The 97270-nt window shown below is 60.8% G+C and carries 86 protein-coding genes and 4 pseudogenes; 39 read left to right on the forward strand and 51 right to left on the reverse strand.

What is annotated here, in order from left to right:
• From J1G33_RS26050 to J1G33_RS26065, 4 genes are all read right to left on the reverse strand, one after another.
• A partial coding sequence (locus tag J1G33_RS26050) for a hypothetical protein (RefSeq protein WP_223019039.1) occupies positions 1-776 on the reverse strand: 776 nt, incomplete at its 3' end.
• Between the two features lie 139 nt (positions 777-915).
• A complete protein-coding gene (locus J1G33_RS26055; protein ID WP_223019040.1) occupies positions 916-1983 on the reverse strand; it encodes a lipocalin-like domain-containing protein in 1068 nt (355 codons plus the stop codon).
• The gene (locus J1G33_RS26060; RefSeq protein ID WP_223019081.1) at positions 1973-4435 is read right to left on the reverse strand and encodes an FtsX-like permease family protein; all 2463 of its coding nucleotides are present in this window, start codon (positions 4433-4435) and stop codon (positions 1973-1975) included. The genes J1G33_RS26055 and J1G33_RS26060 overlap by 11 nt, the downstream gene beginning before the upstream one ends.
• 1 nt (position 4436) lies before the next feature.
• On the reverse strand, positions 4437-5105 hold the full coding sequence (locus tag J1G33_RS26065; RefSeq protein WP_032880406.1) for an ABC transporter ATP-binding protein: 669 nt from the start codon (positions 5103-5105) through the stop codon (positions 4437-4439).
• A gap of 273 nt (positions 5106-5378) precedes the next feature.
• Here J1G33_RS26065 and J1G33_RS26070 point away from each other — a divergent pair, with 273 nt between their 5' ends.
• From J1G33_RS26070 to J1G33_RS26080, 3 genes are all read left to right on the forward strand, one after another.
• Positions 5379-6059, forward strand: a complete 681-nt coding sequence (locus J1G33_RS26070) for a histidine phosphatase family protein (RefSeq protein ID WP_032880405.1) — start codon at positions 5379-5381, stop codon at positions 6057-6059.
• 184 nt (positions 6060-6243) lie between these two features.
• Complete coding sequence (gene arnT, locus J1G33_RS26075; protein ID WP_223019041.1) at positions 6244-7899, forward strand: lipid IV(A) 4-amino-4-deoxy-L-arabinosyltransferase; 1656 nt, start codon at positions 6244-6246, stop codon at positions 7897-7899.
• A gap of 21 nt (positions 7900-7920) precedes the next feature.
• Complete coding sequence (locus tag J1G33_RS26080; RefSeq protein WP_223019042.1) at positions 7921-9438, forward strand: glycosyltransferase family 39 protein; 1518 nt, start codon at positions 7921-7923, stop codon at positions 9436-9438.
• Positions 9439-9493: 55 nt separating this feature from the next.
• Here the strand turns inward: J1G33_RS26080 and J1G33_RS26085 are convergent, their stop codons facing one another.
• The 5 genes from J1G33_RS26085 to J1G33_RS26105 form a co-directional block, all read right to left on the reverse strand.
• On the reverse strand, positions 9494-10402 hold the full coding sequence (locus J1G33_RS26085; protein ID WP_223019043.1) for a LysR substrate-binding domain-containing protein: 909 nt from the start codon (positions 10400-10402) through the stop codon (positions 9494-9496).
• Positions 10402-11250: an EamA family transporter gene (locus J1G33_RS26090; protein ID WP_148853579.1), complete on the reverse strand. Its 849-nt coding sequence runs from the start codon at positions 11248-11250 to the stop codon at positions 10402-10404. The genes J1G33_RS26085 and J1G33_RS26090 overlap by 1 nt, the downstream gene beginning before the upstream one ends.
• A gap of 57 nt (positions 11251-11307) precedes the next feature.
• A complete protein-coding gene (locus tag J1G33_RS26095) occupies positions 11308-12249 on the reverse strand; it encodes a TauD/TfdA family dioxygenase (RefSeq protein ID WP_262416953.1) in 942 nt (313 codons plus the stop codon).
• Positions 12250-12694: 445 nt separating this feature from the next.
• Entirely contained in the window at positions 12695-13408 is a 714-nt protein-coding gene (locus tag J1G33_RS26100) for an AAA family ATPase (RefSeq protein ID WP_032880395.1), read from the reverse strand.
• Positions 13408-14151 carry a hypothetical protein gene (locus J1G33_RS26105; protein ID WP_005789527.1) on the reverse strand — a complete coding sequence of 248 codons (744 nt, stop codon included), beginning with the start codon at positions 14149-14151 and terminating at the stop codon, positions 13408-13410. Before J1G33_RS26105 ends, J1G33_RS26100 begins: the two co-directional genes overlap by 1 nt.
• A gap of 699 nt (positions 14152-14850) precedes the next feature.
• On the opposite strand from J1G33_RS26105, the gene J1G33_RS26110 reads away from it, so the two are divergent.
• The gene (locus J1G33_RS26110) at positions 14851-15159 is read left to right on the forward strand and encodes a hypothetical protein (protein WP_005789528.1); all 309 of its coding nucleotides are present in this window, start codon (positions 14851-14853) and stop codon (positions 15157-15159) included.
• 48 nt (positions 15160-15207) lie between these two features.
• Here the strand turns inward: J1G33_RS26110 and J1G33_RS26115 are convergent, their stop codons facing one another.
• Entirely contained in the window at positions 15208-21477 is a 6270-nt protein-coding gene (locus J1G33_RS26115) for a non-ribosomal peptide synthetase (protein ID WP_223019045.1), read from the reverse strand.
• Positions 21478-21967: 490 nt separating this feature from the next.
• Here J1G33_RS26115 and J1G33_RS26120 point away from each other — a divergent pair, with 490 nt between their 5' ends.
• Both J1G33_RS26120 and J1G33_RS26125 read left to right on the forward strand, forming a co-directional pair.
• Positions 21968-22762, forward strand: a complete 795-nt coding sequence (locus J1G33_RS26120; protein ID WP_032880390.1) for a helix-turn-helix transcriptional regulator — start codon at positions 21968-21970, stop codon at positions 22760-22762.
• Entirely contained in the window at positions 22762-24231 is a 1470-nt protein-coding gene (locus tag J1G33_RS26125; protein ID WP_143508466.1) for an efflux transporter outer membrane subunit, read from the forward strand. Before J1G33_RS26120 ends, J1G33_RS26125 begins: the two co-directional genes overlap by 1 nt.
• Here J1G33_RS26125 and hpaA read toward each other — a convergent pair.
• Positions 24158-25048, reverse strand: coding sequence for a 4-hydroxyphenylacetate catabolism regulatory protein HpaA (hpaA, locus tag J1G33_RS26130; protein ID WP_177464424.1), 891 nt, complete (start codon positions 25046-25048; stop codon positions 24158-24160). The genes J1G33_RS26125 and hpaA overlap by 74 nt on opposite strands.
• 98 nt (positions 25049-25146) lie before the next feature.
• On the opposite strand from hpaA, the gene J1G33_RS26135 reads away from it, so the two are divergent.
• The 8 genes from J1G33_RS26135 to hpaI all read left to right on the forward strand — a co-directional run bounded on the left by J1G33_RS26135 (position 25147) and on the right by hpaI (position 32448).
• Positions 25147-25812: a fumarylacetoacetate hydrolase family protein gene (locus J1G33_RS26135; RefSeq protein ID WP_223019046.1), complete on the forward strand. Its 666-nt coding sequence runs from the start codon at positions 25147-25149 to the stop codon at positions 25810-25812.
• A complete protein-coding gene (locus J1G33_RS26140; protein ID WP_223019047.1) occupies positions 25809-26579 on the forward strand; it encodes a fumarylacetoacetate hydrolase family protein in 771 nt (256 codons plus the stop codon). Before J1G33_RS26135 ends, J1G33_RS26140 begins: the two co-directional genes overlap by 4 nt.
• A 5-nt stretch (positions 26580-26584) precedes the next feature.
• The gene (hpaE, locus tag J1G33_RS26145; RefSeq protein WP_032880382.1) at positions 26585-28045 is read left to right on the forward strand and encodes a 5-carboxymethyl-2-hydroxymuconate semialdehyde dehydrogenase; all 1461 of its coding nucleotides are present in this window, start codon (positions 26585-26587) and stop codon (positions 28043-28045) included.
• 154 nt (positions 28046-28199) lie between these two features.
• Positions 28200-29057: a 3,4-dihydroxyphenylacetate 2,3-dioxygenase gene (gene hpaD, locus J1G33_RS26150; RefSeq protein WP_078821787.1), complete on the forward strand. Its 858-nt coding sequence runs from the start codon at positions 28200-28202 to the stop codon at positions 29055-29057.
• A 15-nt stretch (positions 29058-29072) separates the two neighbouring features.
• The gene (locus tag J1G33_RS26155) at positions 29073-29465 is read left to right on the forward strand and encodes a 5-carboxymethyl-2-hydroxymuconate Delta-isomerase (RefSeq protein ID WP_223019048.1); all 393 of its coding nucleotides are present in this window, start codon (positions 29073-29075) and stop codon (positions 29463-29465) included.
• Between the two features lie 46 nt (positions 29466-29511).
• Positions 29512-30816, forward strand: coding sequence for an MFS transporter (locus J1G33_RS26160; RefSeq protein WP_078821788.1), 1305 nt, complete (start codon positions 29512-29514; stop codon positions 30814-30816).
• An 11-nt stretch (positions 30817-30827) separates the two neighbouring features.
• A complete protein-coding gene (gene hpaH / locus J1G33_RS26165) occupies positions 30828-31631 on the forward strand; it encodes a 2-oxo-hept-4-ene-1,7-dioate hydratase (protein WP_078821789.1) in 804 nt (267 codons plus the stop codon).
• Between the two features lie 16 nt (positions 31632-31647).
• A complete protein-coding gene (hpaI, locus tag J1G33_RS26170) occupies positions 31648-32448 on the forward strand; it encodes a 4-hydroxy-2-oxoheptanedioate aldolase (RefSeq protein WP_223019049.1) in 801 nt (266 codons plus the stop codon).
• A gap of 37 nt (positions 32449-32485) precedes the next feature.
• Here hpaI and hpaR read toward each other — a convergent pair whose 3' ends face one another.
• The gene (hpaR, locus tag J1G33_RS26175) at positions 32486-32908 is read right to left on the reverse strand and encodes a homoprotocatechuate degradation operon regulator HpaR (RefSeq protein WP_005789546.1); all 423 of its coding nucleotides are present in this window, start codon (positions 32906-32908) and stop codon (positions 32486-32488) included.
• Positions 32909-33114: 206 nt separating this feature from the next.
• On the opposite strand from hpaR, the gene J1G33_RS26180 reads away from it, so the two are divergent.
• From J1G33_RS26180 to J1G33_RS26200, 5 genes are read left to right on the forward strand one after another with little or no spacing between them, the layout of a single operon-like run.
• Positions 33115-34413, forward strand: coding sequence for an FAD-binding oxidoreductase (locus tag J1G33_RS26180; protein WP_103733833.1), 1299 nt, complete (start codon positions 33115-33117; stop codon positions 34411-34413).
• A 33-nt stretch (positions 34414-34446) separates the two neighbouring features.
• The gene (locus J1G33_RS26185; protein ID WP_103733832.1) at positions 34447-34812 is read left to right on the forward strand and encodes a cupin domain-containing protein; all 366 of its coding nucleotides are present in this window, start codon (positions 34447-34449) and stop codon (positions 34810-34812) included.
• A gap of 11 nt (positions 34813-34823) precedes the next feature.
• Entirely contained in the window at positions 34824-35645 is an 822-nt protein-coding gene (locus J1G33_RS26190) for a molybdenum cofactor biosynthesis F family protein (protein WP_223019050.1), read from the forward strand.
• On the forward strand, positions 35638-36441 hold the full coding sequence (locus tag J1G33_RS26195) for an SDR family oxidoreductase (RefSeq protein WP_223019051.1): 804 nt from the start codon (positions 35638-35640) through the stop codon (positions 36439-36441). Before J1G33_RS26190 ends, J1G33_RS26195 begins: the two co-directional genes overlap by 8 nt.
• Positions 36431-37183 carry an SDR family oxidoreductase gene (locus J1G33_RS26200; RefSeq protein WP_223019052.1) on the forward strand — a complete coding sequence of 251 codons (753 nt, stop codon included), beginning with the start codon at positions 36431-36433 and terminating at the stop codon, positions 37181-37183. The genes J1G33_RS26195 and J1G33_RS26200 overlap by 11 nt, the downstream gene beginning before the upstream one ends.
• A gap of 143 nt (positions 37184-37326) precedes the next feature.
• Here the strand turns inward: J1G33_RS26200 and feaR are convergent, their stop codons facing one another.
• From feaR to J1G33_RS26215, 3 genes are all read right to left on the reverse strand, one after another.
• Positions 37327-38268: a transcriptional regulator FeaR gene (gene feaR / locus J1G33_RS26205; RefSeq protein WP_005789555.1), complete on the reverse strand. Its 942-nt coding sequence runs from the start codon at positions 38266-38268 to the stop codon at positions 37327-37329.
• A gap of 162 nt (positions 38269-38430) precedes the next feature.
• Positions 38431-38997, reverse strand: coding sequence for a DUF3156 family protein (locus tag J1G33_RS26210; RefSeq protein WP_223019053.1), 567 nt, complete (start codon positions 38995-38997; stop codon positions 38431-38433).
• The gene (locus J1G33_RS26215) at positions 38960-40459 is read right to left on the reverse strand and encodes an APC family permease (protein ID WP_223019054.1); all 1500 of its coding nucleotides are present in this window, start codon (positions 40457-40459) and stop codon (positions 38960-38962) included. Before J1G33_RS26215 ends, J1G33_RS26210 begins: the two co-directional genes overlap by 38 nt.
• Positions 40460-40676: 217 nt before the next feature.
• On the opposite strand from J1G33_RS26215, the gene J1G33_RS26220 reads away from it, so the two are divergent.
• Entirely contained in the window at positions 40677-41999 is a 1323-nt protein-coding gene (locus J1G33_RS26220) for an alginate export family protein (protein ID WP_223019055.1), read from the forward strand.
• A 32-nt stretch (positions 42000-42031) separates the two neighbouring features.
• On the opposite strand, the pseudogene J1G33_RS26225 reads toward J1G33_RS26220, so the two are convergent.
• Together J1G33_RS26225 and J1G33_RS26230 are read right to left on the reverse strand one after the other, a co-directional pair.
• Positions 42032-42505 (reverse strand): annotated as a pseudogene (locus J1G33_RS26225) (flavin reductase family protein); the annotation flags it as partial.
• A 58-nt stretch (positions 42506-42563) separates the two neighbouring features.
• The gene (locus J1G33_RS26230) at positions 42564-43733 is read right to left on the reverse strand and encodes a p-hydroxyphenylacetate 3-hydroxylase oxygenase component (RefSeq protein WP_078821801.1); all 1170 of its coding nucleotides are present in this window, start codon (positions 43731-43733) and stop codon (positions 42564-42566) included.
• A 236-nt stretch (positions 43734-43969) separates the two neighbouring features.
• Between J1G33_RS26230 and J1G33_RS26235 the strand changes: the two genes are divergently transcribed.
• The gene (locus tag J1G33_RS26235; protein WP_223019056.1) at positions 43970-45457 is read left to right on the forward strand and encodes an aldehyde dehydrogenase family protein; all 1488 of its coding nucleotides are present in this window, start codon (positions 43970-43972) and stop codon (positions 45455-45457) included.
• Between the two features lie 23 nt (positions 45458-45480).
• Here J1G33_RS26235 and J1G33_RS26240 read toward each other — a convergent pair whose 3' ends face one another.
• The 4 genes from J1G33_RS26240 to J1G33_RS26255 all read right to left on the reverse strand — a co-directional run bounded on the left by J1G33_RS26240 (position 45481) and on the right by J1G33_RS26255 (position 47802).
• Positions 45481-46056, reverse strand: coding sequence for a hypothetical protein (locus J1G33_RS26240; protein ID WP_177327415.1), 576 nt, complete (start codon positions 46054-46056; stop codon positions 45481-45483).
• 65 nt (positions 46057-46121) lie between these two features.
• Positions 46122-46628 (reverse strand): hypothetical protein, encoded by a 507-nt coding sequence (locus J1G33_RS26245; RefSeq protein ID WP_032880356.1) that lies wholly within the window; start codon positions 46626-46628, stop codon positions 46122-46124.
• Positions 46625-47143, reverse strand: coding sequence for a hypothetical protein (locus J1G33_RS26250; RefSeq protein ID WP_032880355.1), 519 nt, complete (start codon positions 47141-47143; stop codon positions 46625-46627). Before J1G33_RS26250 ends, J1G33_RS26245 begins: the two co-directional genes overlap by 4 nt.
• Positions 47140-47802, reverse strand: coding sequence for a hypothetical protein (locus tag J1G33_RS26255; protein ID WP_032880353.1), 663 nt, complete (start codon positions 47800-47802; stop codon positions 47140-47142). Before J1G33_RS26255 ends, J1G33_RS26250 begins: the two co-directional genes overlap by 4 nt.
• A gap of 647 nt (positions 47803-48449) precedes the next feature.
• On the opposite strand from J1G33_RS26255, the gene J1G33_RS26260 reads away from it, so the two are divergent.
• A complete protein-coding gene (locus tag J1G33_RS26260; protein ID WP_116665340.1) occupies positions 48450-48725 on the forward strand; it encodes a DUF6124 family protein in 276 nt (91 codons plus the stop codon).
• A gap of 192 nt (positions 48726-48917) precedes the next feature.
• On the opposite strand, the gene J1G33_RS26265 is transcribed toward J1G33_RS26260, so the two are convergent.
• From J1G33_RS26265 to J1G33_RS26300, 8 genes are all read right to left on the reverse strand, one after another.
• On the reverse strand, positions 48918-49850 hold the full coding sequence (locus J1G33_RS26265; RefSeq protein WP_223019057.1) for a pyridoxamine 5'-phosphate oxidase family protein: 933 nt from the start codon (positions 49848-49850) through the stop codon (positions 48918-48920).
• 79 nt (positions 49851-49929) lie between these two features.
• Complete coding sequence (locus J1G33_RS26270) at positions 49930-50814, reverse strand: LysR family transcriptional regulator (protein WP_223019058.1); 885 nt, start codon at positions 50812-50814, stop codon at positions 49930-49932.
• Entirely contained in the window at positions 50814-51734 is a 921-nt protein-coding gene (locus J1G33_RS26275) for a LysR family transcriptional regulator (RefSeq protein WP_223019059.1), read from the reverse strand. The genes J1G33_RS26270 and J1G33_RS26275 overlap by 1 nt, the downstream gene beginning before the upstream one ends.
• 16 nt (positions 51735-51750) lie before the next feature.
• Complete coding sequence (locus J1G33_RS26280; protein WP_223019060.1) at positions 51751-52377, reverse strand: glutathione S-transferase; 627 nt, start codon at positions 52375-52377, stop codon at positions 51751-51753.
• A gap of 140 nt (positions 52378-52517) precedes the next feature.
• Complete coding sequence (locus J1G33_RS26285; RefSeq protein WP_223019061.1) at positions 52518-53765, reverse strand: ATP-grasp domain-containing protein; 1248 nt, start codon at positions 53763-53765, stop codon at positions 52518-52520.
• Positions 53762-54679 (reverse strand): EamA/RhaT family transporter, encoded by a 918-nt coding sequence (locus J1G33_RS26290; protein WP_262416954.1) that lies wholly within the window; start codon positions 54677-54679, stop codon positions 53762-53764. Before J1G33_RS26290 ends, J1G33_RS26285 begins: the two co-directional genes overlap by 4 nt.
• Positions 54680-54701: 22 nt before the next feature.
• Positions 54702-55121 (reverse strand): phosphoribosyltransferase family protein, encoded by a 420-nt coding sequence (locus J1G33_RS26295; RefSeq protein ID WP_236648071.1) that lies wholly within the window; start codon positions 55119-55121, stop codon positions 54702-54704.
• 25 nt (positions 55122-55146) lie between these two features.
• The gene (locus J1G33_RS26300; RefSeq protein ID WP_262416955.1) at positions 55147-55854 is read right to left on the reverse strand and encodes a cysteine synthase family protein; all 708 of its coding nucleotides are present in this window, start codon (positions 55852-55854) and stop codon (positions 55147-55149) included.
• Positions 55855-56200: 346 nt separating this feature from the next.
• On the opposite strand from J1G33_RS26300, the gene J1G33_RS26305 reads away from it, so the two are divergent.
• A complete protein-coding gene (locus J1G33_RS26305; RefSeq protein WP_223019062.1) occupies positions 56201-57277 on the forward strand; it encodes an aldo/keto reductase in 1077 nt (358 codons plus the stop codon).
• A gap of 295 nt (positions 57278-57572) precedes the next feature.
• Positions 57573-58778: a DUF1835 domain-containing protein gene (locus J1G33_RS26310; RefSeq protein ID WP_223019063.1), complete on the forward strand. Its 1206-nt coding sequence runs from the start codon at positions 57573-57575 to the stop codon at positions 58776-58778.
• A 15-nt stretch (positions 58779-58793) separates the two neighbouring features.
• Here J1G33_RS26310 and J1G33_RS26315 read toward each other — a convergent pair whose 3' ends face one another.
• A complete protein-coding gene (locus J1G33_RS26315) occupies positions 58794-59315 on the reverse strand; it encodes a chemotaxis protein CheY (protein ID WP_148853603.1) in 522 nt (173 codons plus the stop codon).
• A gap of 204 nt (positions 59316-59519) precedes the next feature.
• Between J1G33_RS26315 and J1G33_RS26320 the strand changes: the two genes are divergently transcribed.
• From J1G33_RS26320 to J1G33_RS26375, 12 genes are all read left to right on the forward strand, one after another.
• Entirely contained in the window at positions 59520-60203 is a 684-nt protein-coding gene (locus J1G33_RS26320; protein WP_248090275.1) for a molecular chaperone, read from the forward strand.
• Positions 60204-60226: 23 nt separating this feature from the next.
• The gene (locus J1G33_RS26325) at positions 60227-61210 is read left to right on the forward strand and encodes a fimbrial protein (RefSeq protein WP_103733816.1); all 984 of its coding nucleotides are present in this window, start codon (positions 60227-60229) and stop codon (positions 61208-61210) included.
• 57 nt (positions 61211-61267) lie between these two features.
• Complete coding sequence (locus J1G33_RS26330; RefSeq protein WP_223019065.1) at positions 61268-64066, forward strand: ATP-binding protein; 2799 nt, start codon at positions 61268-61270, stop codon at positions 64064-64066.
• Entirely contained in the window at positions 64053-65246 is a 1194-nt protein-coding gene (locus J1G33_RS26335; protein ID WP_223019066.1) for an EAL domain-containing protein, read from the forward strand. Before J1G33_RS26330 ends, J1G33_RS26335 begins: the two co-directional genes overlap by 14 nt.
• Positions 65247-65326: 80 nt before the next feature.
• Positions 65327-68500 (forward strand): hybrid sensor histidine kinase/response regulator, encoded by a 3174-nt coding sequence (locus tag J1G33_RS26340; RefSeq protein WP_223019067.1) that lies wholly within the window; start codon positions 65327-65329, stop codon positions 68498-68500.
• 23 nt (positions 68501-68523) lie between these two features.
• Positions 68524-69171 (forward strand): response regulator, encoded by a 648-nt coding sequence (locus J1G33_RS26345; protein WP_032880328.1) that lies wholly within the window; start codon positions 68524-68526, stop codon positions 69169-69171.
• Between the two features lie 197 nt (positions 69172-69368).
• Positions 69369-69971, forward strand: coding sequence for a fimbrial protein (locus J1G33_RS26350; RefSeq protein WP_003192447.1), 603 nt, complete (start codon positions 69369-69371; stop codon positions 69969-69971).
• 75 nt (positions 69972-70046) lie between these two features.
• A complete protein-coding gene (locus J1G33_RS26355; RefSeq protein ID WP_032880326.1) occupies positions 70047-70787 on the forward strand; it encodes a molecular chaperone in 741 nt (246 codons plus the stop codon).
• Positions 70788-70872: 85 nt separating this feature from the next.
• Positions 70873-73383 carry a fimbria/pilus outer membrane usher protein gene (locus tag J1G33_RS26360; RefSeq protein ID WP_223019068.1) on the forward strand — a complete coding sequence of 837 codons (2511 nt, stop codon included), beginning with the start codon at positions 70873-70875 and terminating at the stop codon, positions 73381-73383.
• 59 nt (positions 73384-73442) lie between these two features.
• Entirely contained in the window at positions 73443-74279 is an 837-nt protein-coding gene (locus tag J1G33_RS26365; protein WP_223019069.1) for an HAD family acid phosphatase, read from the forward strand.
• Positions 74280-74390: 111 nt separating this feature from the next.
• A complete protein-coding gene (locus J1G33_RS26370) occupies positions 74391-74948 on the forward strand; it encodes a helix-turn-helix transcriptional regulator (protein WP_223019070.1) in 558 nt (185 codons plus the stop codon).
• 86 nt (positions 74949-75034) lie between these two features.
• Positions 75035-75607, forward strand: a complete 573-nt coding sequence (locus tag J1G33_RS26375) for an HD domain-containing protein (RefSeq protein ID WP_005789605.1) — start codon at positions 75035-75037, stop codon at positions 75605-75607.
• A gap of 9 nt (positions 75608-75616) precedes the next feature.
• Here the strand turns inward: J1G33_RS26375 and J1G33_RS26380 are convergent, their stop codons facing one another.
• From J1G33_RS26380 to J1G33_RS26465, 18 genes and pseudogenes are all read right to left on the reverse strand, one after another.
• Positions 75617-76039 carry a RidA family protein gene (locus J1G33_RS26380; protein ID WP_223019071.1) on the reverse strand — a complete coding sequence of 141 codons (423 nt, stop codon included), beginning with the start codon at positions 76037-76039 and terminating at the stop codon, positions 75617-75619.
• 11 nt (positions 76040-76050) lie between these two features.
• Positions 76051-77634, reverse strand: coding sequence for an FAD-dependent oxidoreductase (locus tag J1G33_RS26385; RefSeq protein ID WP_223019072.1), 1584 nt, complete (start codon positions 77632-77634; stop codon positions 76051-76053).
• Between the two features lie 10 nt (positions 77635-77644).
• Complete coding sequence (locus tag J1G33_RS26390) at positions 77645-78568, reverse strand: ABC transporter substrate-binding protein (RefSeq protein ID WP_223019073.1); 924 nt, start codon at positions 78566-78568, stop codon at positions 77645-77647.
• 18 nt (positions 78569-78586) lie between these two features.
• A complete protein-coding gene (locus tag J1G33_RS26395) occupies positions 78587-79360 on the reverse strand; it encodes an amino acid ABC transporter ATP-binding protein (protein WP_032880317.1) in 774 nt (257 codons plus the stop codon).
• Entirely contained in the window at positions 79353-80324 is a 972-nt protein-coding gene (locus J1G33_RS26400) for an amino acid ABC transporter permease (protein WP_223019074.1), read from the reverse strand. Before J1G33_RS26400 ends, J1G33_RS26395 begins: the two co-directional genes overlap by 8 nt.
• 19 nt (positions 80325-80343) lie before the next feature.
• Positions 80344-82737: a TonB-dependent receptor gene (locus J1G33_RS26405; protein WP_148853612.1), complete on the reverse strand. Its 2394-nt coding sequence runs from the start codon at positions 82735-82737 to the stop codon at positions 80344-80346.
• Between the two features lie 758 nt (positions 82738-83495).
• On the reverse strand, positions 83496-85622 hold the full coding sequence (gspD, locus tag J1G33_RS26410; protein ID WP_223019075.1) for a type II secretion system secretin GspD: 2127 nt from the start codon (positions 85620-85622) through the stop codon (positions 83496-83498).
• A gap of 5 nt (positions 85623-85627) precedes the next feature.
• A complete protein-coding gene (locus tag J1G33_RS26415; RefSeq protein WP_223019076.1) occupies positions 85628-86128 on the reverse strand; it encodes a general secretion pathway protein GspN in 501 nt (166 codons plus the stop codon).
• A complete protein-coding gene (gene gspM, locus J1G33_RS26420) occupies positions 86125-86727 on the reverse strand; it encodes a type II secretion system protein GspM (protein ID WP_078821829.1) in 603 nt (200 codons plus the stop codon). The genes J1G33_RS26415 and gspM overlap by 4 nt, the downstream gene beginning before the upstream one ends.
• Complete coding sequence (locus tag J1G33_RS26425) at positions 86702-87694, reverse strand: PilN domain-containing protein (RefSeq protein ID WP_223019077.1); 993 nt, start codon at positions 87692-87694, stop codon at positions 86702-86704. The genes gspM and J1G33_RS26425 overlap by 26 nt, the downstream gene beginning before the upstream one ends.
• Positions 87691-88392 (reverse strand): hypothetical protein, encoded by a 702-nt coding sequence (locus J1G33_RS26430; protein WP_032880306.1) that lies wholly within the window; start codon positions 88390-88392, stop codon positions 87691-87693. The genes J1G33_RS26425 and J1G33_RS26430 overlap by 4 nt, the downstream gene beginning before the upstream one ends.
• Entirely contained in the window at positions 88389-88997 is a 609-nt protein-coding gene (locus tag J1G33_RS26435) for a prepilin-type N-terminal cleavage/methylation domain-containing protein (protein ID WP_078821832.1), read from the reverse strand. Before J1G33_RS26435 ends, J1G33_RS26430 begins: the two co-directional genes overlap by 4 nt.
• Complete coding sequence (locus J1G33_RS26440) at positions 88994-89326, reverse strand: prepilin-type N-terminal cleavage/methylation domain-containing protein (RefSeq protein ID WP_032880303.1); 333 nt, start codon at positions 89324-89326, stop codon at positions 88994-88996. Before J1G33_RS26440 ends, J1G33_RS26435 begins: the two co-directional genes overlap by 4 nt.
• Entirely contained in the window at positions 89323-89748 is a 426-nt protein-coding gene (locus J1G33_RS26445) for a GspH/FimT family pseudopilin (protein ID WP_223019078.1), read from the reverse strand. Before J1G33_RS26445 ends, J1G33_RS26440 begins: the two co-directional genes overlap by 4 nt.
• 7 nt (positions 89749-89755) lie before the next feature.
• Positions 89756-90166 carry a type II secretion system major pseudopilin GspG gene (gspG, locus tag J1G33_RS26450; protein WP_087945255.1) on the reverse strand — a complete coding sequence of 137 codons (411 nt, stop codon included), beginning with the start codon at positions 90164-90166 and terminating at the stop codon, positions 89756-89758.
• A gap of 20 nt (positions 90167-90186) precedes the next feature.
• Positions 90187-91383 (reverse strand): type II secretion system inner membrane protein GspF, encoded by a 1197-nt coding sequence (gspF, locus tag J1G33_RS26455; RefSeq protein ID WP_223019079.1) that lies wholly within the window; start codon positions 91381-91383, stop codon positions 90187-90189.
• Positions 91380-93077 carry an ATPase, T2SS/T4P/T4SS family gene (locus tag J1G33_RS26460; protein ID WP_032881279.1) on the reverse strand — a complete coding sequence of 566 codons (1698 nt, stop codon included), beginning with the start codon at positions 93075-93077 and terminating at the stop codon, positions 91380-91382. The genes gspF and J1G33_RS26460 overlap by 4 nt, the downstream gene beginning before the upstream one ends.
• Before the next feature lie 195 nt (positions 93078-93272).
• Positions 93273-93866: pseudogene (locus J1G33_RS26465) on the reverse strand (substrate-binding domain-containing protein); the annotation flags it as partial.
• Between J1G33_RS26465 and J1G33_RS26470 the strand changes: the two are divergent.
• Positions 93816-94157: pseudogene (locus tag J1G33_RS26470) on the forward strand (nitrilotriacetate monooxygenase); the annotation flags it as partial. The pseudogenes J1G33_RS26465 and J1G33_RS26470 sit on opposite strands and share 51 nt — an antisense overlap.
• A gap of 91 nt (positions 94158-94248) precedes the next feature.
• Here J1G33_RS26470 and J1G33_RS26480 read toward each other — a convergent pair.
• The 3 genes and pseudogenes from J1G33_RS26480 to J1G33_RS26490 form a co-directional block, all read right to left on the reverse strand.
• Positions 94249-94335, reverse strand: a pseudogene (locus J1G33_RS26480) (aquaporin); the annotation flags it as partial.
• A gap of 268 nt (positions 94336-94603) precedes the next feature.
• Positions 94604-94867 (reverse strand): hypothetical protein, encoded by a 264-nt coding sequence (locus J1G33_RS26485; RefSeq protein ID WP_078821836.1) that lies wholly within the window; start codon positions 94865-94867, stop codon positions 94604-94606.
• Between the two features lie 129 nt (positions 94868-94996).
• Complete coding sequence (locus J1G33_RS26490; protein WP_032880294.1) at positions 94997-95194, reverse strand: hypothetical protein; 198 nt, start codon at positions 95192-95194, stop codon at positions 94997-94999.
• A gap of 248 nt (positions 95195-95442) precedes the next feature.
• On the opposite strand from J1G33_RS26490, the gene J1G33_RS26495 reads away from it, so the two are divergent.
• Together J1G33_RS26495 and J1G33_RS26500 are read left to right on the forward strand one after the other, a co-directional pair.
• Entirely contained in the window at positions 95443-96939 is a 1497-nt protein-coding gene (locus tag J1G33_RS26495) for a trypsin-like peptidase domain-containing protein (protein ID WP_223019080.1), read from the forward strand.
• 194 nt (positions 96940-97133) lie between these two features.
• A partial coding sequence (locus J1G33_RS26500) for a transposase (protein ID WP_147480608.1) occupies positions 97134-97270 on the forward strand: 137 nt, incomplete at its 3' end.

Raw genomic sequence — 97270 nt, forward strand, 5'->3', positions numbered from 1 at the left:
GCCCCTACCACCCCACCCACCAACCTCCCCGTCTCCACATATTTCGCCCGCCGACACTGCACCTCCCTTCCCACCACACACGCCTCCCTGATTTCCAAACCCGCCACGCCTACATCCATCGCCAGCCCTACATAAGTCCCATTCCCCAGCCATTTCGAAGCCTGCGCAACTGCCCCGATCCGCTGTGCATACCCTGCTATTTCGCCTTTATGCAGGTAGCTCTTGGTTGAAACGCCAAGCACCTTTTTCAATAACTGATTCCCCCTCAGCCCTGTCCCAAACCGCGCTGCACCTTGCAGTTGCCTATCCAGGTTCCCGAACAGCATCTGCCGTTGTCGAACAAACTCAACCCGGTCCAAGCCACCCCCTTTCAACCGCTGATGTAACTGTTCAATCGACTCGAGCGTAAGCACCACCTCATCCAGATGTCGCCCCCACGCAGATGTCGCACCCCCCACGCCTATCGAGCCATACCCCAACAGGCTCTGCAGCAGGTCATAGTCATTGATCACTGCTGGCCCAGCCGACGCATCCAGTGCCAGTCCTCGGTGAATTTCCTCGGCATAGCGCATCAACCAGGCTTCTTCGGCACTGCAAGTTACGCTGTAATTATCAGGAATAATCACCAACTGTCCTGGCGTCACCAGCTTATGGCGCAGGTGCCGATTCAACACATCGAAATGATCAGAGCGTTGCCGATTCAACGCCCCACCCATTAGCCTGGACTTCAAACTGAGGTAGTCCGTGGTGCGGTCGTTGAGGTATGCCTGCGCCATGCCTTACATCTCGAATGCCATGAAGATGGCATCGAAATATAAGCAAGCGCCTACAGCCCGGACACAAGCAGGCGGGTGTCAAACAATACGTTTGGGAAGTTGCCTACACAGCAAAAGTTAAGCGCCTACGGAAGACGCCCTAATACCCCGTCATCTCCAAATACCCCACCCCACCCTCGAACTTCACCGGCCCTTCCCAGTAGGGAATCCCCAGGTTCATCCACGCTTTCGGATTGACCGCCTCGGTGGTGATGTCCAGGTGTTTGCCGGGGATCTTCAGCGACCAGCGCGTGGGAATGCTGCGCCCGTCAATCTCGGTTCTGGTCAGCGGCGCCAGTTGAATATCTGCGTTGTGCAGGGTCTCGGTGCGGCCCTGGGCGTCGATCCAGGTTCCGGTGAGGTACCCGCCGCCGTCTTTGTCTCGCACGCGAAAGAGCATCAGTTGCGCGCCCCGGTCCAGGTGCAGGGAGAACCAGTCCCAGCCGGTCTGGCTGGCGGCCAGGGGTTGGCTGCTCCATTCGCGGTCGAGCCAGGCCGAGCCGCTGACTTCGTACGTCTGGCCGTCGATACTGATGCTGCCGGTGGCGGTGAAAAACGGCTGGCTGTAGTAGTACGACGCCTGGCCCTGGTCGGATTTGCGGCTGTAGCCGTTGTCGCCTTGCAGCACCAACGGGCGGCTGGAGGTCAGTTGCAGGTCGTAGGCGAATTGCCCGCCACTGGCCTTGAGTTGCATATCGGCCAGAGCGCTAGTGGCGCCTGGGCGGGTGGCGAAGTTCCAGTCGTCGATCCAGGCGTTGAACGGCAACGCTTGCGCTCCGGCCTGGCCGACACCACCACGGGCGAAGCGTTCGGCGGCGTAGTGGTGGGTGGCGCTGGTGACGGCGGCGTGGCCGAGCCAGATGGTGGAGTCGCGCCAGCCTTGCTGCATCGGCCCGGCATTCACGGCGTTGCGAAACAAGGTCCATTGCACGCCGAACACATTGCCCTGGGCATCCTTGAGGTTGGCGGTGACGTACCACCATTCGATGCGAAAGCCTGGGTGCGGGCCGTGATCTTCGGGGAAGCTGAAGACTTTACCAGGGGCCACTTGGGCAAACTCCGCCGCATCGCTGCCCAGCCCGGCGAAGCTTTCCTCGGGTGCAGGCGGCTTGTCACAGGCACTCAACAGCAGCAGCAACACCCCCCACCCCAACGCTTTAATCTTCATTTGCAAAGGTCCTCAACAAATCCGCCGGGCGGCTGCGGTAGAGCTGCCATAGCGGCCAGGCCGAGGCTAGCAATGTCGCAAGCAACGCCAGCCCCATCAACTGTGCAAGCTGCCCGGGGAATACCTGCAACGGCAGGCGCCAGCCGAACGCCTGGACGTTGATCACCGCATCCAGGCACCACGCCAGCAACAGCCCCAACGGCAACGCAAGGACCAGCGTCAGTACCGCCAGCAGCCAGGTCTGGCCAAGGTTGAGCAGCATCAGTTGGCGGCGTGTCACCCCCAGCGCCCACAACGGCGCAAGTTGCCCGAGGCGACTCTGGCTCTGGGTCAGCAGGCTGATGAACAATGCCACGCCCGCCACACCCAGGGTCAGACTGTTCAACGCAGCAGTGGCGGCGAAGGTGCGTTCGAAGACCTGGCTGGACCACCCCTTGAGTTGTTGTTGATCGACGATACGGCTGTCTTCCAGGGCAAACTCGCGCTGCACTTCACCCACCAGCGGCTGCACATCCTGGGGCGCCACGCGCAGGTTGAATCGCACCGGTGACAGCGTCGGCCAATGAGCCAACAGGTGCTTGGCGTTGACCAGCAGATGGCCCTTGGGGTTGCCATAGTCGGCATAGATTCCGACGATTTCCGGTGCCCATGTGCCCTGCGGGGTGGGGACTTGAACCCTGTCGCCCAGGCGCACGTTCAAGCGCCGCGCCAACTGCTCGCTGAGCATCACGCTATCGTCTTGCAGCAAGCGGTCCCAGGGTGTGCTCGTCGCCTCCAGCAACGGCCAGTGCTGACGATAGGTGGGGTTGTCGACCACACCAAACAGCTCCGCCGGCCAGCCTTGCAACTGCACCGCGACCTGCCAGCTGGGCAGCACCGCCTGCACCAACGGCTGCTGTGCCAACCATGTGTGCAGTTGCTGCGCCTGAGCCGGATTTTGCGGGTTGAGGTAAAGCTCGGCGGTCAGGCGTTGTTCCAGCCAGTGGTTGAAGGTCTGGCGAAAACCCGAGGTCATGGAGCTTGCGCCAATATTGGCCGCCAGGGCCAGCAACAGCGCCATGAGTGCCAGGCTCAAGGCTGGCAGTTGCTGGCGACAGTCGGCGAGGAACCACTGGCCCAGTACCGAACGACTGCGCCCCAGCACGCCGTTCAACAGCGCATTGAGCAACACCGGCAAACCCAGTGCAGCGCCCAGCAGCAAGGCCGCCATCAGCACGAATCCGGCGGCCAGGCTGTTGCCCAACTCCAGGGCCAGCAGTGCAATGAGCAGCGCCGCAACCGCCACCCAACCCTGGCGCCGCAACCAGCGCCCGTGGGCCTCATGCCAGGCTTGTGCATTGGCCAGCGCCAGCAACGGCAAACGCGCCGCACGCCACAGGCTGCTGGCCCCTGCGAGCAAGGCGCCGAGCAGGCTCAAGCCCAGCCCTGCAAGCCACCACCCCGGGCTCAAGCTCAGTTGACCTGCCACTTCGGCCCCGTACAGGCCGCGCAAGCTGGCGGCGACGTCCGGCAGCAACAGGCTGGCCAGCAGGTAACCGCTGGCGACCCCGAGTACACCGCCCAGCAATGCCAGAAATCCCAGTTCGACACCCAGGCTCAGGATCAGCATTCGCGCACTGACCCCGCAGGCACGCAAAGTGCGCAACAGACCCCGCCGTTGTTCCAGGGCCAGGCCGATGGCTGCGTGCACGATAAACAACCCGACCACGAAGGACAAAAAGCCCAAGGCGTCGAGGTTCAGATGAAAGCTTTCGGTGAGACGTGAGAGGTTGTTGTCCTCGCCCTGCTTGAGTTGCAACCCGACGGGCGCTTGGGGATGGCGGGCGGCGAAGGCGTTGTCCAGCAGCAAGCGCGACAGCCGCCCCTGCATGTTCAGCACGGGTTGGGCAAAACCGATATCGGTAAGCAGCATACCGGGGGCCATGTCCGGCTGAACCTGCAACGGCGGCAAGCGCTGCCCGCTGGCCGTCAGCGGTTGTTCGCCCGCGTGCAAACCGAGCGCCTCCAAGGTTTGCGCGGCAACCCAGGTACGCCCCGGCGCCTGGAAAAACGCCAGCATCTGTGCCTGGCTCAAGCGCTGCCCGGCCACGCTGCCGCTGCCAGGTAACGATACCGGCTCAATGCCCATCAATTGCAGCCGCTGCTCCTCATGCCCCTTGAGTACCACCCGCCCCTGCACCACCGGTGACACCGGCCACCCGGCGCGGCGCAATTGCGCAAACAACGCTTGGGGGAAGGCGGCGCCGTCCGGTGCGCTCAAGCTGGCCTGCGGTTCGCCGCCGATCAATTGGCTGGCGCGCGCATAGCCGTCCCGTGCCTGGCTGTTGAGCGCCTGCACGCCCGTCAATAATGCGGTAGCCAGCCACAGGCCGGTCAGCACGCTGAAAAATTGCACCGGGTGACGGCGCCAGTGGCTCAACAACGCACGCAACGCCCAGCAGAACACCGCCATCTCAGCGCGCGTCCATCGGTACGACACGGCCATGGTGCAGCAGCACCTGCTGGTCCAGGCGTGCGGCCAGGCGTGGGCTGTGGGTAACCATCAACAGGCTGGTAGGGCTGTCCTGCAGCAGATCCAACAGCAACTGCAGCACCTCATCGCTGGTGGTTTCGTCGAGGTTGCCGGTGGGCTCATCGGCCAACAGCAAACCCGGACGCGAGGCCAGCGCCCTCCCTACCGCCACCCGCTGCTGCTGACCGCCGGACAGTTGCTCCGGATAACGCTTGAGCAAATCGCCCAGCCCCAGACGTTCCACCAACTGCGCCTGCCAATGCGGATCGAAGCGCCCCGCCAGGCGCGCCTGGAATGCCAGGTTATCCTCCACACGCAAGCTGCCGATCAGGTTGAACTGCTGGAACACCAGGCCGATTTCGGTACGGCGCCAATGGGCCAGTTGCCCTTCGTTGAGCTGGTCCAAGCGCTGCTCGCCAATGCGGATGCTGCCGCCGTCGACCCGATCCAGGCCGGCCACCAGGTGCAGCAAGGTGCTTTTGCCACTGCCCGACTCGCCCATCAGCGCCAGACTGCTGCGCGCCCCCAGATACAGGTCGACACCGGCCAGAACGGCCAGCGGACCTTGGGGAGTGGCGTAGTGTTTGATAACCCCTTGTACCTGCAACATAGGAACGCTCATTTGAAGGACTGCCAACGAGAATAACGGCTGAGGGACATGCCCACGCAAATTTTTCACATGGATTTCACCGCCTGCCCATCCTCGACACTTTAAAGTGCGCTCCCAGCGGTGATAACTCGCAACTTGTTAGTTACTAATATTCACACTTTTTACGACGCGGATGTTCAGCAAAAAGACAGCAGCACTGTGACAGGCTGCTGCTCCACAACGGGCGATCGCCCATTAACTTCACTGGTTATAAGCACAACTAAAGGGCCGAGGGTGAATAGCGTGGCAGACATGATCCTGGCCAATCCAAAACCCAAATGGGCAAGGTTGAAGCGCCTGAAAAAATACCGTCTGCCTGTGCTGGGCATCAGCGTCATCGGCCTGCTGCTCACAGGTTTTCTATTGTGGCCCTCTTCCCCGCTTGACCTGGGTGTCGGCAATCGCCTGGTCACCTCCGGGGTGCTCGCCAGTTGGCGCCAGGGCGACCTGGTGGTTCTGGTGCGTCATGAAGAACGCTGCGACCGCTCGAAAAATCCTTGTTTCGGCCCTGCCAGCGGCCTCACGATCCAGGGCACGCAACGCGCGACCGAACTGGGCAAAGCCTTTGATTCATTGGGCATGGAGGCCACCGACGTGCTGAGCAGCCCGACCACGCGCACTGCCCAAACCTCGCTGTTCATGTTCGGCAAGACCGAGCTGTCCCCGGGCCCGCTCGCCATTTGCGGGGATGCCATGGCGGAGGAAATCCTCAGCCATAAACAGCCGAGTCGCAACCTGATGTTGATCACCCACAGCGCCTGCATGAGCGACTTCCAGACGAGCCTGGGCTTTCCCCATGCCGCAGCGGCCGAATATGGCAGTGCACTGTTCGTCAAGGTATTGCCCAACGGCAAACTTGAGGCAATGGGCACTCTGAGAATCCAGCAATGGGCCGCAGTACTTAAACAACTTTAATTACACTTATTTACCTATCCAGCAGCTATTACGTTCAGCAAAACGACAGCCCTGTTCTGGCATGTTCAGTTGCGCCTCTTAGTTAGGTTCCCCCCCTCATTGATTCAGTGAACATCACGATGCTCGGCCCGATTAATTCAATACTCTTCTTGCACCTGTTTGAACGTCATGGAGCGACGTGCTCATGACCCGCCTGAACCCTCTGCTCTGGTTAATCCTGGGCTTTGCCGTTTTTTTCTTGCTGCCCCTGGGCTTTCACGGCCTGTGGATTCCGGATGAAACCCGTTATGCCCAGGTCAGCCAGGAAATGCTGATGAGCGGCAACTGGGTAGCGCCGCACTTTATGGGCGTGCGTTATTTCGAAAAGCCCGCCGCGGGCTATTGGCTGATTGCCCTGGGCCAGGCGGTGTTTGGCGAAAACCTGTTCGGCGTGCGTATTGCCTCGGTCCTGGCCACGGCGTTGAGTGTGCTGCTGGCCTACCTGATCGCGCGGCGCCTGTGGAACGACCCACGTAAAAGCTTCGCCTGCGCCCTGCTCTACATGAGCTTTGGCTTGGTGGCCGGGCAAGCCGGGTATTCCAACCTTGATCCGCAATTTACCTTGTGGGTCAACCTGAGCCTGGTCGCCCTGTGGTTTGCTCTCGACAGCCCCACCTTAGGTGGGCGTCTGGGTTGCTGGGCCTTGTTGGGGCTGGCGTGCGGCATGGGGTTCATGACCAAGGGGTTTCTGGCATGGCTGCTGCCGGTATTGGTCGCGGTGCCTTACCTGATCTGGCAGCGCCGCGTCGGTGAGTTGCTGCGCTACGGGCCGGTGGCGATTATGGTCGCGGTACTGGTTTGCCTGCCGTGGGCATTGGCGATCCATGTGCGGGAACCGGATTACTGGCGCTTTTTCTTCTGGCACGAACACATTCGCCGCTTCGCCTCCGACAATGCGCAACATGCGCGGCCGTTCTGGTTCTTCCTGCCGATCATGGTCGTGGCGTGTCTGCCGTGGGCCGCATTGCTGCCGACAACACTGTGCAAGGCCTGGAACGAAAAACGCCAGCCGGCGATTGCCTTTCTCGCCCTGTGGTGGCTGCTGCCCCTGGGCTTTTTCAGCCTGAGCAAAGGCAAGTTGCCGACCTACATCATGCCCTGCCTGCTGCCCCTGGCGCTGCTGATGGGCCACGGCTTGATCGACCTGATCAAGCAAGGCAAGGCACGTACGATTGTGATCAACGGCGCGGTCAATTTCGTTCTCGGCATGGCGGCCATGGTCGGGCTGATTTACCTGCAAATCACCGACCCGCTGTACGGCAACAGCCACGCCGAGATGTTCAGCCTGTCCCTGGCTTTTATCGTGCTGCTGGGCTGGATCCTCGCCAACCTGTTGCAAGCGGTACGCCCGCTGACGTTGTGGGCGATGCCGGCGCTGGGCATTGGCTTGCTGATAGCCCTGCTGCCGGCGGGAATGCCGCAGTTGATAGCGGATAACGAAATGCCCGATCAGTTCGTGCTTGAGCACCTGGACGAACTGCAACAAACCCGTGCTTTGCTGAGCAACGAACTGGGCCTGGCATCGGCATTGTCATGGCGCCTGCGTGAGCCAGAGGTGGCGTTTTACGGCACCGAGGGCGAGCTGCGCTACGGCTTGCATTACGAAGAAGCGGCGCACCGCAAGGTCACACTCGACAACGTGCAAGCCTGGTTGGCCGAAGCCCGCGAGCGAGGTTCGGTGGGCGTGCTGATGCGGGTCCGCAGCACCAGCGAGCACCGCGAAGAAGGGCAATTGCCGCCCGGCGGCAAGCGCTATCGCAAGGGCAACCTGGTACTGACGATTTACCCCCAACAACCTTGATCGCCTTTGCAGGAACAGCCCATGAGCCTATGGAAAACCGAACGCGGCGCCCTGGTTTTACTGCTGGGCGTCTCGGCCTTGCTTTTGCTGCTGGGCCTGGGCAGCCGCGACCTATGGGGGCCGGAGACGCGCTGGGCCAACATCGCCTTGCAGATGCTGCAAAGCGGTGATTACTTCGACCCGTATCTCAAAGGCACGCCGTATTACGACAAACCCCTGCCCTCCTACTGGCTGATCACCGGCTTCGCCAGCTTGATGGGCGGCCTTGGCCCGTGGTCGTTGCGTCTGTCATCGGTGATTGCAGCGTGGCTGAGTATCTGGCTGGTGTACCTGATCGGCGAACGGCTGTTTCGCAAAGGCACAGGCTTGATCGCCGGCTGGATGCTCGCCACCACCTTCTACTTCCTGTTCTGGGCCAGGGTCGCCACGGCCGACGTGCTGACCGTGTGCGGCGTGCTGGCAGCCGTGTGGTGGTATTGGCGCGGACCGGAAGACACCAGGCTTGGGCGCTACACGGTGTTTTTCCTGTTGCTGGCAGCGACGTCTCTGTTCAAGGGCTTGATCGGTTTTGTGCTGCCTGGGCTGGTGCTGCTGCCGCACCTGCTCAGCCAGCAGCGCTACAAACGCCACCTCAATCTGCGCCTGCTGTTGGCCATGCTGATCGCCGCGGCGTTTTACGCGATTCCTTTCGTACTGTCCCACCGCTACGGCGCGCCTTCTTATGGCGAGAGCGGTCTGGCATTGGTATTCAGGGAAAACGTGGTGCGTTTCTTCGATCCCTTCGATCACATGGGCCCGATCTACACCTACCTGATCTACCTGCCGGTCTACACCCTGCCCTGGGCCCCCTGCTGGCTACTGGGCCTGTGGCTGGCGGTGCGGCACTGGCGCCACACCCCACCCAACGTGCGCTGGCTGGTGTGGGGCCTGGGCCTGTTGTTTGCATTCTTCACCGCCAGCGGCAGCCGCCGCAGCTACTACGTACTGCCGCTGGTGCCCTTTGCCCAACTGCTCGCCGCCTGGTGGCTGAGCGAACGCCTAAAGAAAAAACCGGCGAGCTGGCCGCGCTGGCAAAAAGACTTCGGCATCAGCGCAGGTCTGCTCTTGCTGGTGCTGGGGGTGATCTACCCCTGGACTACCGGCAACGGCGGCGTGACCCGCTTCGCCGAGGATGTGCAAGCCCAAGCCGTGAAAAACGCACCATGGGACCAATGGCAAATGGTGCTGGTGGAGGTCGACAACAAGCTGCCCATGTACCTGCAAAACCACGGCAAGCCCTTCTACTACGTCAGCGAAACCCAGGACTACCCCCGCCAGGGCGACAGCGCCGCGTTCATGGCCTGGCTGGAAAAGACCAGCGGCCAAAGGTTCGATCCGCAACACACGATTATCATCGCGCAGTATTCCAGGGAAGACCCGATGCCGCTGGCGTTTCTGGGCGTGGATCATCGAGTGGTCACTACGCAATCGGATAATGGCGAGCGTTTGTTTCAGAAGCGTGAGGGAGGGAGCGTGGCGTTTGTTCCGATGCCACGCTGAGAATCGAAGAGGTGCTGTTTGCAAAGGCTTGGCGTGAGCCCCCTACGGGGTGCATTTAAACTTCGCACACAAACTCGTCAGCCTGCGCCTTGAGCCAATCAAACAACCGAGCGATATCCGGCTCCGACTGACGACCCTCTCGGCAAATGATGTAATAGGCAGCCGGCGACATCATCACAGGAGCTTTCAGCGCAACCAAGGCTCCCTCCTTCAACGCGTCATGTACCAGTGCAGTTCTGCCCAGCGCAATTCCCCCGCCTTTTACCGCCAGGCTGATAGCCAAACTGGAATCAGGAAAGCGTGGGCCATGGTGATAGGGCGGTGCTTGGAGCCCCTGGAAGGCAAACCAGCTCTCCCACGCTGGACACACTTGATCATCCACCCGATGAATCAATGGGTACTGGGCGATATCCGCCAGGGCAATATCGCCGTGTATACGCGCAAACGCTGGCGAACATACAGGAAATACCGCATCGCGCATCAAAAGCTCGACATGGTGGTCCGGATAGTCGCCGTACCCCATCACCACGGCGACGTCATACTGATGCGCACTCAAGCTGCTGCTGCTCATGTCCGCGCTGGTCAACACCAAATCCAGATTGAACGACGCGTGAGCATGAGAACCATGCATCCTGGGAATCAGCCAGGTTGAGCACAGAGAGGACGTACAGGCGAGGTAAAGCGGTTGAGGTTTACCGGGACTGAGCGAATGCAGCACAGCATCCAGGTCTTTGAAAAAACCTTCGGCCACCGGCAACAGTGCCTGCGCCGCCGGCGTGAGTTTGACGCCCCGTGAGTGGCGCTCGAACAACTGCACCCCCCACCACTCTTCCAGACCTGCGATTTGATGACTGATAGCGCTGGCGGTGAGGTTCAACTCGGATGCGGCACGCGCAAAACTGCCGGTCTGCGCGGCACTCACGAAGGCTTGAAGCATAGGGGTCGGGGGCGGACGTTGGGCCATCAGTTGCTCACTTTGATCAGGATGATCCCGCCAACAATGACGAATGCCGACAGCATTCGCCGCCAGCCAAACCGTTCATGAAAAAACAGTGCGGCAATAATGGTGCCGATAATAACACTGGTTTCCCGCAACGCGGACACCTTGGCTACCGCATCCAGGGACAACGCAAACAACACCAGGCCGTAGGACGCCAGGTAAAACACCCCTCCCAACATTCCTACCCGCCAGTGGCAGCGGATGGCCTGGGTGAATGCCGGACGCGCCTTGATCAACGCCAATAACGGGATCGGGATGCTCTGGAATACCGTCAGATAAATGATGTATTGCAGCACCGTCTCACTGGCTCGCACGCCTTTGGCGTCCACCACCGTATAGGACGCAATGAACGCTCCAGCGCACACCGCCATCAGGATCGGCTTGAGCATGTGCGCCGTCATCCTGCGCACAAATGTCAGGCTGATGATCCCCACGCAAATCATCAGCACACCTGCCATCGCCTGAAACGACAGCTGCTCATGCAGTAAGAAGTAGGAAAAAAGCGCAACCAGTACCGGCGGCACACCACGCATGACCGGGTAAACCTGACCGAAATCGCCGGTCTCGTAAGCCTTGATCAGAAACAATCGATAGATCGTATTGAGCACTACGGAAACCAGCACATAGCCCCACACCTCAAGGCTTGGCACATGAACCAACGGCAGCGCTGCCAGACAGATCAGCAATGCGGTGCCATCGACCATTGCCAAAGTCATAAAGCGACTGCTTCCGGCGCGTACTACGGCATTCCAAGTGGCGTGCATGAAGGCGGAGATCAAGACCAGGGTGATCGCGATATCGGAGTTGTCCATGGGGCTCGGCTTTTGCTGAAAACAGGGAGGAATCAGTTATGCAGGGCAAGCCAGGCATCATGGCTTGCGTAACCACATCCGTAGCATGTAGCGATTGAGATCGCTCAGCCGCTCATCATCATTGATCTGCGCACAGGGAACATTCCTGTCTATGAAATGCGTGCGGGTATGCAGGAACTTGTTGTCGGCAGAAATCAATACCTGCCCTGGTTCAAGCAGTATGCGATGCTGGACTGAAGACTGGTCGAGCACAGCATCCAGTATATTCAGCGCCTGAGTTTGTGCGAGGGTCAACGGGACACCAGCCTTCAGATGAGCCGACTCAATGTAGACACGAAAATACTTGATCAAAGGAATGCCTGCGTCTGAAAAACTCAAGATGGGCGCTTTAAACAGCGTCTCATCCTCGGCCATGCCTCGATTCTCAAAAAAGAAATCGCATTTCAGCTGTGTCAGTACATCTGGAAACGTCATCAGCTCTGCGTAGACCGCGCTCGCATTAATCAGAATGCTTTCACCACCCAGCAGTGCTTTCTGACCACACGCCAAGATCAAATAGTCGATAGGTAGCGGGTCACTCACACCATCGTTGTGTACGTAAGCACCCTGCCGGGTTTGGTGGTATCTGGCACCCTCTTCAATACTCTTACCGCCCCGATCGTATACTTCAATAACCTTATGACCGAGATGATTCTGCACCATTGGCTTTCCCAGCAAAGAGCCAAATGTCCAAATGAGTGATTTGAAGACTGCGAGGCTATCGACTTTAAAGCCATCCAAGATCAACACATGAGTTTCATGGTCAATCATGTTTCGAATATTGTTTAATTCCGCATGCAGGATGGGTGAGCTAAGCGGATTGATGCAGGCAGGTGTTGTATCGAAGCGATGATTTTGGCCACTGGACTCGACTATATTCTTTGCGCACAACAACTCATCAAATGCGGCTTTTGAAAGTCTGACTTTGGCTGCCTCTTGACGAAAATGACTGACATCCATGTTCATCGCAATCCTTTACGTTGGTGGGTAGGAGCCTCCATTTAACTAAGCTCAACCTTGTCTGAAAAAGCGAAACCTCATCAGGGTAGCCATCAACGCTCGTCATGACAGATTTTTCCTACGCCAAAATATGAGCTGTCACTGCTGGCGTTTTGTCATGGTTTGTAAAGGGCCAGCAAGCCATCTCTCTTTAAATTGCAGGAAGATGATTCTGGCCGCGTGGCATTTGCTGGAGATAGCCAGAACCACAGTGGATCGCTCCATCGAGTGCATGAAGGCCTTGAAGGCAAAACCTCAAAATGTGGGAGGGGGTTTGCTCCCGATGGGGCCGAGTCAGTGGAGATATTTGCTGCTGACACTCCGCTATCGGGGGGCCCCTCCCACATTGAATACCTTCCACATCAGAATTCGACAGCGATAGTGGAGTCGAGCACATTGTCAGCTCTCAGATTCTGGGCAGGCTCGCTGCGTGAATAAATGCCTCATCCAAGGTACTCCCACCGTAACTGCTCATGAAACCCTCGGCATCGGTGAAACGATTGAAACGCTGTTGGCTCAGCATGTAGAAATCATCGCAGTGAGTGACGATCTCATCGACGTTATGTGATGAAACAAGTACCGCGACTCCCTCTGCGGCCGCTCCCTCCAGACACCTCCAGATGTGATAACGAAATTCGGGGTCAACACCCGCGGTCGGCTCATCCAGAATCACCAGATCTGCGTTGACGGACAGCAAGGACAGCGTAAAAAACCAGCGCTTTTCACCATAGCTGCAAAGGGATGATTTTTTCGCCCAGATTTCGCGGTAACGCTCAGCAATGCCGGGGCTCCACTTTTCAATTTTGTCCAAGGCGTGCCGTTGCGTAATCGGCGTGTCGGAACAAAAAAGCATCATCATCTTGAAAACATCAAACATGCGAAAGACAGGCGGCGTTGCGATGATTTGCGATAGGTAAAGCAGCTTGGAAAATGAATGATGCACTTTCCCGCCATTCATTTTTTTCAGACCACAGACCACGTCAAAAAAGCTGGTTTTTCCGGATCCATTAGGCCCCAACAAACCTGTGATCGCCCCCGCCTCGACCGCCAATGAAGCGCTATTGAATAAAACATGCTGGGCATACCTTAAATTCAGTTCATCCACGAGCAGCCTTTTCATTAGTACCGACTCCAAACAGGATTGATGAGTAAAAATCGGAACACCAACCACCCTGTGACGCTGATCAACCCTACAACCCCCGCCACCACAGGTGCGGATTCAGATACTCCCATCGTCATGATGCGATTGGCCCATTCCATCGGATTAAAGATGCCGATCACGTTAAGCACTGGATGTGAAGTGTTCAGGCTACCGATACCTAATGCCAACATCCCGACTGAAATCATGGAGAAAAGAGTGTTGGTATTTTGAAAGCCGATAGGCAGTAGCGTCAGCAAAAGCGAGGGCGTGGAAAACAACAAGAAGCACATATAAAAACGCCCAACTATGACAATCCATTCTTCCATCGCCATCGAACCAAAATAACCTCGCGTCAGTACATAAAAAACGGAGCAATAGATAACAGACATGAAGGAGTACGCCAAAAACTGCCCAACGAGAAAAATTAGCTTGGTACGTCTTGTATAAACAAAGGAACGTAAAAAACCACTTTCCCTGCGCCCCACTATATAAAAAGCCAATCCAAACAACGCGACGCTTGAAGAAATGAAAGCGTAGAACCATGAAGTGGCAGACGCGTAGTCACGGGTTGCTTCCTCACCAGAGATTCTGGCGTAAGTTATCAAGTAGAAGGTGACTGCGGGGGATATCACTATCCAGAGCACTGCAACGGGTTCCTTTAACTGCTCCTTAACAAAAAGCATCGATAGTAAAATCGGTTTAGATAAGGGATAGATATACATGGCTCACCTCATGGAAATGGCACCATCCTCCTCTGATTCTTTCACTTTCAAACCCCTCAGAATTAATGGTACTCCACTTAATTTAAGCAACTCCCACAATTTAGTAGAAGTAGAAAATCACGCAAGAAAAGTAAACTCTACCCTTAGGAAAAGCATTACTTCCAACTAGGAAATTTCACTCATTAAAATCGGACCACCAATAGTTCCTCAAAGAAGAAAAGAATGATTCAAACTTTCACACCGTGATAATCCCTAGCGAAATTAACGCCTTATAAATCATCATTTTTCTGATATGAAAATTAACTGCGAACGGACTCTGCGTAGGAAACAACGTGAAACCCAAGAAAGTAGGTAACTAATCCGACAAACGGTCCGGCCAGCTCTTATTCTCGAAACAATTTTAAAAGGCCAGCAAGCCATCTCTCTTTAAATTGCAGGACATTTCCGAGACAATCCCCGCCGCCTTGTGCCGGTTGGAATCGGTGGCTAGTCTGCGATCCGTCACTGCTCATCAGTGATCGGGTTTAGTCGCCCGGATTCCAGTTGTGCGCAAGCTGTCACCCTGTTCATGGTGGCTGTGCGCAGGGCACCTTAGGGTGCGCCGGATCCAACTGGCCGGTCGACTAACCTGCGTACAGCCGCCACCCTCCGTTTAGTCGCGAAGGGGTCGGCTCCTTATCTACCAGTTGGAGCTACACCATGAATAAAGTCTTACCCGACCCACCCTTCGACCCCGCAAAAACCCGTGCCGCGTTCAACCGCGCCATTGACCATTACCTGCCCAGGCAGGGTTTTCACAGCGTCAACGACGATCTGAGTTTTGAAGATGCGTTGCTGTACACCGCCAGCCTGCTCGACAGTGCCTCAGCGACAGCGCTCGATTGTAGCGAGCTGCTGGACAGCCCCGTGCGGGCGAAGATTCTGGCGGTGTGGCATTTGCTGGAGATCGCCAGAACCACAGTGGATCGCTCTATCGAGTGCATGAAGCCCTTGAAGGCAGCACCGTAGAATGTGGGAGGGGGCAAGCCCCCTCCCAGATTGAATGCATTCCAATCCTCAGATCCTGCGGCGGCGGTTGAGGGCGGGAATGGCGGTTTGCGGCACTTCAACGCGCTGGACCTTCGCCACGGTCCTGGCGGCGAGTTGCGCCAGGGTTGGCTGGCTGAACAAGGTGCGTGCGTCCACTTCCAGCCCGGCCTTGCGCAGGCGGGCCACCAGGTTGACTGCCAGCAGCGAGTGCCCGCCCAGTTCGAAGAAGTGGTCGTGGCGCCCTACCCGCTCCAGTTTCAGCACGTCGGCCCAGATGCCGGACATCAAGGTTTCCACTTCGCCCTGGGGCGCTTCGTAGGCACGGCTGAGCACCGCGTCCAGGCCCGGCTCCGGCAGGGCCTTGCGGTCGAGTTTGCCGGCGGGGTTCAGGGGCAGTGCGTCGAGTTGTACAAAGGCGGCCGGCACCATGACTTCCGGCAGTTGCTCCAGCACATGGGCGCGCAAGTCTTCCAGGCTCGGCGCCTGGCCGCGCAGGGTGAAGTAGGCGACCAGGCGCTCATCGCGAATCAGCACCGCCACTTCACGCAACGCCGGGTGTGCACTCAGGCGTGCTTCGATTTCTCCCAACTCCAGGCGCACACCGCGCAGTTTGACCTGGAAATCATTGCGCCCGAGGAATTCCAGATTGCCGTCCGGCAGGTAGCGCACCAGGTCGCCCGTGCGATATAGGCGGTCACCGACAACGAAGGGGCTGTCGATAAACCGCTCGGCAGTCATCTGCTCCAACCCCAGGTAGCCACGGGCTACTCCCACACCACCGATATGCAGTTGACCGCTGATGCCGATGGGTACCGGTGCGTCATGGGCATCCAACACGTACAAGCGGGTATTGTTGATCGGCCGGCCAATCGGCAGTTGCACCGCGGGTACTGGCGCGCCGGGTTCGAGGGTCCAGGCGCTGCTGTCGACCGTGGCTTCGGTGGGGCCGTAGACGTTGTGCAAGCGCACCTTGGGCAAGCGCGCCTGTACGCCACGGGCCAGGGCTTCGGTCAGTTCGCCGCCGCCGCACAACACATCGGTGAGGCTGGTGCACAGGGCCGACTCGTCCAGCTCAAGAAACTGCTGCAACATCGCCGGCACAAACTTGATCACGCTGATGTGCTGCTCGCGAATCAACTGGGCCAGGTACGCAGGTTCACGATGACCATCGGGCCGCGCCAGCACCAGGCGCATACCGTTGCTCAATGGCCAGAACAGTTCCCACACCGAACCGTCAAAGCTGAATGGCGCGCGCTGCAACAAGGCGCCGCCTGCGGCGTCGGGGCACAATTGCGAGCCCCAGTGCAGCAGGTTACCCAGGCCGCGATGTTCGATCATCACGCCCTTGGGGGTGCCGGTGGAGCCCGAGGTGTACATCACGTAGGCCAGGTTGGCGACGCTCAAACCCGGTACCGACGGATTGTCGGTCGGTGCCTGGCTCCAGATGCAGTGGTCGAAGTCGATCACGGGGATTGCAACCTCGCCCGGCACTTCGCGGGTAGCGCCGTGTACCAGCAGCGCCACCGGCTGGCTGTCGGCGAGCATGTAGGCCAGGCGTTCGCGTGGGTAGCCCGGGTCGAGGGGCACATAGGCACCGCCCGCCTTGAGAATTGCCAATAACCCCACCACCAGCTCCAACCCGCGCTCCACACACAGTGCCACCCGCGAGTCGGGCCGTACACCATGCTCGCGCAAGTGAAAGGCCAACTGGTTGGCGCGTTCGTTGAGTTCGCGGTAGGTCAATTGCTGCTCGCCGGCCTGCACCGCGATGGCATCGGGAATGTCCCGCGCATGGGCTTCGAACAGCGCCTGGACAGTGAGGGTTTGCGGGTAGTCCGTGACGGTGGCGTTGAAGCCTGACAACTGGGTGTGCAACTCGCTGGCGGGCAACACCTGTATGTCGCCAAGCGGCATTTTCGGCGCCTGCTCAAGCGCATCCACCAGGCCGTTGAGCACCGTGTCAAAGTAGCTCAGGACCCGCTCGGCACCGACTGTGCACGGCGCCTTGGCTTTGAGCCGGAAACCGCTGGATACGTCATCCACCGTCAACATCAGCGGGTAACTGAGGATGTCTTCACTGTTGAGCAAGGCCATGCCCGGTACCAGTTTCAGTTCGGGATCGGCCGAGGTGTGGCGGTAATTGAGCAGGCTGTTGAACAGCGGTGACACGCCGCTGCAACGCTGGGCCAACGCCAGGGAGGCTTGTTCATGAGCGAGCAAGGCGCTCAGTTGTGTGTGGGTGTCGTGCAGTGCATCCACCACGTTTTGCCCGACCAGGCGCAGGCGCAGCGGCAAGGTGTTGATGAACATGCCCAACGCCCGCTCGGCACCCTCGCCGGCTTGCAAGCGGCCAAGCAGTACGGTGCCGAACACCACATCGTCGCGGCTCGCCACCCGGCTGAGTACCTGGGCCCAGGCCAGGTGGAACAGGCTCGCGGCGCTCACGCCAAGAGCGCGGGCCTGGCTGCGCAGGCGCAGGTTGAGCGCGTCATTGAGCAGGCGTTCGGCTTCTTCGGTCTCGGCACGCTTGGCCTGGCGCTCCTGCACGCCAAACGCCAGGGTCGGCTCATCCACCTCTGCCAACTGCTGGCGAAAGAACGCCTCGTGCGCAGCCTGGCGCACGGCTGATCGGGCTTGCGCCACCACATTGCGGTACGGCACCGGCACGGGCAGTTGCGCCTGTTGGCCGAGCAGATGGGCGCGGATCTCGTCCACCAACAGGGTGGTCGAAGTGGCATCGTTGACCAGGTGATGAAAGCGCAGCCTGGCGATCCAGCGCTGATGGTGAGGTTCTTCGGCGTAGTCCAGGGCCATCAGCGGCGCCTGGCGCAAGTCCAGCGGTTGAGCCGGCTCGCGCAGCGGTTCAACCCGCAACCGCGCTTTTCGCCACACCACCTGCATCGGTTGTTCAAGGGCATCCCACACCAGGCTGGTGCGCAGGATGTCATGGCGGTCGATCACTTGCTGCAGGGCGTGGGCGAAGGCATCCAGTTGCTCGCGGCGCGCAAAGCTGAACAGAGCCTGTTGCTGATACGGGTCGTGCACATCGGTGATGTGGTGATAAAGCAAGCCTTCCTGCAACGGCGCCAGCGGGTAGATTTCCTGCACATTCGCTGCCCCACCAGGGATGCTTGCGACGATGCGGTCGAGGCTGGCTTGATCCAGCTCGGCCAAGGCGAGCAGATCGGTAGTGATATGCGTACAGCCTGGCGGGATTCGATTGTCTGGCACCGCCATTTCATTACCGCCACACGCTGCCGCCAGCGCCGCCAACGTTGGCTGGCCGAACAGCACCTGCACATCGGCACGCAGCCCGGCCTGGCGCATGCGCTGCACCAGTTGCACCGCCAACAGCGAATGCCCGCCCAACTCGAAGAAATGGTCGTGGCGCCCTACTTGCTGCACGTGCAGCAACTCGGCCCAGATCTGCGCAAGGGTAGCTTCCACACCGGCCTGCGCAGCTTCGAAGCGGCGAGTGACAAAAGCTTCCTGGCTGGGTGCGGGCAAGGCTTTGCGGTCGAGCTTGCCATTGGCGGTCAGGGGCAACGCCTCAAGGCGGACATAGGCCGCCGGCACCATGTAGTCAGGTAACGAGGCCTGCAGATGGGCGCGCAGGGTTTGGATATCGACTGGCTCGCGCGGGATAAACCAGGCCAGCAATTGCCCTTGGCGAAACTGCACTACCGCGTCCTTGATCGCCGGGTGGGCGGCCAGGGCCGATTCGATTTCCCCCAGTTCGATGCGTACACCGCGGATTTTTACCTGGTCGTCGTTGCGTCCCAGGTACTCAAGATTGCCGTCCGGCAGCCAGCGCGCCAGATCGCCGGTGCGGTACATACGCGCGCCGTTGAAAGGATCGTCCAGGAAGCGTTCGGCATTCAGTTCAGGACGGTTCAGATACCCCCGCGCCACGCCCTTGCCGCCCACATACAACTCCCCCACTGCGCCAATCGGCACCGGGCGTTGTTGCGCATCCAGCAGATAGACCTGGGCGTTGGCGACCGGCGCGCCGATGTGCAGCGGCTGGCCCACCTCAACGGCTCCAGAGGTGGCAACCACGGTGGCTTCGGTAGGGCCGTAGTTGTTGATCAGTGCAAACGTCTGCGCCTGGGTGAACGTGCGCAGGCGATCGCCGCCAATCAGCAAGGTGCGCAAGGTGGGATGCCCAAGCTGCTGGCTGAAGGCGTATTCGGCCACAGGCGTGGGCAGGAAACACACGTCCAATGGCTGTGCGCGCCACCAGTCGAGCAGCGCATCGATATTTTCCGCGCCGTCGTGGGCCGGTGGCAGGTGCAGCGTTGCACCCACGCATAACGCCGGCCAGACTTCCCAGGCCATGGCATCAAAACCAAAGCCGGCGACGCTGGCGGTATGGCTGCCCGCGTGCAGGTCGAACGCCCGGCAGTGCCAGTCCACCAGGTTCGATACGCTGTGGTGCTCCACCATCACGCCCTTGGGCAAGCCGGTGGAGCCGGAGGTGTAAATCACATAGGCCAGATTCGACGGCGAGACCGCGACCTCGGGGTTACTGTCGATGTGCGAGGTGACCTGCTCCAGCACGATCACTGGCACCGTGGAGACAGGCAGGCGCTGGCGCAAATCCTGCTGGGTCAGGATTGCCACAGGCGCACTGTCTTGCAGCAGGTAGTCGAGGCGTTCAGCCGGATGGGCCGGATCCAGCGGCACGTAGCAGGCGCCGGATTTGAGCACTGCCAACAACCCCGCCAATGTGTCCAGCCCGCGTCGGGCCAGCACGGCCACGCGATCATCCGGCTGTACGCCGTGTGCCAACAGTTGATGCGCCAGGGCATTGGCCTGACGGTTGAGGTGGGCGTAGGTCAGCTGATGGCCCTGATACACCGCGGCAATGGCGTCGGGCGTGTGTGCGGCTTGCGCTTCAATCCGCCGGTGCAAGGTTTGCGGCAGTGCGTTGGGCTGCGCGGTGGCGTTCCAGTGCAGCAGCCGAGCCTGAGCTTCAGGCGCCAGCATGGAAAACTCACCGACCGGCAACGAGGGGTCTTCCAGCCCTTGCTCCAACAGCCAGGTGAAGCAGCGCGCCATCGCCTGGACTTCGTCGTGCTGGAAGTACGCCTCGTTGTAGACGCAATGCAGCCACGCGCTGTCCTGGTAGCGGTTGCTGCGCAGGTGAATGGCGATCGGCAATGCTTCATGGTGGTTGGACACCTTGATGGCACGCGCCTGCACCTGACCAAAACGCAGGTCATGGTCGTCCTGCTCGAACGACACCGACAGGTCGAACAACTGCCCGCGATCGGTTCGTCGCAGGCCCAGCTCACGGTTCATCTCGCTTAACGGGAAGCGCTGATGGCGGAAATCCTGCTTGAGCTGATCGCGTATGCCGCGCACCAGCTCACCAAAAGGCAACCCTTCGCTGAACTGAAAACGCACCGCACTGACCTGGGCAAACATGCCGACGGTAGCGCGAAAACGCGCGTTGGAGCGGTTGAGAATCGGCAGCCCCACTACCCATTCCTGGCGTTGACTGGTGCGGCTGAAATACACATACATCGCCGCCAGCAGCACATGAAAAGCCGACGCCTGGCAGCGGTTGGCGACCTGCTCCATACGGTTGAGCAGCGCCACCGCAAACCCTTCCAGGAAGGTGTTGCTCGACGCCTTGGTGGTTTGCTTGGGCATCAGCAGTGGCTCGGGCAGTACCTGGAACTTATCCAGCCAATAGTCGCGGTCACGGGCGTAACGGGCCGAGTGCAGGTAGTGCTGGTCGGTGTCGATAAAGTCGATATAGGACGGTGCGAACGGCTCCACGTGCCGGCCTTGCTCCAGGGCGGTATACAACTGCGCGAGGGACTGCACCAACTGGCCGAAGCCCCAGCCGTCGAGAATCAGGTGGTGAGCCTGGATACCGAGGTGGTAGTGGTCGTCGTCGAGTTTGACCAGCAGGACGCGCACCAGCGGCGCGCCGCTCATCATGAACGGTCGGGCCATTTGCGCCTGCATCAGGGCCCGGCTCGCGGCGCACGGGTCGGGTAACGCCGCGAAGTCATGCAAGGCCACGTCCACCGGCAGTGCCGAAGCGAAGGTTTGCCGCGCCAGCCCTTCGGCGTCGGTATGCAATTGAATGCGCAACGCATCGTGTCTGGACACCAGCTGCGCTACGGCCTGCTGGATGCGCTCGGGCATCACTGGGCCGGCAACATCCAGATAGCCGCCAATGTTATACAGCGGCGAATCGCCCACGCGCATCTGATCAAGCCAAATGTCCTGTTGGGCGGCAGTGAGGGGGAAGCTGGCCGGCTGGCGGGAGGAATACTGCATAAGATCCTTCTCATGGAGGTCAGGCACTGGCCGCGCAGGGTGGCCCATTACGCCGAATTTGCCGGATTTGAGCATGGGGGGGCCGCAGGCGTCTGTCACCCGAAACCCGGACATTCAAATGGATGGAACGGGCTTGGTGGGTCGTTCACTGCTGAAACGATTAAAGCGCTGTAGGAAATTGGCTATACATGGCCGATGCTGGCACTTTGAACCTCTGCAAGAATTTAGACTTTTACTTTAAATATCATCCAGTTACTTAAACCTAAAAATACCTTGCGAGCGTTCGTTGCCGGTTTTATTGACCAGAAACGTCGGAATAATGACGCAGATTTTATGGCAGCTTGTGTCCCTCGTTTCAGCTACATACGTAGGACAAATCCATATGGCTAAATAAAATCTCGAACGCCGAGTTACGTTCAAGCAATACGGATCGCACCGCCGCAGCCCGGAGCCTCCGCAGACGGTTTTCGACATCAAGGATGAAATGGCTATGAGTCTGACCCGCAGTATTGGCGACACACAGGGCCCGCATTTTTATGCCGAAATGGGCGAGTTGATTTCAAACAGCGGCCATGAACGCTTCGCCGCAGACATGTTGCACCTGGTAGACAAATGGGTGCCGATTCACCTGGTGGACCTCAGCGAATGGACGCTCGATGAGCTGCGCGACCGCGTGCTCGACATCAAGCTGCTGGGCAGCGCCGGGCTGAAAAAGGAGTTGTCTGTACCCCAGACACTGCACCCGTTGAACGACCACCCGCTGATGCGCGAAATGCTGCGCATGCAAGACCCGTTGTTGATCCAGATGAAAGCCAAGGCCAACAGCGCGCACCCATTGGGCAGTTCGCACCAGTGCAACCTGGTATCGCGCCAAGGGAACCGACGCTGTGTGATTTCGTTCTACCGGCCGCCAACCCAGCGTGGGTTTTCCCTGGCTGAGTTGTCGTTTCTCAAGTGCTTGTCGGACACCCTGTTGCCGTTGATGGAGCGGCACGCGCAACTGCTGCGCCAGGTGCCGCACGCCGAGATTGAGCCGGCCCACACCCTGCTGGAACAATCGCAATTGCAGCGCGAGTTCTACAAGCGCCTGGCTCTGAGCGATATCACCCTTTCGGCGCGTGAGCAGGAAGTGTGCCTCGGCCTGCTGACCGGCGGCACCGTGCCGCAGATCGCGGAAAAACTCAGTGTGAAAAACAGCTCGATCGAAACCTACCTCAAGCGCGCCGCCGCCAAGCTGGGCGTGAGCGGCCGGCATGGCCTGGCCAAATGGATGGTGGGTGCCTGATGAACAAACGGATGCTTTGCTGCGTCGGGGTGGCGTGGACGCTCAGTGGCTGTTCGCTGATCCCCGAGTATCAGCGGCCAGCAGCGCCGACGCCTGCGCAGTTTCCTCAAGGCGGCGTGTACAGCCTGGCGCAGGCCGGCGACCTGACGCAGAATCCGGATTGGCAGCAGCTGTTCCACGACCCGGCGCTGCAACGGTTGATTGCCGATGCCCTGGTCAACAACCGCGACCTGCGGGTAGCCGCCCTGAATGTAGAGGCGTTCCAGGCGCAGTATCGTATACAGCGCGCCGACCTGTTCCCGGCGATCTCCGCCAGCGGTGCCGGCAAGCGTCAGAAATTGCCGGGTAACGTGACAGGCACCGGCAAATCGGCGATCACCTCCAACTATTCCGCCACCTTGGGCCTGAGCGCTTATGAGCTGGACCTGTTCGGCCGCGTGCGCAGCCTCAGCGAACAGGCGCTGCTGACTTACCTGGGCACCGAAGAAGCCCGACGCAGTGCGCAATTGAGCCTGGTGGCAAACGTGGCCAACGCCTACCTGACCTGGCGCGCCGATCAGGAACTACTGGCCCTGGCCGAGCAAACCCTGGTGGCCAACGACCACAGCTGGCAACTGACCAGCCGCAGCAAAAACGCAGGCAAAGCTTCGGCGCTGGAGGTGGTACAAGCCCGTACCGCAGTGGAAAGCACCCGCGCCAGCGTCGCTCGCTATGAACGCCAGGTCGCCCAGGACCTTAACAACCTCGTGCTGCTGGTGGGCGGCCCGGTGGATGAGCATCTGCCCGCTCGCCCGCTGGCCGATGATCTGGTCGCCCGCGTCCCCGCCGGGTTGCCCTCCGACCTGCTGCAACGCCGCCCGGATATCCTCCAGGCCGAATACCAGTTGCAGGCGGCCAACGCCAATATCGGCGCCGCCCGTGCTGCGTTCTTTCCGTCCGTGACCCTCACGGCCAATGCCGGCAGCACCAGCAAGGAGCTGTCGGGGCTGTTCAAGGGCGGCTCGGGCACCTGGACCTTCCAGCCGCAAATCAACCTGCCGATCTTCAACGCCGGCAGCCTGCGTGCCAGCCTCGATTACGCCAAGTTGCAGAAGGACATCACGGTGGCCCAGTACGAAAAGTCCATCCAGAGCGCCTTCCAGGAAGTGGCCGACGGCCTTGCCGCTCGCCAGACCTTCAACGACCAACTGGATGCGCAACGGGATTTCGTTGCCGCCAACCAGAACTATTACGACCTGGCCCAGCACCGCTACCGCAGCGGCGTGGACAGCAACCTGACGTTCCTCGATGCGCAGCGTGCGTTGTTCAGCTCGCAACAGGCGTTGATCGTGGACAGGCTGGCGCAGCTGGTGGCGGAGGTGAACTTGTATACGGCGTTGGGTGGAGCGTGGCGCGTCAACGCAACGCCGACTGCCGCAACCGATACTCCCCCGGCGTCATCTGCGCATACCGCAGGAAAAACCGGCTGAAATATGCCGGGTCCTTGAACCCCAGCTGGTAGCAGATTTCATTTGCAGAACTGCCGGTAAACAACAGCAGGCGTTTGGCCTCTTGCATCAGGCGCTCAAGGATCAGGCGCTTGGAGGGCAGGTCGGCGATGCGTCGGCACACCTCATTGAGGCGTGCCTGGGTCACGCCGATGGCCTGGGCATAACGCGCCAGCGGCCAATGCTCCAGGTAATGGGCTTCGATCAGTTCGTTGAAGCGGTGAAAAATCCGCAGGTCTTCATGGGCCGTCGGCCGTGCCGGCAGGGCGTGGGCGCACAGGCGCAGCAGGCGGATCATGATCAGGCGCGTCAGGCTGTCGAGGGCGGCCGCGCGCCCTGCCCGTTCGGCGTTGATCTCGCCGCACAGTTCTTCGAAAAGCTGGTCCAGCCCTTCGGCGTCGGCACCCAGCGCGACACACGCAGCCCCGGAGGCGAGGCTGGGGTCGGCGTCGATCAAGCCCCACACCAGCTGCTGGCGCACCGTCAGCACATGCCCGTCGGCATCGGCTTCGGTGACGAAGGCGTGGGCCACCGTGGGCGGCGTGAGAAAAAACATCGGCCCTGCTTCGACGTACTGGCGGTCGTCCAGATACACCCGCACCGCGCCACTCTTGACGTAATGCACCTGGAAAAACCGGTCATGGCGATGCACGGCCATATTGCGCCCGAAAAAACCTGCCAGGTTGCCCAGCTTGTCGTAATGCACCTCGGCGTCGCTGTAACGCTGGTCGTAGACCTGCCCGAGGTTGATGTTGGGAATCGGCTGCACGTCGCCCTCCTCTTGTTGTTGTGATGCCATCGGAGTGTGCCACGCTTGACGGTAGTTAACATATTAATTATAACGTTAACAACTTAACGAACTGCCTATGCAGCCGTCGTCACCGCCAGGAGAAACGCATGAGCCGTACCCTGCATGATGTTGCCAGCGGCACCCTGTTCGGCGTTGCGCTGAACTACCAGGGCCTGCTGGACCAACATCTCGCCGCCTTCGCGCAGGCGCCCTACCAGAAGCCGCCGACCAAGCCGGTGTTATTCATCAAGACGCCCAACACCCGCAATGCCCATGGCGGCGTGGTGTTGCAGCCTGCAGGCGAGCGTCTGCAACCGGGCCCGGCGCTGGGCGTGGTGATCGGCCAGCGCGCCAGCCGCGTCAGCCTGGACAATGCCATGGCCCACGTGGCCGGGTATGTGGTGGTCAACGAATTCAGCCTGCCGGAAGACAGCTACTACCGCCCTGCCGTCAAAGCCAAATGCCGCGATGGGTTTTGCGCCTTGGGCCCGCAAGTGATTGCCCGGGATCAAGTGGCCAACCCCAACGAGCTGGCCCTCAAGCTCTTCGTCAATGGCGAGCTGCGCCAGCAAAACTCCACCGCCCATTGGGTGCGCGACATCCCACAATTGATCGCCGAGATCAGCGAGTTCATGACCCTGCATCCCGGTGACGTGCTGATCACCGGTACACCGGAGGGCCGCGTGGATGTGCAGCCGGGTGATCGTGTTGAAGTTGAAATCACTGGCGTCGGCCGCCTGCTCAATATCGTTCAGGCGGAGGCACTGGCATGAAGCGCGCACGTATCCGTTTTGAAGGTCAGATCCATGCCGTGCAGGTAGACGACGATCACAGCGTGCGCCTCAGCGATGGCCGGCGGCTTGCCGAAGATCAGGTGCAATGGCTGCCGCCCGCCACCGGCAACATGTTCGCCCTGGGCTTGAACTACGCCGATCACGCCGCCGAACTGGCCTTCACACCGCCGACCGAACCGCTGGCCTTTATCAAGTCGGTCGGCACCTACACCGGTCACCGCCAAGTCACCTGGCGCCCGGACAACGTCGCCTACATGCACTACGAGTGCGAACTGGTGGCGGTGATCGGCAAGACCGCGCGCAACGTCAAGCGCGCCGACGCCCTGGACTACCTGGCCGGTTACACGGTGTGCAACGACTACGCGATCCGCGACTACCTGGAAAACTACTACCGCCCCAACCTGCGGGTTAAAAACCGCGACGCCACCACCCCGGTGGGCCCCTGGATCGTCGACGTGGCCGATGTGCCCGACCCAGGCAACCTGAAGTTGCGCACCTGGATCAACGGCGAGTTGCGCCAGGAAGGCAGCACCCAAGACATGATTTTCGATATCCCCTACCTCATCGAATACCTGTCCAGCTTCATGACCCTGCAACCCGGCGACATGATCGCCACCGGCACGCCCGAGGGCCTGGCCGATGTGGTGCCGGGCGATGAAGTGGTGGTGGAAGTCGAAGGCGTGGGCCGCCTGGTCAACCGTATTGTCAGTGAGACGGAGTTTTTCTCCGTGCGCAAAGAGGCTTGAGCACCATGATCAAACACTGGATCAACGGCCGTGAGGTCGAGAGCAAAGACGTATTCATCAACTACAACCCCGCCACCGGCGAGGCCATCGGCGAAGTCGCCAGCGGTGGTGCCGATGAAGTCGCACAAGCCGTGGCGGCGGCCAAGGAGGCGTTTCCCAAGTGGGCCAACACCCCGGCCAGGGAGCGCGCACGCTTGATGCGCAAGCTCGGCGAATTGATTGAACAGAACGTGCCTCGCCTGGCCGAACTGGAAACCCTCGACACCGGTTTGCCAATTCACCAGACCAAGAACGTGTTGATCCCACGGGCCTCGCACAACTTCGACTTTTTCGCCGAAGTCTGCACCCGCATGGACGGCCACAGTTATCCGGTGGATGACCAGATGCTCAACTACACCCTGTACCAGCCGGTAGGCGTGTGCGGGTTGGTGTCGCCATGGAACGTGCCGTTCATGACCGCCACCTGGAAGACCGCACCGTGCCTGGCGCTGGGCAATACCGCCGTATTGAAAATGTCGGAGCTGTCGCCACTGACCGCCAATGAACTGGGACGCCTGGCGGTGGAAGCCGGGATCCCCAACGGCGTGCTCAATGTGATCCAGGGCTACGGCGCGACCGCTGGTGATGCACTGGTACGCCATCCGGATGTACGGGCGATTTCCTTTACCGGCGGCACTGCCACTGGCAAGAAAATCATGCAGACCGCCGGCCTGAAAAAGTACTCCATGGAGCTGGGCGGCAAGTCGCCGGTGCTGATTTTTGAAGACGCCGACCTGGAGCGCGCCCTCGACGCCGCACTGTTCACGATCTTCTCCCTGAACGGCGAGCGGTGCACCGCCGGTAGCCGGATCTTTATTCAGGAAAGCGTCTACCCGCAATTTGTCGCCGAGTTCGCGGCGCGGGCCAAGCGTCTGATCGTAGGCGACCCGCAGGACCCCAAGACCCAGGTCGGTTCGATGATCACCCAGGCCCATTACGACAAGGTCACCGGCTACATCAAGATCGGTCTGGAGGAAGGCGCCACGCTGCTGGCCGGCGGCCTGGAGCGCCCGGCCAACTTGCCGGCGCACCTGAGCCGCGGCCAGTTTATCCAGCCGACGGTGTTTGCCGATGTGAACAACCGGATGCGCATCGCCCAGGAAGAAATCTTTGGTCCGGTGGTGTGCCTGATCCCGTTCAAGGACGAAGCCGAAGCGCTGCAACTGGCCAACGACACCGAATACGGGCTGGCGTCCTATATCTGGACCCAGGACATCGGTAAGGCCCATCGGCTGGCGCGCGGTATTGAGGCGGGCATGGTATTTATCAACAGCCAGAACGTGCGCGATTTGCGTCAGCCCTTTGGCGGGGTGAAAGGCTCGGGCACCGGGCGCGAGGGTGGCCAGTACAGCTTTGAAGTGTTTGCCGAGATCAAGAACGTGTGTATTTCCATGGGCAGTCATCACATTCCGCGCTGGGGTGTGTAGCCCAGGATCAAACAAGCCTCCTGTGGGAGCGGGGCTTGCCCGCGATGCAGACACCGCGGTCCTTCAGCCGTACCGAGTCGATGCAATCGCAGGCAAGCCAGCTCCCACAGGGACCTCACAAGCCTTACAAGAATAATTATTCAGGAGAATCATCATGGGCGAAGTGGTTCTGGCAGCGAAGATCTGCCACGTACCGTCGATGTACCTGTCGGAACTGCCCGGCAAGCATCACGGCTGTCGCGAAGCGGCGATTGCCGGGCACAAGGAAATCGGCCGGCGCGCCCGCGAACTGGGGGCCGACACCGCCGTGGTGTTCGACGTGCACTGGCTGGTCAACAGCGGTTATCACGTCAACTGTGGCGAGCAGTTCCAGGGCACCTACACCAGCAACGAGCTGCCGCACTTCATCAAGAACATGGATTACGCCTACCCCGGCTGCCCCGAGTTGGGCGAACTGATCGCCGCCGAAGCCAACCTGGCCGGCGTGCGCAGCATGGCCCATAACATCCCGAGCCTGGAGCTGGAATACGGCACGCTGGTGCCCATGCGTTACATGCACATGGGCGTGCCCGAGGATGAGAAATTCAAGGTGATTTCCATTGCCGCCTGGTGTGCCTGGCATCGTCTGGAAGACAGCTTCGCCTTTGGCGCCGCCGTGCGCCGAGCCATAGAAAAGAGTGACCGCAAAGTGCTGGTGCTGGCGTCCGGCTCGTTGTCCCACCGTTTTTCCGACGACCGCCAGGCCGAAGCGAATATCCACAACTGGACCCGTGAGTTTGACAAGCAGGTAGACCTGCACGTGGTCGAGATGTGGCAGCAAGGCCGCTTCAAAGAGTTCTGCGCGATGCTGCCGGACTACGCCGAACACTGCTTTGGCGAAGGCAAGATGCACGACACCGCCATGCTCCTGGGCCTGCTGGGTGGGCCGGACTATGCCCAGCCGGCCGAGATCATCACGCCGCCGTTCGGCAGTTCGGGCACTGGCCAGATCAACGCGATTTTCCCGCTGTAGCTTTGGGAGAAACCTATGCCGCACTTTATCGCTGAGTACACCGACAACCTTGAACCTCAGGCCGATTTGCCTGGCCTGTTTGAAAAAATCCACCGCGTGCTGGGCGACAGTGGCGTGTTTCCGTTGGGCGGCATCCGTAGCCGTGGTGTGCCCCTGGACACCTGGCGCATGGCCGACGGCAAGCATGACTACGCCTTCGTGCACATGACCCTCAAGGTCGGCCACGGCCGCGACCTGGCCACGCGCCAGGCGGTGGCCGAAGCCGTGTTCGCGGTGATCACCGCGCACTTCGCCCAATTGCAGGCGCAGCGGTTGTTGGCGCTGTCGTTCGAGATGGTCGAGTTGCACCCACAGCTCAACTTCAAGCAGAACAATGTGCATGCGTTTCTGAATAACGCGGCGGGATAAAAACCTGCCCTCCCCTCACGGCCACTCAGACAAAAAGTACAACATCATGAGCACAGCCCACTCCACTGCAAGCCTGCGGCTTGCCGAGCACGACCGCACCCATCGTTTGGTGACCTGGCGCCTGATGCCCTTGTTGCTGGTGTGTTACCTGTTCGCCCACCTGGACCGTATCAACATCGGCTTCGCCAAGATGCAGATGAGCCACGACCTGCAGTTCAGCGACACGGTGTACGGCTTCGGCGCCGGGCTGTTCTTCATTGCCTATGCGCTGTTCGGCGTGCCCAGCAACATGGCCCTGGACCGGGTCGGACCACGACGCTGGATCGCCTGCCTGATGGTGGTGTGGGGCCTGCTCTCCACCGGCATGTTGTGGGTGGAAAGTGCTAGGGGCTTCTACGTGCTGCGCTTTTTGCTGGGGGTGGCCGAAGCCGGATTTTTCCCGGGGATTCTGGTGTTTCTCAACCGCTGGTACCCGGCGCGGCGACGTGCCCAGGTCACCGCCTTGTTTGCCATTGCCGTGCCCATGGCCGGGGTGTTGGGCGGGCCGATTTCCGGGGCGATCCTGGAGAACTTCCACGACGTGGGCAGCCTGCGCGGCTGGCAATGGATGTTCCTGATCGAAGGTGCGCCCGTGGTACTGCTGGGGCTGGTGGTGCTCAAGTGCTTGCCGGACAGTTTCGAAGTGGTGCACTGGTTGAGCAGCGAACAAAAACAGCAACTGCGTACCCAGTTGAGCAACGAAGAACAGCGCAAGACCATCACCTCGTTCAGCGGCATCCTGCGGGACCCGCAAGTGTGGCTGCTGGTGGCCGTGTACTTTGCGGTGATGCTGGCGGTCAACACCCTGGCGTTCTGGATGCCGACCCTGATCCACGGCGCCGGCATCGGCCGCGACAGTCAGGTCGGCTTGCTCAGCGCCGTGCCCTACCTGGCCGGCTGCTTCTTCATGCTCGGCTGCGGGCGCTCGTCCGATCGCCAGCGCGAGCGTCGCTGGCATTTATGCGTGCCCCTGCTGATGGCCGCTGTCGGCATTGCCGTCGCGGGCCTGGCGCCCGGCAATGCGCTGCTGGTGATGAGCGGGTTGGTGGTCGCCGGCATGGGCGCCAGCGCGGCGCTGCCGATGTTCTGGCAACTGCCGCCGGCGTTTCTTTCCAATACCACTCAGGCGGCGGGCATCGCCATGATCAGCTCGTTCGGCAGCATCGCCGCGTTCCTCGCGCCCTACCTGATCGGCTGGATGCGCGACGCCACCCAGAGCGCCAGCCTGGCCCTGTACGTACTCGCCCTGTTTATCGCCCTCGGTGGCCTGCTGGTGCTGCGCACTCAGGCCGCCATCGTCAACCCACACTAGAGACCGTTGCCATGCTCGACTCCCAGCAAATCCTCGCGGCCGCCGCCCACCTGGACCGCGCCGAACGCAGCCGCGAACAGGTGCGTCAGTTTTCCCTCGACTACCCCGGCATCACCCTCGAGGATGCGTACGCCATCCAGCGCGAATGGGTTGCGCAAAAGATCAAGAACGGGCGCACGCTCAAGGGCCACAAGATAGGCCTCACTTCACGGGCCATGCAGGTTTCTTCGAACATCACCGAGCCCGACTACGGCGCCCTGCTCGATGACATGTTTTTCGACGAAGGCAGTGATATTCCCTTCGAACGCTTCATCGTGCCGCGTGTGGAAGTGGAACTGGCGTTCATCCTTGGCAAGCCGCTCAAGGGCCCCAACTGCACGGTGTTCGATGTGCTCGATGCGAGCGAATGGGTGATTCCCGCGCTGGAGATCATCGACGCACGCATCCAGCAGGTCGACCCACAGACCAACGCCACCCGCAAGGTGTTCGATACCATCTCCGACAACGCCGCCAATGCCGGCGTGGTACTCGGTGGCCGGGCTGTGCGCCCCACCGAGATCGACCTGCGCAAAGTGCCGGCGGTGCTGTATCGCAATGGCGTGATCGAAGAGTCCGGCGTCTCGGCGGCAGTGCTCAACCACCCGGCCAAGGGCGTGGCGTGGCTGGCCAACAAGCTGGCGGCGCATGACGTCACCTTACTGCCGGGCCAGGTGATTCTCGGCGGCTCGTTTACCCGCCCGGTGGCCGCCCGCCCCGGGGATACCTTCCACGTCGACTACGACCTGCTCGGTTCGATCGCCTGTCGCTTCGTCTGAACACTGGAGGATTGTCATGGACATGCCTGTCAACCGCTTCAAACAACGCCTGCACAACGGCGAGGTGCAGATCGGCCTGTGGCTTGGCCTCGCCAATGCCTATAGCGCCGAGTTGGCCGCCAATGCCGGTTTCGACTGGCTGTTGATCGACGGCGAACATGCGCCCAACCACCTGCCGGGGATGCTTGCGCAATTGCAGGCCATCGCGCCCTACCCCAGCCAGGCGCTGATTCGCCCGGTGGTCGGCGACACGGCATTGATCAAGCAACTGCTGGATATCGGCGCGCAGACGCTGCTGGTGCCCATGGTCGAAAGCGCTGCCCAGGCCCAAGAACTGGTGCGCGCCCTGCACTACCCACCCCAGGGTATTCGCGGCGTCGGCAGTGCCCTGGCCCGTGCTTCGCGCTGGAACAGCATCACCGACTACCTCGACCAGGCCGACGCGCAGATGTGCCTGCTGGTGCAGATTGAAAACCGCGAGGGCCTGGCCAATCTGGACGCTATCACCGCCGTCGAAGGCGTGGACGGTGTGTTCATCGGCCCGGCGGACTTGAGTGCGGCCATGGGGCATCGCGGTAACCCCGGGCATCCTGAAGTGCAGGCGGCGATTGAAGACGCCATTGTGCGCATCGTTCAAGCGGGCAAGGCGGCGGGGATTCTCAGTGCGGATGAACGCCTGGCGCGGCGCTATATCGAACTGGGCGCAACGTTCGTGGCGGTGGGAGTGGATACCACCGTGTTGATGCGCGGGTTGCAAAGCCTGGCCGGGAAGTTCAAAGACGTACCGGTGGCTGCCAATACCGGTGGTGTCTACTGAGCTCCCACAGTTGACCGGCGGTGGTTCAGTCATTAGTTCAGCGCTTGATGTTCTTCAAGTCATCCAGCAACCCCAGCAAGGTCTGGAATTTCTCTTCGCCAAGCTGATCCTGCAAACGCTGGTAGTTGGCCTCCATGCACTGGCTCATGGACTCGAAACTCGCCTTGCCCTTGTCTGCCAGGGTGATAAGCACCCGGCGCTGGTCCTGTTCGGCCTTGCGTCGGTGCACCATGCCGGCGGCTTCCATGCGCACCAGCACGCCGGTCATGCTCGGCTTTAGGATGCACGCCAGTTCCGCCAGTTGGTAAATCTCCAGCTCACCGTGCTGTTCGAGGATGCGGATGATGCGCCATTGCTGTTCGGTCAGGCCGTGTTCATTCAGGGACGGGCGGAAAAAACTCATCGCGGCCTCACGCGCTTGCAGCAAGGCCAGGGTCAGGGATTGTCGAGGTTTGGACATAGGATCAGGGTCACGAAGTATTTAGTTAATAATTTAACGAAACTCTAACATTACCCGCCAGCGAGCGCGCTATAACTTGTGTGTGCCCTCGCCCGTGGCGCGCTGAATCAAAAACCCGGGCACGCAGGATCAAGACTTCCAGCCCGTCAGGGGCCCTAATGGAGGCATCCGCTTTAGCGCCTCCCTTCACTTTTTCAGGCTGCGCCATGATCAACATCGAAACCCCTACGTATTACACCGCCACCAAGAAATACAACCTCAGCTTCCCCACCCTGGAGCAAGACATCGACGCGGACGTCGTGGTGATCGGTGGCGGCTTTTCCGGGATCAACACCGCGCTGGAACTGGCGGAAAAAGGCATCACCAATATCGTGGTGCTTGAAGCGCGCTACCTGGGCTTTGGCGGCACCGGCCGCAACGGCGGGCAGATCATGGCGGGCATCGGCCATGACCTGGAGAAGATCAAGAAGGACGTGGGCGAAGATGGGCTGCGCCAGGTGTTCGAGATCAGCGACCTGGGCGCCGACATCATCAAGAACCGCATCGCCAAGTACAACATCGATGCCGATTTCTGCCACGGCTACGGCTATATGGGCTTCAACGCTCGCCAGGAAAAAACCCTGCGCGCCTGGGAGAAGGACTTCAAGTCGGTCAACAGCCAGCATGAAATCCGCTTTCTCGGCGGCTCGGATGTGCAGCAGATCATCGGTTCCAACGCCTACACCAGTGCGCTGCTGCACATGGGCGGCGGGCATGTGCATTCGCTGAACCTGCTGCTGGGCGAGGCCACCGCGCTGGCCGGCCATGGGGTAAGGATTTTTGAGAACAGCCCGGCCCTGGAGGTCAGCTACGGCGAACGCATCACCGTGCGCACCGGGCGCGGTTCGGTACGCGCCGGCAAGTTGCTGTGGGCCTGTGACAGCTTTCTCAACAAGCTCGAACCGGAACTGCACCGCTCGACCATCAACACCTACGCTTTCCAGATGATGACCGAGCCGTTGTCCGAAGAATTGATACAGCGCATCAGCCCGATCCGTGGCGCCTACAGCGATATCCGCCCGGTGATCGACTACTACCGCGTAACCAATGAAAACCGCCTGCTGTTCGGCGCCGCGACGCCTTTGGTCGAGCATATTCCCGGCGACCTGAAAGCCTGGAACCGCCACCTGATGCTGAAGATTTTCCCCTACCTCAAGGACGTGAAAATCGACCTGGCCTGGGGCGGCCCGATGGCGTGCAGCCCGAATCTGTTCCCGCAGATCGGCACCTTGCCGGGGCGCAGCAATGCGTTTTTCGTGCAGGGCTATTCAGGCTTTGGCGTCACGCCCAGCCACATCATCTGCAAGGTCCTGGCCGAAGGTATGAGCGAAGGCTCGGCGCGCTATGACCTGGTCAGCTCGATCCGCCGCCCGACCATCATCGGCAAGGACGCAATTCGCCCTCTGCTGCTGACGGCGGGCAAATCCTGGCACCAATTGTCCGGCTACTGGAACGGACGTCGTTGATTCGCTTTTTTTCACTCATCAGGAACCACTGCCATGACCCTCACCACCGTCAAACATAACGTCCAGCTGTCGGAACTCGATGCCTGGGGCACCGTGGCCGACCTCGGCTCACAGATCCTTGAAGGCGAGGTGCGCGCCTTCGGCAAGATGACATTCGGCGCACCTACCGATGCGGTCAGCAGCGCTTACTTCGGCACCACCCGGGGCAAATTCCGCATGGTCTACCCGTTCGCCGAACAAGCCACGGTGGTCACCGGCGAGGTGATACTCACCGATGAGTCCACCGGCCAGTCCACCCGCTACAAGGCCGGTGACAGCTGGTTTGTGACCAAGGGCACGCCGGTGCTGTGGGAAGTGGTCAGCGAGAGTTTCGTCAAACACTACTTCGCCGTTGTTTAAGGAGCCTTGCCATGAGCACTTCTTCTGACTGGATCACCGTGGGCGCCCTGGCCGACGGTTTTGCACCCGAAGCGTTCATCCTGCCGAACCTCGCCGACCTGGCTGGCCAGACCTTCACTCTGCACTTTGCCAATGGCTGGCAGATCGAGCATCGCTTCGAACAGGAGCGCCTGGCCTGGCACGCCGCCGACGGACACTCCAGCGGTAGTGCAGCCTACCGCGCCAGCTCGATTCGCCCGGGCCTGTACCTGGTGGACTTCATCAAGCATGAGGCCGGGCAAAGCTGGTCGATCAGCCTGGTGCTGGACACGCCAACTTCCTCCTTTACCGCGGTGATTGGCCGTATGCCGGAGCCGGCAGAGACCCACGAAGGTCTTTACCACCGCGCCCTGGCCGGCAAACCGCTGACCTCGGTGCACGCCGAGTTCCTCCACGGCAGCCTCGACCGGCCGTGGCAGGAGGGCCATTGCCTGCACGCCCGCACCGAGGAACTGGTGGGCCTGCGCAACCACTACCGCTACAGCCCCAGCGAGGTCTACGAGCACATCTACCTCAACCCGCAGTTCTACGCCTGGCAATGCCTTGAGGGTGTGGAGAAAGGCTTGTGCGACACCGACCGCTGCCATTACTACAAGATCGCCGAGCAGCTGTACCTGTTCGTCTGGCAGGAGAAGATCGTGCCCACCCTCGGCCTGGTGCTGATCGACCTGCAACAACACCGCAGCGACGGCAAGATCTTCGGCTATGCGGGGGCATCCTTCGACGCGCTGTCGAACTTCCCGATCAGTTCCTATTGCCAGGTGCTCAACCGCACGGAGTACCCCCGTGACTGAGGCGCGCACGGTGGTGATCACCGGGGCCGGCACCGGCATCGGCGCCGCCTGTGCCCGGCTGTACGCGCAGGAAGGCGCACGGCTGGTACTGATCGGCCGGCGCCGCGAGCCACTGGAACAGGCGGCGCAGGCCAGCGGCGGCCTGATCCTGGTGGGCGATGCCGCCTGCCCCGACACCTGGGAGGGCTTTATCCGCGAGATTCACGCCCACTACGGGCGTATCGATGTACTGCTGGCGTGTGCCGGCGGTCATGGCCTGGGCAGCGCGACCCAGACCAGCCCGTCTACGTGGGAAGCGGCGCTGCGCAGCAACCTGGACAGCGCGTTCTACAGTGCCCGCGCCTGCCTGCCGCTGTTGCAGGAAAGCGCCGGCAGTGTCGTGCTGATCGGCTCCATCGCCTCGCTCGCGGCGGGGCCCGAGGTGTGCGGCTACACCACGGCCAAACATGCGTTACTCGGGCTCAATCGCTCGCTGGCACGGGACTACGGCCCCCACGGCGTGCGCGTGAACGCGGTGTGCCCGGGCTGGGTGCACACGCCGATGGCCGATGCCGAGATGCAGCCGTTGATGGAGGCGTACGGCGACACCTTGCAGCAAGCGTACGAGCGCGTGTGTGCCGATGTGCCGCTGCGCCGCGCCGCTCGGGCCGAAGAGATCGCCAAGGTATGCCGCTTCCTGGCCAGCGACGACGCATCGATCATTACCGGGGCGACCTTGGTGGCGGACGGTGGGTCCAGCATCGTCGACATGCCGACGCTGGCGTTTACGCGCCTGGAGCCTGCTCATGCCCAATGACCTGGATTTCAGCGGCCAAGTCGTGCTGGTCACCGGCGGCGCCCAAGGGATTGGCCTGGGTATCGTCCAAGCCTTTGCCGAACGCGGTGCGCGGGTGGTGATTGCTGATCGCCTGCTGGAACAAGCTGAAAGGGTGGCCGCTGGGTTGTGCGCGCAGGGCTATCAGGTCGAGGCCGTGGGCGTTGACCTGGCGCAAGCCGAGGCGGTATTCGCCTGCGTTAAAGGGTTGGCGCAGCTGGATATTGTGGTGCACAACGCCGGGTATTTCCCTCTGACAGCCTTTGCCGACATCACCCCGGCGATCTTGCAACGCACCTTGGCGGTAAACCTTTCGGCGCTGTTCTGGCTGACCCAGGCGGCGTTACCGATGTTTCGCGCGCAAGGCCGGGGTTGCGTGCTGGTGACGTCTTCGGTCACCGGCAACCGGGTGGGTTATCCGGGGCTGAGCCACTATGCGGCGTCAAAGGCTGGGGTGAATGGGTTTATCCGCAACGCGGCGTTGGAACTGGCGCCGTTGAATGTGCGGGTCAATGGCGTGGAACCGGGCATGATCGCCACGCCGGCGATGAGCAACCTGGGCGATGCCGCGCTGAATGAGAGCATCGCCAGCCGTGTGCCACTGGGGCGTTTGGGCGCGGCTGCGGATATTGCCGGCGCGATGCTGTTTCTGGCTTCTGACCTGGCTGGCTATATCACCGGGCAGACCTTGGTGGTCGATGGTGGCTCCACCCTGCCCGAATAACGGGGACCCATGTGGGAGGGGGCTTGCTCCCGATAGCGATGGTTCAGTCAAATATCCAATGGCTGACACACTGCTATCGGGAGCAAGTCGAATCGTCGCACCGCCCCTCCCACATTGGATCTCCTGCAGCCTGAAGGACCTGTTTATGCCCCCACCGCCTGCAACCGGCTGGAGCGAAAATCCTTGGGCGACACCTCGAACTGCTTCTTGAACGACCGGCTGAAGTGCGCCGAGTCGGTAAAGCCCCACTTGTAGGCAATCGAGGTGATCGACTCGCTACGCAGGAACGGGTTGGTCAAGTCGTCCGCACTGCGTTTGAGCCGCGCCCGCTGAATGTAGCGGCAGACGCTGTCGTCCTGTTCCTCGAACAAACGGTACAGGTGCCGCACCGAGATATTCAGGCGGTTGGCCAGGCCAATCGGGCTCAGGCCAGGCTGGCCCAATGACTCATCAATGACCTTTTGCACATAGCTGCGCAGATTATTGCCCTGCAACGCAGCAACGCCCTCGCGGCACTCATCGCCCTGCTCCAGCGCCGAGCCCAGCAGCGACACAAAGGCCGCCTGCAGCGCGTCCACTTGCGTGGCGTCGTCATCAGTGTCGTCCTTGCACAGCTGATCCATCAACACATGCAACATACGCCCACAGGCTTTGGTCGAGGAGATCTTGCCGAACGCCAGCGCCTGGCCGCCCAGGTGCTTGCACACCTCGGTGCGCGGCAACGACAGCGAGGCATGTTCGATCAAACCAAAGGGGGTGATTTCGATGGAGCCCACCGAGTCCATCAACAGCATCTCGCCGGGGGCCAGCTGCACGGTCTGCTCGTTTTGGGTGATCTGCGAATAGCCGCTGCGCTGGCTGACCAGGAAGCACTCCTGGTCATTGTCGTGATCGGCGTGGTGCGTCGGGCGTTTGATCAGCCCGGCATTGGTGCGCAGGATGGCCAAGCCACGAGGCAAGTTGTGGATCTCGCCAATAAACAGCGAACGGTTGAAGGCCAGTTCGGTATCGAAGTGGCCGCACGCGGCGCGCAGTTCGCGGTTCCAGCTGTCGAGCCCGTCGGGTGCATGCTGTGGGATGCTCATGGGGGTGTCTCCGCAGTGGCGTTCTTTTTGTTGTTCTGATGCAATAGTTAACATGTTATCTATATGCACGCAACAACAACCTGTTTGCCCTTTGCAGAAGCACTAATGATGCCAAACGGTATGTGGGAGCAAGCCCCCTCCCACAGAGGTGCGTCATTGGTTTCACAGGCCAGACATCACCCGCTGCAACCCACCTATGGCTGCCAATAGATACCTGCGTTGCTCGGTGCTCAACGCAATGTAACGCCGAAACGCAGGCATCCGATTGACCACCTCACTCCCGCCCATATGCTCCAGGCGCACACACCATTGCCGGTCCTTGAGATCAATGCGCAGGCGCTTGAAATCCAGCGGCATCAGCGCCTGGAACAACCCGCTGTCGGCCAGCAAACGCGACTGTAGCTCACACGCCAGAGCCTGGCTGCCGGAGCGCCGGCGCACGCGGATACCGTTGCGCCGAATAGCGCCGCCATGGTGCACCTCGAAGCTGCCAGCGCCACTCGCTGAAGCAGGTACGCGCAGGACGCACTCGGTCAGCACCAGGTGCATCAACAACTGCGACTCGGTGCGCTCGAAAATCTCGAAGCTCACACCGTCCACTTCAAGCGTCGCCAGGCCCAGATCACGCCGCAAGCGCGCCAGGGTCACCCCAGGTCGATAACCGCTCGGTGCACGGTCTGCGCTGAACAGCTCATACAGTTTTTGCCGCAAAGTCGTTATAACCGTCATGGGCAGGCCCCGGTTCGTGGCTGAATTCCTTGGCCAACACCTCCTCAACGCAGGCGGGCTTGAAGGGGTTGACCTTCTGCACCACCAGGGTCCAGAACAACGCATAGGTGGCGGTCACGCCGAGCATCACCCCAAACGGCACATAAATGTCGGCCGGGTTCATGCCTGGCGGGGTGATAAACCACATGCCCAGCAGGATGCCGATGCTCGACACGACCTGCGGCAGCGGGAACCACGGCGAACGGTACGCCCGGGGCAAATCCGGACGGCGAATGCGCAGGATCACCACCGACAACGTCACCAGCAGGTAGGCAAAACTCCACGCGCACACCGCCGCCAGCACCAGGTGCATGATGTTGTCGGTGTTGCCGCCCAGGTACAGCGCATGCAGGCACGGGATCAGCATGGCCACCAGGATGCACAGCAGCGGTGTCTTGAAGCGCGGGTGCAGGTAGGTGAACACCTTCGGCAACGCGCCATCCACCGCCATGCCGTAGAGGATGCGCGGAACACCGGCCATCAAGGTATTGATAGTCGCAGCACCGGCGAAGAGAAAACCGATACCCAGCCACAGCGGCCCGATCTGCCCCATCACCTGCTCGGCGAACCGTGGGATGGCCATGGGTGTATCCAACAGGTGCACGCCGGAGGCGGCGTCGAGCACCACGTTTTCCACCTGGCGTTTCATCGCGGCGCCATAGATGAACATGCATGTCGCCACGCCCATCAGCCCGAGCATCATCGCCCGTGGCATGACCTTGGCCGATTGGCGCAGGTCAGGTGCCAGCGGGGTGACGAACTCGCAGCCGACGAACATGAACATCGCCATGCCCACCAGCGACAGCACGGTGACCAGGTCGGTGCCCACCAGTGATTCCCCGAACCAGCCATCCAACTGCACCGCCGGCGCGGCGATCAGGCCCAGCACGCCGAACACCATCAGGGTGGTCCACATGCCGAACGTAAGGATGATCTCTGCGCGGCCAAAGGCGCTGACCCCGAAGGCGTTCAGCACCCCGAACACCAGCACGAACCCCACGCCCAGCAGCCACGAGCCGCCGGCCGATTCTGCCAGGGTATTGAGGTGTTCGAAGTTCACCAGGGCCATGACCCCGGCGAGGATGGTTTCGGCGGTACCGGCGAACACATGCACGATCAGATACGCCGACAAAGTGCCGGTAATCGCAAAGAACCGGCCCATGCCGCAGTTGATGTAGTCGTACACCGAGCCCGTGGTGGGCAGTATCGAGGCGGCCTCGGCGAAGGTGGTCGCCTGGGCCAGCATCATCACCACGGCGATCAGCATCGCCAGGGCAAAGGCGCTGCCGCCAATGCCAAAACCCATGGTGGCGGTGAGGATCACCGGGCTTGCCATGATCAGCCCGATGGTGCTGGCCAACGCGGTGGGGAAACCTACCGTGCCCCGGTTGAGGTGCGCGGTGAGTCGGTCGTTGATCGACATGGTGGGGTCCTCGAAAGCGGTTTTTTTAGTGTGTCGGCACTCTGCGCCCCACCTGGCTCGATCGTCTTGCCCCTGTCTGCCGAAGGTTTTGTTGCTGCCTGCCACGGCGTATCGCCTGGCGGCCAGGGTCAACTGCCTGGCACGCATATGAAAGACTTGGCCTGCGACCGCTCGCCCTAATGCGCCCTCACTCTTAACCAAGATGGGGACAATAACAATGGAGCACACACTGAAAAACCGCCGCCTGCGCCAGGCGGTCGGCCTCGGCATTGCACTGCTGGTCGGCCAGGCCCAGGCCATCGAGTTGTATGCCGATACCGACACCCAGGTCACCGGCAACTTCCTTGCCGTCTACGGCCTGTTCAACAGCCCGAAGAACTACGATGGCCGCAGCGGCGGCTCCACCTGGCGCGAGGGGTTCATCAAGTACGGCCTGAGCGTCGAGCAGAGCCTGGGCAACCTGGGCGGCGTATACGGCACGGCGAACCTGGTGAGTTCCGGCACCTGGGGCGACGGCGATGCGTCGGGGTTGACCAACGGCACCGAGCGCACCACCAAGTTTGACGAAGCGTTCGCCGGCTGGCGCTCCGGCGAGCTGTTCCCGGCGCTGGGCAAGGATGGCGTGGACCTGTCGTTTGGCCGCCAGATCATCCTGTTGGGCGACGGCTTCATCATCAACGACGACGGCCCCAACCTCGGCAACGGCGTAGGCGACGGCGAGTTCAATCGCGGCGGCGCCTACTACATTGCCGCGCGCCATGCCTTCGACAAGACTGCGGTGATTCGCCTGGGTGGCAAGGACGGCGTGCATGGCAGCCTGATGTGGATCAAATCCGACAACCGCGCCCAGGCCCTGACCGAGATGGCCGCCGGCACCCTGGAGTACAGCGCCGCGCCGGGCACCCTGGGGCTGACTTACATTCACGGCATCGATGTGGACGAGCGCTTCGCCACCGACCTGCAGCGCCAGCGCAAAGGCATGAACCTCTATAGCCTGCGCGGTGCCGGCAATGCAGGTATCGACAACGCGCACCTGGCTTTCGAACTGGCCCGCCAGGACAGGCGCGACAGCCAGCAAAACGCCGGTTACGTCGAAGCCGGCTACACCTTTGCCCACCTGCCCTGGTCACCGGACCTGACCTACCGCTACGCACGTTATTCGAAAAACTGGGATGGCATGTTCTCAGGCTTCAACCGTGGCTACGGCACCTGGGTGCAGGGCGAAGTGGCGGGCAACTATTCAGGCCCATTCAACAGCAACACGGCGGTGCAGCACGTAGCGCTCAAGGTCAAGCCGCTGGGCAACATCACCCTCGGCGCACTGTTCTTTGACTACAACACCGTCAGCACCCGCGGCCAGTTGAACCTGGATGGTCGCGAACTGGACCTGTACGCCGAATGGGCCGTGAACGAGCACCTGATCATCACGCCGCTGCTGGGCCTGTACAAACCCGATAAAGCGGCCGACACCGGCGGTAACCAGGTCGGCGGCAACGGCACCAATGTCTACAGTCAGCTGGTGGTGGCCGTGCCGTTCTGAACCACCTCGGGCGCGCAGGGAGGCAGCGCCCGGACCTCGGCGTAGGCGCCCTGGTGGTAGAGCAACGGCGCACGGCCGAAGTCATCGAACGCCACCACCTTGCCGATCATGATCCAGTGATCGCCGCCATCGATCTGCTGGTACTTCTCACAGTGAAAGCGCGCCGAGCAATCGGCGAACACCGGCGAGCCGCCCTCACCCGGCTCGTACTCGATCAGGGCGAAGCGATCTTCACGGGGGCGCGCAAAGTTGTTGGACAGGTGCACCTGGTCCGCCGCCAGCACATTCACCGCAAAATGACTGGCCTCCTCGAACACTGCATGGCTGTTGGAGCGCTTGTCGATGCTCCACAGCACCAGCGGTGGGTCTAGGGACACCGAGTTGAAACTGTTGGCAGTCACGCCGACCTTGTGCCCGGAAGCGGTGGCGGCAGTGACCACCGTCACACCGGTGGCGAAGTTGCCGAGGGCGCGGCGAAAGGCCCGTGGGTCGAAAACGTCAGACATGCAAGACTCCCAGGTGGCCGCGAGTGGCCGCCCTTATTGTTATGGGTGATAGGCGCGGCTACACCATGCTCGGGTCGGGTTCCAGGCCCATCAGCTCACGGCCGAGGATCTGCGCGCACACGTCGTAGTCGGTATAGGCATGGGCGCCTGTCATATGGGAATCGCGGAACAGGCGCTGCATCTCGTTGTGCTCGAACCAGGCATTCCCGCCCGCAGCGGCGAACAGGCGGTCTACCGCGTCGATGCACATCTTGGTGGCGTAACCCTGATTGGTGCGCCAGAACGCCAGGGTTTCCCGCGTGGGATAACGGTGGGCGGCGCTGTGTTCGGCGTGTTCCTGCCAGGTTTTTTCCAGGAACGCTCGGGCGGCGGCGACCTGGTGGGTGGACTCGGCCAGGCGCATCAACGCCGGGGTGGCTGCGCCGACGGCGGCACCGGTGTAGGCGCGCACCCGCGTCCTGGTTTTTTCGCGAAACACCTCAAGCATACGCTCGGCCACACCGAGGCTGACGGTGGAGAAGCCACTGGCAAAATATGGCCGATACGGCGCGTAGAAAATCTGGCTGTCGGGGTAGAGGCCAAAGCCTGCGGACTTGCCCTCCATCATGTCCTTGGCCTTCTGGATACGGTGTTCGGGCACCCAGGCGTTGTCGATGATCAGGGTCTTGGTGCCGCTGCCTTTCATGCCAGCGGCGAACCAGTCGTCACGAATCTGATAGTCACTGCGCGGCAACACAGCAAAGCAGTAATCCTGGGTGCCTTCGGCGTTCTGGCGACGGCAGCCGACAATCGCCCACTCGCCATGGTCACAGCCGCTGCTCCAGCCCATCTCACCGCTGAAGTACACCCCGCCCTCGCCCTCGGTCACCCGACCGAACGGCGCAATACTGCTGCTGGCCGTGGCATCCGGGTTGGCACCCCAGATTTCCTGCTGCAACTGGGTCGAGAACAGCGCCAGTTGGTGGCTGTGAGTACACAACAAGCTCATGGCCCAGGCGGTACTGGCGCAACTACCGGCGAGCAAGGCGATGCAGTCGGCGAACTCGGGCAGCGTCAGCTCCAGGCCGCCGAAGGCCTTGGGCTGAAAGGCACGGTGCAGGCCGATGCTTTTGAGCAGGGCGATATTTTCATCCGGTACCTGGCGCAGTTGCTCGGCACGGCTGGCATTCGCGGCAATGGCCGGCAAAAGGGGTTTGAGGTCTTCAAGGAGCGGGTTTGGCTTTTTCATGGAAGGCCCTGCTTATTATTGGAAGTCCGACAGGCGTTCCGGATTGCGGAACGGCGCTGGATGCAGGGCCAGTATCGAACGGGTCGTGCTGGCGGGAAATGCACGTTCGGCAGGCAAGCTTGTACTTTTCACAGGCGCGGCAGGCACAGGCATAAAACCTGGCAGGCACAGTCAAGCCGCTTATTGGTGCGTTGGTTACCCTCGGGTTTTCTTTTGTGAATTGCCAGGAACCTGCCATGAGCGATATCCCGTTGCTGCCTCAAGTCGAAGCCTTTTTGCGTCGCCGCCATGGGCTGTTTATCGACGGTGTCAGCGTGCGCAGCCACGCCGATCAAACCCTGAACGTCATCAACCCTGCCACCGGCCAGGTGATCGCCGAAGTGGCCGACGCAGACCTGGCGGATATCGATGCCGCGGTCGCTTGCGCCAACCGTGGTTTCCAGCAATGGTCCCAGGCCGCGCCCGCGATCCGCGGCAACGTGCTACTCAAATTGGCCGATCTGCTGGAACAGCACCGTGAAGAACTGGCACAGATCGAAACGTGCCAGTCGGGCAAGATCATCCAGATTTCCCGCGCCTTCGAGGTCGATCAGGCCGCGCATTTCCTGCGTTATTACGCCGGCTGGGCCACCAAGCTCAGCGGCCAGACCCTGACCCCATCCCTGCCTTCATTCAATGGCGAGCGCTACACCGCCTTTACCCTGCGCGAGCCGGTGGGCGTGGTGGTTGGGATCGTGCCGTGGAATTTCTCGACCATGATCGCCATTTGGAAACTCGCCTCGGCGCTGGTGACCGGCTGCAGCATCATCATCAAGCCCAGCGAATTCACGCCGCTGACCCTGCTGCGCATCGCTGAACTGGCCATCGACGCCGGGCTGCCGGCGGGTGTGCTGAATGTGCTCACCGGCGGCGGCCATGTCGGCAAGGGGCTGGTGGAACACCCCGGCACGCACAAGGTTTCATTCACCGGCTCAGTGCCCACCGGCATCGCCGTCGGCCGCAGCGCCATGGGCTCCGGCCTCACCCGTGCGACCCTGGAACTGGGCGGCAAGAATGCCGCCGGCTTCCTACCCGATATGGACGTGGACAAGGCAGTGGACGGCATCATCGAAGCGGGCTTTTTGCACTCGGGGCAAATCTGCGCGGCGGCCGAACGCTTTTTCGTGCACCGCTCGCAGATCGACGCCGTGCTGGAAAAACTCAAGACGCGCCTCGGCCGCCTGAACATCGGCTCACCGCTGGACGAACACACCGAATTCGGCCCCGTCACGCACCAGCAGCATCAGCAAAAACTGCTCGGCTACTTCAACCAGGCCCGCGCCGAAAACAACACGATCATCCACGGCGGCCACCTTATCGACCGGCCTGGTTGCTACGTCGAACCCACGGTGATCCTCGCCAACCACCTGCACGACACCCTGCTCAACGAAGAAACCTTCGGCCCCATCGCCACCTTCCTGCCCTACGATGACGAAGACGAACTGCTGGCGCTTATGAACCACGGGCCCTATGGGCTGAGCGCCAGCCTGTGGACCAACGATTTGGGCAAGGCCCTGCGCATGATCCCGGCCATCAAGGCAGGCACCTTGTGGGTGAACATGCACACCTTGCTCGACCCGGCAGTGCCGTTTGGTGGGTGCCGGTCTTCGGGGGTTGGGCGGGAGTTTGGCAGTGCATTTATTGAGGATTACACCGAGCTTAAGTCGGTGATGATTCGGTATTGAGGACTGAGTGCCGGCGACCGGAATCAGGGCTCAGGTTTGGCTGGTGGGCCACGAAACAGATTTCTGGAAATGATGTCGGCCTTCAGCATCTTGAGTTGCAGATGACGGTTTACTGCGCCAACGACTTCCATATAACGGGTGACGTGGCGCTTCCACGTATCGACCAGCAGGAAGGGCACCAAGCCAATCGCAACAAACGGAAGAATAACCACACCGAACAGGATTTTCAGAAGCTCCCAGCACCCTTGCAGCAAATCCACAGGGCCCAAGGTTTTTTCATAATGCAACTTCTTGGTCAGCACGTCGGAAATCAGGTTCGTGCCGATGGCGGCGGTTACAAACGGGAATACAAACAGGAACAGGTTGGAACGGTGTTTCACTTGGTCAAACAGATCACCGCTGATTTTGCCTTTTTCGTGTAGTGAGTGCGCCAGCCCATTGAATGCGTCGATAGAGACCACGGCACATGCGGCAATCGAAATCAGCGCAACGCCGGTCGCCACGACAACTTGCGGCGTGGTGTCTTTGTCAAGAATGAAACCAATCACCGCCATCACCAACACAAAGGCCATCACCAAAAAGCCCAGTTGCACATCCAAGCCAAACAACAACGCGTAATTCATCCGTGAACTCCTCTATTAAGACTAATTAAAACACCCAACTGTCACTGATAAGGAATCAAGCGATCGTGGTCCAGATCCCGCATCAAATCGCTCAACATTTCGCTTTCACTGCGGGGCTCGGTCATGGGGATATACCAGGTCGTGGCCGTCCAGCCACCGCGTTTGTAGGCATAGGTTTTGAGCAGTTGCCCGTCCTTGTACAGCGAGCCGTGCAACTGGCGCTCGTAGGTGTAGGGCACCGGCACGGTCAGCAGCGTCAGCGCGCCGAGTATCGCCGGGAACGCACCGGCACCTTTACCGCCGCGTTGATCGACCAACAAGCTGTAGCCGGTCTTGCTGAAACCGCCATCCATAAAACTGAAGGCACCTGTGTCACGCAACAGCTGGATGACCTCGCGCTGCGTCTGCTGTTCAAATCTCGACGTGGGCGACGGCATTGTGACACTCATCGGCACATAGGCACGCTCTGCCTTGTAGTCCAACGGCTTGAGGGCGGTACCGCAACCGCCAAGCAACAGCACGGCAGCCAGTAGCGTAGTCCTGATCATTGTGCGTGCTCCTCGGGTAGCAAGCCGTCGCGTTGTACATCCTCGGCAAAAGCACGTGCGACACGATGACCGTTCTGTAACTCCATCCCGCCAGGGCCATCCAGCAACCAGGAGTATTTGTGGGTGACGTTGCGGTAGCTGTACTGCTTGAGCTGCTTTCCATTGTGCTGCAGGGAAAACTCGGTTGTGGTGTCGACGGTCACTGAAAGGGGCATTAGAAACAGGGTTGCCGCACTCAGCAATACCAAGGGGAAAGGCGGCATATCACGCTGGATGTTGTAGCGCACCCACACCGAATAATCCCCCGGGTTGCCCCTGCCGGTTTCGACACTGCGAAACACCCCGGTCTCGCGCAACTGATTACGGATGAGTGCGGCATTGAGCGGATCATCGATCATGACGTGGATCGGCTTGAGGTATTCCTTGCCATCCGGCAATGCACGCTCAGGCAGCGTATGGGTGGTTGCACACCCGGTCAGCAGCGCCAGGGCGCCGATAGTCATAAAGCGGTTCATGGACGTGTCTCGTGAAGGGTGTTCTGGCCCGCGCCGGCTGGTAGAGGCGCGATGATGTAAGGGGCGGCGCTGCGATAATCCAGGGGCAGCAAATCCAGGGTCGGCAGGCCCGGGACATAGTGGCGCGCAAGCGGCTCGTCACGAGTTTGCTGATCGCGCCAGCGGAAGGCACACAGGGAGGCGCCAAGGCATAACGAGCGAAATTCTCCGAGGTAATAGGCGTTGCCGGCCTTCAGACGCAGTGGCAGGTTGAACTTCTCTCGCGCCTGCACCGAGGTGTAGGTGGTCCCCAGAGTCGGTGAGTAACTGCTGGAGAAAAACTGAAAATCATAAAACTCATAATCCCCAGGCTTGAGCGCCAGCACAAATACACTGGCGGCACCGGCCGCATCTTTCACATCCTGAGGGGTTTGGCGCCCTGCACCGACCCATATCGCCGCGGCACCAAACTCCGAACCACGCTTGCGAAACAGCAGACGCTGATTAGGCGCGGGGGACGCACTGAGGCTCTGCGGGCCGATCGACCCGACAACATAAGCGACTGGCTCCAGGGGGCCAGGTTGCAACGGCTGGCTGACCAGCGATGCCGGCTGAGTACCGCAACCCGTCAGGGCTGCAGTGATCAAGAACAAGGCCAAAGGCCGGGAGAAGCGAGACATATCAAATCCTGAACGCTGGCAAAAAGTACACTGCAGCCGTCAGGACAAATATGGGATGAGCCTTCCTGGCGCTGCGCCTCGCGTCACTGCGAGGGGGGCGAATGGTACGGCGGGAATCGGGGTTTGACTACAAATGATGCTCAAAGCAGCGCAGATCAAATGTGGGAGGGGGCTTGCTCCCGATGAGGTAGTGTCAATCAATACATCTGTGACTGACCCACCGCCATCGGGGGCAAGCCCCCTCCCACATTAGGGTCGCATTGCGTCAGTGAGATAGCTGTCGTTTTCAGCCCCCAGCGCCTGCGCCTCCATCTCGATCAACCTTCCGGCAACTACCACCCGCCGACGTTGATCCAAGGAGTGAGTTCATCAGACCGCTCTTACACAAACTTCGGGTTGCGTCCGATGAGTGTCGCCGCTAACCTTCGCGGGTCGCTGCAAAATCAGCGAATGGGTGTGGTAGCCCAGTTCTTTCATAGACCCCAAAACGCTCAAGGGCGTTTTTTTGTGCGGGCTGCTTTGTGGCGGCTGTGCATGGGAGGCTTCGGCCTGCCGGGTTTCTATGACCGGTCTACCACCCCGTGTACAGTCGCCTCCTTACTTCGTGTGGTAGCGAAATGGAGGTGCTCATTCATAGGAGCTTCGCCATGAAGAAAGTCACACCCAATCCCCCGCCATCCCCCTCGGATAACAACCCGCTACTACCTCCCGATGTCATCTTTACCGTCCGCCCCGGACTCAGCACTGAAGCCGCCTTGAGCAATGCCAGCGAAATGCTGGAGTCAGCGACTGTCTGTGCCTACGACTGTGCCGAACAGCTTGACGGCCAGAGCCGCAAGCATGTGCTGGCGGTGGTGCAGATGATTGAGATTGCGCAGTTGCTGGTCGATGAAGCGCTGAACCGGGAATGCCCGGTGGCCTGATGAACAAACGCAAACTCAACAGGCAATGACGTTCCCCTGTGGGAGGGGGCTTGCTCCCGATGGCGGTGGGTCAGTCACAAATGTGTCTACTGACACTACCTCATCGGGGGCAAGTCGAATCGTCGCACCGCCCCTCCCACATTTGATCTCACTGCATCAGTGAGGTAGTTGTGCCAGGGAGAGCGTGCCAGGCTACCAGGTACCCATCGCCAGGCTGTGCGGTGAAAACCCTGCGAACTGCCAGCGCAGTGCCAACGCTGCCGGGCGGCGGACTAGGTGCTCCACCGTCACCGTCCACAAGCGCTGCGCGCCCTCGAACTCGGCCACTGGCGACCCGCTGAGAATCAACGTTGTACGTCCCGCCACTTGCAGCACGTCGCCCGTCTCAAAATCAATAAACAGCAACCCCGCCACCGGGTTGGCTTGCAGGTTACCGAGGGTGTTGAAGAACAGGTTGCCGGCAAAATCAGGGATGGTCAGCACGTTGCCTTCCACCCGCACAAACCCCGTGTTGCCGCCGCGATGGGAAACGTCCACCGAGCGTTCGCCGTGCTGGTCCACGTAGCTGGCGACGAAGAAGGTGTCAGCGTTGCGGATCAGCGTTTGGGCGGCGGCGTCCAGGCTGATGCTGCGCTCGGCTGTATCGCCAGGTTGGCGCGCAACCCCAGCGACTGGCCGCAGTTGGATGTACTTGGGGCAGTTGCCGAAAGTGTGCACCACATCAACCGCAAAGCCGTCATGATCCAGCGCTCCGATCCGACCGTTCATGCGGTTGCGACGCCGGGTGCCGAGGTCGATGCCCAGCAGGCCAACGGACGCGCCACGAGTGATGCCAGCCCAGGCCGGGTCGCTTCTGGCGGGCAGGCTGTCGATTTGCAGCGCCTGTGGATCCGGTGAATGGGCAAACCCTGGCGCGCCCTCCAGCATGGTCGCCCAGGGGATACCCTGTTCGTCCACCACACCCAGAATGAGGTAAGGCAACAACGGATAAAAATCACGATGCTGCTCGGGCAAATAATCACGAATGACCTTCGGCCCGATCATGGCCATGCGTTCGGCGACGCCTGCACTTTCCTGCAATTGCCGTTCGCCGACATGCCAAGGGGATTGTTCGATCGAGTTCATGGCGATCACCTCTGGTTGGATAACCGAATGCTGCGCCTACCGAACCCTGCAGAGAATGCCCATCCCAGGCAATCCACTATTACGCCAGCTGAAATGCCGGATGTTCGCGCAACGCGGTGACGCAGTAGTCGACAAAACTGCGCACGCGCATCGGCGCATGGCGGCCTTCGCGGTAGATCACATGCACCGGCAGAGGCGGCAGTTCAAAGGCCGGCAAGACACGACGCAGTTGGCCATTTATGAGGTGATCATGAACCGGATAACTGAGGCAACGAATCACCCCTGCGCCCTGCACCGCCGCATTGATCGCGCCTTGCACCGTGGCGCAACTGAGGCGTGCGCGGGCCTTGAGGGTGTAGTAGGGGAATCCCCAGTGCACCGCTTCAGCGCTGGCAATCAGATGATGTTGCTTGAGGTCGGCCGGATGCCGGGGCTCGCCTTTGGCCGCCAAATACGTGGGGCTGGCGCAAAGCAGGGTGCCCACTTGCCCAACCTGCCGTGCAATCAGCGACGAGCTGGGCAATTGGCCCACCCACACCGCCACGTCAAACCCCTCTTCGTGCAGGTTGGGATAATAGTCGTGGTAATGGGCGATGACACGCACCGCCGGGTAGTGATCCATATAGCCAGCCAGCAGTGGCGCCATCACATAGCGGCTGAACAGCAACGGCAGGCATATCCGCAGGTTGCCCTGGGCGTGCACATGGGCGCCGTTGGCCGAGGCTTCGGCCGCGTCCACCGCTGCCAGCAAGCGCACGCAGTCGGTAAGGTAAGCCTGGCCTGCATCGGTGAGGTTGACCCCACGTGTGCTGCGTTGCAGCAACACCACCCGCAAGCGTGCCTCCAGGCGCGCAACCGCTCGTACCAGGGTCGGGCCGGAAACCTCTGCATGGCGTGCCGCCGACGCCAGGCTGGGTTGCCCGGCCAGCGCGGCAAACAGCTGCATATCGCGAAAGCGCTCCATCAGGTGCGCCGCTTCGTCGCCGGGTTCAGGGCCGGGTCCAGTCCGAGGCGCTGGCTTAAGAAATCCACAAAGGTGTTGACCTTGGCCGGTATGCGGCCGTTTTGCTGGAACACCACGTGGATCGGCAGCGGCGCCGGTTCGAAAGCCTCCAGCACCAGCTCCAGCTCACCCGCCGCCACCGCTGCCGCCACCTGATAGGACAGCACCCGCGTCATGCCCCAGTCCAGGCGCGCCAGGTTGATCGCGGCATTATTGGCCGTGACGATCAGGCGTGGCTCAATCGCTATCTTCAGCGGCCGCCCGGCGTCGACGAACGTCCATTCACTGACCAGTTGGCTGGACGATGAGGTGACGATCCTGGCTTCCCGCAATTGCTCAGGTCGCTGCGGGCGCCCATGTTGGTCCAGATAAGCCGGCGATGCGCACACCACCCGGCGCACTTCGCCGACCTTGATCGCCTGCTGCCCGGGTTCGTGCAGATGGCCGATACGCACCGCTACATCGACACCTTCATCGGTCATATTGACCACACGGTCGACCAGCAAGGCACTGATGTTCACCAGGGGGAACTGGTCCAGGTACTCCCCCAGCACAGGCGCCACATACAACTCGCCAAACAGCACCGGTGCGGTCACCGTCAACTGGCCGCCAGGGATGGAGTAACTGCCTGCGGCCGCTTCCTCAGCCTCCTCCAGCTCGGCAAGGATGCGCCGGCAATCTTCCAGGTAACGCTGGCCGGCTTCGGTCAGGTGCAGGCTGCGGGTGGTACGCGCCAGCAGTTGCGTACCGATGCGCTGTTCCATAGCGGCAATGGCGCGGGTGACGCTGGGTGGCGAGGTTTTCAGGCGGCGTGCAGCAGCCGCAAACCCTTCCTCCTCGGCCACCGCCAGGAACACCTGCATTTCATGAAATCGGTCCATCGACGTCCCTCGATCGTTACTGAGATTGCAGCCCCACCGCCGTGCGCGGCATACCGATAAACCCCGGCAAGGCTTCGATACTGGCAAGCCAGGCACGCACCTCAGGGTAGTCGGCCAGCGACACGTTGCCTTCCGGCGCATGGGCCACGTAGGTATAGAACGCGATATCGGCAATGCTTGGCTGATCGCTGGCCAGAAAACGGCTCTCGCCCAGCTGCTGCTCCATCACGTTCAGCAGGGCATAGGCTCGGTTGATTGCGCTGACAGTGTCCACCTCGGCGCCAAACACTGTGGCCAAGCGCGCCGTGGCGGGCCCCGCATGGAGTTGACCGGCGGCGGCCGAGAGCCAGCGTTGGACCCGCGCTTGGCCGAGGGGATCGCTTGGCAGCCACTGCCCTTTGCCATAGGTACTGGCAAGGTAGACCAGAATCGCATTGGAGTCGGCCAGCACAGTGCCGGCGTCTTCGATCACCGGAACCTGTCCGAAGCTGTTGAAGTTGGCGATGAACGCAGGTGCTTTGTGGGCGCCTTGTTTGAGGTCCACGAGGATGAATTCAGTCGGCAGATCCAACAGGGACAACATCAGCTCGACTCTGTGGGAGTGGCCAGACAAGGGAAAACCATACAGTTTGATAGCAGGCATGAAAGACTCCAGATCGTTGTCGACCGAGTATTCGCGTCGAGGGAAGCGATCTTCTTATGGGCAACCCTGCGATGGAATCACCAGATTGTGCAATCCAGCATTTCACAGAATGAAACAATGAGGTGATCCACGGCGAACGGCTACCTCTCCGCCAGATAAGCCCCCCGCCATTCAAGTATGCGAATCTGATGGTAATCTGCCTCGAGCACGGCGGGATCTTCATGTACCAGATACACCGTGCCCGGCTGACTGAAAACATCCTGCGTCACGCCGATCTGCTGGCCGTCCTCAACGTAAAACACTGCTTCGAAAAACGACTCAAGCTTGAGTAACTCCCTCAAGAACCCATCTTTTTCAAAACGCCCCTCTGAGCGGTTTATCAAGCAAACATTGTAGGTATGTTGCAGACGCTGATAATTGACCTTCCTCGCCAGTTGTTGTTCAAATAACTCAGGCTGCATGAGGGATAAAACCACAGCATCGATCTGACCAAGGCCAGTAGTTACCTTTGAAACCCCAGGCCGAAGAATGCCGTCAGTGCGGGCAGCAATTTCCACCAGTTTCGGACCGTCTTCAGTAAACATAATCTCCGCATGGCTAGGCCCATTTCGGATCCCCAGGCACTGCACCACTGCTCGTGTGTATTGGACCAGAATCGGATAAACCATCGAATCGGGCCCAATCAGTTCGTCAATGTCATAGAGTACGCCGCCCGTCGGCGTTCGCTGCTTTCGATAACGGACGACTTCAGTGACGAGTTGTTGCCCGTCGAGCGATACCATGTTCACCACATACTCCAGTCCCGCCAGGTATTCCTGAATCAGGACCCGCGTGTTAGGTATATTCAGCTTGTTGGTCGTTCCTAACAGGCGCTCCATAGCAGCTTTGCACGCGCACATATCCTCGCAAATAGACACCCCATCGGCGCCTGCGCTCTCGAGGGGTTTGATGACCACAGGAAAACGTCCGTGTTCATCGATCCACTCTTGTGCAGGACGCCAACTATCAGTAATGAACTGCCTTGCGGCCGGCAACTGCGCCTGGGTAATGCAATGGATCATTTCGTACTTGTTTCGACGTGCGTTAGTTTTGTCGAAATCATTGCGATAAGGCAGCTGCAGTTGCTCATTCAGCTCGTCAGCCAGAAGCACACCCGTTTCTGCACCCGCGAGGATGAACTGTGGCATGAAGCGTTGGACTTCAGCCAAGGTCATTCCAAAATCGCTATTGACGATCATCTGCTCATAAAGCGTGCAATCAAAACCTTGATAATAATAGCCGTCCAGTGTTGCTGATGAAGCCACATGCACCAGCACGCAGCCATCGTCGTTCAATTGCTTCGCTAAAAATTTACCCGATGAGAACCCATCGACTATCACAATTTTCATACGATCTCCCGTTTCAGCGCATGCAACGACCTGAACGACAGCAAAAAGATGATGACTGTTACGGCTGAGAGGCTGGCTACAGAAAATTCAACTCTCGAATCCAGGTACTGGAACAAAAAAACGAACACAGGAAGCGTCAGCAATACCAGGGAAACGTGAATAGACGTGAGGTAATAGATGGTTTTCTGAATCAGGTAAATCGGCAGCAAATGTCCGGCTATCACCAAGATAGCCATAGGCAGAACCCATCCACTATCGAGTAAAAAGCTGCCTCCTGTAGCAGGAATCGCAACGGCACAGACACCCACCATCGCGATGTTTCTGACACCCAAAATCTCGTAGACCGACCATTGACGAGCGAACATCTCTTTAGAAAAAACCGTGTACATGACCGTGCCCAACGCGCACGTCAATACGCTAACGATACCGAGCACCCGCTGCACAGCGGTGGTGGTGACTACACCGCTGTCCCCCGCAAGGGAATTGAACAACATGATCGCTTCCGAGATGAGCACCAGCCATGAAACCACCGCATCGACTACGGCCACCTTCACGCTACGATTGGTCAGCAGGGAGACAATCAACGTGAGTGCAGGGCCGCAGGCTACGGAGGCGACTCCCACTACTGCTGGCTCCAGATACCGGAGTGCGTAAAACAACCCGCCCCAATTGCACAGAACCGCAAGATTGATGATAACGATCAATCGCCATTGGGTTCTGAGCTTTGACCACAATGAATTGGGACTTCGATAAACCGCCCAAACACCAAAGACACAGGCTGACGTTGTAAAACAATAAAAAATAACGTTCAACGTGCTGATCGACTGCGTGACCAACGCAACATAAACATCGAATGCCGCACTGATCAAGCAAAACACCAAGCCGATAATTAACCCGGTTCGTTGCATCAACATTTAGCCACCCGCGCGCGCATTTTCATTCAACCGTTACTCGATCTTCGCTCACCAACACTTTCAAAATAGTTTTAACGGTAATCCCAGTCACACCTACTACATTCTCAACCCCAAAATTCCCAACCTTCTCTACAGCGCAGACAACATCTGCCACTTCACCACCCGCCCCTTTCACAGCGTCTACCAGCGCAATTACCGCACCGCCGGAACTTAGCGTATCGTCAATGATGATGACTCGATCGCCAACTTCGACGCCGTTGAGATACAACTGTCCCTTGTAGTATTCGGAGTCAATATCGACCACTTGCTCATTGAAACCACCAAGACTGTAGGAATACCACCTGGCCATGGCTAAAGGTATACCCGTCAACAATGAGACCGTGGTTGCCAACGCGGCCCCCTTATCTTCCTCGGTGACAATTTTCGAAACGTCACGCTCCATGACTTTGATGATTTTATGCGCGACCTCAATTAAAACTTCCGGCGCCCAAACCCATCAAATTGTGCGAGCGATGATTGAACGCCAAATTATTTCTTTGCGCAAACAGAGGCGCAGAGTTGCTAACCTCCAGCGCTATTGTTTTAATCCCACTGTACGTTTGCTTCAATACCTCAGCGATTCCAGAAAAAGTGCCGCCCGTACCGATTGAGCACACGAAGAAATCCGGCACGATATTTTGTGCACTCAACTGTTTCATGATTTCTTTCCCACAGCACCGCCAACTGTCTTTATTCAACAGGCTATTAGACTGATCCAGATAATAAAACTCTTCCGATGAGTTCTCGGATAGATACGCTTTTGCTTGGAGAACTGCTCCCGTCAAAAAAGACTCTTTTGGAGTCTCTACTATATCCGCCCCATAGGTACGTATTTGTGTTTTCCGCTCCTCGGTCATACCTTCAGGCATGAATATCTTTACGCCGTATCCCTTCAACCTGCCGATCCAAGCGAGTGCAGCCCCTCCGTTCCCAGTAGAACAGTCAATTAGCGTCATACCAGGTTTAAGGACGCCTGCCTTCTCCAATTTATTGATAATATTTAAATAGGTGCGATCCTTATGACTTCCCGATGGATTCAAGTACTCACACTTAGAGAAAACCCTATTTCCATTCACAGCAAGTGTTGCCAATTCGAGTAGCGGCGTATTACCAATATCTTTCAGCTCCATTTCCATGCCTCAGCGACTCGTCAATGAATTCAAACGCTAGCAAATCATTTCGACAAATAATAGCTAGCCGAACGGATAGGTAATAGAAAACATTTGGCCACCTATCCATTAAGGGAAATGTATGTAGGAACGCCCCGACAACAGCAGATAAACCACGTAATAACTAGCAATTTATTACGTACAAAAAAGACTTTTCGTACGGGACTCGCCATCTTCAATAGCAGTGCGCCCTGCCAAATCCCGTGGCCGCAATGGTGCGGCGCCCCCCTCAGACGAGTTTTCATTAAAAAATTCAAACTATCGCCCTTCCCATCGTTCACACCTTCACGTGCAACGTTAAGTAGGAGGCGACATGCAATACCGACAACTGGGTCATTCCGGCCTGCTGGTATCGGAAATCATCCTGGGCACCGTGCCCTTTGGCGGTCGTGCGGAGTTCGAAAAATGCGGCGCAGTGGACGTGCCCTTGGCCAAGCGTATGTTCGATATCGCGTTCGATGCCGGGGTGAATATGGTCGACACCGCCGATCTTTACTCCCACGGCTTGGCCGAAGAGGTCGTCGGCAAAGCCTTGGGCGACAAGCGCAACGATATTCTGCTGGCGACCAAGGGCCGCAGCCCGGTGGACCAGAACCCGAACAATTCCGGCTCATCGCGCTATCACTTGATTCGCGCCTGTGAAGCCAGTTTGAAGCGTTTGGGCACCGACCATATCGACCTGTACCAACTGCATAACTGGGACGGCATGACGCCCATCGAAGAGACCCTCGAAGCCCTGCGTCTGTTAGTCGGCTCGGGCAAGATCCGTTACTTCGGCACCAGCAACTTCACCGCCTGGCAGATGATGAAAACCCTGGGCAAGGCTGAGCTGCACGGCATGCTCAAGCCCATCACCCAGCAGATCTACTACACCCCGGAATCCCGTGAAGCCGAGTACGAATTGCTGCCGTTGGCCTTGGACCAGCACGTCGGTACTTTGGTATGGGGCCCGATGGGCGAAGGCTTGCTGACCGGCACGACCCGACGCGGGCACAAGCCGCCGGCCAATACCCGGCAGGGCAGCGGCTGGCCGGAACCCTATGTGCATGACCAGGAGCGTGCCCTGGACATTATCGAAACCCTTGCCGCCGTCGGTGATGAGCATGGCGTATCGGTCGCCCGTACCTGCCTGGCCTGGCTCAAGGATCGTCCGGGGATCACCTCGCTGATCGTCGGAGCGCGTACCGAAGAGCACCTGCGCGATAACCTTGCCGCGACTGAACTGAAGCTGACCGAGGAACAATCGTCACGCATCGAGGCGGTCACCCGGCGTCAGCCGTTGTATCCCTATTGGCATCGCTTTACGGCCGGGATTGATCGTTTTGATCCTGCGGAACAGCCGTTCCTGGCCGAGCACCAAAAGACCATGGATGCGCGCAAGGACAAGTAAACACAACCCTTAATGTGGGAGCGAGCTTGCTCGCGAAAGACGTCATCGATAACGCGTGGTTCCTGATTAAACGTGGCGCCTGTGCGTTTTTCGCAAGCAAGCTCGCGCCTACAAAGAACCTTAAGCCCGCGCCCACATTTTCGGGTTGCGCCGAATAGCAATGCTGCCTATATTTGCCGCCTGGCGCTCTCTACGCCACCTTCCGCGGAAAGGGCTGCGCCCAGGACATCACAGCTCTACCTCATTTCTACGACTCCCAACCTTAAAGCGGAAAAGGTTCGAACAAGGAGCTCGTATGTCGCAACGCCCTTTCGCCTCAAACACCGACGGCCGCCTCAACCTTGAGCAGCAGCGCAAGCGCGCCAAGGAACTGTTGTCGCGTCTGAAAAGCCAAGACCCCAGCGCAACCTTGTCCCAGGCTCAATGGCAGGTCGCCAAACAGCTGGGCTTCGCCAGTTGGCCCAAGCTCAAGGCCCATGTCGACGTCCTTGACTTTGCCGCCCGCCACCCTGGTTTCGAGGCCAGCGATGAATCCCGCACCACCCATTGGCGGTGTGGCAATGATATTGCCCACAGCCTGCAACTGGCCGGGTTCAAGGGCCAGTTCCGGATGCTCACGGACCCGTTGTGCATGGGGCCAGTGCGTGAACTGCCCAGCCAAGCGTTCCGCGCGATGCGCAGTACCTTTATCAGTCAGGCCTTTGCCCTTGACTCCACTGAAGTTGCGCATCGCGTCAACGATGAATACGACCAACTACAAACCTTGGCCAATGCCGATCACAGTGTGCTGTGGTGCGAGGCGGACGCCTACGATCAATTGTTCCTGGTCCGCGCCCTGGCCGGCCTTGAACAGGCGCCGCGCAAGCTGGAGCTGATTGAGGCAGACCGCATTCCCGGGGTCGAGCGATTTATCGGCATAGGCCAATTGGCCCCCGATGTGCTGGCCTGGCTCTGGCCGCAGCGGCGCTTGATCGACGACAACGCAGTGCAATTGGCCAAACGGGCCTGGTCGGCTTATTGCGACAGCTCACCGCTCAAGCTTGCGGAACTGGCCCATGGCAATCACCCTGCCCTGCCTTTTCTGGCACCGGCGTTACGGCGCCAGCTACAGGAGTTGCCGGGTATCGAGGACGGTTTGTCGCTGACTGAACGTTTGTCCCTGAGGTATATCGCCGAGGCCGGGCCTGTGCCTTTCGGCCGGGTGTTTGCCGAGTTGATGGCCAAGCGCGAGCCACTGCCTTTCCTGGGCGACATGATGTTCCATGCGCTGCTGCGCCCATTGATTGATGGGGCGGCGCCGCTGCTGATCGAGTCCGAAACGGGCGTGGAGTGGCCGCGCCGCGTATTGGCGTTGACGCCACTGGCGCAGCAGGTGCTGGACGGCGACGCCTGCTGGCTGGACCACGCCAGCCATGAGCGTTGGGTCGGCGGTGTGTGTCTGCGGCCACGGCAACCTCATTGGGCACTGGGCCTTGATGATCTGCCCGTCTGGCGTGACTGATGCTGCGCTATACGATCAGCGCTTGGGAAACAACCCCACGGCACATGCCACCACAGTCGGGTCGCCCTGGTAGACCGCCCGCGGGCTCATCGAAGGCTGGGGCGCTCGGCCGTCCACGGCGCGCAGCATGGGCCAGTCAGCGGTCGGAGAACTGTGTGCCGGATCGACGATTTCCATGCAGCGACGCAGGGAGGTGAAGTCTGGCGACTGTGACAACGACAGGTGCAGGGTCTGGCTAACCGAAACCGACACTACCGAGCGCTGCGCACATTGCCCGTCATAGATCAGCGTGTGGCGGATCAACGGGTTGTCATGGCAGTACTTGAGCAGGTTGACCTGCCGCGAGTGCACTAGCGCAGTGTTGATGATCAGCAGGTCAAACGCCACAACGCCCGAGCGTGTCAGTGCCTGCAACTCGTCGAACGAACTCAACGGCGCGATGCGGTGATAGCCCAGCTGGTTGAGCATTTTCTCGATCTTGATCCGTTGCAAAAGCTCCGCATCGGCAATCAGAAGGCGTAACGCTTTATTGGACATAGGGTAAACCTGACAGTTGGGCATCAGCGTCGATCATTCAACGCTGAACAACTTAACCGTCAGGGGTGAACCCTGACTTTAAGGCGATTCTGAAACGGCAATCCGGGGCACACCGTACTTTTAAGAATCGCCTCAAAGCCTTCGCGCCACTCGCCACCTACCATGAGCTGCGTTCCCTCACCCGACCATGGAATTGCCGTGTTCATGTTTCTACTCAGAATGGTGCTGCTCGCCTGCGGCCTCCTGGTGCTTGCGCCCCCGCCTGCCGATGCGGCGCTGAAGATTGAAGGCACCCGCCTGATCTATTTCGGCCAGGACAAGGCCGCCGGTATCAGCGTGGTCAACCAGGCCTCGCGGGAAGTGGTGGTGCAAACCTGGATCACCGGCGAGGACGAATCAGCCGACCGCACCGTGCCCTTTGCCGCCACCGAGCCATTGGTACAACTGGGCGCCGGGGAGCATCACAAGCTGCGCATCCTGTATGCCGGTGAGGGCTTGCCCAGCGATCGCGAATCGCTGTTCTGGCTCAATATCATGGAGATCCCGCTCAAGCCCGAAGACCCCAACAGCGTGCAGTTCGCGATCCGCCAGCGGCTCAAGCTGTTCTACCGGCCCCCCGCACTCCAGGGCGGCTCGGCCGAGGCGGTGCAGCAATTGGTATGGAGCAGCGACGGGCGCACGGTAACCGTCAACAACCCCAGCGCCTTCCACGTGTCGCTGGTCAACCTGCGAATCGACAGCCAGACGCTCAGCGATTACCTGCTGCTCAAGCCCCATGAACGCAAAACCCTGACCGCGCTCGACGCTGTGCCCAAGGGCGCCACCCTCCACTTCACCGAAATCACCGATATCGGTTTGCAAGCCCGTCATAGCACGGCGCTCAACTGATAAAACACGGGGTATTTGAACCGATGTCACTGACCAAACGCTGTTTACCGCTTCTGGTGTTGACCTGCGCGGTCTTGCCCGCCACCAGCTACGCACTGGCCTGCCGCGAGGACGGCACCAACTCGATCATCACCCAGGAAGCGCTGGGCACGGCGCTGGCCGTCGCCGCCGATGCACCCAACGGCACCATCATTTGGGAATCCGGCCCGCGCTCGACCAATGTCATCTGCAAGGACGACTACCTCCACGGCCGTGAGGAAGTGTATTTCTACGTCAACCCGGCCAGCGTGAGTATCGGCACCGGGATTCGCGTGGGCATTCGCTATAACAACCAACCGATTACCCAAAGCACCGGTAAGGTCGGTACCGGTTTCTTCTCCGACCGAGGCTGCAATTTGTCCAACTGCGTGGGCTGGGACAAGGCGCGCTTCACCCTCAATTTCAGCGTGTTCATCGAGAAGTACGACCCCACGCCACCGAGCGGCCAGGCCAGCACGCTGACCTCTTACCGCGTGTTCCAACTGGACGGCGTGCGCGGGCTCAACTCACGACCCAACAGCAACTTCAATTATGTGGTCACCGGCATGAACGATATCCGCTTCGTGCCTTGCACTCCCGAACTGACCATCAGCCCCAGCGTGGTCAACTTCCCCACACCCTCGCGCAAGGCCTCGATCGGTGAAGTCGCCAGCAGCGCGAACTTCAGCCTGAACCTGCGCAAGGGCTGCGACACGCCCTATACCGTCAGCGCACGCTTCGCCACCACGCCGGGCGGCGGCAGTGTGAACAATGGCCTGCTGGTGCCGGACAACAACAGCTCAGTCGGCATCTCGCTGTCTCGCGCCGAGAGCCAGCAGCAACTGCCCTTCAACAACTGGTTCACGCTGCAGGAACTGATGGGCCTGGGCCAGAGCCACGATGAATTCCGCGCCGACCTCAAGTGGCGCACCCTACCGATTCCCGGAGCGTTCGACGCTGCCGTGGTGGTGGATATGTACTACAAGTAGGTGATTTTTAAGGATCGTCTTATGCCACCGGCAAAGGCCGAGACGTAAAGTCTGCCGATGCGATTGAAAAGTTATCTGCTCCAGATCAACCCCGTCCTCTCCCGACCCGAAGCAGCCAGAAGGCTGCTTCGTATTTTTGCGACTGTGCTGCTGGTAGGCATCCTCAGCGGGGTCTATACCTTTTTGCTGTCGACCTTCAACAACGACATCTCCCAGCGCCGCGGCTACATGAGCAGCGCCATTGCCGAAGCCCATACCTTTTTCACCAACCGCCAAGCCCTGCTCGAAAGCCTGAGCCTGTCGGCAGTGCGCAAGCAGTCCAGGGTCTATCCGTCCTCGGCCGAAGAACAACACCTGGAATTAGGCGACACATCAGGCAACCAGTGGAGCATCTGGCTGACCGCACGCATGCGCGACTACCTCAAGGCCAAACAGCTTAACCTGCTCTATGTCAACGCCGGCCCCACCCCGCAAGTGATGCGCCTTTACGACGCCACCCCGCAGGTATTGCCGATTTCCAAATGCATGCTCAACCGCCTCAAGGCCCTGCAGCACACCGACCCGGCCACGCTTAACGAACTTTGGCTGAGCGACAGGACTGAACAGCACTCGCACCTGTATATCTTCATCCGCTTGGACGAGCGTGATCGCGACTCCGGCTGGCTCGGCCTGGAGATGGATAGCCGTGAAGTCTCCTCGACACTCAGCGACCAGAGCGCCGGTGAGTTCATGATGCTCAATTCCCAGGGCATGCTGGTGTTCACCAACAGCACTGATACACAGTTGAGCCAGCAACACCTGAGGCCTGGCGAAGACAGTTTTTTCGGTTTTGTCGGCAACGGCTGGCTACCCGACCATCTGGTAATTCGCAAACACCTGAAGTCCTCTGAGTGGCAGTTGATGTACTCCATCGACCTGCGTGCGGTGGTCACCGGCTTGTGGAAACAGCTGCTCGGTTCGCTGCTGTTCTGCCTGTTCAGCCTGACACTGATCTGGCTGGTGATGCGCCGCGTCGACCAGCGTTTCATCATTCCGTCGATCCATCGCATCCAGGCGTTGATTGAAAGCGAAGCCTTCGGCCGCGATGTGATCCAGACCGCCCCCGTGGCCCTCTGCGTGCTGCGCCGCACCGACGGCCAGGTGGTACTGGAAAACACCCTGGCCCAGCAATGGCTGGGTAACGGGCCGGAGCGCGAGGCGCTGCGCGCCGGCTGGATCGAGCAAGCCTTTGCCAACGGACCTTCCGAGCGCAGTGACTACTTTGAAACCATCGACGGCCGTCACCTGTACCTGAGCAGTGCACCGACCCGCTACAAAGGCGAAGACGTACTGTTTTGCGCCTTCAGTGACATCAGTGCGCGCAAGCAGGTCGAGGCAGCGCTGGAAGAGGCGCGGCAATCGGCGGACGCAGCCAACGCGGCAAAAACTCTGTTCCTGGCGACCATGAGCCATGAAATCCGTACACCGCTGTATGGCGTGCTGGGCACCCTGGAACTGCTGGCGCGCACGCAACTGGATGCACAACAAAAGGACTACCTGCAGGCGATCGAAGGCTCATCGTCGACCTTGCTGCAACTGATCTGCGATGTGCTGGACGTATCAAAGATCGAAGCCGGGCAGCTGGCACTGGAGATGAGCGAGTTCTCGCCGCTGGACCTTGTGCATGAAATCATCCAGGGCTACGCCGCAGCGGCCCACGCCAAGGGCCTGCAGCTGTATGCCTGCTTCGATCCCAAGTTGCCGGAACGGCTGATCGGTGACGTGACGCGCATCCGCCAGATTCTCAATAACCTGCTCAACAACGCGGTGAAATTTACCGACTATGGGCGCGTGGTGCTGCGGGTCAAAGTGCTGGGCCGCGACGGCGAACGCTCCAGCCTGTTGTGGCAAGTCTCAGACACCGGCAAAGGTATCGCCCAGGAAGACCAGGCGATGATCTTCGAGCCGTTTTACCAGAGTGAAGGCAATACCAATGTGGTTGCCGGCACCGGCCTGGGCCTGCCGATTTGCCAGCGTCTGACGGAGTTGATGAACGGCAATATCCGCATGGTCAGCGAACTCGGCCTGGGTAGCAGTTTCAGCCTGATCCTGCCGTTGGAGGAAGCATCTGTTGCACCGATGACACCGTTGCTGGCCGAGACCATTTACGTGGCCTCGCCGATCCCGGAACTGGCAAACGCGATCGCCGGCTGGTTGCGCCGTTGGGGCGCAAGGGCCCAGGCCGGCTTGCCGACGCTGGCGGACACGCATCTGCTGTTGCAAGTGCACCCCGGCAGCGTCGACCCGTTGCTGGTGCCCGAGTGGCCCGGGCCGGTGATTCACGTAAGCAGCAACGCCTGCCCCGGCGTAGAAGCCGACGCCGGCGCCTGGCACGTCAACCTCAACCACCTGGGGGCTATTCATCAGGCCGTGAGCCAGGCGCAAGGGCTATGGGTGGCCCGCGCCGATGAGCAAACGCACCGGCGGGACCTGAACAAACTCAACCTGCACCTGCTCGTGGCCGAGGACAACATCATCAACCAGCTGATTTTGCGTGATCAACTCGAAGAACTCGGCTGCACCGTGGAGCTGGCGGCCGACGGTCAGCAAGCGTTACAGCTCTACACCGCCGGCAATTTCGACGTGGTGTTGACGGATGTGAACATGCCCCATATCAACGGCTATGAACTGGCGCGTGAACTGCGTCGACAGGGCTGCACGTTGCCGATTATCGGGGCCACCGCCAACGCCATGCGCGGCGAGGCCGACCTGTGCCTGGCCGCCGGCATGAACCATTGCCTGGTCAAACCCTTTGCGTTGCGGGCTCTATTCAACTCCCTGGCGCCTTATGCACGGATCCCCCATGAAGCCCCTTAGTATTCTGATTGTCGAGGACCATCCCCTGCAGCATATCTACCTGCAGAACCTGCTCAGCGAGTTGGGAGATTTCCTGCTCGAAACCGCCGAGGATGGCAAAGAAGCGCTGGAGCGCCTGCGCCAGCGGGACTTCGACCTGGTACTGACCGACCTGCTGATGCCCGGCATGGACGGCGTGCAGTTTATCCAGTGCCTGGCCAGCCTGCGCTGCAAGCCGGCGCTGGCGATCATGAGCGCGGCGTCGAGACGCATGCTGATGGCGGCCAGCCTGGTGGCGAAAAACCTCGATGTGGAAGTGATTGGCCTGATTTCCAAACCCGTGAACGCCGAGGCCTTGCGCACCCTGGTCAACCAACTCAGAAACAGGGTGCGCAAGCCTGCCCCCGAATTACCAGAGCACATGGACATCGACCGTCACACGCTGGTGCAGGCCATGAGCAGCGGCCAGTTCCAGGCCTGGTTCCAGCCGAAAAAATCCCTGGCCAACGGCCGTATCGTCGCCGCCGAAGCCCTGGTGCGCTGGATGCACCCCGAGCAAGGCGTGATGCTGCCTGCCGCGTTCCTGCCGGCGATCAAGGCGTTCGAACTGGAGGAGCGGCTGTTGTGGCTGGTGCTCAAGCAAGCGATCCACGCCCAGGAACACTGGCGCCAGCGCGGCTATGAAATTCCAGTGTCGATCAACCTGCCGACCCACTTGCTCAACAGCCATGACCTGGCAGACCGTTTGCTGGAGTTCGTGCTGCACCACAATGGTATCCCGGGCATGATCTGCTTTGAGTTGATGGAGTGTTCGGTGCCGCAGGACATCAGCAACTTCTACGCCGGCGCCTGCCGATTGCGGATCAAGGGGTTCGGTTTGTCCCAGGATGATTTCGGCAAGGGCTACAGCTCCTACCTCAATCTGGTGTCCACGCCCTTTACCGAACTGAAGATCGACCAGGCACTGGTGCAGGGCAGTCACGACAACGAAGGCATCGCCCAGGCATTGGCGAGCATTATCGCGCTGGGCCGCAAGTTGGGTCTGACGGTGGTCGCCGAGGGCGTGGAAACCCCGCAGCAATTGGCGCTGCTGCGCAAAATCGACTGCAATCAGGTGCAGGGTTTCCTGATCTCTCACGCCGTGTCTTCGGACCAATTTCAGCAACTACTGAACAATGATGGCCCCGCGACATCTCACTAGCTGGCGGCCCCGGATTACTTGCCCTTTAAAGGAGTAAGCAGCATCCAGTGCCGATTTTTCCTGCGCCTGCGGACCCCCTGATGAAGCACAACAACGCGATCCTCGAAGCCTTTACCCGCAGCTCATTGCGCCTGAACAAGGGCTTGATGGTCCTGATGGGAATTGCTTTGCTACTGGTACTGACCAATTACTGGTCTCTGCAAAGGGGCGTCGAAATCCGGTACGGCGCCATGCGCTTTCACTTTGCGCGACTGATGGAAAATCTCTCAGATCAGCAAACCTACCTCAAGAGCCTGACGCATCCCGGCATCCAGGCCGAACTGCTGCACGCCACCCACGTGCAGATCAGCCTCAAGAGCCGCATGGTCGACAACCGCCGCACGTTGTACGAAGGCCAGAAGTATTCGTTTTCGGTACCGTTCAGCATCAAGTTCGATGAACAGCAGATCGGCGCCGCCGCCAGACCGCCGATTTTTGCCCTGGGCGCGCACCTGACCAGTTACTACAGCGCCTTCTGGTCCTCGTCGCCGTACGAGGCGCCGCAAACCTTTCTGCTCAATCGTCAGGCGAACTACACCATCACTGTTCCGTCCGTGGGCTATCAGCACCGGGAAAGCCCCGAGGATACCGACAACCCCGTGGCGCGAGTCAACGCTGTGCAGCAAATCCTCGCACAGACACCGCAGCCGCTTGAGCAGAATCGGGTGTATTGGCAGGCCGGACCCGAACCCGAATATTTGCTGGCCTACATCGGCCTGCCACTCGACGCACAGGGCCAGGCAGTGATCGGCACCCTGCTCGACGTGTCGCAGGTCGACGATGTACAGCGCGCATTGAATCACTCGGCGTTTGATCGCTTCACCCTGATTGGCCCTGACGGCAGCCGGTTGATCGGGCCTACCATCCAGGCGCAGCTCAGCGACGGTGTGCATTTCACGGCCAACGGCATTGAATTCAAGATAACCCAGGCCGGCGACCAGCCCTGGAGCGCGGTCTATGGCCTGAACTACTCGCACTTCTTTCACTCCGCATTGTGGCCGTTGAGCACCTTGGCTTTGCTGCTATTCAGCCTGATCACCCTGGGTTGGGCCGGCAGTCGCTGGTATCGGCGCCAGGTGATTACGCCGGCGCAACTGGCTCACGAACGCATTGCCGAAAGCGTGGCATTCAGCCGCGTGATCATCGACACCGCCCCCACCGGGTTATGCGTGGTGCGACGCAGCGATGGCAAGGTGTTGATCGAAAACCAGCGGGCCCAGCAATGGCCGGGTACCGCACGTTTGGTGGCGGCCATGGCCGGTAAGCACGACATGGCTGAGAGCGGAGAAACGCATCTGGAGATCGAGGGCCGGCACCTGCAGATCGGCTTTGTGTCGACCCGCTATCAGGCTGAAAACGTGCGCCTGTACGCTTTCAACGATATTACCCGGCATATCGAAGATGCCCAGTCCCTGGAGGAAGCGCGTCACGCCGCCGATGCGGCCAGCGAGGCCAAGACATTGTTCCTGGCAACGATGAGCCATGAAATCCGCACGCCGCTGTATGGCGTGCTCGGCACCCTCGAATTACTCGGTCTGACGAACCTTGACCCACACCAGAAGGCCTACCTTCACACCATCCAGCGCTCGTCCGCCACGCTGTTCCAACTGATCAGCGATGTGCTGGATGTCTCGAAGATCGAGTCCGGGCAAATGGCGATAGAAGCTGTGGAGTTCTGCCCGCTGGACATGCTCGAAGACACCCTGCACACCTACGCCGCTTTCGCCCAGCGCAAGGGGCTGCAGCTCTATAGCTGCATTGACCCGCAGTTGCCGGACTGCGTGATGGGCGACCCGATGCGCATCCGCCAGATTCTCAATAACCTGGTCAGCAACGCGATCAAATTCACCGATTTCGGGCGCGTGGTGATTCGTGCCAGGGTGACGGGGCGCGACGCCAATCATGTCGACCTGCAATGGCAAGTCACCGACTCGGGCGTAGGCATCCCCGAGGCGCAGCAGGCCAAGCTCTTCGATGTGTTCTACCAGGCGCCGGACACCGCCAGCGAAGGTGGCGCCGGGCTTGGCCTACCGATCTGCCGGTGGCTGGCGCAGATGATGGACGGCGAGATCCGTGTGGTCAGCGAGCCTGGGCTGGGCAGCAGCTTTACGTTGAAAATGCGCCTGCCGCTGTGTGGCGGCACACTCACCAACCTGCCGCTGATCGAACCCAGCCCGACGCCGGTATACGTACAGGCACCGGTACGCGAACTGGCGCAGGCGATGAGTGACTGGCTCAACCGCCTAGGCATTACCGCCGCCCTGGCGGCGACCACCCAAGACAAAGACAACCACCATGCAGTGCTGGTGGACCTGTTGCCCAGGGAGCCCGCCAGGCCATGGGTCGGCCAGCGCGTGCTGTGCCTGCCGGGTGCGCACAGCCCGCCGCTGCACACGGCGCAAGGCTGGGTGGTGGATCTGCACGACGTACGCGCCCTCGCCGCCACCGTGTCACTGGCGCAGCATGGCAAGCATGAGCAGCCGACGCCGACCCGACCACAAAGCGCGGGGCGGTTGGGGCTGCGCATCCTGGTGGCCGAGGACAACCCGGTCAACCAGGCGATCATCAAGGAGCAGCTGGAGGCACTCGGTTGCTCAGTGAGCCTGGCCGCCAACGGCGAGCAGGCGTTGCAATTGTGGCAACGCCAGGCTTTCGACCTGGTACTGACCGACGTGAATATGCCGTTGATGAATGGGTACGAGCTGGCCAGAATCCTGCGCGAACATGACCCTCAGTTGCCGATTATCGGCGTGACCGCCAATGCGATGCGTGAGGAAGGCGTGCGTTGCCTGGCGGTGGGCATGAACGCCTGGATCGTCAAGCCCTTGAGCCTGCAAACCCTGCGTGGCCAGTTGATCAAGCTGTGCAAGGTCCAGCCCCCGGTTGAGCCTGCCGCGTCGGTATTCGACGACAGTGTGCAACTGTCGGACAAGATGCGCCCGCTGTTCATCAGCAGCGTGCAGCAGGACATACAGCGCATCGGTGTGGCTCTGGCACAGCGTGATACCCGCAACCTCGGCCAATTGCTGCATTCGATCGCCGGCGCCCTGGGTGCTGTTCAGGCCCTCAGCCTGGCCCAGGCGTGCATCGAACTGGAAAGCGCCCTTGACCGCGGCAGCCTCGACACAACGCTTGAGCTCAAGGTGAAGACTGTGATGCGGCGTCTGTCGGCCGTTCTGGAGACTCTCCAGCCCGGGCATTCTTCACTCACTTGAACTGGCACTACGGACGGCCCTTTATGAAAAAATTCAACGTGGTAATCGCCGACGATCACCCGATCGTGTTGCTGGGCGTTCGCGAACTGGTAGAGCGTGACATGCGCTTTCAAGTCGTCGGCGAGGCCGTGTGTTCGGCCGGCCTGATCGAGCTGTTGCAGCATCAAGGCGCTGACATCGTGATTACCGACTACAACATGCCGGGCGACTCGCCTTATGGCGATGGCCTGAAGCTGGTGGAGTACCTGAAACGACACTTCCCGCAGGTACAGATCCTGATCCTGACCATGATCTCCAACCACCTGATCCTCACCCGCCTGCAAGAGCTGGGCGTGGTCGGCATCATCCAGAAAAGCCAGTTGCATACCGAGATTCAACTGGCACTCAAGGCGATCGCCCAGGACAGCGACTATCGCAGCCTGGAGCCGCCAAAGACCTCGGTGATAGAGACCCTCACGGCAATTGACGAGCGCTTTACCAGTTTGTCGCCCAAAGAGTTCGAGATCCTGCGCCTGTTTATTTCCGGCATGAGCGTGAGTGACATTGCGCGCCGCCAGAACCGAAGTTCAAAGACCATCAGCGCACAAAAGATATCGGCCATGCGCAAACTTGAAGTCAGCAGCGACCAGGATCTACTTGCTTATTGCCTGGAACGTAACATCTTCAACTAACGCATAACTTGCAAGCCATTCCTGGACAATGGCTTTGCCCTTTATTCTCAAGCCTTTCACCGCTGCAACAGCACAAATAACCTGCCCACGCCAGCGCTTATAAGAATCGTCTTATTCGCTCCCGCCGCCTCGTCGCCTACTCTTTGCTCGCAGTTCAACAACAGCAAACTTTTCAACTAACACTTACGGACATCATCATGAAGAAGTTTTCCCTGGCTGTGATCGCCTCGGCCATTATCGCCGCTTCCGGCAGTGCATTTGCCGTGGACCCTGCTCCGACGCCAACCCTGGGCGGCAGCGGTAAAATCACCTTCACCGGCGTCATTAATAACGATGCCTGCTCGGTGGACGGCGCCAACTCCGACCGCACCATTTCGGTGGACATGGGCAACGTATCGATCAAGGACATGGGCACCGCGGAAAACCCGACCGCAGGTCGCGTGACCGCCAAAGACTTCAACCTGAACGTCAACTGCAACCAGGGCACCAAGGTCGCCATGATCTTTGACGCCAACAACGGCGGTTCGGGCCTGGTCACCGGCAAAAAGGTACTGGCCCTGAACCCGGGTTCGGCCACTGCACAAAACGTCGGTATTGCCCTGCTCGACAGCAAGGGCGGTCTGATTGACCTCAGCTCGCCAAGCACCGCACGCATTGAAAGCACCATGCACGGTGCCGGTACTGAAGGCGGCGACGCCACCCTGAGCTTCGCGGCCGCCTACGTCACCACCGCAGCGGCGGGCTCGTCGACCGCCGGTCGCGGTGACGCCACCCTGCCGTTCATCCTGCAATACGAATAATTCGGCGCCCCGGGCACCGAACGCGCGAGGCCTTGCGGCCTCGCCATTGTCTTCTGATTACACCGGATAACCCTCATGCCGCCTCGTTCTATCGCCGCATGTCTGGGGCTGCTGGGCTTGCTCATGGCTACCCAGGCCGCCGCCAGCATTTCATTGAATGCCACCCGTATCGTGTTTGACGGTGACCACAAGGAAGCCAACATTACCGTGCGTAACGGTAACCAGGATGTATTGATTCAATCCTGGGTCGACATGAACGATGCCCGCGCCAGCCGCGCGCCGTTTGCCGTCACCCCGCCCCTGGCGCGGGTATTTGCCAAGGAACAACAACTGCTGCGAATCCTGTACGAAGGCACCGGCATGCCCACGGACCGCGAGTCGGTGGTGTGGCTCAACGTGCAGGAAATCCCCAAGGCCAGCGAAGCCGAGAACACTTTGCAGTTGGCTATACGCCAACGGATCAAGATTTTTTACCGCCCTGCAGGCCTCACCGGCAGTGCGCTGCAAGCCCCTGCGCAGCTTGAATGGACGCTGGTCAAACACGGCAGCCAAACCCTGTTGCAGGTGAAAAACCCGACGCTGTACCACGTGTCCATGGCCGACATCAAAGTGCAGGCGGTATTGGCCAGCGACTCCACCATGATTGCGCCAGGCGAACAAAAACAGTTTGCGCTCAGTGCTCCAGTTGCCAGCGGGCCGGTGCAGTTGTCGTTTTCCAGCATCAATGACTACGGCGCGCAGAATCACTACAGCGCGCCGCTGTCCAGCGGCACTGCGCTACCGGCGCATGCGACTGAATCGCGCCTCAACCCCTAAGCACTTTCGCTAACCCACAGGCTCACTTCGCGTGCGTGTTTGCGTGCCCGGCTGTCCGTCAATCAGGGATGTCATAGGTCTTCGCATGTCCTTTCTTTCCAGCAACAGGCCCGCACGTGGCGTACTGAAGTTGAAGACGCTGTCGCTGGCGATTGTCGCCAGTCTGCCCGGCCTGGTCATGGCCGATGACGCTACGGAAACCTTCAATACCACCTTCCTGCAAGGCTCGCAGTCACCGGTGGACTTGCAGCAATTGCTCTCTGCCAACAGCGTGCTGCCGGGCACTTACCGCGTCGACCTGTACAGCAACGAAGTGCTGGTGGGCCGACGCGATATCGACTTCAAGCGCAACCCGAAAAACGGCCGCGTCGAAGCCTGCCTGACCCTCGACCTTCTCAAGCAACTGGGTATCGACCTGCACCGTTTGCAGGCCGAGGGCAAACTTGACCCGCAGCAGCCGCAGGACTGCTACGCCCTTGCCGACATGATCGAAGACGCCAGCGTGCGCTACGACAGCAGCCGTCTGCGCCTGCTCGCAAGTATCCCGCAGGTGGCGATGCAGCGTGGCTTGCGCGGGTATGTCGACCCACAGTTGTGGGACGACGGTGTGCCCGCCGCCTTCATCAACTACCAGCTCAACAGCAGCCGCACCGCCGGCGACTACAAGACCCGCATCGCCAATAACCTGGGCCTGCGCAATGGCATCAACCTGGGCGCCTGGCGGCTGCGCAACGAGTCAAACCTGAGCGGCGGCACCGATCGCTCGAACACCTTCACCAGCAACCGCACTTACTTGCAGCATGACGTCACCGCGATCAAGGGCCAGTTCAGCGCCGGTGAGATTTTCTCCGACACCGACCTGTTCGACAGCGTGCGCTATCGCGGGGTCAAGCTCGCCTCGGATGATGGCATGCGCGCCGACAGCGAGCGCGGCTATGCACCCGTAATCCGTGGGGTGGCGCAGACCAACGCGACGGTGGAAATCCGCCAGAACGACTACATCCTCTACACCGCCAACGTCGCGCCAGGCCCGTTCGAGATCAACGATATCTACCCCAGCGGCTCCAACGGTGACCTGCAAATCACCGTGATCGAAGCCGACGGTACGCGGCGGGTGACGATGCAGGCGTTCTCCAGCCTGCCGATCATGGTGCGCGAAGGCCAGGTGAAATACAGCGTCTCGGCGGGCACGTTCAAAAGCAATGCCGATGGCCTGGCAACCCCGCGTTTTTTTAGCGGTACGCTGGCTTACGGCTTGACCAGCAACCTCAGCGGGATTGTCGGTGTGCAAGCCAGTGAGGACTACAGCGCGCTGTCGATCGGCGCCGGCCGGAACACCTCGTTCGGTGCGTTCTCCCTGGATACCACCCATTCGTCCAGCAAGGCCCAGGGGCGAACCTCCCAGGGCAGCAGCGTACGCGCCTTGTACGCCAAGACCTTTGCCGGCACCGATACCAACTTCACCCTGGCCGCCTATCGCTACTCCACCGAGGGCTATCGCACCCTCACCGACCATGTGGAAGACAGCAGCGAAGACCTGCGCGTACGCACCGGCCACTCGAAAACCCGCACCGACCTGACCATCAACCAGAGCATCGGACGCAACAGCGAATTCGGCAGCCTGTATGTGAACGCCAGCGACCAACGCTACTGGAATCGCGGCGGCTCCCAGAGCTTTTCCGCGGGCTACACCGGCAACTGGGGCGACCTGAGCTACAACCTTGGCGTGACGCGCACCAAGCAGATCGTCACCTGGGGCGAGCCGAGCAGCGACACGCAGGTGAACCTGTCGGTGTCTTTCCCGCTGGGCAGCCAGGCCCGCGCGCCACGGGCGTTTGTCACCACCAGCCACCAACGTGGCGACACCACCACCCAGGCAGGCATCAACGGCTACGTGGCCGACACCAGCGACACCTTCTATTCGGTGCAGGCCGGCCACAGTGACACCAGCGGCGACTCAGGCTCGGTGAACATCAACAGCCGCACCGCCGTGGCAGACGTCAGCCTCGGTTACAGCCAGGGCCAGGGCTACAACTCACAGAACTTCAACCTCGCAGGCTCCGTGGTGGCTCATGCGGGTGGCGTCAACCTGGGGCAGACGGTCAGCGAGACCTTCGCCCTGGCCGAAGTACCAGGCGTCGCTGGAGCCAAGATCAGCAGCTACAGCGGGGTGGAAACCGGTTACAACGGCTATGCGGTGGTGCCCACTGCGCAACCTTACCGGGTCAACTGGATCAGCCTGGACACTCGCGATCTGGGTGGCGACGTGGAAATCACTAACGCCACCCAGCAGCTGGTGCCGCGCCGTGGCGCCATCGTGGTGGCGCATTACAGCGGCACCACCGGGCGACGGGTGTTGTTTGAGTTGTTTGATGCACAGCATCAACCGCTGTCGTTTGGTGCCTCACTGGAAGACGCCAATGGCAAGCAGTTGGCGATTGCCGACCCCAATGGTAATGCCCTGGCGCTGGTGGAAGAGGATCAGGGCACACTGATCATCAAGTGGGGGGAACAGCGTTGTCGGGCCACCTATGCGTTGCCACCGCCGAACAAGGCGCTGAACTATGAGCGCCAGTCACTGGTGTGCACGCCTTGATTGTGCGGGTGATTGCGCTACTGTGCTGACCACGCGCCTACCCTCTGCGAGACTTGCCCATGCGTAACTTGTTCTTCGCCAGTGCCTGCCTGTTGACCACCGCCCTGGCAGGCTGCCAGCAAACACCACCGGCCAACGACCAACTCGACGCCGTGCTCTGGACCCAGACCTCCATCGAGCACGAGCTGATCTACCGCCAGCTCTTCGCCAACGCCACCCGCCAACTCGATGTAGCGCTGGCCGACCCAGACTGGGACGCCCTGCCTTTGCCTGCACGCAAGCTGACCGGTTTGCCGCCGGCGGTGATTGTGGATATCGACGAGACGCTGTTGGACAACGTGCCGCTCAACGCTCGCGACATCATCAACAATCAGGTCTATTCCTACGATCGCTGGAATACCTGGGTCGAGCAGGCCAAGGCCCAGGCGCTACCAGGTTCCGTGGCGTTTCTGCAGGCGGCCAGGCAAAAAGGCATCAAGGTGTATTACCTCACCAACCGCGAGCACAGCCAGGTCGCGGCCACCGCCAAAAACCTGCGTTTGCGCGGCTTTCCGATTGAGAGCGACGCACAGATCCTGGCGGCCAGCACGCCTACCGGCCACTGCGAAAGCGCCGGCTATGGCAAGAATTGCCGTCGCCAGTGGGTCGCCAATCATGCCCGCGTGTTGTTGATGGCCGGTGACTCGCTGGGAGATTTCGTGCAGGCCGAACACAACACCCTGGCTGCGCAGCGCAAGGCCGTCGAACCCTATGTGAACTGGCTGGGGCAGCGCTGGTTCCTGCTGCCCAACCCGAGCTACGGCAACTGGTACAGCGCGCCGTACGGGGATGATGAAACCTTGCCGTTTGCGCAGAAACGCAAGCTCAAGCAGCAGGCATTGTTGTTGCAGGAATAGAGAGTAGCCCCCTCCCACATTAGAAAACCGAGAGCCGTTCATCCCACTCATTTGCACCGCGGCCCTCATATCATCACACTCGTTATCCACCCGCCGGCTCAGGAACCGCAAATGTCTCACTCCTTGCTCAAGCCTGCGCTGCCCGGCATTGCGCTGCGGCGATGGCGTTTGCTGCACCGCGTCAAGCAAAGCCATGCGGCGCAGCTATTCAACGTCACGCAATCGACTATTTCGCGCTGGGAAAGTGGCGTACAAGCGATGGATCCGGCTGCGCACCAACAGCTTGAGCAGTTGTTGGCAGCCCGACTTGATGCAGCCGCCGATCAGGCATTGGCCCGGCTGGTCAGCGAGAGTTCGCAAGCGATGCACTTGGTGTGCGACCTGACGCACCGCCTGCTCGCGTGCTCGCCCTCCCGCGCACGCCAGTTCAGCAGCCCGCTCGCCGAGCTTATGGGCCAGTCGTTGTGGCGCTTCGCAACGCCGCAAATCCAGCTGATCGAAGCCAGCCTGGAGCATACCGGCTGGCGTGAAACCCAGGCACCACCGGCCCTTGAATTCACCACTGGAAGCAACGACTCCAATCTCGTGCCCATACGCCCAAGCCTGTGTCGCTGGACACGCATGACCCTCAGCGATGGCAGCGCAGCACGCCTGGTCGAGACACTCTGAAAGCCCACCGCGCATATTTTATGCGTGGACGATCTGCGCTCGCGCACCTAGGCTTACCTGCACAACCGACCTTGCGGGGCAGCATCATGGACATGGAAAAAATCAAAGGCCGTCTCGATTTTCTGCGCGAAGCGGAAAAACTCAAGGATGTGCTCAGAAGCGCCCACACGGCTTCGGGCCGCACTGAAAGCACGGCCGAACACAGTTGGCGCCTGTGTCTGATGGCGATGGTGTTCGCCGATCAACTGCCCGGCCTGGACCTGCTGAAAATCCTCAAGATGTGCGTTATCCATGATTTGGGCGAAGCCATCCACGGCGATATCCCGGCGGTCAGCCAGGCGGCCTTTCCCAACAAGGGCGAACAGGAGCGGCTCGACCTGCTGCTGTTGGCGCAGTCCCTGGACAGCCCCCTGAAAGCCGAGATCCTGACGTTATGGGATGACTACGAGAACGCGCGCTCGCCGGAAGCAAAAGCCGTCAAGGCCATGGACAAACTGGAGACCCTGCTGCAGCACACCCAAGGGCTGAACCCGCCCGATTTCGATTACGCCTTCAACCTGGCCTACGGTAAAAAACACACAGATGCCGACCCCTTGTTCGAAGCGCTGCGGGCATTGATCGATCGGGCGACAGAGCAAAGGCTCCACGCCGCAGAGTGACGGGCGGCATCACACCGCCCGAGCAGCAATCGCCTCCACTTCCACCAACGCCCCCGGCAACGGCAGCGCCACCACTTGCAACGCTGTCCGCGCCGGTTTGTTCGGCTGCTCGGGCGTGCCGAAGAACTGCGTATACCCCCGCTGTAACCCGGCGAAATCCAGCTTGCCGTCGGTTTCTTCCGCGCCGACCAGAAATACCCGCAACTGCACGATATCGCCCAGCTCCAGATCCTGCTGCTGGAGGATTTTGCGCAGTTTGTTGAACACTGAAACAGTCTGTACTTCGGTGTCGCCGTAAACCCCAGGCACATTCGGGTCGGCGAGGTCGGGCAGCGTGCCGCTGACGAATATCAGACTGGCCGAGGCCGGCACGGTGACGGTTTGCGAGATGGGAAAATCGCCCACGCTGGTGCGTTGAATGCTGTCGCTCATGGTATTGCTCCTCAAGAGGCGGCCACAGCCGCAATCTGTCGTTGTTGAGTGATGTGCTCGGCCAGTTGCGCCACCACATGGCGCGCGGAGTTGGCCGCCGACTCCTGCCAGATGCCCACGCCACTTTGCACCAGGCCGTCGCCGGCGAAGTACACCCGGCCATGGGGCCGTTCCAGCAAGGCGTGGGCCTGGGCGGGGAAGTGTTCGCGTTGCAGCCACGGGCCTTCGCTGTAGGGGATCTGTTCCCAGGACACCGCCAGTGGATGACGCAAATGTTTGGAATAACCTGGATGCAACAGCTCTACGGCTTGTCGGGAGGCGGCGTGCTGCTGTTCGAGTGGCTGTGCGCCGAACACGTCGGCGCCCTCCCCGGTCACGTAACCGGCCACCAGCACGCCCTCGCGGGTGTTGAGGTCGTTGCTGGGGTACCACAGCAAGCGCGCCGGGTGCTCGACCCATGACAGGCCGCCATAGGTGCGGTAATCGGTTTCCCAGAAACGTGGGGATTGCCACGCCACCTTGGTCGCCTGGTCGCTGCGCGTGCTGAGCAAGGCGGCCTTGACCGGGTCGCTGAAGTCGCTGTCCAGCCTGGCCAGCAGGGGCAGCGGCAAGGTCGAGACCAGGTAATCGGCACGCACCACCTGTTCGCGGCCGCTGTGCTGGTCGTGATAGGTCACCGCCACGCCCTCCTCCAACTGACGGATCTGCCGCACCTGGGCGCCCAGTTGCACCTGCTCATGCACGCGTCGGTAGAGGGCGTCGGTGATGCGGTCCATGCCGCCCACCGGCTGGAACATGGTGGCTGAAAATTCCGGGAATTCGGTGTGCAACAAAGCGCCCCAGAGTTCCGGGTGCAGCAAGCGCTCCAACCCCAGCGGCTTGTGGCGGGCGGGCAAGGCGCCAGGGTGGGCGGCGGATTCAAGGTGCCCGGAACGCAGGGTGCCCTCGAAGGCCAGCTCCTGGGACAGGTCGCCGTACACCTGCAAAAAACCCAGCAGGCGCGTGCGCTCTTCACCACTCAACACATCGTCAAGGGCGTCACGTTGCACCGCCCTGGCCAGCAACCCGGACAGGTGCCCACGGGTATCGTTGAGCGCCTGGCCGACGCTGAACGCCGGCTGGCTCAGGTCCGGCCGCACCTGGGCGCCATGGCTGCTGTTGACCAGCACTTCCAACGGCACGCCCAGCTCACTGCAATAGTCGAGGATGGTGCGGTGCTGGCTGGGAATGCGCGCCGGGCCGGCGTTGAAATACTGGCCCGGATCAAACCCCACGGTTTGCGAGCGACCATCCTTGTAGGCCACGCGATCGCCGTTGCGCAGGGTCCAGGTGCGACCACCTACGCGCTCACGGGCTTCCAGCACCTGCACGCTGAAGCCGGCGCGACTCAGTTCCAGGGCCGTGACCAATCCTGCAATCCCGGCGCCCAGCACCAGCACGCGGGTGCCCTGCCCCAGGCCATCCTTGAGTTTCAGCGGTTGCGGACGGCGGTGTGACGATGGGCCCAGACCCAACACCGCCAGTGCATCCTTGACCGCCTTCTCACCGCCCACTGCGGCAATGCTCGACAGCGCTTCACGTCGTGTCAGTCCCATGTCGATGCTCCTAGTCCGGCAAGCCCGGTGGGTTGATCAGCGACTTGTCGACGCGTTCGACATCCAGGCCCCAGCGTTGCAGCACCTGCTCGTATTGGCCCCCGGCAATCGCGCCCTCCAGGGCGGTGTGGATAGGCTGGACCAGGCCGTTGTCCTTGCGCGTGGTCACGGCGATATCGGCCTGCAACGGCCACCCACCGTTGACGGTGCCGACGCGCTTGATACCGCCGGTGATTGCCGCCGAATAGGCGTACACCGAGTTCGGCCCGAACAGCGCATCGCTGCGCCCTGACTGCACCGCCAGTTGCGCGGCGGCCTGGTCGTCGAAGTATTGCAACAGCGCAGGCTTGAGGCCGGCTTTTTCATTGGCCTCGTTCCAGGCCAGCAGGACCTTTTCCTGGTTGGTGCCGGAGCCGACGATGATCTTCAGCCCGGCAATGTCCGCCGCTTGCTGGATCGCGTTGATCTTGCTGGTGCTCTTGACGTAAAAGCCGAGCACGTCCTGGCGGTAGGTGGCGAAGTCAAAACGCTTCTTGCGTGCCTCGGTGACGGTGACGTTGCTGATCACCGCATCGTATTTGCCCGAACTGACACCCAGGGGCCAGTCTTCCCAGCTGGTCTGCACCACGTTGAGTTGCAGGCCGAGGCTGTCGGCGACCAATTGCGCGGTGTCGGCTTCGCTGCCGATGGTGGTCTTGTCGTCACTGGCAAGCAGCGCCAGAGGTGGCCCTGCTACGCCGGACACCGCCACAGTGAACTTGCCCGGCTGGGCGAACTTGAAGCCCGGCGGGATCTGCGCGATGGCCGCTTCATTGCGCGGCACATGGATGCGCGGGCGGTCGGGGCTGAGATCAACCTGTTGCACAGCGAAGGCATATTGCGCGGTGCTGACGGCAAGCGCCAGCAAGGTCACGCGGGTGGTGTTGATGAACATGGGCACTCACTCCTTGAACTAAAGCACCTTGCCGAGAAAGGCCTGGGTACGGGGATGGCGGGGTTGGCGGAAGATCTGTTCGGGCGGGCCTTCTTCGATCAGTTGACCGTCGCAGAGAAACACCACGTGGTCGGCCACTTCACGGGCAAAGCCGATCTCGTGGGTGACGATTACGAGGGTCACGCCCAGTCGGGTCAGGCCCTTGATCACGTCCAGCACCTCGCCTACCAGCTCAGGGTCGAGGGCCGAGGTGGGCTCGTCGAACAGCAGCACCTTGGGGTCCAGCGCCAGGGCGCGGGCAATGGCGACGCGCTGTTGTTGCCCACCGGAGAGCTGGCGCGGGTAGGCGTCGGCCTTGTCCGCCAGGCCGACCTTGGCCAGCAACTCGGCGGCCTTGAAGTGCGCTTGGGCCTTGCTCCAGCGCTTGTGGGCCAACGGCGCTTCGGCGATGTTTTCCCAGGCGGTGAGGTGCGGGAACAGGTTGAAGTTCTGGAATACAAAGCCGACGTCGATGCGACGCTTGAGGATCTCGCGCTCCTTGAGTTCGAATAGCAGGTCGCCCTTGCGTCGATAGCCGACATATTCACCGTCGATGGTGATATGCCCGCTGTCGATTTTCTCCAGGTGGTTGATGGTGCGCAGCAGGGTGGACTTGCCCGAGCCGGACGGGCCGAGGATCACTGTGACCTTGCCGGGGTCGATGGTCAGGTCGATGTTATCGAGCACCTGCTGGTTGCCAAAGCGCTTGCCCACGCCCTGGATCTGGATGCGCCCGGCGCGTGCTTCAGCCATGGGATTTCTCCTTGAGCCACAGGCGCAGGCGCTGCAACGGCGTCGGCGGCAGCACCCGCGCGGTGCCGCGGGCGAAATGACGTTCGACGTAGTACTGGGCGCTGGTGAGCACGGTGGTGATGATCAGGTACCACACCGTGGCCACGATCAGCAGCGGGATCACCGCCTGGGTACGGTTGTAGATGACCTGCACGGTGTAGAACAGCTCGGGCAAGGCCAGCACATAGACAATGGAAGTCCCCTTGACCAGGCCGATGATTTCGTTGAACCCAGACGGCAAAATCGAGCGCAGCGCTTGGGGCAGGATGATGCGGAAGATGCGCCGCGAGGCCGGCAACCCCAGGGCCGCGGCTGCTTCATGCTGGCCGGCCTCCACACCGATCAGGCCACCGCGGATGATCTCCGCCGCGTAGGCGGCCTGCATCAGGCTCAAGCCAAGCACCGCCACGGTGAATTGACTGAGCACATCCACCGTCGACCACTCGGCGAACACCAGATCGGTGAACGGCACACCGAGCACGATGTGGTCGTACAGGTAGGCAAAGTTGTAGAGGATGATCAGCACCAGCAGCGCCGGCATCGAGCGGAAAAACCAGATATAGCCCCAGGCCAATGCGGCCAGCAACGGTGAGCCCGACAGCCGCGCCAACGCCAGCGCCGTGCCAAGGATGACGCTGAACACCGTGCTCAGCAGCGTCAGCAACAGCGTCTGCCCCAAGCCGCGCAGCACTGACGGCGAGAAGAACCACTGGCCGAACACCCCCCACTCCCACCGCGGGTTGGTGGCCAGGGAATGCACGATGGCCAGCAGCACCAGCGCGGCGAAGATCGACCCGGCCCAGTGCCAGGGATGCCGGGCGGGCACCACTTGCAGCGCCGTGATCGGCGTGGAGACGCGGTGCTGACGCAGCGGTTGTACGCTGACCTCATCAAGCAGGTCGTAGGGTTTGGCGACAATGGGCATGTGCTATTCCTCGCAGGCCTTAGAAGGCGTAAGTCAGCCGGGTGTAGTAGTACCCACCGGTAAAACCGTAGGGCGAATAAGTGCCGTAGCTGGCAACCATGGTGCTGCTCGGCACCCCTTGTTTCTTGGGGTATTGGTCGAACAGGTTCTTGGCGCCGATGGCGATGTTCAGGTCTTTGGTGAGGTTGTAGCCAAGGTCGAGGTCGGTGATCCATTTGGCGCTGTAGACCCGGTCCAGGTCGCGGTTGGCCGATGAGTTGACCTCCTTGTAGGAACCGTAGCGAGTCAGGGCCAGGCTGAGATTGAAGCGTTCGATGCTCCAGTCGCCACCAAGGATCAGCTTGGTATTGGGCTGCACGCCGGTGATCAGGTTGCGGGCCTCGCGATCCATCAGGTCATAAGGCCGGCCAAGGATGCTGGTGGACGCCTTGTAGTTCTGGATTCTGGTCTGGTTCCAGTTGAACGCAGCGGTCCACTTCAGCGCGCCGAACGCGCCCAGGTCCTGGTTGTAGCTGCTGACCAGGTCCAGGCCCTTGGTGCGGGTGTCGGCGCCATTGATAAAGTACTGGCCGCCGGAGGTGGAGTTGATGCCGTTGTTCTGCAGTACCTGGGTGACTTCAGGGCCAAGCAAGGTGCCTGTCAGGGTGATGCGGTCACGTAGATTGATCACGTAGGCATCGGCGGTGAAGCTCAGGCGGTCGGTGGGTGTAAGGGTGAAACCGAGGCTGAAATTGGTGGAGCGTTCGGGCTTCAACTCTTCGGCGCCCAGCGCCTTGGCCGCCGCCGACCCCACCGGCAGCACGCCGTAATTGATCGACTGGTACACGCCGTCCACCACGCCATAGGTGGTGGAGCGCGCACTGAACAAACTGTTGGCCAGGGACGGCGCCCGAAAGCCATTGCTCACCGTGGCACGCACCGCGAACTGCGGCGTGAAGTCGTAGCGGGTGGTCAGCTTGCCGCTGCGGGTGGCACCCACGCCTTCGTTGTAATGCTCATAGCGCAAAGCGGTGCCAACGTACCAATCCGGCAAGGGGTTGAAGCCCACGTCCACATAACTGGCCAGGCTGTTGCGAGAAGCGCTGCTTTCTTCCTGCGGGGAAATACCGTTGGTGACCTGGGCTCCGGACGAGGCACAGTTACCCGGCGCCACGCAGTAGCCGCCGTTGGCATAAGACCCGTAGTCACCGGCCTGTACCTCGTAGGTATCGCGCCGATGCTCGAAGCCATAAGACAGGTCCAAGGGTTTTTGCAGGCCGATATCAAAGCCGCGTTTGAAGTCCAGGTTGGTGGTCAACTCGGTGGAAATCCAGGTGCCGGAGGTAAAGCTGTTCGGCGTGGCCTCGCCCAGGGACGGGTTCTGGTTGTGGGTGGTGCCCTGCTCCGCTTCATTGCGCCCGTAAGTGGTGGACAGGTCCCAGTCCCACTCACCCAGGGTGCCCTTGCCGCCGAAGGCCGCCTGGAAATCATCCTCGTCGATGTACCAGGTCGGGGTGTACCCGGCCGGGTAGCCGTTGGGCCCGGTAGTGATGGTGTTGGTGATGGTCGGCAAGCGGAAGTTCTGGCCCTGCTCTGCTTTGCGTCGCGAGTAGGTGGTGAAGGAGTACAGGCTGAGGCTGTCATCGATCGGCAGCTCGGCGTTGTAGCCCAGGGTCAGCAGGTTGGTCTTGGGCGTGCCGTAGCCGCCATAGGTGGACTTGCCTGCCAGGCCATACGCCTGCTCGTAGGTGTAGCCATTGGCGCTGGCCTTGTTGTCATCGTTCTGGCTACGCGCATCCAGAGCCAACTGCACGATGCCGCCGTTACCGATTTCGAAGCCCTTGTTGAGGCTTTGCTGCACCGTCTGTTTCTTCCCGTCGTAGCCAAGGCCGGTGTTGGTCACCGAAGTGCCGCTGGTGTCGGCCTTGAGGATCACGTTGATCACCCCGGCGATGGCATCGGAACCGTATTGGGCCGCGGCGCCATCGCGCAGCACTTCCACATGGTCGATGGCACTGATGGGGATCAGGTCCAGATCCGCCGGCGCCGCGCCAGTGTTGATGCCGTTGATATTCAAGGTGGCGCTGGTGTGGCGGCGCTTGCCGTTGACCAGCACCAGTACTTCGGCGGAGCTCAAGCCCCGCAGGTTCGGCGCCCGGGCAATGCCGCTGGCGTCCCAGCCGGTTTTTTCCGGCAAGGTCAGCGACGGGATCACTGCGCTCAACGCCTCCATCAACCCGGGCTTGCCGGTGCTTTGCAGTTGCTTGGCGCTGACCACATCAATCGGCACCGGGCTGCTGGTGACCGTGCGCTGCTCGGCGCCACGGTTGCCAGTGACCACGACGGTGGACAGGGTGCTGTCGTCCTGGGCTTGCGTCGCTGCAGCCAGCAAGGACAACGTCAGGGCGGCGGTGGGTTGTAGAACGTGCTTCATATCCATTCCCGGCTTTTTCCAAATCGCGAAATCGAGCAGGCACGCGCCTGACGCGGCGTGACCGGTGTTCAAAAGGCGTTTCGGCTTGGGCTAGGTGTGGGGCAAGCGAGGGGTTTGAAGTGGCAACATACGTTGAGCTCCCGTCCAACGACTCTGCTGCGGGGGATAGTCACCCGGTCAGGCGCGCAGAATCTGAATCACGCTGGGTACCATCCGAGGTCAGGGGTAGGCTGTTGAACTCAAACATAACGGAATGAATTTCAAAAATATAATGCTGTTTTGGCATAAGCTAATATTCTCTACTTTCATTATTATTTAATATTTTTATTCATAACGGTAATGTTTAACCCATCAGCAGCAGAGAGATTCTGGGCTAGGGAGGTTGCCCTCGATAGCATAGGTATCTACACAACTTTGCAGCCGCCAACCGTAACCACGATGCGAAGCGAGCCGCTCGTGATCTTGATCTGCTTTTGATCCTAGGCGCCCCGTTAAACCACGCTGGCCGGAATTCGACAGGGATTTGGGGGGTAAACCGGCAGGGATGCCGGTTTAGCCGCCGTCAGGGCGGAACCCTAAGTGGCCGTTACCACAGGAATGGATATGTACTCGGTATAGCTGTGTTGGCTGTCAGGCCGTCATCGCAGGCAAGCCAGCTCCCACATTTGGATCGCGTCGCATCATTTAGGTAGTCGCTGGCAGTCAAGCCGCCATCGGGAGCAAGCCCCCTCCCACATTGGTACTCGGAGCAGCCAGGATTATTGAGCCGGCCGCAACAGTTGCATCTGCTGGCGATAATCATCCGTCACCTGCCGTGCCTGGCTGCTGCTGGTAATGACTCTTGGCGTAATGAGCACTATCAACTCTGTACGGTCCTTGGACTTGCCAGTATTGCCAAACAACCACCGCAACCCCGGTATCTTCCCCAGATAAGGCACGGCACTGACACTCTCGGCGTTGTCCTGTTTGATCAACCCACCAAGCAATACCGTCTGCCCACTCTGCACCGCCACCTGAGTCGACACCGAGCGTGTGGAAATGCGCGGGTTCACCGGCGTCTCACTGCTGCCCGCCGGGTTCTGGGCATCACTGACCTGCTGCTGGATATCCATGTACACCAGCCCGCCCGGATTGATGCGCGGCACCACATCCAGGATCACCCCGGTCTGCACGTATTCGACACTGCTCAAGGTGGTGTCGGCGTCACCGGTGTTGACGGTGGTCTGGCTGATGGGAATGTTATCGCCCACCTGAATCTGTGCCGGCTGATTGTTCATCACCACCAGCGACGGCGCCGACAGCACTTGGGTGCGGCCGTTGGTTTCCAGGGCGTGCAAGGCCACTTGCAGGTTGGAGCTGACAAAGGAGTAGAACAACGAATCCGCCGCCCCCAGCCCCGCCCCGCCACCGCCCAGGGCGCCTTGGCTGCCGGAGGCGTTGGCCACCGTGGTGCTGGTGGAATTGCCCGCCAGGCGGCCCAGATACCACTGCACACCCAGGTCCAGTTCACCGGTGAGTTTGACCTCCAGGATGCGGGTCTCGATCTGCACTTGCAGCGGTGGGTTGTCCAGGCGCTTGATCGCTGCTTCGATCTCTTTCCATTGTGCCGGACGGGTGCGCACCAGCAGCTGGTTGCTGCTCTTTTGCGCGGTGATGCGGGTGCCGGCTTCAAGGTCGCTGGTGGGGGGCGCCTGGGTATTTTCGGCAGGTTCGGATTCGGGTTCGTCGGGTGCAGGCGCTGGGACATTGGCCTGCAGCCCAGCGCTGGTGGACGAGGACAAGGTGGTGGTACGCAACCCCGGCGCGACCTTGGCCGGTGCGTCGTCCTTGATCGCGCCATTGCCGTAGATCTGCCGCAAATATTTGGCCAGGTCGGCGGCCTTCATATTGCGCACGTCGTACACATACATCTGCGGCTCGTTGCCGCCGCCCTCGTCGATGGTGCGAATCCAGTCACCCACCTCGCTGAGGTACTCGGGCTGAGACGAAATCGCCACCACCGAGTTGGTGCGCTCGACCGGCAAAAATCGCAACATACCCGCCAGGGGCGTGCCGCTGTCGGCGCCGAACATGGCTTGCAGCTCGGGCATCAGTTCGGCCACCGAGGCGCGTTGCAGGCCGAAGACCGCCACGGACATGCCCTTGAGCCAGTCCACATCGAAAGTGTCGATGGTGTCCTGGTAGTTGGCCAGCTCTTCCGGGGTGCCGGCCAGGCTCAGTACGTTGCGCGCCGGGTCGACCAGCAGAAACGCATTCTCTCGGGCGAAGGGCTTGAGCAGTTTCTGCATCTCGGTGGCCGAGATATAGCGCAGCGGGAAGAGTCGCGCCGAGAGCCCGCTGGAGGGCTGCGTCACGCGCATCTGCGGCACCAGCTTGCCCGCCACCGCCTGGCTGGCCGGCAGGATCACGTAGCGGCTGCCCTGCTTGATCATGGCGTTGTCGGTCCAGGACAGCAGGGTTTCGAGGATCGACAGAGCCTGCTGCTTGTCCACCGGTTTTGACGTGGAGAAGCTGACATTGCCCTTCACGCCCTCGGCGATGCTGTAGTTCTCGTGCAGCAAGTCGCCCATCACGCTGTTGATCACCGCTTCGATGGGCTGGCTCTGAAAGTTGAAGACGATGTCGCCGCCCTCCTCCTGGGCTTTTACCGGCGCAGTGGGTTTACGCACGAACGTCTGATTGCCACGAATCAGCTGGCGCTGCGGCGGCGACTTCGCCTCGGGCAGAGCGCTTTGCATCGCAGGCGCCGCATTCGGCGGGCGTTGCGAACCGGTGCCTTGCAGCGCCTCGTTCAGCAGCTGTTCGTCCGGATCAAGGCGGTCGGGTAAGGATCCACAACCGCCCAGGGAGACGGCAGTGGCCAGGCAAAACAGCGAAGTGCGCATATCGATCAAGGGAGGGGCTCGCGGGGATGGGAAATCAGGGGTAACCGCTTGCCGTAGAGGCTCAGGGTCTGGGTGCGCCCGTTGAGGGCGAAACGGGCGTATTGCGGGGTCAGGTGTTCCAGGCGCCAGCCGTTGGGCAGCGTCTGGCCCAGGCGCACCGTCAGGGGTGGGCCGCCGGCTTGCTTGAGCATGGCCATTTGCAGGTTGCCGGTGATCATGATGCCGCTGAGGGTCAGGTTGGCCAGGCTCGCCACCTGGGTCTTGCCGACCACGCTGTCCGGGCGGCGATCGGGGCTGAACAGCGGCGTCTGCCAGGTGCTCGCAAGCTCTTGCAACGCCGGCGCCGGTGCGGCCTGCACAGCGACGGAGGGCTGCGCAGGTGCAGGCGCCTGCGGCAACCATCGCGGTTGATCACCGATGCTGCTGAGGATCACCGCCATCAGTACGCCCAATAGCCCGGCCAAGCCGAGCAAGCCCCACTCCAGGGGGCGCAGTGCACCGATCATGGCGCCACCTGCGCCGGTTGCAGGTAGCCACGCACCAGCAGTTGCACCGCCAGCTTGCCCGCCCCGCCAGTGGCCGGTGCCTGTTTGCTGCGGCGAATGCGCAACTCATCGACAAACAGAAACGGCGGCTGGTATTCCAGCGCGTGCAGGATCGCGGTCAGCGGTTCGATGGCGCAGTTGAGCGTGAGGCTGACCTTGACCTGCCGATAGGGCTCGCTGCTGTCCTGTTCGGTGGTGATGGGTTTGCGCTGGGTGAGGTTGCAGCCGCCGCCAAGGTTGGCGTGGCTGTTGATCAGGTCGGCCAGACGCTGCATCAGGTCGGCGGCGACCACATCGGGGTCATCGCCTGGCAACAGGCTGGCGCTGCTGGCCGGGTCTTGCCGCGCCAGCTCAAGCTGCTCGCGCAATGCATCGCCCTGGTGCAACACGGCGGCGTAGCGTTGCTGCTGTTCACGCAACTGCTGGGCTTGCTCGCCCATGGTGCGCAACGGGCCGGCGAACCAGCTGTCGATCAGCAACCAATAGGCCGCACCGAGTACCACGGCCAGGAGCAACAAGGCCCCGCCACGACGTTCACGGGGTGTGAGGGGTCGGCGCATCGGCGGCCTCCGGGCGTAAGTGGGCACGCAAGGCAAACTGGTCCTTGCCGGTGCGCGCATCGGGTTGAATCACCCCTTCGAACTGGGCGTTGTCCAACCGCCGGCAGCCTTTGATGCGGGTGATCAGGCCACTGGCCTTGGCACTTTGCCCGGAGAAGGTCACCTCAGCGTCCTTGACGTCCAATTGGTCGAGCCAAGTGTCGGCGGGCAGACAAGTGGTCAAGTCATTGAGCAGCGCAGCCAGCGGCGGTTGCGCCAGTTTGCGCTGGGTGAGGTACTGCGCCGCGCCGCGGGTATTGAGCAGTTGCTGGCGCAGGGCGTGCACCTGGGCGACCTGGGCTTTTTGCTGCTGCACGGTGGCGTGCATGGCGTCGAGTACACGCTGGCGGTCGTTGAGCCACAGCAACATGGCGGCGATCAGCAAGGCACCGCACAGCCATGGCAGGCTGCGCTGCAAATCCTTGCCCCTTCGGCGTTGGCGCGAGCGTAACGGTGCCGGCAGCAGGTCAATGCCCAGGCCCGCCACATCGACGCGATGGGGATGCAGACCGAGGGCAGCGCAGTCGCTGAGAATCCGGTCCAGACGCTCGCGCAGGATCGCCACCAGCGTGACCTCAAGGTGGGTGGGTGTGCGCTGCTCCTGACGCGCCACGAAGTACAACTGCTCGGCGTCGAACGGGGTGTAGCGGTCCAGTTCATAGCCGACCACCGCCGTGAGATTGCGCGCGGCCGCCAGGGGCAATTGCAGGCGTTGCTGCAGCACCACGTCAGGACCGAGCATCAGCACCTGGCAGGCGCTGCCGGGGATAACCGGCGCCGTCAGCGGCCAGTGATGGATCTGTTCAGGCGGCTCTTGCGGGGCCAGCCAGCTCGGCACACAGCCGCGCAGCTCGGTGAGCCACAGGTGCCAGCCTTGTTGCAACAGGCTGCCGCGCCACTGGCGGGCGATAGGTTCAAGTCGATTCATTCTTGCCACCGCACCACCCGATAGGGTTGTGCACGGTCCTCCGCGGGGCTCAATAAGACGGTGAGTTGCAGGCGTGCCTGATAGCCGCCGGGGCGCTCGGCACGGCTGTCGATTTCCAGCACCTGGCCGGGGTCGGCGCCCTCGGCGTTTTGGCGTGGCAGGTTCAATGCCTTGCGCATCAAGGGGCTGGCAAATGCCGGATCGGGTCGATCCAGGTCGCTCCATAAGGTCATTTCCGGCAGTAATTGGCTGTACAGGGCCTGGGTCATACCGGGCAGTTGCCGCACTTCTTCCAGCACCCGAAACGGCGCCAGGCCCTGATGGCGCCGAGCCTCAAGCGCCTGGACCAGCTGATGGGCCTGGGCCGGGGTAGCGCCGCAAGCCAGGGCCAGGTGCAGCAAGTCATCGGGGTCGGCGTTGACCAGGTACAGCTTGCCGCGCTCACTGCGCAGGCGGACCTGTAGGCGGGCGTCGTCGAAGGTCAGCGCGATGGCACGCCCGTCCGCCACCCAGTGCCGATCAGCCATGACCTGGGCAATACCGGCTTCGGCGGCCAACAGCGTCTGGGTGTGCTGGCGGTACCACAGCGCCTGGCGACTTTGCAGTTGCACCCAGGCAGCCAAACCGCCGAGCAATAGGCTGAGTAAAGCCAGCACCCACAGCACCAGCAGCAACGCCGCTCCGCGTTGGCGCTTCATTGTTCACTGCTCGCGCTGCCGAGGTTCAGGCGCAGGGCAATCACTTGCGTCAGCCACGGCACCGGCCCGTTGACGCTGGCGTCGATGCGTACTGCGACGGGCAAGCGCCGGGGCCAGGGCCACGCGCTCAACCAGCCGGTGGGCTGGCCCAAGGGCGATACGCCGCGATAACTCAATTGCAGCGCCTCGACGTTATGCAGCAGCACTTGCGGTTCAGCGCGCTGGGCGTTGGCAGCGGATTGCAACTGCGAAAACGCCACCTGAAAATCCTGTTCTACCCGTTGCAGGGTAAAGCGCTGGATGCCCCCGCCGAGCACGCCGGGCAAGGTCGCCACAAACTGCAGGCGCTCTGCCGTACCGATAAAAAAACCGTCGGCCTGGCTGTCGTCTTCAATGATATTCAAGGGCAACGCCTCGCTGATCGCGGTGCGTAGAAACTGTTGGGCGGTGCGCATTTCATCCAGGCTCACGGTGTAACTTTGGGCCTTGGCCACCGCCCGATTGGCGCCCAGCAACGCAGCGCCCACCAGCAATAACAATATCGAAAGCAGGCTGAGCACCACCAGGATCTCCAGCAAGGTGAAGCCCTGCTCGCGGCGCTTCACAGGCGGGCCTTCAAGGTGCTGAAGCGGGCCTGATGCGCGCCTTCACGCAGGTTCAGGTCGAGACGAAACAGATGGGGCTGTTGCCGGGTACTGGTCAAGTGCCAATGGATGCCATCAAGTTCGCCTTGCAAGGTGCCCTCGCTCAGCGGGCCGGCCGCTTCCTGGTCCAGCAGCGTGAGCGCGGCCTGGGTTAGCCGGTCGCTGTGGGCAACCTGGGCCAACGAGCGCGCACTCTGGCCGAAGGCAACCAGCAACACACTGCTGCACACCGCCATCAACGTCAGGGCCGCGAGCATTTCCAGCAGGGTAAAACCGGCCTGATGCTTCATGGCAGCGCCCTGGACTGCACGCTGCCGGTGAGCCAGCCAATGTCGATACGCCAACGCCGGGCGCCGCTGGCCAGCAGCAGGTTGCCGCCGGTGGAACTGCCATCGGGGTAGAACACCACGGCGGCGCCCGCCTGCTCGGCACTGTGCAACGTCACCTGCAACGGTGCCTGCCACTGTTGCGGGGCACGCCCTGGAGCCCGGAACGTCAGACGTTGCAGGTCGAATTCGGTGCGCGCCGCCCGGCCGCTGACGATCGCCCTCGCCCGCGTGGCGCGCAGTGCCTCGACCATCTGCCCCACCACCCGCCGCTCCTGAGCCACTTGCAGCCCCTGGCGCACACCCAGCCCCAGCAACCCGGCCGCGACGCCGATCAATACAATGACCACCAGCATCTCCAGCAAGGTAAAGCCGCGCTGGGCCATGGGCGGGTTACTCCCAGTTACCCAAATCGGCACTGTAGCCCTCGCCGCCCGGTTGACCGTCCTGGCCGTAGAAGATCAGGTCGAAGGCGCCATGCTGCCCGGGGAAGCGATAACCGAACCCGTGGCCGAACGGGTCCTTCAACTCCGAAGGCTTGGCATAGGGGCCCGCCCAGCTGGAGGCATTGGCGGGCTTGTCGAGCAGCTGTTGCAGGGTGTTGGGCGGCGCGCCCACATCCAGGGCGTAGCTGTCGATCTTCATGCTCAAGCTCGCCAACTGCGCCTTGCCTGCGCCGTATTTGCCCTTGTCCACATTGCCGCCGACCTGGCGCACGACAATGGTTGCGACGATGCCCAGCAGCACGATCACCGCGAGCATTTCCAGCAGGGTGAAGCCGTTTTGGCGGTGCCGGGTTCTCATTGATTCCACTCCATGAAGGTTCATATATGGCTGGTGAGGCTCATCAGCGGCAGCATGATCGCGAGCATGATTACCGCCACCAGCACCGCCATGATCACGGTCAGCGAGGGCACCAGCGCAGCGAGCAGGCGGTCGATCGCGCGCTTGGCCTCGACGTCGAAGATGTCGGCGACCTTGAGCAACATGCCGGGCAGTTCACCGGCGTGTTCGCCGACCTCGATCATTTGCAGGGCCAACTGCGGCAACAGCGGCTGACTGCCAAACGCTTCGGCCAGGGTGCCGCCGCCTTTGACCTGTTGCGCCGCCAGCGCCACTTGCGCCTGCAATGCACGGTTGCTGCAGACCTGCCGGGCGATCACCAGCGCGGGCAGCAATGCCACGCCATTGCAGAGCAAGGTGCCGAGGGTGCGAGTCAGGCGTGCGGCTTGCACCCGTTGCAGCAGCGGGCCGACCACACGGATGCCCAGCAGATGACGGTCGTAGCGTTCGCGGCGGTTGGGGTCGCGCAGGCGCGTCGCCAGGAGCCCGGCACTGATCGCCAACCCGGCCAACAGCACCAGGCCATAGGCCGACAAAAACTCGCCAAGCCCCAGGATCACTTGGGTGATCAACGGAATCGGCACGCCCAGATCCTGAAAAATCGGCACGAATTGCGGCACCACATAGGCCAGCAACAGCGCCAGGGAACCCAGTACGCCCACCACCAGGAACGCCGGGTAGATCAGCGCGTTGATCACCTCGCCACGCAGTCGCTGGCTGCGCTCCAGGTAGTCGCTGAGCTGGCGCAGGGTGTCTTCCAGCGCACCACCGGCTTCGCCCGCGCGCACCATGCTCAGGTACAGCGCAGAAAACGTATCGCCCTCTTCTTCAAGCGCAGCCGACAGCGGCTTGCCGGCCTTGACCTGCTCACGGATGCGCTCGATCAAGGCCCGCACCTGGGGTTGGCCGGGTTGCTTGAGCAGCAGGTTCAACGAGCGTTCAAGGGGCTGACCGGCGCCGAGCAGCGTCGCCAGTTGCTGGGTGAAACTCACCAGCGCTGCACCCTTCAACGGCCCGCGTACACGACGTAACGAGGCACTACCCGTCGTTTCAATATGCAGCAGCAACCAGCCACGCTTGTGCAAGATGGCGACGGCGGCGGCCTGGTCGGCAGCTTGCAGCGTGCCTCTCTGGGCGGCGCCCTGGCTGTCCAGGGCACGGAACTTGAACAGGCTCACGCATCCTCTCCACGGGTGACGCGCAACACTTCTTCCAGGGACGTGACGCCCGCCAGCGCCTGACGCAGGCCGTCTTCATACAAGGTGCGCAAACCGCCGCGACGGGCGGCTTGCTCAAGGGTGGCGGCGTCGGCGTGGGCCATCAGCAGGCCACGCAACTCATCGTTCATCACCAGCAATTCGGTGAGGGCGCTGCGGCCGTGGTAGTCGCCGTGATACAGCAGAATCGGGCGCTGCTCGGTGAGGCGATCCAGCCCGTGTTCCTTGATCAACGCCGGCGGCGCCTGGAACGCGACTCGTGTGGCCGGGTCCAGGCGCCGCACCAGGCGTTGGGCGAGAATGCCGCTGACGGTGGAGGCGATCAGGTAGCTTTCCACGCCCATGTCCAGCAAGCGTGTGATGCTGGCGGCGGCGCTGTTGGTGTGCAGGGTTGAGAGCACCAGATGGCCGGTAAGTGAGGATTGGACGGCGATGCGGCACGTTTCCAGGTCGCGGATTTCACCGATCATGATCACGTCCGGGTCCTGGCGCACGATGGCGCGCAGCGCTCCGGCAAAGTCCAGGCCGATGGCGGGCTTGACCTGGATCTGGTTGATGCCTTCAAGCTGGTACTCCACCGGGTCTTCCACGGTGATGATCTTGCGTTCGGCGGTGTTGAGCCGCGCCAAGGCGGTGTACAGCGTGGTGGTTTTACCCGAGCCTGTGGGCCCGGTGACCAGCAGGATGCCGTGGGGCCGCTCAAGCAAATCAAGGAAGGCTGCCAGGCGCTGGCCATCAAAACCCAGGCTTGGAAAGTCGAACTGCACGGTTTGCCGGTCCAACAGGCGCATCACCACCGACTCGCCGAAGCTGGTGGGCACCGTGGACACGCGCAAATCCAACGCCTTGCCCTGGATGCGCAGCATGATGCGCCCATCCTGGGGCAGGCGCCGCTCGGCGATGTCCAGGCGCGCCATGATCTTCACTCGCGAGATCACCGCCGCCGACGAACTGGCGGGCGGTGCTTCGGCGTCGTGCAGCACGCCATCGATGCGGTAGCGCACCTTGAGCTGGTTTTCGAAGGGTTCGATATGGATATCCGACGCCCGTTGTTCCACGGCGCGTTGCAGGATCAGGTTGACCAGGCGAATCACCGGCGCTTCGGAAGCCATGTCCTTGAGGTGCTCGATATCTTCGAGGGCACCACCCTGCTCATCGAGGTTTTCGATCAGCGTGCCCATGGCCGAACGGCCCTGGCCGTAGTAACGCTCGATCAGGCCCTCTACGTCGGTATGCGCGCCGATGGCCAGCCATACAGGAACTTGGCAGGCATACGCCAGGGCCTGGAACGGGTACCGCTGCGTCGGGTTGGCGGCCAGCACGCGCAGGCCGCCCTCGTCCCAGCCCATGGGCACCAGGTGGTAGTGACGCAGGAAACGCTCGGTCACGGCAGGTAATGGGTCGAGCAACGGCGGCGCAGCGTCGGCCGCCAGCAATGGCGCAGCCAGCAGATCGGCCCAGGCGCGGGCCAGTTCGATTTCGGACACCAGACCCAGGCGCGTGAGTAAACCCAGCAGGTCGCGAGGGTCATCGGATAAGCGCCGGGCGCGTTCCAGATCCAGCGTTTTAAGCCCGGCGTGCTGCATCAGCCACGCACACACCTGGTCGGTGTGCGGGATGTGCATCTTGCAAGCATCGATGGGGGCTGAAGACATCATTGAGGAATATCTAACGTTGCGAAAAGTATGGCTATTTGGAACTACCGAACAATGCCATTAGTTCGCCACAGCCGATGCAGGAGTTAGCCGGGGGTATCGACTGGAAGTTATAGCTCTAGTTCCGGCTGGCGGGAAATTAAATACAAAACATTGCCAAATGCACTGATTTAGAGCGTTAGCAGCCAATAGCCACTAGTTGCACTTAGCCATACCCCGTAATGACTCGGTACTTTCCCTTTCAATTAACTGACAGTGCAAAAGATTCAAGCGTGCAACTTCACCCTCGATCGGTAATACACCCAGACTTTGCAGAACGCGGGTGGCGGCTAATACACCAATCTGCAGGGCCGGTGGCTGGATCGTGCTGAGGCTGGGCAGCAACATCTGCGCGAAGGGGTAATCGCCAAAGCCTAATACGGCGCAGTCCTGCGGGATGTTCAGCCCCGCTCGTTGACCGGCGAGCAAACCACCGGCAGCCAGGTTGTCGTTGGCAAAGAAAATCGCGTCGGGCCTGGTCACCGCCCCCATCAGCGCCTCCATGGCCTGCTTGCCCGCCTCGAAAGGCGCACGGTCGGCGTCGGGGACGAAGACCCACGGCTGCACACCTAGCTCGCTGAGGGTCGCAGTAAAACCATCACGGCGCTCCGGCACGTAGTCCCAGGTTTCCACCACCGGGATGTCCACCTCGGCGATCATCTTTTCGATGCCTGGGCTATGGAAGCGACTGGTCAGCACCAGCGCGGCCGCCAGCAACTGCGGAGCGAACTGGCCCAGCGCGAACAGCTGACACTGGCGCAACTGGGCCGACGCATTGCCGGCGGACGCGGTCATTACAGCTTGATCGGCACGCCTGTGCAGATCGCCGATGAGCTGCAGCGCTGGTTCGAAGAAGGCGCGGCGGATGGCTTCAATATTCTGGTGCCACACCTGCCGGGCGGGCTGGAGGATTTCGCCCGCCTGGTCGTTCCCGAGTTACAGCGGCGTGGCTTGTTTCGGCGCGAATACACCGGCACCACACTGCGAGAAAACCTCGGCCTGGCGCGCCCGGCCAACCATTTCAAGGAGACCCGAGCATGAAAATCCCCACCCTGCTGCTGGCCCTGCTGCTGACCCAGACAGCCTGGGCGGCCGATCTATTAACCTTGCGCATCGACTACCAGAAAGGCTCCATCGCCCAATCGCCCTGCAACAACGCCACACCAGTACTGCGCGCCGGGTTAACCGATGTATTGCTCACGGGAATACTGATCAGGTGTGGGAAATTTCCTTGGCGCGTAACTAATGAGCAGGTGTGATTCGCGATGAAGATGGTTCACGCGGGAAGGCATTTATTCCCGGCATGAAAAAGCCCAACCTATTCAGGTTGGGCTTGATCAGAAATAGAGTGGGACGCAGGGATTCGAACACTCGACGCCTGGCCCCCATACAGGCGGACGTTGTGAAAGCCATAATCAGCAACAACAGTGGCGCATCAAGACAAAGCCGGCCTCTTGCTGCTCAGCGTGGCGCCCCTCTGGATACTCTCACCGTAGCGCGCCCGCCTTGGCGATCAACTCACGCAATCGGGAATCCTTAGGCTCAAACACGTCGAGGAGCCCGATCGCCTTAAGAGCGGGCAGAGATTGAATAATTTCTCGCTCAGCCAGCAGTTGATCATCCATGCTCGCGCCTGGATTACTCCAAACTCGTACGTTTGCCAAAAAGGCACCCACCGTCCCTTTACGTACGGTCACTCCCTCAAATGTTGCTTCGTTTGTGTCGTCGGCAAGAACGTCTTCGGCACGCATATCCGTCTCCGCAGTTGGGTTGCTTTAACTTCTCGGCCTTTCGGAAAAGGGCATCACGCCGACAATAACGTAATTATCTTGCGCTGACATTTAAATGAAAACCCGGCGCTTGGCCGGGTCCGTTGATGCTCAGTTGTCAGGATGCTCACTGGCTACTGAATCGGCAGCGTCCACGTCCGACATATCTTCCTCGAGGGGTGCCTCGTCGTCCGGTGGCAGCGGGATATGATCCTCATCGCGCTTTGGATCATGACCGGCCTCATTGTCCGTTCCACGCGTTACTGCCTGCTGTGAAATATTGCCTGGGGCGTTCTCGTTGATTTCCATGCTGTCTCTCCGCTCTAAAGCGCGACAAATACGCACTTAAACATTGGAGCAGGCGTGTAACAGGGAGTGCCGAACTTTGGACGAACGGAAGATCCCGAGGCGGTGTTGGGCGTAAGGACGCCAGCACCAGCAGCCATAACGGCGACTGAGGATCCCGCCAAGGGCTCACGCAGTAGCCCTGTATGTCATCCGCCTTGGCCTGATTGAGTAGTTTCAGCCAATCAATGACTTCCTTGTCGAGGCCCCTTATGGCACTTCCTCACACCGCCTGCATCTTCCTGTATTTCCTGTTGCTCAGCACTGTCTGGCCCAGCCATGCCAGAGATCTGGCCGAGGGCCTTACCGAGCAGTCACCGTCTGTGGCCCTTGAAAATAAAAACCACCGTTATCCGCAATGGACCGGCATCGGTTCACTGGAAAACGCCTTAGGCCAGACCTGCAATGCCGTTCTGCTCGACACGCGCAATCGCCAAGGTAAGGCCGTCGGGCCGGCTTATGTGCTGACCGCCGGGCATTGTGTGTTCTACAGCTACGGTACAGCGCGCGTCCACCAGGCGCTCACCGCCGACGTGACCTTCAACTACTTTCATGACACACCCGAACGGCGTATCACCTACGCCGTCAAGACGGCGCATTGGAGCAGCATGGCGGGCACTGACCTGGCCGTGCTCGAACTGGATACGTCACTGGCGGTGCTGGTGGCCAAGGCGATCATGCCACTCAAGCTGGCCTCCCAGCGTCAGACATCGGATCGGGAGGTGATCAACGTGGGAGCGCCGACTGGCTTTCTGAAAAAGGGCCTACGCATGAGCGCCTGCGTGGAATCGACCCTAAACAGTTTTGCCGAACATCCCGGCGTGTTCCCCAGCGCCTTGCGCAACCGCTGCAACGGTCTGCGCACAGGCAGCTCCGGCAGTCCGATGCTGGACCGGAACACCAATGAAATCACCAGCATCATCAGCAAGGTCGCGTCTGCCATTCAGAAAGACATTCTCAATAGCTGCCAGAACAACTCGGCGTGCGAAGCCGCCAAATTCAACTACAGCTACCCCGTCAACGACTTGTACTACTGCTTTGTAGACGGTGTTTTCCGTAACGACACCCCAACCTGTCAGCTCAAGGCGGTTGAAATCACGCTGGATGAGCCGTGGAACCTGAAGCCCTATGTGCATTTAAAACGTGACGCCACCGACCAAATTACCCGTCCGACTTGGAACCTGAGGTTCTCGATCCAGGAACCGTTCTACCGATTCAAAGCCGTGAATCACATCAGCGATTGCGCACGCACACACGGCTACCAAGTCGCTGCCGCTTCTGACGAGGCCTACATCAACCAGCCCATCGGTCCAGTGCTGGGGCCGCATGTGTTATGCATACTCGGGGTGCAAACGGCCGAACAGCCGCTGACCGAAGCGCTGCTGCGCAATGCGTTCACCCATTCGGTATTCCTGACCAACCCGGCACCGGCACCGCAGCTCAAGCACCGCTATCACATCGCCTGGGAAAACCAGCAGAACGGTTTTAGCCAGCATTATTACTACAGCGTGAACTCGGCGATCAGCACCATCTGCGGCGATATTGACGACGATCGCTACACCTTGGCCATGGACGGCATATTCCTTGATATAGCAGAGCTGCCGGTCACGTTATGCAGTTATGCACGCAACAACGCCGGGCAACCGTCGGCCATTCGCACAGACATGATCACAGGCGCAACGGTTCGCTCGCAGCGTCAGGCCAGGTGAGGCAGCGAGCTGTTTTAAGCAAATGTTGATGAGTCAAGTCAGCGCAATCGAGGGCAATGCCCGAAAGGCACGACTTGAGCGGGATCACTGGGGCTCTCCCCCGCCGAACCGCAGCGGGGGCGACCCGGTTACTGAATCGCCCCGGGTTTCGTAGACACCTCCATGCCTTAAACTGAGGCCAATCAGGAGGTGCCATGAGCAACCCACGTTATCCCGAAGAATTCAAAATCCAAGCGGTCAATCAAGTGACCGAAAAGAAGCTTCCCGTCGCTGACGTAGCGGCGCGTCTTGGCGTGTCGACGCATAGCCTCTATGCCTGGATAAAGCGCTA

The sequence above is a fragment of the Pseudomonas sp. P867 genome, from assembly GCF_019891455.1.
GTDB classification, from domain to species: Bacteria; Pseudomonadota; Gammaproteobacteria; order Pseudomonadales; family Pseudomonadaceae; genus Aquipseudomonas; species Aquipseudomonas synxantha_A.

What these genes read in the sequence shown, in the direction of transcription:
- J1G33_RS26055 (WP_223019040.1), bottom strand. Translation starts at nt 1,983, where the DNA reads ATGAAGATTAAAGCGTTGGGGTGGGGGGTGTTGCTGCTGCTGTTGAGT.
- J1G33_RS26060 (WP_223019081.1), bottom strand. Translation starts at nt 4,435, where the DNA reads ATGGCGGTGTTCTGCTGGGCGTTGCGTGCGTTGTTGAGCCACTGGCGC.
- J1G33_RS26065 (WP_032880406.1), bottom strand. Translation starts at nt 5,105, where the DNA reads ATGTTGCAGGTACAAGGGGTTATCAAACACTACGCCACTCCCCAAGGT.
- arnT (WP_223019041.1), top strand. Translation starts at nt 6,244, where the DNA reads ATGACCCGCCTGAACCCTCTGCTCTGGTTAATCCTGGGCTTTGCCGTT.
- J1G33_RS26080 (WP_223019042.1), top strand. Translation starts at nt 7,921, where the DNA reads ATGAGCCTATGGAAAACCGAACGCGGCGCCCTGGTTTTACTGCTGGGC.
- J1G33_RS26085 (WP_223019043.1), bottom strand. Translation starts at nt 10,402, where the DNA reads ATGGCCCAACGTCCGCCCCCGACCCCTATGCTTCAAGCCTTCGTGAGT.
- J1G33_RS26090 (WP_148853579.1), bottom strand. Translation starts at nt 11,250, where the DNA reads ATGGACAACTCCGATATCGCGATCACCCTGGTCTTGATCTCCGCCTTC.
- J1G33_RS26095 (WP_262416953.1), bottom strand. Translation starts at nt 12,249, where the DNA reads ATGGATGTCAGTCATTTTCGTCAAGAGGCAGCCAAAGTCAGACTTTCA.
- J1G33_RS26100 (WP_032880395.1), bottom strand. Translation starts at nt 13,408, where the DNA reads ATGAAAAGGCTGCTCGTGGATGAACTGAATTTAAGGTATGCCCAGCAT.
- J1G33_RS26105 (WP_005789527.1), bottom strand. Translation starts at nt 14,151, where the DNA reads ATGTATATCTATCCCTTATCTAAACCGATTTTACTATCGATGCTTTTT.
- J1G33_RS26110 (WP_005789528.1), top strand. Translation starts at nt 14,851, where the DNA reads ATGAATAAAGTCTTACCCGACCCACCCTTCGACCCCGCAAAAACCCGT.
- J1G33_RS26115 (WP_223019045.1), bottom strand. Translation starts at nt 21,477, where the DNA reads ATGCAGTATTCCTCCCGCCAGCCGGCCAGCTTCCCCCTCACTGCCGCC.
- J1G33_RS26120 (WP_032880390.1), top strand. Translation starts at nt 21,968, where the DNA reads ATGAGTCTGACCCGCAGTATTGGCGACACACAGGGCCCGCATTTTTAT.
- J1G33_RS26125 (WP_143508466.1), top strand. Translation starts at nt 22,762, where the DNA reads ATGAACAAACGGATGCTTTGCTGCGTCGGGGTGGCGTGGACGCTCAGT.
- hpaA (WP_177464424.1), bottom strand. Translation starts at nt 25,048, where the DNA reads ATGGCATCACAACAACAAGAGGAGGGCGACGTGCAGCCGATTCCCAAC.
- J1G33_RS26135 (WP_223019046.1), top strand. Translation starts at nt 25,147, where the DNA reads ATGAGCCGTACCCTGCATGATGTTGCCAGCGGCACCCTGTTCGGCGTT.
- J1G33_RS26140 (WP_223019047.1), top strand. Translation starts at nt 25,809, where the DNA reads ATGAAGCGCGCACGTATCCGTTTTGAAGGTCAGATCCATGCCGTGCAG.
- hpaE (WP_032880382.1), top strand. Translation starts at nt 26,585, where the DNA reads ATGATCAAACACTGGATCAACGGCCGTGAGGTCGAGAGCAAAGACGTA.
- hpaD (WP_078821787.1), top strand. Translation starts at nt 28,200, where the DNA reads ATGGGCGAAGTGGTTCTGGCAGCGAAGATCTGCCACGTACCGTCGATG.
- J1G33_RS26155 (WP_223019048.1), top strand. Translation starts at nt 29,073, where the DNA reads ATGCCGCACTTTATCGCTGAGTACACCGACAACCTTGAACCTCAGGCC.
- J1G33_RS26160 (WP_078821788.1), top strand. Translation starts at nt 29,512, where the DNA reads ATGAGCACAGCCCACTCCACTGCAAGCCTGCGGCTTGCCGAGCACGAC.
- hpaH (WP_078821789.1), top strand. Translation starts at nt 30,828, where the DNA reads ATGCTCGACTCCCAGCAAATCCTCGCGGCCGCCGCCCACCTGGACCGC.
- hpaI (WP_223019049.1), top strand. Translation starts at nt 31,648, where the DNA reads ATGGACATGCCTGTCAACCGCTTCAAACAACGCCTGCACAACGGCGAG.
- hpaR (WP_005789546.1), bottom strand. Translation starts at nt 32,908, where the DNA reads ATGTCCAAACCTCGACAATCCCTGACCCTGGCCTTGCTGCAAGCGCGT.
- J1G33_RS26180 (WP_103733833.1), top strand. Translation starts at nt 33,115, where the DNA reads ATGATCAACATCGAAACCCCTACGTATTACACCGCCACCAAGAAATAC.
- J1G33_RS26185 (WP_103733832.1), top strand. Translation starts at nt 34,447, where the DNA reads ATGACCCTCACCACCGTCAAACATAACGTCCAGCTGTCGGAACTCGAT.
- J1G33_RS26190 (WP_223019050.1), top strand. Translation starts at nt 34,824, where the DNA reads ATGAGCACTTCTTCTGACTGGATCACCGTGGGCGCCCTGGCCGACGGT.
- J1G33_RS26200 (WP_223019052.1), top strand. Translation starts at nt 36,431, where the DNA reads ATGCCCAATGACCTGGATTTCAGCGGCCAAGTCGTGCTGGTCACCGGC.
- feaR (WP_005789555.1), bottom strand. Translation starts at nt 38,268, where the DNA reads ATGAGCATCCCACAGCATGCACCCGACGGGCTCGACAGCTGGAACCGC.
- J1G33_RS26210 (WP_223019053.1), bottom strand. Translation starts at nt 38,997, where the DNA reads ATGACGGTTATAACGACTTTGCGGCAAAAACTGTATGAGCTGTTCAGC.
- J1G33_RS26215 (WP_223019054.1), bottom strand. Translation starts at nt 40,459, where the DNA reads ATGTCGATCAACGACCGACTCACCGCGCACCTCAACCGGGGCACGGTA.
- J1G33_RS26220 (WP_223019055.1), top strand. Translation starts at nt 40,677, where the DNA reads ATGGAGCACACACTGAAAAACCGCCGCCTGCGCCAGGCGGTCGGCCTC.
- J1G33_RS26230 (WP_078821801.1), bottom strand. Translation starts at nt 43,733, where the DNA reads ATGAAAAAGCCAAACCCGCTCCTTGAAGACCTCAAACCCCTTTTGCCG.
- J1G33_RS26235 (WP_223019056.1), top strand. Translation starts at nt 43,970, where the DNA reads ATGAGCGATATCCCGTTGCTGCCTCAAGTCGAAGCCTTTTTGCGTCGC.
- J1G33_RS26245 (WP_032880356.1), bottom strand. Translation starts at nt 46,628, where the DNA reads ATGATCAGGACTACGCTACTGGCTGCCGTGCTGTTGCTTGGCGGTTGC.
- J1G33_RS26250 (WP_032880355.1), bottom strand. Translation starts at nt 47,143, where the DNA reads ATGAACCGCTTTATGACTATCGGCGCCCTGGCGCTGCTGACCGGGTGT.
- J1G33_RS26255 (WP_032880353.1), bottom strand. Translation starts at nt 47,802, where the DNA reads ATGTCTCGCTTCTCCCGGCCTTTGGCCTTGTTCTTGATCACTGCAGCC.
- J1G33_RS26260 (WP_116665340.1), top strand. Translation starts at nt 48,450, where the DNA reads ATGAAGAAAGTCACACCCAATCCCCCGCCATCCCCCTCGGATAACAAC.
- J1G33_RS26265 (WP_223019057.1), bottom strand. Translation starts at nt 49,850, where the DNA reads ATGAACTCGATCGAACAATCCCCTTGGCATGTCGGCGAACGGCAATTG.
- J1G33_RS26270 (WP_223019058.1), bottom strand. Translation starts at nt 50,814, where the DNA reads ATGGAGCGCTTTCGCGATATGCAGCTGTTTGCCGCGCTGGCCGGGCAA.
- J1G33_RS26275 (WP_223019059.1), bottom strand. Translation starts at nt 51,734, where the DNA reads ATGGACCGATTTCATGAAATGCAGGTGTTCCTGGCGGTGGCCGAGGAG.
- J1G33_RS26280 (WP_223019060.1), bottom strand. Translation starts at nt 52,377, where the DNA reads ATGCCTGCTATCAAACTGTATGGTTTTCCCTTGTCTGGCCACTCCCAC.
- J1G33_RS26285 (WP_223019061.1), bottom strand. Translation starts at nt 53,765, where the DNA reads ATGAAAATTGTGATAGTCGATGGGTTCTCATCGGGTAAATTTTTAGCG.
- J1G33_RS26290 (WP_262416954.1), bottom strand. Translation starts at nt 54,679, where the DNA reads ATGTTGATGCAACGAACCGGGTTAATTATCGGCTTGGTGTTTTGCTTG.
- J1G33_RS26295 (WP_236648071.1), bottom strand. Translation starts at nt 55,121, where the DNA reads ATGGAGCGTGACGTTTCGAAAATTGTCACCGAGGAAGATAAGGGGGCC.
- J1G33_RS26300 (WP_262416955.1), bottom strand. Translation starts at nt 55,854, where the DNA reads ATGGAAATGGAGCTGAAAGATATTGGTAATACGCCGCTACTCGAATTG.
- J1G33_RS26305 (WP_223019062.1), top strand. Translation starts at nt 56,201, where the DNA reads ATGCAATACCGACAACTGGGTCATTCCGGCCTGCTGGTATCGGAAATC.
- J1G33_RS26310 (WP_223019063.1), top strand. Translation starts at nt 57,573, where the DNA reads ATGTCGCAACGCCCTTTCGCCTCAAACACCGACGGCCGCCTCAACCTT.
- J1G33_RS26315 (WP_148853603.1), bottom strand. Translation starts at nt 59,315, where the DNA reads ATGTCCAATAAAGCGTTACGCCTTCTGATTGCCGATGCGGAGCTTTTG.
- J1G33_RS26320 (WP_248090275.1), top strand. Translation starts at nt 59,520, where the DNA reads ATGTTTCTACTCAGAATGGTGCTGCTCGCCTGCGGCCTCCTGGTGCTT.
- J1G33_RS26325 (WP_103733816.1), top strand. Translation starts at nt 60,227, where the DNA reads ATGTCACTGACCAAACGCTGTTTACCGCTTCTGGTGTTGACCTGCGCG.
- J1G33_RS26330 (WP_223019065.1), top strand. Translation starts at nt 61,268, where the DNA reads ATGCGATTGAAAAGTTATCTGCTCCAGATCAACCCCGTCCTCTCCCGA.
- J1G33_RS26335 (WP_223019066.1), top strand. Translation starts at nt 64,053, where the DNA reads ATGAAGCCCCTTAGTATTCTGATTGTCGAGGACCATCCCCTGCAGCAT.
- J1G33_RS26340 (WP_223019067.1), top strand. Translation starts at nt 65,327, where the DNA reads ATGAAGCACAACAACGCGATCCTCGAAGCCTTTACCCGCAGCTCATTG.
- J1G33_RS26345 (WP_032880328.1), top strand. Translation starts at nt 68,524, where the DNA reads ATGAAAAAATTCAACGTGGTAATCGCCGACGATCACCCGATCGTGTTG.
- J1G33_RS26350 (WP_003192447.1), top strand. Translation starts at nt 69,369, where the DNA reads ATGAAGAAGTTTTCCCTGGCTGTGATCGCCTCGGCCATTATCGCCGCT.
- J1G33_RS26355 (WP_032880326.1), top strand. Translation starts at nt 70,047, where the DNA reads ATGCCGCCTCGTTCTATCGCCGCATGTCTGGGGCTGCTGGGCTTGCTC.
- J1G33_RS26360 (WP_223019068.1), top strand. Translation starts at nt 70,873, where the DNA reads ATGTCCTTTCTTTCCAGCAACAGGCCCGCACGTGGCGTACTGAAGTTG.
- J1G33_RS26365 (WP_223019069.1), top strand. Translation starts at nt 73,443, where the DNA reads ATGCGTAACTTGTTCTTCGCCAGTGCCTGCCTGTTGACCACCGCCCTG.
- J1G33_RS26370 (WP_223019070.1), top strand. Translation starts at nt 74,391, where the DNA reads ATGTCTCACTCCTTGCTCAAGCCTGCGCTGCCCGGCATTGCGCTGCGG.
- J1G33_RS26375 (WP_005789605.1), top strand. Translation starts at nt 75,035, where the DNA reads ATGGACATGGAAAAAATCAAAGGCCGTCTCGATTTTCTGCGCGAAGCG.
- J1G33_RS26380 (WP_223019071.1), bottom strand. Translation starts at nt 76,039, where the DNA reads ATGAGCGACAGCATTCAACGCACCAGCGTGGGCGATTTTCCCATCTCG.
- J1G33_RS26385 (WP_223019072.1), bottom strand. Translation starts at nt 77,634, where the DNA reads ATGGGACTGACACGACGTGAAGCGCTGTCGAGCATTGCCGCAGTGGGC.
- J1G33_RS26390 (WP_223019073.1), bottom strand. Translation starts at nt 78,568, where the DNA reads ATGTTCATCAACACCACCCGCGTGACCTTGCTGGCGCTTGCCGTCAGC.
- J1G33_RS26395 (WP_032880317.1), bottom strand. Translation starts at nt 79,360, where the DNA reads ATGGCTGAAGCACGCGCCGGGCGCATCCAGATCCAGGGCGTGGGCAAG.
- J1G33_RS26400 (WP_223019074.1), bottom strand. Translation starts at nt 80,324, where the DNA reads ATGCCCATTGTCGCCAAACCCTACGACCTGCTTGATGAGGTCAGCGTA.
- J1G33_RS26405 (WP_148853612.1), bottom strand. Translation starts at nt 82,737, where the DNA reads ATGAAGCACGTTCTACAACCCACCGCCGCCCTGACGTTGTCCTTGCTG.
- gspD (WP_223019075.1), bottom strand. Translation starts at nt 85,622, where the DNA reads ATGCGCACTTCGCTGTTTTGCCTGGCCACTGCCGTCTCCCTGGGCGGT.
- J1G33_RS26415 (WP_223019076.1), bottom strand. Translation starts at nt 86,128, where the DNA reads ATGATCGGTGCACTGCGCCCCCTGGAGTGGGGCTTGCTCGGCTTGGCC.
- gspM (WP_078821829.1), bottom strand. Translation starts at nt 86,727, where the DNA reads ATGCGCCGACCCCTCACACCCCGTGAACGTCGTGGCGGGGCCTTGTTG.
- J1G33_RS26425 (WP_223019077.1), bottom strand. Translation starts at nt 87,694, where the DNA reads ATGAATCGACTTGAACCTATCGCCCGCCAGTGGCGCGGCAGCCTGTTG.
- J1G33_RS26430 (WP_032880306.1), bottom strand. Translation starts at nt 88,392, where the DNA reads ATGAAGCGCCAACGCGGAGCGGCGTTGCTGCTGGTGCTGTGGGTGCTG.
- J1G33_RS26440 (WP_032880303.1), bottom strand. Translation starts at nt 89,326, where the DNA reads ATGAAGCATCAGGCCGGTTTTACCCTGCTGGAAATGCTCGCGGCCCTG.
- J1G33_RS26445 (WP_223019078.1), bottom strand. Translation starts at nt 89,748, where the DNA reads ATGGCCCAGCGCGGCTTTACCTTGCTGGAGATGCTGGTGGTCATTGTA.
- gspG (WP_087945255.1), bottom strand. Translation starts at nt 90,166, where the DNA reads ATGAGAACCCGGCACCGCCAAAACGGCTTCACCCTGCTGGAAATGCTC.
- J1G33_RS26460 (WP_032881279.1), bottom strand. Translation starts at nt 93,077, where the DNA reads ATGTCTTCAGCCCCCATCGATGCTTGCAAGATGCACATCCCGCACACC.
- J1G33_RS26485 (WP_078821836.1), bottom strand. Translation starts at nt 94,867, where the DNA reads ATGCGTGCCGAAGACGTTCTTGCCGACGACACAAACGAAGCAACATTT.
- J1G33_RS26490 (WP_032880294.1), bottom strand. Translation starts at nt 95,194, where the DNA reads ATGGAAATCAACGAGAACGCCCCAGGCAATATTTCACAGCAGGCAGTA.
- J1G33_RS26495 (WP_223019080.1), top strand. Translation starts at nt 95,443, where the DNA reads ATGGCACTTCCTCACACCGCCTGCATCTTCCTGTATTTCCTGTTGCTC.